The organism is Paracoccus sp. pheM1 (genome assembly GCF_018499825.1).
Taxonomy (GTDB): domain Bacteria; phylum Pseudomonadota; class Alphaproteobacteria; order Rhodobacterales; family Rhodobacteraceae; genus Paracoccus; species Paracoccus versutus.
This window is the reverse complement of the sequence record NZ_JAGXCX010000001.1, coordinates 1,723,654-1,830,903: the sequence shown is the minus strand read 5'-3', so window position 1 is coordinate 1,830,903 and position 107,250 is coordinate 1,723,654. Positions and strand designations below refer to the sequence as shown.

Here is a 107,250-nt window from a genome sequence, read left to right as displayed (position 1 = left end):
GCCGCCGACGGCACCCCGGCCGCCGACGATTTCATCGAGGGCGCGATCACCGAATGCTTCGTGGGCACGGACGTCTATTCGATGATCCTGGCCTATGACGACGGCAAGTTCCCCGATGCCAAGCCCGCCGGCGCGGCCGATTTCTTCGACACGGCCAAGTTCCCCGGCAAGCGCACCATGCGCAAGGGCGCCAAGTTCAACCTGGAATTCGCGCTGATGGCCGATGGCGTCGCGCCCGACCAGGTCTATGAGGTGCTGGGCACCCCCGAGGGCGTGGACCAGGCCTTCGCCAAGCTCGACACGATCAAGAACGACGTGATCTGGTGGGAAGCCGGCGCGCAGCCGCCGCAGCTTCTGGCCGATGGCGAGGTGTCGATGGCCTTTGCCTTCAACGGCCGGATCTTCAACGCCGCCCAGCAGGAGGGCAAGCCCTTCAAGATCGTCTGGGACGGCCAGATCTACGAGATGGAGGGCTGGGTGATGCCGAAGGGCGCCCCGAACCCCGAGGCCGCCAGGGAGTTCATCGCCTTCTCGACCGCGCCCGAGCAGCAGGCCCGCGCCGCCGAGTTCATCAGCTACGGCCCGCCGCGCGTCTCGGCCGCCGCCCTGGTCGGCAATATCGAGGGCACCGACGTGCCGATGGGCCCGAACCTGCCCACCTATGCCGAGAACCTGGAAAACGCGCTGGCCTCGAACCTGGACTTCTGGGTCGACCACGACGCCGAGCTGCAGGAACGCTTCAACGCCTGGCTGGCGAACTGACATGCAAGGCCCGCGGCGGGAGCGTCCCGCCGCGGCCACCCGGCAAGCCCGAACGGGCAAAGAGCGGCCAAAGAGCCGCAAAACCAACGGGAGTAGAACATGAAAACCACATTGATCCTGACCTCGGCGCTGTGCAGCCTTGGCCTTGCGGCGCAGGCCCAGAACAAGGAGGTCAACGTCGTCTCCTGGGGCGGCGCCTATGAGCGTTCGCAGGTCGAGGCCTATAACATCCCCTTCGCCGAGCAGACCGGCATCAAGGTGAACATGCTGGCCGCCGACAACCCGGCCACGCCGCTGAAGGCGCAGGTCGAGGCGGGCAACATTACCGGCGACGTGTTCGACATCGAGGTCTCGGACGCGATCCGGCTTTGCGACGAGGGCGCGCTGGTCGAGATCGACCCCGCCATCCTGCCGCCCGCCCCCGACGGCACGCCCGCGACCGAGGATTTCATCCCCGGCGCGCTTCAGGAATGCGCGGTGGCGAACATCTTCTGGGGCACGGTCATCGCCTTCGACAGCACGAAATTCGACGGCGAGAAACCCTCGACCGCGGCGGATTTCTTCGACACCGCCAAGTTCCCCGGCAAGCGCGGCCTGCCCAAGAACCCCAAGCGCACCCTGTATCTGGCGCTGATCGCCGATGGCGTGGCGCCCGACCAGATCTATGAGGTGCTGGGCACGCCCGAGGGCGTGGACCAGGCCTTCGCCAAGCTCGACACCATCAAGGGCGACGTGGTCTGGTGGGAGGCCGGGGCCCAGCCGGTGCAGTTGCTGGCCGATGGCGAGGTGGTGATGGCCACCGGGTATAACGGCCGCTTCTTCGACGCCATGGTCGGCGAGGGCAAGCCCTTCGAGATCATCTGGGACGGGCAATACATGGACATGGACATGTTCGCCATTCCCAAGGGCTCGCCCAACCCCGAGGCGGCGCTGGAATACCTGAAATTCGCCACCGCGACCGAGCAGCTGGCCAACCAGGCGAAATACATCGCCTATGGCCCGTCGCGGAAAAGCTCGGCGGCGCTGGTCGGGCTGTTCCAGGACGGCAAGACCGAGATGGCGCCGCACATGCCCACCAGCGAAGAGCATATGAAGACCGCCGTCATGGACGACCCGGAGTTCTGGGCCGACCATTCCGCCGAACTGGCCGAGCGTTTCAACGGCTGGCTGGCCGCCAACTGACCTGCGCAATGCCGCGGCCCGGACCGTCCGGGCCGCGGCTTCGACCCCGGATTGCCCGACAAAGGACCAAGATGGCCAAAGCCCTCGACCCCCATGCCGCCATCGTGACCGAGGCCGGCGGCCTTGACCAAGGCGGCACGCTGAGAACCGCGGACGGTCGTCCGTTGAAGTCTGCGCTTGCGCGGAGTTCGCGTCGTGCGCGTCGGCGGGCGTTCCTGCTGGTGCTGCCGCTCCTGCTGTTCATCCTGATCACCTTCGTGGTGCCGATCGGGCAGATGCTGCAGCGCTCGGTCAAGAACGACGGCTTCTCGGCCAACATGCCGCAGCTCTCGGCCTGGTTCCACGACAACCCCCGCGGCACCGAACCCGACGATGCCGCCTGGGCGGCGCTGGCCGCCGACCTGACCGCCGCCGCCCAGGCGCGCACCGTCGGCGTCGTCGGCACCCGCATCAACTACGACATGCCGGGCACGCGCTCGCTGTTCACCTCGGCCGGGCGCCAGGCCCGCGGCGGCATCGAGCCGCCCTATCGCGAAGCCATCCTCGAGATGGACGCGAAATGGGGCGATCCCAGGCTGTGGTCGGTGATGCGCGAGGCCTCCTCGCCCTATACCAGCAACTTCTACCTGGCGGCGGTCGACCGCACCCGCGACGACCAGGGCGAGGTGGTTGCCGCCCCGGCGCAGCAGCAGATCTATGTCAAGCTGTTCATGCGCACCTTCTGGCTGTCGCTGGTCATCACCTTCACCACCTTCCTTCTGGGCTTTCCGGTCGCGCATCTGCTGGCGACGCTGCCGATGCGGCAGTCGAACCTGTTGATGATCCTGGTGCTGCTGCCGTTCTGGACCTCGCTGCTGGTCAGGACCACGGCCTGGATCGTGCTGCTGCAGCAGCAGGGCGTGGTCAACGACGTGCTGGTCTGGCTGGGGGTGATCGGCAACACCCAGCGGCTGCAGATGATCTTCAACCAGACCGGCACGATCATCGCCATGACCCATATCCTGCTGCCCTTCATGATCCTGCCGCTCTATTCGGTGATGCGCACGATCAATCCCAGCTATGTGCGCGCCGCGCGCAGCCTGGGGGCGACCAGCTGGACCGCCTTCCGCCGGATCTATTTCCCGCAGACCCTGCCGGGGCTGGGGGCGGGGGCGCTCCTGGTGTTCATCCTGGCGGTGGGCTACTACATCACCCCCGCGCTGGTCGGCGGCTCGTCGGGGCAGCTGATCTCGAACATGATCGCGATGCACATGACGCAGACGCTGAACTGGTCCATGGCGGCCGCGCTGGCGGCGCTGCTTCTGGGGGGCGTGCTGATCCTCTACTGGGTCTACGACCGGCTCGTCGGCATCGACAACCTGAAACTGGGGTAATCGCCATGGCGCTTCCGACTTACGCATCGCCCTTGGAGAAGGTCTGGCACTACGCCTATCTGGTGATCTGCGGCGCGATCTTCTTCTTCCTGATCGCGCCCATCGTGGTGGTGATCCCGCTGAGCTTCAACGCCGAGCCCTATTTCACCTTCACCGACCGGATGCTGTCCTTCGACCCCGAGGGCTATTCGCTGCGCTGGTACGACAGCCTGCTGACCTTCGGCATGGCGCGGCCGGACGCGCCGCGCGACCTGAGCTGGTGGGCGGATGCCTGGCAGAACGCGAAATGGGTGAATGCGGCGAAAAGCTCGATCATCATCGGCTTTTTCTCGACCATCCTGGCCACGGTGCTGGGCACGCTGGCGGCGCTGGGTCTGTCGCGGCCCGAGATGCCCTGGCGCCGGGCGATCATGGCCATGCTGATCTCGCCGATGATCGTGCCGATCATCATCACCGCGACGGGGATGTTCTTCTTCTACTCGAACCCCTGCGAGCCGCTGAGCTGGATCGGGCTGGACCCGGAATGCGGCCGGCTGGCGGGCACCTACCTGGGGGTGATCCTGGCCCATGCCACGCTGGGCATTCCCTTCGTCATCATCACGGTGACGGCGACGCTGATCGGCTTCGACCAGTCGCTGAACCGGGCGGCGGCGAGCCTGGGGGCGAACCCGCGCACGACCTTCTTCCGCATCACCATGCCCTTGATCCTGCCCGGCGTGATCTCGGGGGCGCTGTTTGCCTTCGTGACCTCCTTCGACGAGGTGGTGGCGGTGCTGTTCATCGCCGGGCCGGACCAGCAGACCATACCGCGGCAGATGTGGAACGGCATCCGCGAGCAGATCTCGCCCGCCATCCTCGCCGTCGCCACGCTGCTGGTCATCTTCTCCATCGCGCTCCTCACCACCGTCGAGCTCCTGCGCAGGCGCTCGGAACGGCTCAGGGGGCTGACCCCAAGGTAGAACCGGACGCCGCCCTTCGGGGCGGCGTTCGCGCATCAGGGCAGGGCGCCGAGCCAGAACCAGACCGACAGCATCGACAACCCCGTCGCCATCAGCACCGCCGAGGCCGAAACCCGCTTGGCCACCCCGTAAAGCGACGCGAAAAGATAGGCGTTGACCCCCGGCGGCATGGCGGCCGTCATCACCGCCGAGCGCATCTCGGCCACGCTCAGCGCGAACAGCTTGCCCAGCCCGAAGGTCACGCCCGGATGCAGCAGCAACGAAATGCAGCAGCACAGCGCGATGGCCCGCGCCTCGCCCTCGGGGCGATAGCGGTACAGCACGCCGCCCAGCCCGAACAGCGCTGCCGGCAGCGCCGCGCTGGACATCATTCTGACCGCGGCCCAGAAACCCTCGGGCAGGACCAGCCCGGCCTGGGTCAGCAGGTTCACGGCAAAGCCGCAAAGGATGCCGATGACCAGCGGCGTATGCAGCACCCCCGACAGCGCCCGCAGGGCCACCCCGCCGACCGACAGGTCCTGGCCGCGGGCGCGGGCGAATTCCATCGCGGTGATGCCGAAGGTGTAAAGCAGCGGAGAATGCAGCGAGATGATGGTGAAATTGCCCAGCAGCGCCTCGGGACCATAGGCGCGCTCGGTGATCGGCACGCCCAGCAGCAGCGAGTTCGAGAACAGGCAGACGAAGCCGATGGCGATGGCGTCCTCGATGGGCCGCCGGAGCCAGCGAAACGCCAGGACGGTTCCCAGTGCAAAGGACAAGAGCGCGCCGCTGTAGAAGGCCAGGAGCAGCAGCGGGTTGTAGTTCGCGCCCAGGTCCAGCCCGGCGATGGCGCCGAACAGCAGCACCGGCAGGGCGAAGTTCTGGGCAAAGCGCATGACGCCATCGACCGCGACCTCGGTCAGCCATTTGCGCCAGCAGACCAGATAACCGAAGCCAACCACCAGGAAAACCGGCAGGATGACGTCGAAAAGTGCGGTCATATCAGCTCGATCCGCATCCCGTCATGGGCGGGCACCACATTCTCGGGCGTCTCGCGCATCATGGCGTCGTAATCCAGGTCGACATGCATGTTGGTCAGGACCCCCCGCGCGCAGCCCGAACGCGCGATCCATTCCAGCGTCAGCGCCAGATGGGCGTGGCTGGGATGCGGGATGCGCCGCAGCGCGTCGCAGATGAACACCTCGCAACCCATGATCGTCGGCCAGGCGTCCTCGGGGATCGCCAGCACGTCGGGCAGGTAGACCAGGCTCTGCTCGACCCCGCCTATGCGAAAGCCAAGCGCGTTCATGTCGCCGTGGTTGACCTCGAAGGGTGCAAGTTCGATGCTGCCGCCCGCGCCCTCGATGGCGAAGGGGCCGCGGATCGGCTGCAAATCGCAGATCGGCGGGTAGGAGGAACCGGGCGGCGTCTCGAAGATATAGCCAAAGCGGGTCTTCAGCGCCGCCGCGGTCGGCAGGTCGGCCCAGACCGGCATCCGCCGGCGCATGTTGAAGACGATCTGCCGCAGGTCGTCGATGCCGTGGATATGGTCGGCATGGGCATGGGTATAGGCCACCGCGTCCAGTTCTGCGACATCCGCGTCCAGCAGCTGCGGCACCAGGTCGGGGCCGGTGTCGACCAGCAGGCGCGTCACCCCGTCATGGCCGAAGCGCTCGACCAGGAGCGCGCAGCGGCGGCGGCGGTTGCGCGGGTTCGCCGGATCGCATTCGCCCCAGCGATTGCCCAGCCGCGGCACGCCGCCCGAGGAGCCGCAGCCCAGGACGGTGGCGCGGATCATGCCGCGGCCTTGCGAAACAACCGCTCGAAGTTCAGCGTGGTGAGGCTGGCGAATTCGTGCTGGGTCATGCCCAGCAGGTCCGCGCCGACCTTTGCGGTATGGGCGACGAAGGCCGGCTCGTTGCGCTTGCCGCGATGGGGCGGCGGGGCGAGGTAGGGCGCGTCGGTCTCGACCAGGATGCGGTCGGCGGGGGCGGCGGCGAAGATCTCGCGGATCTCGGTCGAGCGCGGGAAGGCCGCGATCCCCGACATGGACAGGTAGAAGCCCAGGTCCAGCGCCACCCGCGCCAATTCGCGCCCGCTGGTATAGCAATGCATCACGCCGGTGAAGGCGCCGGCGCGATGTTCCTCGGTCAGGATGCGGGCCATGTCCTCGTCCGCATCGCGGGAATGCACGATCAGCGGCAGGCCGGTGCGGCGCGCGGCCTCGATATGGATGCGCAGGCTTTCGGCCTGAACGGCGGCGCTGTCGGCGGTATAGTGATAGTCGAGCCCGGTCTCGCCGATGCCGACGAAACGCGGATGGCGCGACAGGGCCACCAGTTCCTCGACCGTGGCCAGCGGCTCTTCGGCGGCATGCATCGGATGGGTGCCGGCGGCATAGAAGACGCCCGGATGCGCCTCGGCGATGGCGCGCACGGCGGGCTCGTTGCGCAGCCGGGTGCAGATCGTCACCATGCGGGTGACGCCCGCCGCATGGGCGCGCGCGACCAGCTCGGCCTGCTGGCCGTCGAAATCGGGGAAGTCCAGGTGGCAATGGCTGTCCACCAGGATGGGAAGATCGGATTCGGGCATGATCGGTTTCCGTCAGACGGCGGGCTGGTTCGCAAGCCCGACCAGCATATCCAACACCAGCGCGGAAGGGTCAAGGTTGACCGCCCGGCCGGCACGGGCCCGCGCCGACAGCTCGGCCTGGGCGGCGGCCCAAAGCCGTGCCGCCGCGGGGTCGGGGGCGACGCGGCCCAGCACCTCGGCCTCGCCCTCGGCCGCCTCGGGCAGGGGGGCGCCCAAAAGGCCGGTGCGCGCCGCGCGGGTCAGGAAACGGTCGAGCAGGGTCACGACCAGGTCGAAGGGATCGCCCTCGGCCCCTGCGCGTCCCGCCGCCAGATCGGCCAGGGCGGCGGCGGCGCGGCGGTCCATGCGCGGATATTCGGCGAAAAGCCCGGTGATGCGCTGGTAAAGCGCCAGCCCGTCCTGGCCGGCCAGCCGCAGCGCCTCGCCGATCGAGCCGCCGGACAGCGCCGCCAGCCGCGCCGCGTCGTGGTCGAGCCCAAGGTCGTGCAGCACCCGGCCCATGTCCTCGGGGCTCAGCGGGTGCAGCCGCAATTCGCGGCAGCGCGAGCGGATCGTCGGCAGAAGCCGCGCCGGCTGATGCGCGACCAGCAGCAGCGTCGCATGCTGCGGCGGCTCCTCCAGCAGTTTCAGCAGCGCGTTGGCGGCGGCCTGGTTCATTTCGTCCGCGGCGTCGATGATGGCGACGCGGCGCCCGCCCTCGACCGCGCTCATGTGGAAAAAGCCCTGCAGGCGGCGGATTTCGTCCACGGTGATCTCGGCGCGCAGGCGCAGGGTCTTGTCATCGACCGGGCGCCGGACCAGGTGCAGCCGCGGCTCGGACAGCGCCCGGATGCGGCGGACGGTCGGATCGTCCTGCGGCGTGGTCAGGTCGGGTGTCGCGGCGCCGCTCAGCAGCCATTTGGCGACGGTCCAGGCCAGGGTGGCCTTGCCGGTGCCGCGCGGGCCCGAGATCAGCCAGGCATGGTGCAGCCGATGCGCCTGGGCGGCGGCCAGGAAATCCGCGACCGCGGCGTCCTGGCCGATGATGCGGGCCGCATCGCGGGGATGGGGGGCGCCCGGCACGCGGTCGGGTTCGGGCAGCGGCTCGTCGTTCATGCCGGATCTGCTCATGTCAGGGCGGCCAGAACGCGGGCGGCAACCTCGTCCTCGCTGCCGCGGCCGTCGATTACCCGAATGCGTCCGGGCGCCTCGGCGGCAAGGGCCAGGAAGCCTGCGCGCAGTTTCTGCTGGAAGCCCAGGCCCAGCGTTTCGAAGCGGTCCTCGGCCCCGCCGCGGGCCTGGCCGCGGGCCAATGCCACCGCCGGGTCGATGTCGATGATGAAGGTGCGGTCGGGCTCGATGCCGATGGTCAGCCGGTGCAGCTCCTCGACCAGTTGCCGCAGGTCGGCGCGGGCGAGGCCCTGGTAGACCCGGCTGGAATCGGCGAAGCGGTCGGTGACGATCCAGGCGCCGCGTTCCAGCGTCGGCCGGATCAGCCGCTCGACATGGTCGCGGCGGGCGGCGGTGAACAGCAGCAGCTCGGTTTCGGGGGACCAGCGCTCGCCGCCGCCCTCGACCAGCAGGCGGCGGATTTCCTCGGCGCCGGCGCTGCCGCCGGGTTCGCGGGTCAGCAGCGTTTCGGTGCCGCGCGCATTCAGCGCCTGCGCCAGCCGCCGCGCCTGGGTGGATTTTCCCGATCCGTCGATGCCCTCGAAGCTGATGAACATGGCGGGCGCGGCGTCAGTTGCGCACCGCCTGGACGGCCCTTTCGCCCAGGCGGAAGGCTGCGCTTTGCATGCGGCCCAGCACGCCGGTGCGGGCGACGTCGCTGGCGGCGAACAGTGGCAGGCGCGATTGCCCGGCGCCGGGGATGTCCACGATCAGCTCGCCCAGCTGGTCGCCCTGGGCGATCGGCGCCTCGATGGGGCCGTTGAACACGGCCTCGGCCTTTACGCCCGCATGCGAGCCGGCGGGGATCAGCACCCGGACCCCGTCCTTGGTGGTCAGGCCGACGCGGCTCTTGTCGCCCAGCCAGACCGGGGCCTGGACCACGATTTCGTCCTTGGGGATGATGGTGCGCATGGTGAACTGGCGATAGGCCCAGTTCACGATCTGCTCGGATTCCTCGGCCCTGGCCTTTTCGCTGGGCAGGCCGGTGATGACGAAGACGATGCGCCGGTCGCCCTGCACGGCCGAGCCGACAAGCCCGTAGCCCGCTTCCTGCGTGTGGCCGGTCTTCAGCCCGTCGGCCTTCCAGTCGCCCGTTCCCAGCCGCAGCAGCGGATTGCGGTTGCTGGCATTCGAGGGCACCCGGCCCTTGTAGTTGTATTCGGTGAGGGCGAAATTCTTGTAGAGGTCCGGGAACTCGGTGATCAACCGGGTGGCAAGCAGGCCCAGGTCGTGCATCGACATCCGGTGCCGGGGGTCCGGCCAGCCCGAGGAATTGACGAAATGCGAATTCGTCATGCGGAGCTGCCGGGCGCGTTCGTTCATCAGCCGCGCAAAGGCTTCCTCGGTTCCCGCCAGCCCCTCGGCCACCACGACGCAGGCGTCGTTGCCCGAGTTGATGATGATGCCGTGGATCAGATCCTCGACCGTAGGGCGGTCGGCGGGTTCGACGAACATCTTCGACCCGCCCATCTGCCAGGCCTTGGTGGAGACCGGGAAGGTCGTGTCCATCGCCACGCGGCCGTCGCGCAGCGCCTCGAACAGCATGTTCAGGGTCATCAGCTTGGACATGGAGGCCGGCGGCAGCGACTCGTCGGCGTTCTTTTCCATCAGCACGGTGCCGGTGGCCACGTCATAGACCCAGGCGGCGCGGGCCGTAGTGTCGAAGGCCTGCGCCGGCAGCGCAAGCAGCATGGCCAGAGCGAAGATGCGGAACGTCAGAGCGCGCATGGATTATCCTTGACCTGTCGCCTTTGGCCCATGGTTATCCCAGCGGGCCAAGACCCGCAACGCCGCCCGGCGGCCTGTGCCGCGCAAGTGAACGGCGCGCGGCCTAATAGCTGCGGATCAACCCCACCAGCCGGCCCTGGACGCGGACCTTGTCCTCGGGCAGGACACGGGTTTCATAGGCGGGGTTGGCAGCCTCCAGCGCGATCATGCCGCCCTTGCGGCGATAGCGTTTCAGCGTCGCCTCGAAACCCTCGACCAGCGCCACGACGATGTCGCCGTTCTCGGCCGTGTCCTGTTCGCGGATCACCACCACGTCGCCGTCGTTGATCCCGGCCTCGATCATCGAATCGCCGCGCACTTCCAGCGCGTAATGGCGGTCCTGGCCCGAGAGCATCGAGCCGGGCACGGCGATGTGATGCGATACCTCGGAAATCGCCTCGATCGGGACGCCGGCGGCGATGCGGCCCATCACCGGCAGTTCGATGGCCGAGACGGAGATTTCCATGGCGCCGCGCGGCAGGGGCGCGGGGCGGTCGGGGACGACCCCTTCGATCACGCGGGGCTGGAAGCCGGAACCCTTGCTGAGGCTGTCGGGCAGGCGGACGATTTCCAGCGCGCGGGCGCGATGCGGCAGGCGGCGGATGAACCCGCGTTCTTCAAGGGCGGTCACGAGGCGATGTATTCCCGATTTCGAGCGCAGGTCCAGCGCGAGTTTCATTTCGTCGAACGAGGGCGGCACCCCGTCGCGAGCCATCCGCGCCTGAATGAATTCAAGAAGCTGGATCTGTTTCTTCGTCAGCATGCTCTGCCCCCGATCTGCTGCGGCCGCCATCATGTTCATAGAATGTTCTAGCGCGCCCCGTCCCATGCGTCAATCATTATGACGATTCGGGTAAATGTCCGGTTAACCGCGCTAGAGCGGCAGGTAGCCCATGCGCTCGCCCGCCCGGCGGGCCGGGTCGTGGGCGGGGCGGATCAGCAGCGCGTCGGCCTCGGCCAGAAGCCAGAGCCGGGCGGAATCCTGGTCGGCGAAGGGCTCGATCGCCGGCAGGCCGTCACCGGGCGAAAGCCGGGCGCGCAGGTAGTGCTGGCGGTCGCCCTCGGGCGGTAGGTCGCGGGCAAGCGTGGCCTGCAGGGGCTCGGGCCCCGGCGGCAGGCCCTGCATGGCGCGGATCAGCGGCTGCATGAAGAGTTTCGCGCAAACCACGGCCGAGACGGGATTTCCCGGCAGGCCCAGCATGGCGGCCGATCCGATGCGGCCGGCCATCAGCGGCTTGCCGGGCCGCATCGCCAGCTTGTAGAAGGCGCGCTCCATGCCCAGGTCGGCGGCGACCTTGCCGATCAGGTCGTGGTCGCCGACCGAGGCGCCGCCGATGGTCACGATCAGGTCGCAACCCGCGGCCTGGGCGAAGCGGTCGCGCAGGCTTTCCTCGGTATCGCGGGCCAGCGGCAGGACCAGGGGCTCGGCCCCGGCCTCGCGCGCCAGCGCGGCGATGGCGAGGTCGTTCGAACTGATGATCTGGCCCGGCGCGGGATCCGAGCCGGGGGGCACCAGCTCGTCTCCGCCGGCCAGGACGGCGACGCGGGGGCGGCGCGCGACCGTCACCTGCGGCACGTTCATCGCCGCCAGCAGCGCCAGGTCGGCGGGGCGCAGCGGCCGCCGCGGCAGGAATTCCGAGCCCTCCGCGAAATCATTGCCCCTGGGGCGGATGTTGGGGTTGCCGCCGGACTCGGCGACGGTGATCCGGTCGCCGTCGCGCGTGACCATCTCTTGCATGATCACGCGGTCGTAGCCGGCGGGGACCGGGGCGCCGGTAAAGATGCGGATGGCGCTGCCGGGGGACGCCTCGCCCTGCCAGGGCTGGCCGGCGGCCGCGGTGCCGATCACCGCCAGCGGTCCGGGCAGGTCGGCCGAGCGCAGCGCATAGCCGTCCATGGCCGAGGCGTCGAAGGGCGGCTGCGTCAGCCGGGCCAGCGCCGGCGCGACCATGGCGCGGCCAAGCGCATCGGCCAGCGCGACCTGCCGGGGCTCGGGGGCCGGGGCAAGGGCCAGGACGCGGGCGCGGGCTTCTTCGACGCTGATCATGGGTTCCCCCTTCAGGGTGCGGCGCGGAACGGGCCGGATTTGCCGCCTGTCTTGGACAGCAGGCGGATGCCTTCGATCCGCATGTCCTTCTGCGCGGCCTTGAGCATGTCATAGACGGTCAGGCAGGCGGTCGAGACGGCGGTCAGCGCCTCCATCTCGACCCCGGTCTTGCCGGCGGTGCGGACGGTGGCGGTGACGCGGATGCCGGGCAGGGCGGGGTCGGCGGCCAGGTCGACCGAGACCTTGGTGATCGGCAGCGGGTGGCACAGCGGGATCAGGTCCGCGGTGCGCTTGGCGCCCATGATCCCGGCCAGCCGCGCCACGCCCATCACGTCGCCCTTGGCCGCGCCGCCCTGCGCCAGGGCCAGCGTCTCGGGCGCCATGATCACCACGCCCTCGGCCACCGCCTCGCGCGCGGTCTCGGGCTTGTCCGAGACATCGACCATATGCGCCTGGCCCTGGGCGTCGAAATGCGTCAGGCTCATGCCGCAAGACCCAGGATCTGGCGGGTGGCGCCGGTCACGTCGGGCTGGCGCATCAGGCTTTCGCCGATCAGGAAGCGCCTGACCCCGGCCTCGGCCATGCGGTTCAGGTCGGCGGGCGTGAACAGCCCGCTTTCGCAGACCAGGTCGCGATCGGCGGGCACATGCGGCGCCAGGTCCAGCGTCACGTCCAGGCTGACCTCGAAGGTCTTCAGATTGCGGTTGTTCACCCCGATCAGCGGCGATTTCAGCCGCAGCGCGCGGTCGAGTTCGGCGCGGTCATGCACCTCGACCAGCGCGTCCATGCCCCAGTGGAAGGCGGCGTCCTCAAGCTCGGCGGCCAGGGCGTCGTCGACCGAGGCCATGATGATCAGGATGCAATCGGCGCCCCAGGCGCGGGCCTCGGCCACCTGGTAGGGATCGTAGAGGAAATCCTTGCGCAGCGCCGGCAGGTCGCAGGCATCGCGCGCGGCGGTCAGGAACTCGGGCGCGCCCTGGAAGCTGGGGACGTCGGTCAGCACCGACAGGCAGGCCGCCCCCCCGGCCTCATAGGCGCGGGCCAGCGCGGGCGGGTCGAAATCCGGGCGGATCAGACCCTTGGAGGGGCTGGCCTTCTTGATCTCGGCGATCAGCGCATGGCCGGTCGCGGCCTTGCCCTCCAGCGCGCGGGCAAAGCCGCGCGGCGGGGTGGCGGCACGGGCCGCGGCCTCGACCCCGGCCAGCGGGCGGGCGGTCTTGGCGGCGGCGATTTCTTCCAGCTTGTAGGCCTTGATGCGGTCGAGAATATCCATGGCGTCGGTTTACCCCGCGGCGGCGGTTTCGGAAAGGGCCCAGTCGATCGGCGGCTCGCCCCGCGACCGCAGCCAGTCGTTCACCCGGCCGAAGGGGCGCGAGCCGAAGAAGCCGCGCCGCGCCGACAAGGGCGAGGGATGGGCGCTTTCGATCACCAGGTCCTGCGGCCGCGGCAGCCCGGCCAGCGCCTTTTGCGCATGCGCGCCCCAGAGGATGAAGGCCAGCGGCCGTTCGGCCTGGGCGCGGGCGACGGCCTGGCGCGCCAGCTTCTCCCAGCCCCATTTCGCATGGGCGCCGGCTTGGCCGGGCAGCACGGAAAGCGAGGTGTTCAAAAGCAGCACCCCCTGCCGCGCCCAATGGCTGAGGTCGCCGTTCGGCGGGGCGGTGCCCAGATCGTCGCGCATCTCGGCATAGATGTTTTTCAGCGACCGCGGCAGGGCGGTTTCCGGCGTGACCGAAAAGGCCAGCCCGTTGGCATGGCCCGGCGTGGGATAGGGGTCTTGCCCCAGGATCACCACCCGGACCTGCTCGGGCGGGGTCAGCTCCAGCGCGGCGAAGACGCGGGCGGGGCCGGGCAGCCAGTCGCGGTCCCGCAGGCGGGCGGCGATGGCCGGCCAGTCCTGGCGAAAGAACGGCAGTTCGGCCCAGGCGGCGGGAACGGGGATGCCCTCAGCCATGGGGCTCGGCCGGCGCGCCCACCTCGGCGGCCAGCGCGGCCAGCTTGGCCCTGGCCTTGCCGCTGTCGATCGAATCGCGGGCGATCTCGGCCCCTTCGCGCAGCGAGGCGGCCTTGCCGGCGATCAGCAGCGCGGCGGCGGCGTTCAGCACCACGGCGTCGCGATAGGCGCCCGGCGCGCCCCCCAGCAGCGCCCGTAGTGCCGCGGCGTTCTGCGCCGGATCGCCGCCCAGGATCGCCTCGAACGGATGGACGGGCAGGCCGGCATCCTCGGGCGAGATCTCGAACTCGGTGATCTCGCCGTCCTTGAGCTGCGCCACCCAGGTCGGCTCGGCGATCGAGATCTCGTCGGTGCCGTCGCCGCCATGCACCAGCCAGGCGCATTCCGAGCCAAGCTCGCGCAGCGTCTCGGCCATGGGCCGGTTCCAGACCCGGTCGAAGGTGCCGGTCAATTGCCGCCTGACCGAGGCGGGGTTGGTCATCGGCCCCAGCAGGTTGAAGATCGTCCGCGTGCCCAGTTCCGCCCGTGCCGGGCCGACATGGCGCATGGCCGGATGATGCACCGGCGCCATCATGAAGCAGATGCCGGTGGCGGCCAGCGCGGCCTCGGCGATCTCGGGCGTGCCCATCACGTTCAGCCCCAGATGGGTGATGGCATCGGCCGAGCCCGATTTCGAGGACAGGTTGCGGTTGCCGTGCTTGGCGACCGGCACGCCGGCGCCCGCGACCACGAAGGCGGTGGCGGTCGAGATGTTCAGCGTGCCCTTGCCGTCGCCGCCGGTGCCGACGATGTCCATCGCGCCCTCGGGCGCCTGGATGCGGTTCATGCGGGCGCGCATGGCGCGGGTGGCGGCCGCCATCTCCTCGACCGTCTCGCCGCGCACGCGCATGGCCATCAGCAGGCCGCCGATCTGGGCGGGGGTGGCCGCGCCCTCGAACAGCGCGCCAAAGGCCGCCTCGGCCTCGGTCCCGGTCAGGGGCCGGCTGGCGGCCAGGCCGATCAGCGGGCGGATGTCGGTCGCCGCGCTCATGCGGCGCGGTCCAGGTTCGAGCAGCGGCGCAGGAAGTTGCGGATCATGTCGTGGCCATGTTCCGAGGCGATGCTTTCGGGATGGAACTGCACGCCCTCGACCGGCAGGGTCCGGTGCATCAGCCCCATGATCGTGCCGTCCGCGGCGGTGGCGGTGACGCGCAGGCATTCGGGCAGGCTTTCCGGCTCGACCGTCAGCGAATGATAGCGCGTCGCGGTCAGCGGCGAGGGCAGGCCGGCGAACACCCCGGTCCCGTCATGGCTGATCGCGTCGGTCTTGCCATGCACGATGCGGCCGGCGCGCACCACCTTGCCGCCGAAGGCCTCGCCGATGGCCTGGTGGCCCAGGCAGACCCCGAACAGCGGCACGCCCTTGTCCGCCGCCGCGCGGATCAGCGGCACGATGATCCCGGCATGGGCCGGATCGCAGGGGCCGGGCGAGATCACGATGCCCTGCGCGCCCATCCCCAGCGCCTCTTCGACGGACAAGGCGTCGTTGCGGCGGACGACGACCTCGGCCCCGGCCTCGCCCATGTAATGCACGAGGTTCCAGGTGAAGCTGTCGTAATTGTCGATGAGCAGGATCATGGTCTGGGCCTTCCGGCTGGGGCGCCTTGCATTGGGGGGTGAACCCCGGAAATTCTGCGGCTATAGATGGGCTAAAGCCTTGCCGCGGGTCAAGAGCGCGAGGCAAGAAAAACGGCGCCGGGGCGCATGCGGCGCGGCATTGGGGGCAGGGGCTGGGCAAGGGCATGGCAAGAGGGTTCGCGACGGGTCTGGTTCATGGCGCGCTGGCCTGCGGCGCGGCGCTGGTCGGGCTGTCGCTGGCGCTGCCGCAGCCGCCGCATCCGCAGGCGCCCGCCGCCGTTGGCCAGGGCCCCGCGGCCGAGGCGCTGTCGGTCCCGGCGGGGTCCGAGTTCTCGCGCGCCAGCGACATGCAGCCGCAGGCCCCGGCGCCGCTTGCCGCCGGGGCGCCGCGCCCCGCCCTGGCCCCGCTGGCGCCGCGTCCGGCCGACGAAACCGCCCCGGCGCCCGCCGATCCCGCCGGGCTGCGCCCGCTTGCGCCCGCCGAAAGCCCCGCCGCGCCCGAGATCGCCCTGCCCGAGGCCGATCCCATCGACCTGCCCGATCCGGCGGGCGAGGCGCCGATCCCGGTGCCGCCGCCCGGCCAGGTGGTGGTGCCCGCGCTGGACCGCGCCCCCGAACGCGCCCTGCCGGCCCCGGCGCCCGAGACCCAGCCCCGAGCGGCGCATGAGGCACCTGTCGTTTCCACCGGGACGCAGCCGGCTTCGCCAGCCCCTGCCCTTGCAGCGGACGCGGCATCCGCCGACACGGTGCCCCAACCGCCCCCGGCCGCGCCGGTCGTTTCCGCTGGGACGGAACCGCCCGCGGACGCATCCCCGTCGCCGCCCGCCGCCTCAGCGCCCGAGGTGCGGCCCGAAGCGATGCTCGATGCACCTGCCGTTTCCGGTGGGACGCAGCCAGCCGAGGACGCGCGCCCGTCGCCGGTCCCCGCACCCCGCCCGGACGCAGCATCCGCCGACACGGTCCCCCAACCGGCCGGGTCCGCGCCGCCGTCGCTGCCCGCCGTCCCAGCGCCCGAGGCGCAGCCCCAAGCGACGCCCGATGCATCTGCCGTTTCGACCGGGACGCAGCCGGCCGGGAACGCGCGCCCTTCGCCGCCTGCCGCCCCAGTGCCCGAGGGGGCGCACGGCATGGCAGAGCCTTCCGCCGCGCCGCAAGACACCGCGCGTGGGCAGGGCGGCGAGCCTGTCCGGCCCGCAGCCGGCGCGGGCCTCGACCTGTCTACGCCGCCCGATTTCGGCGCGCTGCGCCTGACCGACTGAGGCCCGTCGCCATGCTGCCGCTGAACCCCGCCCTTGCCGCGACCTTCCGCCCGCCCGTCATGGAGGCGCGGCGCTGGCTTGCCGGACTGACCTTTCCGCCCGAGCGGCCGCTGATCAACCTCAGCCAGGCCGCGCCGGTCGAGCCGCCGCCCGAGCCCTTGCGCCGCGCCATGGCCCAGGCGGCGCTGGAGCGGCCCGACGCGCATCTCTATGGCCCGGTGCTGGGCCGCCCCGAACTGCGCGAGGCGGTGGCCCGCGAATGGTCGGCCGCCTATGCCGGCACCATCCGGCCCGAAGAGGTGGCGATCACCCAGGGCTGCAACCAGGCCTTCTGCGCCGCGATCCAGAGCCTGGCCGGGCCGGGGGACGAGGTGATCCTGCCGACGCCCTGGTATTTCAACCACAAGATGTGGCTCGACATGCAGGGCATCCGCACCGTTCCCCCGCGCTGCGGCGCGGACATGGTGCCGGACGCGGCCGAGGCGGCCAGGCTGGTCACGGACCGCAGCCGCGCCATCGTGCTGGTCAGCCCCAACAACCCCTCGGGGGCGGAATACCCGGCCGAGACCCTGCGCGCCTTTGCCGAGCTGGCGCGGTCGCGCGGGCTGGCGCTGGTGCTGGACGAGACCTATCGCGACTTCGATGCGCGCGAGGGCGCGCCGCACGACCTGTTCGCCGATCCCGACTGGGGCGAGGTGCTGGTCCATCTCTACAGCTTCTCGAAAGCCTATCGCCTGACCGGGCATCGCGTCGGCGCGCTGATCGCCAGCCCGGCGCGCCTGGCCGAGATCGAGAAGTTCCTCGACACCGTCGCCATCTGCGCCGGCCAGATCGGCCAGATCGGCGCGGCCTGGGGCATGGCGAACCTGCGCACCTGGCTGGCGGGCGAGCGGGCCGAGATCCTTGCCCGCCGCGCCGCCATGGCCGAGGGCATGGCGCGGCTTCCCGGCTGGCGCGTCAAGGGCTGCGGCGCCTATTTCGCCTGGGCCGAGCATCCGTTCGACATGCCCTCGCCCGAGCTGGCGCAGCGCCTGCTGCATCAGGCGGGGGTGCTGCTGCTGCCCGGCACCATGTTCATGCCCGAGGGCGATGCGCAGGGCGCGCGCCATGTCCGCATCGCCTTCGCCAACGCCGACCGGGACGGCATCGCCGCGCTGATGCGCCGGCTGGAGGCGTTCCGGCCCTGACCGGCCGACCGGATTGTGATCTGCGGTAAAGGCGGCGCGGCGTCGCGGCCCTTGCCGCCGGGGCCTCGGCACCCTAAAGACTTGCGCTGACTGACAAGAACAATGGCGGGGCACGGCGACAAGATGCGAGGCAAGGGCAAATCGACCATCGTCTGGTTGCTGATGGGCATGCTGGTCCTGGGGCTGGGCGGCTTCGGCGTCACCAATTTCTCGGGCGGCTCGGCCGACATCGGCGCGGTGGGCGATGTCGAGATCTCGGCCCAGGACTATGCCCGCACCCTGCGCGCCGAGATGCAGGATTTTTCCGCCCGCACCGGCCGGCAGATCAGCGCCGCCGAGGCCAAGGCCATCGGCGTCGACCAGGCGGCGCTGGCGCGGCTTTACACCGCCGCGGCGCTCGAGGCCGAGGCGAACCGGCTGGGCGTCTCGGTCGGCGACCAGGCGGTGGCCGAGCAGATCACCGGCATCGCCGCCTTCCGCGGGCTGAACGGCCAGTTCGACCGCGCCATCTATGCCGATGCGCTGCGCCGCGAGGGGATACGCGAGGCCGAGTTCGAACATGATCTGCGCATGGACATGGCGCGGCTGATCCTGCAGGACGCGGCGCTGGCCGGGGTCAGCGCGCCCGAGCCGGTGGTGGCGCAGACCCAGGGCTGGCTGCTGGAGACGCGCGACATCCATTGGCGCGAACTGACGGCCGAGGATCTGCCCGCGCCGGTCGCCACCCCGGACGAGCCCACGCTGCAAGCCTGGCACAAGGCCAATGCCGACCGCTTCACCGCGCCCGAGATCCGCAGGATCACCTATGTCTGGCTGACCCCCGAGATGCTGGAGGGCGAGGTCGAGGTCGACGAGGCGGCGCTGCGCGAGCTTTACCAGGACCGGATCGAGGAGTTCCAGCAGCCCGAGCGCCGCATGGTCGAGCGGCTGGTGTTTCCGACCATGGCCGCGGCCGAGGAAGCCAAGGCGCGCATCGACCGCGGCGAGATCACCTTCGAGCAGCTGGCCGCCGAGCGTGGGCTGACGCTGGCCGACATCGACCTGGGCGAGGTGAGCCAGGCCGAGCTGGGCGCCGCGGGCGAGGCGGTCTTTGCGCTGGAAGAGCCCGGCGTCGCCGGCCCGGCCGGTTCCGACCTGGGGCCGGCGCTGTTCTCGATGAACGCGATCCTGGAGCCGCTGGACATTCCCTTCGAGGAGGCGCGCGACGACCTGCGACTCGAGGCCGCGGTGGACCGCGCCCGCCGCCAGATCGAGGAGCGCTCGGGCGAGTTCGCCGACCTGCTGGCCGGCGGCGCCGCGCTGGAGGACATGGTGCAGGATACGCCGATGCAGCTGGGCCGCATCGACTGGAGCCAGGGCGCCGAGGCCGATCCGAACGGCATCGACGCCTATCCCGAATTCCGCCAGCGCGCGGCGCAGCTGACCGAGAAGGACTTTCCCGAACTGTTCGAGACCGGCGACGGCGGCGTCTTCGCCATGCGGCTGGACGAGATCGAGCCGCCGGCGCTGATCCCCTTCGAGGAGGTGCGCGAGCGCGTGGCCGAGGACTGGGCGCGCAACGAGACCCATCGCCTGCTGCTCGCCCTGGCCGAGGAACGCCGCGTCGAGGCCGAGGCGGCCGCCGAGACCGGCATCGAGCCGGCCCCGGCGGCGGCGACCGCGCCGGTCGCCCAGGCCCTCGGCGCCGCCGCGACCGGGTCCGGGACCGATAGCCCCGCTCCGGCGGCCGAGAAGCCCGTCCCCGATCCCGGCACGCCCGCGACCAACCTTGCCCGCGGCGGTTTCATCAACGGCGTGCCGCAGGACGTGGTGGCCCAGGCCTTCGAGATCGCCGAGGAAGGCGCGACCGAGGTGGTCGATGCCGAGAACCGGGTCTTCCTGGTCACGCTGGACCGGATCCACCCGGCCGAGACCGAGGGAGACGAGGCCGCGCAGATCCGCGAGGGCATCTCGGCCCGGCTGGCGGATTCGCTGCGCCAGGACGTCTTCGACTATTTCACTCGCGCGCTTCAGGCGCAGGCCGGCGTGACGCTGAACCAGACCGCGGTGGATGCGGTGAACGCGCAGGTCCAGTGATGGAGATCACCCCCGATTTCGCCGGATTCGAACGCGGCTGGGCCGAGGGGCGCAACCAGCTTCTGACCATCCGGCTGGCGGCCGACCTGGACACGCCGGTCAGCCTGATGCTGAAGCTGGCCGAGGCCGCGCCCAATTCCTTCATGCTGGAAAGCGTCACCGGCGGCGAGGTTCGCGGCCGCTATTCCTTCATCGGCATGAAGCCCGACCTGATCTGGGAATGCCGCGACGGCCAAGCCTGCATCAACCGCAATGCGCGCTATTCCGACGAGTTCGCGGGCGACGACCGCCCGGCGCTGGACAGCCTGCGCGCCCTGATCGCGGAAAGCCGCATCGACATGCCGGACGGCGTTCCGGCGGGGGCGGCGGGGCTTTTCGGCTATCTCGGCTATGACATGATCCGCCTGGTCGAGCGGCTGCCCGACGTGAACCCCGACCCCCTGGGCCTGCCCGATGCGATGATGATGCGCCCCTCGGTCGTTGCGGTTCTGGACGGGGTCAAGGGCGAGGTGTTGCTTTGCGCCCCCGCCTGGCATGACGCGGACACGCCCGCCCGCGCCGCCTATGCCCAGGCCGCCGAGCGGGTGATGGAGGCGCTGCGCGCGCTGGACCGCCAGCCCAGCGAGCCGCGCGCCCTGGGCCACGACCTGAAGATCGGCGAGCTGCGCAGCAATTTCAGCAAGCCCGCCTATCTGGCGGCGGTCGAGAAAGCCAAGGAATACATCCGCGCCGGCGACATCTTCCAGGTGGTGCCCTCGCAACGCTGGGCGATGGATTTCCCGCTGCCGCCCTTTGCGCTTTACCGCGCGCTGCGGCGCACCAACCCCTCGCCCTTCATGTTCTTCCTGAACTTCGGCGGCTTCCAGATCGTCGGCGCCTCGCCCGAGATCCTGGTGCGGCTGCGCGAGGGCGAGGTGACGATCCGCCCCATCGCCGGCACCCGCCCCCGCGGTGCCACGCCCGACGAGGACCGCGCGCTGGAGGCCGACCTGCTGGCCGACCAGAAGGAACTGGCCGAGCATCTGATGCTGCTGGACCTGGGCCGCAACGACGTGGGCCGGGTGGCGCGCATCGGCACGGTCCACCCGACCGAGCAGTTCACCATCGAGCGCTACAGCCATGTGATGCATATCGTCTCGAACGTGGTGGGCGAACTCAACGAGGGCGAGGACGCGCTGTCGGCGCTGCTGGCGGGGATGCCGGCGGGCACGGTCTCGGGCGCGCCCAAGGTCCGGGCGATGGAGATCATCGACGAGTTGGAGCCGGAGAAGCGCGGCGTCTATGCCGGCGGCGTGGGTTATTTCGCCGCCAATGGCGAGATGGACATGTGCATCGCCCTGCGCACCGGCGTGATCAAGGACGGGCAGCTTTACATCCAGGCCGGCGGCGGCGTGGTCTATGACAGCGACCCCGAGGCCGAGTTCATGGAAACGGTGAACAAGAGCCGCGCCCTGCGCCGCGCGGCCGAGGAAGCGGCGCGTTTCGTGCGCGGGAACGGATAGGGCGCGGCTGCCGCCGGCGGGCTCAAATCCCGCCCGCGATGCCTGGCCTGGCAAGGCAGCTGGCGGATCGGCGCCGCTGCGCCGGAACAGGGCACGGTTGCTGCCGGCGTGTTCCAACCCTCCGCCCGCGATCCCTGGTGTGCCAAGGCGGCTGGCGGAGGCCGGTGGGTGGTCCGGCCGGGCAGGTGGTCAGCCCCGCTGCGCCGAAATGCGGCAGGAGCGGTCAGTCCCGCCAAAAGGGAATGTCCGTGCGGCAGTAGTTCCCCACCGCCATCCCCACGGGCAGCGAGCCGTCGCGCGGTCCCGAACCGAACGCGGACAAGCCGGCCCCTTCCGCCTTTCGCGCGGGATCAAGGGTAAAGACGATCCCCTGGCCCGCCGCGCGTGGCTTGGGTGTGGCGCGCCAGATCCGGGTCTTGCCGGGCTGGCCCAAGGCGCGCTGCGCATAGTCGCCGGCGGCACACCAATAGTCGGTGTCTTCGCGTCGCGGCTGGTAGGCGACCGCGATCTCGGCCGGGCCGGTCTGCGTGACGGTCATGCCGTTGCGGGCCGTGAAGGCGGCGGCCGGCATCGGCAGCAGCAACAGCGCGGCAAGCAGCATCGGTCGCATCACGGTTTCCCTTGGGACGATGGGCCGTGTCCGGCCCGCCATCCTATGATGCGCCACAAGCATGTCCGGGGCAATCCCGAAGGACCGCCCGCCCGCGCCATGCCACGCGCGATCAATCCTCGCCGCGATAGGGCTGGACGTATTGCAGCGCCATGTCCCAGGGAAAGAAGATCCAGGTGTCCTGGCTGACCTCGGTCACATAGGTCTCGACCATGGGCCGGCCCTTGGGCTTGGCATAGACGGTGGCGAAATGCGCCTTGGGATACATGGTGCGCACATGTTCCAGCGTGCGGCCCGAATCGACCAGGTCGTCCACCACCAGGATGCCGTCGCCGTCCAGCATCACCGCCGGGTCGGGGGCCTTCAGCACCGTGACCTCGCCGCGTTCCTGCCCGCCCTTGCCGCGATAGGACTTGACCGAGATCGTGTCGATCACCCGCACGTCAAGTTCGCGTGCGACGATCATCGCCGGCACCAGCCCGCCGCGGGTGATGGCCAGGATCGCGCGCCAGGGGCGATCCTCGAGCCGCCAGGCCAGCGCGCGGGCGTCGCGGTGCAGCTGGTCCCAGCTGATGTGGAATCCGCGTTCATGGGGCAGGCGATCGTTCATGCTGGCTCCTTAGTGGTTGACGATCAAAAGCAGGCCCAGCAGCGCCATGGCGATGCCGGCGGCCCGGTCGATCCAGAACTTTGCCGCAAAATAGCGCGCGCGCATGACGGCTGTCGACATCAGAACGGCGACCAGCGCATACCAGAACAGCTCGGTTGCAAGGCAGATGCCATAGATCAGCGCCTGGCGCGCGATCCCCATCGGCTCGGGAAAGACCGACAGGATCAGCGCGGCATAGAACAGCGCGGGCTTGGGATTGGAAAGATTCAGCGCGATCCCGCCCCAGAAGCCCTTGCTGGCGCCGCCCGCCGCCGGCGGCAGCGGCAGGGTCGAGGCGCGCCAGAGCGCCCAGGCGAACCAGAGCAGGTAGAAGCCGCCGAAGATCTTGAGCGCGACGAACAGCGCCGGGTGCAGCCGGAACAGCACCGCGAGGCCGGCCAGGGCGAAAAAGCACCACAGCGAGGCGCCGGTGGCCAGCCCCAGTGCATAGGGCAGGGCGCGGGCGCGGCCATGCAGGAAGGCGGTCTGCACCGTGGCGATGATCGCCGGCCCCGGCGTCAGGATCGCCAGCGTCAGCGCCGAGACAAGCGCGATGACCTGTTCGGCGCTCATCGCGGGGGATCAGTCCTTTTTCGTGGTGGCGATGTCGGGGGCGTCCACGGCCTTCATGCCGACGATGTGATAGCCGGAATCGACGTGGTGCGTCTCGCCCGTCACGCCCGAGCCCAGGTCGGACAGAAGATAGACCGCCGACTTGCCGACATCGTCGATGGTGACGTTGCGGCGCAGGGGCGAGTTCAGCTCGTTCCATTTCAGGATATAGCGGAAATCGCCGATGCCGCTGGCGGCCAGCGTCTTGATCGGCCCGGCCGAGATGGCGTTGACGCGGATGCCGTCCTTGCCGAAATCCTCGGCCAGGTAGCGCACCGACGCCTCCAGCGCGGCCTTGGCGACGCCCATGACGTTGTAATGCGGCATCACCCGCTCGGCCCCGTAATAGGTCAGGGTCAGCATGGCGCCGCCGTTCGGCATCATCGCGGCGGCGCGGCGCGCGACGGCGGTGAAGGAATAGACCGAGATGTCCATGGTCATCAGGAAGTTGTCGCGCGTGGTGTCGGCATAGCGGCCGCGCAACTGCTCCTTGTCGGAAAAGCCGATGGCATGGACGATGAAGTCCAGGCTGTCCCAGCGCTCCGCGATGGTCGCGAACAGCCCGTCGACCGAGGCCTCGTCGGCCACGTCGCATTCGGCCAGCAGGTCCGAGCCGATCTGCGCGGCCAGCGGCTCGACCCGGCGCTTCAATGCCTCGCCCTGATAGGAAAAGGCCAGCTCGGCACCCTGTTCGGCCAGCGCCCTGGCGATGCCCCAGGCGATGGACTTGTCGTTCGCCAGGCCCATGATGAGGCCGCGGCGACCCTTCATCAGCCCATTCCCGCCGTCACTTGACATGATGCTGCCCCTCGCGCTTCTTCGGTTTTCAGCAGGATTAGGACAAGTGCATGGAGGCATCAAGTGTCGGCAAGCAGGCAGCCATGAGCGACCGCAGCGGAATTTTCGCGGGCGACGACCCCTTTGCCATCGCCCGCAGCTGGTTGGCCGAGGCCGAAAGGACCGAGCCGAACGACCCCACCGCCATGGCGCTGGCCACCGTCGACGCCGCGGGCATGCCCGATGTGCGGATGGTGCTTTTGAAGGATATCGAGGGCGCGGGGACGGAGGGCTCCTTCGTCTTCTATACCAATCACGAAAGCGCCAAGGGCAGCCAGATCGAGGCGACCGGGGTCGCCGCCTTCGTCATGCACTGGAAGTCCCTGCGCCGGCAGATTCGCGTGCGCGGCAACGTCACCCGCGTCGAATCCGATCTGGCCGATGCCTATTACGCCTCGCGTCCCTTGCAGTCGCGTATCGGCGCCTGGGCCTCGCGGCAAAGCCGGCCGCTGGCCAGCCGCGGCGCGCTGATGGGTGATGTGGCACGGCTGGGAATCAACCTGGGATTGAATCCGCCGCGCCCGCCGCATTGGGGCGGCTATCGAATCCACCCGGTCCAGATCGAGTTCTGGGCCGATGGCGCCTTCCGCCTGCATGACCGTTTTCGTTGGACAAAACGAGGTTTTTCCGGCGAAAACTGCGAGGCAGAGGACAATAGTCAAGAAATTATTCAAAGTTTATGGCAAGTCTGCCGTCTTAGCCCTTGATGCGGGTTCGCGATTTATCCATGGTATGGAAAACCTGACCAATCCGGCTCCACCTTCGTTCAGACGGGATCGAGGGGCGCGGGACCGGAGTTTCGGGTGGTTTCTGGTTTTCTAACGGGTGACAGGACGACATGGAAGAAGACGACGAGCAACAGCGCAAGATTGCGGGCGTCGTGAAATGGTTCGATGGCAGCAAGGGCTTCGGTTTCCTGACCGATCCCGAGGGTGGCGCCGACATTCTTCTGCACGCCAACGTGCTGAGGAATTTCGGCCAGAGCTCGGTTGCCGAGGGCTCTCATGTGGTTGCCATCATCCAGAAGACGCCGCGCGGCATGCAGGCGGTCGAGGTGCTGGAGATCACGCCGCCCGCCAGCGAGCCGATGCCCGCCATCGCCGATCTGTGTTCGGCCACGCCGGAAGAGATCGCGCAGCTGCCGCTGCTGCCGGCGCGGGTGAAATGGTTCGACAAGGCCAAGGGCTTCGGCTTTGCCAATATCTTCGCCGAAAAGGCCGACGTGTTCCTGCATGTCGAGGTCTTGCGCCATTCCGGCTTTGCCGATCTGGCCGTGGGCGAGGCGATCGCGCTGCGCGTGGTCGATGGCCGGCGGGGGATGATGGCCGCACAAATCCTGTCCTGGGAGAAAGCCGCGATCGAGGCGCGGCAGACACAGCCGGGGGGAGCGGCCGCGCTCGCTAAATTGCGGCTGGTCGCGGGCGCGGTATGAAGTTGCGGGCCGTTTCGGTTGTTCTTGCTCTTCTTGTCATAAATCAATCACCGGCCCTTGCGGCCACCTGCCACCCCGACCGGGCGCTGTTCCAGGGTCGGGGGAAGCCGGTCGAGATCGCGGTCGAGATCGCGGACAGCGACGAGGAACGCGCGCGGGGCCTGATGTTCCGCCGCGACCTGCCGGCGGGGCAGGGCATGCTGTTCATCTACGAATCGCCGCAGCCGGTCAGCTTCTGGATGCGCAACACGCAGATCGCGCTGGACATGGTCTTCATCGATGCGCGGGGCGAGGTGCGCCACGTCCATCCCATGGCCCGGCCGCTGGACGAGACGGCGATTCCCGGCGCCGCGCCCGGCGATCCCGCGCCCGAGCGGCTGATGGTGCTGGAGGTGCGCGGCGGCGACGCGGCGCGGCTGGGCATCCATCCCGGCATGGTGCTGTCGCATCCGCGCCTGCCGCAGCAGGATGCGCTGGCGCCCTGCGACTGAAGGCGCGGGCGGCGCGTCAGTTTTCCCTTTCCCCCCGCGCGGTCAGCCGCTAGACAGCGCGGCAGGTCCGGGGCGTAGCGCAGCCTGGTAGCGCGACGGTTTTGGGTACCGTAGGTCGCGAGTTCGAATCTCGCCGCCCCGACCACCACTTAGCTACTTCTGTCCGTCGCCGGTTTGCAGAGCGGTTTGCAGCTTTGTTCTGGATTCGGCCCGCGCCAGCTTCTCGGCAAGTCCATCCGTCATGCTTGGCGAGAGCGCCACATAGCGCTCGATCACCTCGGCGGCGTGCTTGATGGACCAGCCCATGTGGGTCGCGATCTCCTTCAATTCCGCCCCGGCCTCTAGCAAGCGCGTGGCGGCCGTGCCGCGCGCATCCTTCAGCTGCAGCTCTGACCGGATCTGGATCTTGTCCCGCCAGGTGCTGACCGCATCCCCCAGGTAGTTCTCATGCTGGTAGGGCTGGCCGCCCTTGTTGACGATCAGACGGGGTTGGCATTCCGGCGTCGCGGCGATCAGCTCTGCCATCCGGGCCGTGACCGGGATAGAGGCGAGGCGCTTGCGCTTCTTGGTCCAGATGACGATTCGATGCCCGTGCGGCGTCCGGTGGATGTGCTCGCGCGATAGCTCGAACAGATCGCCCGGACGAAGGCCCGTCTCGAGAGCGATTGCGAGGATGCGCCACACGTGATCTGGCGCTCCCAGGCGGAAAGCCTCGATTTCCTCCGGCATCCAGAAGATCTCCGCGCGCCTCCCCTTGTAGACCGACTTGATGCCCATCAGGTGATGATGCCGGATCATGGTTCGGTCCAGGGCGAAGCCGACCAGGCGCTGCAGGTGCCTGATTCGGTCATCGCCGACCTTGCTGCCGATCTTGTCCCGCCAATCGAGCGCTTGGCGCCGGATGCGCGGATCCTCGAACGCTGCCAGAGGCGCGTCGCCAAACTTGTGATCGATGCCGTTTGTCGCATGGAAGAAGGATTTCCGCATGTCGGACTGGGTGCGCGGCGCAAGCTCGGTAAAGTCCTGGCTGTCCATGAAGCGCAGGATGACCGACCGGAACTTGCCTTGTGCCGGCGTTCCAGACCTGGATGCCTTGGTGAAGGCGTCGACATATTCGGGCGACCCGATGGCGACGCCGCTAGCGCTGTCCCAGAACTTCACAGCGCCCTTGCCGCGGCCGGCATAATGATGCTCGCGGATCGAACCGTCCGCGAGCTTCTTGCGCACTCGGTTGATGCCCTTCAGGTTAACCCTCGTCATTCTGTTCGAACCACCTATCAACCTCTGATGTGCTGGTGCGCACCGATTCGGGCAGGATACGGATCGTTCCCTCGGCCGTCACCTCGACAATCGAGCGCGCATCGATCGCCCGCGCAGCCTTCATCGCGCGGCGTAGATCGGCCTCGGTGAATGCTGCGCGGCGAGCCATCACCCATCCCCCGGCTCGGGAAATGGCACGATGTTGCCCTCTCCGCCACTAAGCGGGGTGAGTCGGACATACAGCCCGCGGGATTTTTCGATCCGCTCCCGTTCCGCCATTTGGGCGGCCGCCCTGAGGGCGGCAATGCACTCTGCGCTAAGGCTGGTCCCATGCCCCATGGGCCACGGCTGGGCCTCTACCACAGCCCATGCGATCTCATGCAACAAATGCGAAAAGGCTTCCACTTCCTGCGTGGACAGGGCGTTTTCTCCCCTGGTTTCGCGCAGCCGATCGCATTCCCGGCGGATGTTCGTGAAGGTCTTTTCACCACGATACCATTCCATCACGCTTTCCCCTTCCTGACCTCGCGGGCACGATGCTCCAGCTTGGCGGTCGCCATGATCGCCGGTTTCAGCTCGACCGGCGTGCTGACATAGTCTCGCTCAGCCATGGCGAGCCTCCTCATAGATTTTCCGGCTGGCTTCCTCGGCTAGTGCCTCTGACAGCGCCGCGATCTGCTTGGCCAGGCGCATGTCGGGCTTGCGGGTGATCGGCCCCAGCCGCCACCCGTGTTGCTCGCAAGCCCAGCAAAGCGGCGGGTAATCCGTCTGCGTCGGGTCCAGCCATTGCAGCGGGCGCGCCTTGCCGCAGATGGCGCATTCGAAGGGATCGGGGCGGGGCGGATAGATCGGCATCAGGCTTGGCCCCCGAGGCTTTTCCGCCAGTCGAAGAAACCGAGCGCACCCTTGACAGGGATGAACGGCACCGGACGCACGTTCGCCAGGACGAAGCCATAGCGGCCCATGAACCACGGGCTGGCGCTGGCCTCGACGCAAGCCACGATCTCGGCCACGCCGATGATGCCGCCCTTTTCGATCAGGCTGCGCCACGGGTGAACCTTCGGCCTCAACTGGCCTGACCCGCGCTGTGCCATGCTGATGAACTCGGCAGCGTCCCTGAACTCGCTCGCCGGAACGCTCTTGGCCGCATGGATGCAGACCGGGCCCCGAAACCGCGTCGGCCAGTCCCGATTCTCGATGTTCTTTCCGGCGTGGACGATGGCCCATGCCCATGGCTGCCGGATCGACAGGGCTTTGATCGGAAGCTCACCCATGGCGCCTCTCTCCCGAAATTGCCGCCCGTGCCTTGGCCTCTGCGGCAATGATTGCCGCTCGCAAGGGCTGGATGGACGCATGGACGTGGGGCTGCCGGCTGCTATCGATCAGCGCCGCCAGGACTCGCTGGCAATCACGCAGGGCATCGAGGCGGTCAGCATGGCCGCCGCGCTTTCTGGCCTGCAATCGCCATTGCTCACGGCAATCCGCGCAGGCTTTGAAGCGGTCTGCCACCTTCAGCCCACCGCAGGCGTTACAGATGGTCGCATCAGCCATCGGCCCGATCCTCCCCCGGCTTCTCGCCCTCGGCAGTAGGCAAAAACCCCGTGCCGCGCAGCCATTCCCATTCATCGTCGGTGCCGAGGTATTCGACCCATTCGCCCTCGCCGCGGAACTGGCCTGGGCCGGGTTGCTTGATCCAGCGATCAGTCATCGGTCGGGCCCTCCGGCAGCGCACGCAGGGCGGCCTTTACGCTTGCGATCCAGTCCTCCATCTCGCGGATGGCCTCGACGGTGGCCTGATCCTCTGGACCGGGCGACATCACGCCGTTGATGCTGATGCCGTCGCGCAGGCCCTCGGCCTCGACCGCCATCAGTTCGCAGCCTGCCCGCAGCAGGGCGCGCATGGCGACAGCGGTCTGCGCCGCCCGCCGCGGCGCCTCCTCGGCCGGGCCCTGCCAGGTACTGCGGCCGATCTCGACGGAAACGATGGGGCCGTTCATCCCGCATACTCCCAGCAGTCGATGTCCGCCTCGGCGCAGGCTTCCGGCCCGTCCTCACGCTGATCGGGCTCGGCCCAATAGGTCGGTGCGACCTCCCGGGCGTATTTCTCGATCGAGGATCCGTCGGCGAACTCGGTGCCGCCGATCAGCACTATGTGATTGACGAAGCGCTCGATGAACGCCGCCTCGGTCATCTCTTCCTTGTCGGACATTGTTCCGCTCCTCTGACCATTCGGGATGGCGGCGCCGCAGCGCCGCGCACCGGAAGGGTCAGTCCGCGCCGATCTCCGGCCGGCCCATCATCAGGGGCACGCCGGTTTCGCCCTGGGCGTAGTGCATCGCCTCGCGGGCGGCATCGCGCAGCGCGGCGTCCGGGTTGTAGATCGAGGCGATGAACTTCACGTCCTGCCCAGCCTTGCGGTAGCGGAAGCGCACGGCCAGCCGGTAGAGCGCGCCTTCCTCGAACACCGGGATCGCGATCATGAACAGGTTCGGCAGGGTCAGGGGGCTGCCATCCGGGCTGCGATGCTCGGTCAGGAACTGGACCTGCGCCTCGCCGGTGTCGCGGTTGGTCTTGACCTCGATATGCCCGACCTCGTGGATCTTCAGCTCGCGCGACAGCAGGTTGATCGCGGCATACTGGCCGAACCGCCCTTGGATCTTGGCGGCGATGTCGATCATCCGCTGTTCCCAAGCTTCGATCTCGCCGCCCGCCTGGCCCAGCAGCGCCGGCGTCGGATCAAGGAAATCATCGGCATTCGCCTCGATGAACTCGCCGAACACATCCTTGTCGAGCGCCTTGCCATCGATCGCCGACCAGCGCTTCCACTGTTCGGACACGGGGAAGTTGTAGACCGCCCGATGCCGGCCATAGTTCGCGGCCGGATCTCCAGCCTCGGGTGCAACCACCGGCGCGCCGGAGCCGTGATAATCGATCACCGAAGTCAGCTTGGGCTCGGGATGGATCTGGCCGAACAACACCGTGTCGTCGCCCTTGAAGCGGTTCGTCCAGGCAATCAGGCTATCCAGATCGGCCAGGACCGCCTTGCCGGTGCGCTGGAGCGGCTTCAGCGCCTCCATCACGGCGCGGTGCTTGGCAGTCAGATCCTCGATGCGCAGGCCTTCGGGCACGGCGACAATGAAAGGCGCCTCGGGCGTATCCGCCGTCGGCATGCTGATGGGCTGGACCTCGCCAAGGCGCGGAATCTCGGCCAGCAGCGTCTCGGCGATGTTCTTCGGGGTCTCGGTGGTCATGTGGACTGTCCTTTACTCGGCCGCGCGCAGCTCGCGCCGGCCGTTGCCGGCGTCGCGGATTTCCATGCGGGATTGCGCGGGATTGTGGGTGGTGATGCCGCCATCGCCGGTCATCCAGGCGACGGCCTTGCGCTTGGGCGACTTGGGCCCGACGATCTTGTCATCCATCGTCATCTGCGTTGCGCCGAAAGGATCGACCGCAACGTCGATGGTGATGGTGATCTTGCCCTTGGCGGTGGTCGAGTATTGCTGCGCGAAGCTGCGCATCTCGACGTTGTTCGCCTCGATCCGCGACAGCAGGTCGGGCAGGTAATCGCCGCCATCGGCAAGCGATAGCATCTGGTCGAGGCTGCGCAGCTGCGGCGCGGAAGATGGGATTTCCATAGCGTCCTCTGATCTGAAAGGTTGGGAAGGAACCGGCCCGGCACCTCGCCGGGCCGCAGGCATGCGCGGCCCCCGGCTACCGGCCGTCGCCGTCGCCGTCGCCGTAGCCGTCGCCGTAGCCGTCGCCGTAGCCGTCGCCGTAGCCGTAGCCGTCGCCGTCGCCGTAGCCGTCGCCGTAGCCGTCGCCGTCGCCGTCGCCGTCGCCGTAGCCGTCGCCGTAGCCGTCGCCGTAGCTGCTATGTATCGCGCCGCCCTGCTGGATCACCGGAATGTCCGGCGTGTCAGATGCCGCAGATGCTCCCTGATCGGCGATCAGGGAGGGGGCCTCGGTGCTGTCCGCACCCATGTCACGCGCCCGCCAGGTGCTTGTCCCAGACGGCCGGGACAGCGTCGATCAGATGCACGACCGAGCCCACGGGCGCATGCATCGTCCCGGCCGGGTCCAGCTTGGTGTTGGCCTTGGGCCCTTCCAGCGCAAGTTCGCCGAGGCCGCGCGAGGTGCCCCAGCGGCGGATGCACTGCGCACCGGTGACGGTCAGCATGCCGCCATTCAGGCTGCAGTATCCGACATAGACAAAGCCACGATCCAGCACCGCGATTTGCGGTTGACGGTCGGTGGCCTCGGGCGCCGCGACAGGAGCGGCAGCGGTTGCGGTGTTCATGGACAAGTCCTCTTTCTGCAAAGCCCGGAGCCGCCGGGCACGGTGTGAAAGGAAAGGTGCTGGCCGCCCCGGACACGGGAGGGAGGGAGGAAGCTCAAGCCAGAGCGGCCAGCCAGAGAGGGCGGCGACAAGCCGTCAGGCCACCCATTCCGTTGCGCAGACCGGCACTGGCACGGTCCATCCGCGCGGATCCCGATTGTCGAAAAAGCGCGCCAGCATCGCGGCGCTCAGCAGACGAGCCTGATTGCTACCCCGATGCCGGACGGCGAAATGCTGCCGCATCACAGCCCCTCCGACAGAGAGACCCAGCCCGCCTCGCGAGCCTGCACGGCGGTAGGAGACAGCAGGTCCAGCACCGCCCGGGTATCGAGCGTGCCGATTATCCAGCCCAAGGCGAACCCGAGCAGGATCAGCACCACCGCACCAACCCACACGAAGACCGCCGCCCAGGCATCCGGCGACCGCTCGGCGCTGCCGCTGTCCAGGACTTCGGGCACGCCCTGAATGCGGATGATGTCGTCAGGTGCGAAGCGCCGGCTATCGAGATGGTCGAGGTCTGCGCCGCAGAAGTCATGAACCGGCACGTCCGGACGACGATAGCCGGAGCGCAGTGCGATCTCATCCGCCTCGGCCGCAGCGCGGCGCCGGCGAGCGTCCAGGTCCGGGCCAGTATTGCGGGCGGGGATCATGATGCATCCCCTTCCATCGCTGCCATCGCTACGCGGATGGCATCGGCATCGAAACGAAAGCGCGTGGTGATCTCGGTCGCCAAGCCAATAAAGTTGGCCGGGTCCGGCTCTCCGCCTTCCGCGATCCGCGTCACAGCCGCGAATTTCCACGCGGCCCCGACCAGCAGATAGGCCACGAGAGAAGCGCCGACCATCGGCGCGGACCCGGCATCCTCAAACCGCATCGCCAGCGTGGTCGCGAAGGCGTCGACCCCAGCGGCCATACCATCGAAAAGCGCCGCCTCGTCGGCACTGGGAACGAAGCCGGGATAGTCCGGCCGCGCGTCATCATGCGTATCTTGGGGTGCTGTCGTCACCGGAGTTCTCCCAGTCGGCGGGGTGCCGATGGGGGAAAATTACACGCTATTGCGTTACGTGCAAGAAAAAAGAACGCTACGGCGTGCGTCTATACCTTGCACAATGATTCGCCCTCGCTATCCTGCCGACAGGGTGGGCGACGATGCGCACCTGCCGGCGCCGGGCTGCGGCGCATGAAAAAGCCCGCCGCGGGCGGGCTGGGAGGTGAGCATGAAGGTCCTACCGGAGGATCAATGGCGTATTGCAGTAGAGGACGGCAGTGTCCTGCTCGGCGCGTGGGAACATCCGGCCGGTATCCGCCATTGGGTGAGGTTCATCCCTTCACGCCCTGCTGATGATCACGCCCGTTTGGACAATCTCAAAGGTCTGTTCGTCCACATAATTAACGCTCATGCCGTCTGAAGTAATAAGCCTCGATAATCCGGCGATTGTGGCGCTTGGGTTGCCGAGGTGGCCCGCAGGGATTTGCTCCTGCCACTCCTCGATCATGTAGGAGCGACCGCTCCCATCGGTGCAGGAGAACTCTGCGATCTTCTTTTCCATAGGTTCCTCTTCAGGGTTGATGGATCGGCGGATGGTTGCCTAAAGTTCTTGATATGTTCTCGTGAGTCGGAGGGGAAATGGATGCTCAAACAATGTTGGCGCTCAGGTTGTGGGCTGGTCTTGACCCTGTTCGGCGGGAAATTGTTCTTGATCATCTTCGCGCTGGCCTTGCATCTCGCGCCCTAGTTTCGACAGCAGATCTAGCGTCGACTGGCGCAGATCCACGGGGGCGACCGCCAGGAGATTGAGGTACTCAATTGTCTGCGCGTTGGCGCGAACGCCGGTCATCACGTATAGAGCGGCGTCCTGTCCCAGCGCGTCGAGTAATTTAGCCAGCTTGTCCGAGCCGGGTTCTTTCTTGTTGGTGATCATCTGCTGGACATAGTTTTGCCCGTGCCCGATGTCCTCGCTCAGCCGCTTGTAGCTGCGCGGGTCTGCCTCAATGACTTCTAGGAGCCGAGCATACCAGTTCTTTTCCATGTCTAGGTGCTAGCACGCAACTGCGGGTAATGCTCGGACGTTATAGCGTGCATTGACTAGAACGCTATAGCGTGCATATATGCTTGCATGAGCAAGAAACTCCTCTCAGAACTGGAAGCGTTCATGGCGCAGACTGGGCTTTCCGCCCACAGAGTAGGAATGCTCTGCGCAAAGAATGGCCGGATCATTGAACGCCTTAGGAGCGGTGGGCGGGTCTGGCCCGAGACCGAGTTGGAAATCCTCAAGAACATCGATCTAGAGCGGCATCGCCGCTCCGCCACCCCCGAGGACGCGGCATGACTGTTCATCATCCCGCGCCCTCTTTCCGTTCTGGTGATCGTCCTTCTGCACGGGGACACAACAGCACAGGATCCAAAGGTATGTCTTCCCGAAAGTTTTCCGCACGCGCGCAGCGGCTGGAGGTGCTGACCTTCCGGCAGCATTTCAACAATGTCTGGCAGCGGATCATCTGCTCCAGCTTCGAGACGCCGGCCGACGCCGCGGTGTTCTTCGGTGTCGATCCGTCGACCGCGGAGAACTGGTTCGAGGGGCGGAATGCGCCGCAGGGCTGGGGCGTGGCCTGGCTGATCTCGCATCCCGAGACGCGCGAGGCGACTCTCGCGGCCCTGGCGGGTGCCTGACATGCGCGCGGTCCTTCGATTTCTGACCGGGCTCGAACTTCAAGCCGCACTGCACCTCGGCGCTGCTGGGGAATGGTGGGCCGCTCGCGCGGCTCGTCGTTACGGAAAGTTTTCCGGAAAACCTTCCCGACCGAGGGGGCCTTGGGATCAATGAACGCACCCGTCCGCATGCCCCTTGCCCATGTCGATGCCGCCGCCTGCCGCAAGCTGTGGGTGGCCGTGCTGGCCGAGATGTGGAACGTCGCGCTGTTCGACGGGCTGGGCGCGATCCCGTCCGGCGTGGGCGAGGTGGCGGCGGCGGATCGCTGGTTCGGGTCGCGCGATTTCCGCATGGTCTGCGCGCTTGCCGGCCTCGACGATGACAAGGTTCTGGAGGCCTATCGCAGCGCCAAGGCCGGCGATGCCCGGCCTGCCGGCATCTTCGCGCGGAAGAACCGGGTGCCGCCCAGGGTCTTGCCTGTGTCTGAGGTTCCCGAGGTCTGGCGCGAGGTGAAAGGTTTCCCGGCCTATGACGTGAGCAATTTGGGCCGGGTCCGTTCCTGGCTGCGGCGCGGAGTGAACAGCGAACGCATCATCGATCGCCAGCGGGCGCCGCGCATCCTGCGGGGTGAGAACGGGATCGAGATCCGGCTATGCGACCTGGACGGCGGCTTCCATTCGCGGCGCATCCATCTGCTGGTGCTGGAGGCCTTCGTGGGGCCCGCGCCGCGCGGGGCCTCGCCGGTCTGGCTGGACGGGAACCGCCGCAACAATACCACCGGCAATCTGGCTTGGTCGGTTAGCCGTGAGGTCGCGGCATGATCGAGGCGATTTCCGGCAGGGGGGTGAGCCGGGTCCGTGCCGTCTGCGACGGCTGTGGCCGCGAAGATGTCTTGCCTTGCGACTATCTGAACCGATCGGGGGGGGCGGTGCGACCGAATGTCGGCCAGGCGCACAAGAAGCTGACCCGACAAGGCTGGGCCGTCCGTGGAGAGAAACTGCATTGCCCCGCCTGCGTCGCTCGCGAGCGGGCAGCCGCACGTCTGGAAAATGAGGAACCGCAGGACATGGCCAAGGCTGCCGTCAAGGAAAAGAACCCGTCCGAAGAGCCGCCGCGCGAGCCCGGCTATCGCATGATCGGCATGATCTGCGACATGCTGAACGTCGCTTATGACCGTGCGGCGAAGCGCTACACCAACCCTGCGGACAATGATCGCACCATTGCTGAAGCGATCGGCGAAGGCTGCATGTGGGGCTGGGTGGCTCGCATCCGCGAGGCGGAATATGGGCCGGATATGCGTTGGGCCGAGATCGACGCGATCCGCACGGAGTTGGCAGCGGCTATCCGTGACGCGAATGCCCGCACCGAGAAGGTTGCGGATGAGGTCGATGCGCGCATTCGCGAAGCTGGCGCGACCTTCGAGGCTGCGGTGGAAACGATCTCCGCCGATCTGGTCGCGCGCATCGAGGCGCTGCAAAAGCGCGTCAACGCGCTCGATCCGTCGATCGGGCCGCGTTCGGGGAAGGTCTGACATGACCGGGCGTTCCAAGCCGCTTTCCCGGGCAATAAGTAGCTATGGTTTTTCCTTTCACCTGGCTGCTTTGGGGCCGTCCTTTGCTGTTGGGCGACGGCTTCACCCGCAGGGCGACTCGTTGGCGCGAGTCGCCCTGCAACACCATTTTCCTGCACCAGATGCTGTGGGGTCCATCAAATTGTTTGCTGGACATCCTGCCAAGCGCATGGAATCGCCCGCAGAAGCACAGCTGCGGGGTGGCTTGTAATGACCCAGAACCGCAGCAGTGCTGTCATGCAGCAGCGCGCCGAGCCTCACGACAGCCTCGATGATTTTCCTACGCCGCCTTGGGCAACGCGGGCGTTTTGTGAATGGCTGGAGGAGCAATGGCTGCACGGGTCAGCGCCCGCCGATGAGTCTCATGTGATCGGGATGACCTGTCGCGAACCTGCCGCCAACCGCGGCCATATGGCGGGGCCGTTGGGCGAGTATTTCGATGCGGTCGAGGCCTCGGATGTCCATGATTATGGTGTCGGATTCCCGGTGCGTGATTACCTGTTCGGGCCGTTGCCTTCGATGGTCGATTGGACGATCACCAACCCGCCTTTCCGGCTGGCCGAACAGTTCATCCAGCGCGCCCTGGCCACCTCGCGCCGCGGCGTCGCAGTCATCGTGCGTTCTGCCTTCCTGGAGGGCGTCGGGCGTTATCGCGATCTGTTCAGCGCCTTCCCGCCCAGCGATATCCTGCAATTCACCGAGCGCGTCGTCATGCATAAGGGCCGACTTTCGGCCAAAGGCAGCACGGCGACAGCCTATTGCTGGATCGTCTGGCGCAAGGATCTGACGGGCGATGGCACCCGGTTCCACTGGATCGCGCCCTGCCGGAAGCGGCTGGAGCGGGACGGGGACTACCCGTCCGAGGCGTGCGCGGCGATTGCTGATGGGGGGCTGCTGTGAGCAAGCACCGCATCCGACATGAGAACGCATACCGCAAGGGCGGCCGCGATGGCATCCGGGATTTCCTGGATGACCTGCTGGCGCTGACGCCGGCCGAGGTCCACGCCGACCTCAAGCGGCTCGCCACCAACGTCGCGGCCCGGCCGAAGTATCAACGGATCGAGAGGGACAAATCGTGACCCGCACTGAAATCCTGTCCACTGCGGGCGAGTATGTGACCCGCGACCGCGCTGCCACCCATGGCAAGGCCGAGGATGGTTTTGCCGCCATCGCGCAGGTCTGGGATGCCCTGGACGCCGCGCGCGGTGATCGGCCGCGCTCCGTGCTCGATGTGGCGCTCTACATGGCCGGCCTCAAGCTGGTTCGCGCCGCCACCAATCCGGCCCATGCCGACAACTGGGTTGACCTCGCCGGCTATGCGGCCTGCGGCGGCGAGATCGCGACAGGGGGTTCGAAATGAGCGCGGCCAATCGCAGCCTCGGGCTGGTATCGACCTCCGATCTGCCGGAATACCCGATCTCGGCCGAGGACCGCCTGGACGCGCATTTCTTCGTGCCGTGGAACCTGAAACGCTGGCGCAAGAGCGTGTTCCGCAACCTCGCCGAACCGGAGGTCGGCTGGTTCGGCTTCCTGCTGTTCTGCGAGAGCCACGACGAAACGCCCATCGGCACGTTGCCGACGGATGACAGGCTGCTGGCGAAAGCCCTCAGCATCTCGGTCGATCACTGGCAGGCGCTTTGCCGCCGCGAGGTCTCACCGCTGCACAACTGGCATCGCGTGATGTGCGATAACGGCGAAGTCCGCCTCGCGCATCCCGTGGTGACCGAGGTCGCCCTGGAGGCGATGAAGTCGAGTCGCAAGAACAAGGCCGAGCGCGATGAACGGCGGCGGGCAAAGCGGGTCAAGGATCTGCGCGAGATGATCGAAACCCGGATTCGCGCCGTGCAGCTGCTGCGCGATCCGACCTTTGTCGATCGCTTCAACGACTGGCTGGAAAACCGCTATCCGGACAGCCAGCGCCGCGAGGCGTTCATCCGCAGCGCGCTCGACGAATACCAGATCGAGGAGGGCGGATGATGGTTCGTGCGGTTCTGTCACATTCTGTGACCGTCACAGAATATTCCGGAACAATCACAGAAAAATACGGAATGAACACGGAAGATCACGGAATTTTCCGTGTTCCTGCGCGTTCGGCCCCTTTTTTTGCCCGGATTCTGTGACCGCTGAAAGGAAAAGAAACGAGAAGAAAAGAAATGAAAGGATATAGGCCGAGCCCGGACTTCAGCCGGTGTGGCTTGTGGATAAGTCAGCAGGCTGGAGAAGATGACGATGGCGATGACGGGGACAAAGGCTGAAGCCGAAGAGCGGGTTGATACGCTGCTGCTGGAACCTCTGGCGGGGCTGAAGCGCGGCAAGGACGGCGAGGGCCGACGCATGAGCGCAGAAGCCCATGCGAAGATGCTGGCGCGGCTGCGGTCCTGGCTGGCTTATCTGGATGATGAGCAACTGGCCGGGCTGCGCGATCATATCGTGGCGCTGTCGGTCAAGGGCGAATGGCCGACCGAGGCGCAGATCAGGCGCACGGCGATGATCCTGAAGCCGGCCCCGCCTGAAACCTATCCCTATGTGCGCAGCATGATGACCTCGCGCCTCGGGTTCCGGGCCATGGCCGAGGGCTGGGCCTTCGAGATGTATCAGGAGGTCAAGCGGCACGGCCCGCCGCCCTTTATCGAAGGTGGCTGGAAGGAAAAGCAGTTGCGCGAGGAGGCAGCGGACAACCAGCGCCGGTTGCGGATCGCCGATGAGAATATCGCGGCGCGGATCGCGACCGAGGACCAGAAGGCGTTTCAGGCCCATTGGCATCGCGACATGGCCGAGATCAGGGCCATGCAGGACGAAAAGCGGAAAGAGGGGCAGGCGGCATGAACGCGATGTGGCCGAGGCGCGCCGCGGTGCGCGAGATGACGATCCAGCAGGCGCTGGAATGGGCTTTCGCTGTCGAGCATGCCCGGATCGACATCGACGAAACCGGGGCGCATGAGTTCGACCGGCCGGGCGTGGACAACATCTGGATCTTGCAGCGCCACCGTGAGCTTGGCTGCCGGGTGGATGGCGGCGGCACCAGCGATCCGCATCCTGATGCCCAGATCATCGCGGCTGCGGTCGAGGCGCTGCCGATCGGCGTGGGCGGCAGGCGCATGGCGTTGTTGGTTGCCGAATGCGCTCGGGCGCGGCGTGTGCCGGACTGGGGGCAGCGCGAGCGGTTCGCGGTTGTTCCGTGCGGCTGGGATGCGACGGATACCGGGTTCACTGCCCATGAGGTCAAGGGTGATATCTGGGTCTGGCGGGACAGACACCGAGTTCGCCGAGAGCGCCGGTTTCCCGCTTGTCCGGTGAGTTACACCGGGACGCCTGCCAGCATTGCCGCGGCGCGCCGGACGTATCTGAATTGGTACGGCGCGCTCCTCCATCTCCTGTCCGTTCTGGGCAATTCGTTGGCGCTCACGTCTGTTCATCTGGTGGATGGACTGCCTGAACTGTCGCCTTGGCGAAAAGGGGATTGACGGTGCACCAAAAATAGTTGACCTATTGCATTGACCACAGGTGCGCCCGGAGGAGAAATCCTTGCGGGCGCTTCTCATTTCCGGGGTGCCGTGATGCTCAAGATCAGCGTCGATGATCGGGAGTTGCAGGCCAACCTGTCCCGGTTGGCGGATCGCGATATCAACGTTGCCACGACCTGGGCGCTGAACGACACCGCCGCCGATGTGCTGAAGCATGTGCAGGACCGGATGGGCGAAGTCTTTGACCGACCGACCCGGTTCACGAAGAACGCCTTCACGATCAGGGGCGCGCGGCCCAGCAATCTTGAGGCCGAAGTGATCGAACGGCCCACGGTCGGAAAGCGCCATTACCTGAAGGTGCAGGAGTTCGGCGGTCAGCGCGGCCAGACTGGTCTGGAAGGTCTGCTGGATGCGCGGTTGGCATATACGGGCATCATCGCTGCGGCGGTTCCTGCCGGCGGGGCCAAGCTCGATGCGCATGGCAACTGGTCGACCGGCGAGCGCAACCAGGCGCTTTCGGCGGTGCAGGCGCAGCGCGATACGACCTCGAACACCACGAAGGTCTCGCGGAAGCGCAACAAGCGCCGGGCCGGGTTCTTCGTTCCGCGCGAGGGATCGAAGCTTTCTCCGGGCATCTGGAAGCGCAACCCCGACGGGTCGATTGCCAAGGTGCTGCATTTCACCCGGTACATGCCGACCTATGACAAGCGGCTCGGGTTCTTCGACGGGGCCGAGGAGGTCTTTCGGGACCGGCTGCCGGGACACCTGCGCCGGACCTTCGCGAAGATGGTCGAGCGGCGGGCCTCGGCCGACTGAAATTCGGTCGGGTCCTTCCTCGAAAACGATCTGTCGGGGGTCATTCGCGCCCCGATGCTCGCAAATTTTTTTAAGCCAGTGAAATCAGGGAGATGGGGTTGTTGTTGGGGTCTGACGCGCCGGCGCCGGATGATGCGCCAAAGCTCCTCGACGTCGAGGTCGACGACGATCTTGCCGAAAAGCTCCGCCGCTTCCCGCTGCCGGAGGGCGTGCTGGACGCGGATATGAACCAGGAAGAGATCGCCCAGGCGCTCTCGACCACCGTCAACACGGTTTCGAAATGGATCCGCGACGGGATGCCGGTGGCGCAGGTCGGCGGCAACGGCCGGGCTTATGTGTTGCGCCTGTCGCATTGCTGGGCCTGGCGCCATGCGCGCGAGGCCGAGGCCGAAACCAGATCGCGGCACAACGAGAACCAGATCAACCTGCTGCGGGCGGAGTTCCTGGGCGTCGATGTCAACAACCCGGCCGCGCAACTCAGCGCGAAAGAGCGCCGCGAACTGGCCGAGGCGGACATGCGCTGGTCCGAGGCGCAGCGCCGGCGCGGCCAGCTGGTGCCGCTGACCGATGTGATCGAGTTGCTGGAAAGCGTCGGCAAGATTGTTCGCGACGGCATCGAATCGATGCCCGACCGCCTGGAGCGGGAACTGGACCTGGCGCCGCCGGAAGTGGCGGCGGTGGGCCGCATCGGCGCCGACATCCTGAGCGCCATCGCGGACAGGATCGATGAGGAAGAATTGCAGGGCCGCGACCTGCCGGACGTTGAACCGGGGGCGCGGCTCCTGATCTGAAGAAGGTGCGCAAGGGATGCGGACGCTCGACAGCTTCGAACCGTTGCCGCCCTATGCCGACCCGCGCGTCGCCCTGAAATTCGCGATTCCCGCCTGGCGGCCGGCCGAGAAGATCTCGGTCACCGAAGCGGCGGAAAAGTACATGCGGGTCAACGTCTCCGGGCAGTGGCAGCCGTTCCGCCGCGACGTGACACCGTACATGGTCGAGCCGACCGACATGATCGCGTCGCGCGCCTATCGCGGCATGGCATTCTGCGGCCCGTCCCAGTCGGGCAAGACGCAGATGCTGCAATCCGCCATCGCCTATACGATCTGCGCCGATCCGGGGCGGGTGGCGCTGTTCCAGATGACGCGCGAGGCGGCGGCCGAGTTCGAGCGCAACAAGATCGCGCCGATGGTGCGCAACAGCCCGGAGCTTCGTGCCCGACAGGCGCAGGGCAGGGGGTCCGACAATATCTATCACAAGCTGTTCACGGGCGGCACGCAGTTGACCCTGGACTGGCCGACGATCACCAAGCTCAGTTCGGCGACCATCCGTCTCGTCCTGGGGACCGACTACGACCACTTCCCGGAAAGCATCGACGGCGAGGGCGATGCCTATTCGCTGATGCGGGCCCGGGCGCGGACCTATCTTTCGCGCGGCATGGTGGTTGTCGAAAGCAGCCCGGGCGCGCCGTTGAAGGACGAAGCGTGGAAGCCGGTCACGCCGCACGATTGCCCGCCGGTGGAATACGGCGTGCTGTCGCTCTATCCGCATGGAACGCGCGGGCGGTGGTATTGGCCGTGCCCGATCTGCGGCGAGGAGTTCGAGCCGTCGTTCCGGCGCTTGCGCTATCCCGAAAGCGCGGACCCCATGGAGGCCGGCGAGGCGGCGCAGATGATCTGCCCGCATTGCCGCCAGGGATTCGGCCACGAGTTGAAGCGCGAACTGAACAGCGCCGGCCGGTGGCTGCACGAAAGCAGCGTGCCGGGCCCGGACGGATTGCCGGCCCTGGTGCCGATGGAAAGCGGGCTGGTTCGAAAGACGGACATGCTGAGCTATTGGCTCGACGGCGCCGCAGCGGCCTTTGCGTCCTGGCGCGAGTTGGTGACGCAATACCGGCAGGCGGTCCAGACATTCGAGGCCACGGGCGATGAGGAAAAGCTCAAGACGGTGATGAACACCGGCCTTGCGCAGCCGTATTTCCCGCGCTCGGCAATATCCGAACTGGAGGTGACCGTGCAGGGATTGCGCGAAAAGGCCCGCGGCATGGACCTGCCGAAAGGCGTCGCCCCGGCCTGGGCCCGCTACATCACGGTGTCCGTCGACGTTCAGGGAACCCGGTTCGTCGTCGGGGCGACGGCCTGGGGCGAGAACGGCCAGCATATGCCGATCGACAGGTTCGACCTGTTCCAGCCCCCGGGCGACGACGAAAGGACGGTGAAGCCGTTCGAAATCGCCGAGGATTGGGTGGTTCTCGAACCTCTGGCGGATCGCAGCTGGCCGGTTGCAGGAAGCGGCGCCCGGATGACGGCGCTTTCCATCGGCATCGACATGCATGGTGGCGGCGCCACGACCGACAACGCCTATCGGTTCTATCGCAGTCGCCGCCGTGCCGGGCAGGGCCATCGGTGGTATCTGACCCGGGGCGAGGGCGGGTTGAAAAAGCCCGACAGGGTCTGGCTGAAGGCGCCGGAAAGCGCCAGCCAGAAGGCCAAGCGCCGCCGGGTGGCCAAGGATATCAGTATCCTGTTCATGGCCACGGATCGGCTGAAGGATGCCGTCATGGCATCGCTGCGGGCGGATGCGGGGCATATCAACGCCTGCCTGATCCCGGAATGGATGGGCGATGATCACCTGACCGAGTTCACCGCCGAGCGCCGGCAGGATGACGGTTGGGCCAAGCGGCCCGGCATGGTGCGCAACGAAAGCCTGGACCATCTCGTCCAGGCGCGGGCGATGCATATCATCAAGGGCGGCGAGCGGATCGATTGGTCCGATCCCGTCGACTGGGCGTCGTGGGGTGAAAAGAACCCGCACCTGATCCTGGTCGCGGTGGATGCAGAGAATGAGGCGCCTGCCGGCGAGAAAGACGAAACCGACGATGCGGCGACATCGCCGGCGCCGGCCGCGCCGGCGGCGCGGCGGCCTGTCCATGCGGCCGCCGTGGCGCCTGGTCGCGGTGGCTGGATCCAGAAACGAGGAAGGTGGCTCTGATGGCCTATACCGCAGCGGACCTTGCCGCGCTCAAGGCGAACATCGCCAAGGGGGTCACCTCGCTTGAGGTGGCGGGCGAGAAGGTCACCTTCCGCAGCCTCGATGAGATGCTGAAGCTTGCCGCCGTCATCGAGGCGGAACTGGATGCCGGCCTGTCGCGGCGCGGCGGGTTGCATCTGCCGACCTTCTCCCGGGGGTGACATGAACATTCTCGATCGCGTCATCATGGCGCTGTCGCCGCGCCGGGCGGCGCAGCGCGAGAAGGCCCGCACCATCGCCATGCATTACCGTGCCGCGAGGCTCGGCTATCGCAACGACGGGATTCGTCCCAGCGGGTCGGATGCCGACCTTGCCGGCCGCAACCGGCGCATGATTGCGTTCTATGCGCGGGACATGATCCGCAACACGCCGTTCTCGGCGCGCGTGCAGCAGGTCATCACCGGCAACGTGGTCGGCGACGGCATCATTCCGAAGATCCAGCCCTCGAAGGGGCTGGCCGATGAGGTCCAGAAGAGGATCCGCGCGCGCGGCCTCGACCTGATCGAGGATCACCTCGACACCACCGATATCGATCGCAATGGCTTGCTGAATTTCTACGGGCTGCAAACTGCGGCGATGAATACCATCGTCGATGCCGGCGAGGTTCTGATCCGCAGGCACCGCCCGGCAAATGCCGGGCTGGCGCTGCCTCTCCAGATCGAGGTGCTGGAGCCGGATTATATCGACGACAGCCGTTTCGGCCGTTCGATCGAGGGCAACGAGATCCGCGAGGGCATCGAGTACGACAAGGACACCGGAGACCGGGTCGCTTATTGGCTCTTCACGCAGCATCCCGGCGGCGAGTGGCGCCCCGGGACATCGCCCTACATCTCGGAGCGGGTGCCGGCGGAAGACATCATCCATGTTTTCCGGGCCTTCGACCGGCCGGGGGCGACCAGGGGCGTCAGCTGGTACACGCCCATCGCGGAAAAGCTGCTGAACATCGACGATTCGGAAGATGCGCATCTGATGCGCCAGAAGATCGCCGCATGCTTTGCCGCCTTTCACCGGATGGGTGCGGATCGGAAGCCGAGAGACGAGCTCGGCGGGACGCTCCAGCCCGGCGTGATCATGGAGATCGCCGAAGACGAGGATATGGAATTTTCCGACCCGCCGGAAGTCGGCGATTTCGGCGATTTCCAGAAGAGCGTGCTTCGGTCGGCGGCCATGGGCGTCGGCATCACCTATGAGGCGCTGACCGGCGATCTCAGTGGGGTGAACTTCAGTTCCGCCCGCATCGGTCGGCTGGAGATGGATCGCAACATCTCCCGCTGGCAATGGCTGATGATGGTGCCGATGTTCCTTCATCCCTTCGGCCGCTGGTTCGTCGAGGCCTGGGCCGAGGCCGAGGATGACGAGATGTTCCAGAGGCTGATCTGGGAGGATCGCCGCACCGTCAGGCTCAGTTGGGTGCCGCCGCATCGCATCCTGGTCGATCCGGCCCGGGAGTTCGGGGCGCTGCGCGAGGCGGTGCGCTCCGGGTTCCAGTCGCGTCAGGGCGTCGTTCGCCAGCTTGGCGTCGATCCCGAGCGGCTGTTGCAGGAGCAACTGCAGGACAAGGAGGAGGCCGACGAACTGGGCCTGCCCTTCGACAGCGATCCGCGTGCGGACGTGTCGAGGAAAAACCCGACCTTTACCGACAAGGACCACAACGATGAATGAAATCTTCCTGACCGGGACGGTCGGCAATTCCTTCTGGGAAGAGGATTGCTTCACGGCCAAGACGGTTCGCGAGATGATCGCGGGCATGTCGGGGCCGCTGACCGTCCGTATCAACTCCGGCGGCGGCATCGCGACCGAGGGACAGGCGATCTATACCTCGCTGAAGAACTACGACGGCGATGTCACGGTCATCATCGAGGGTATCGCCGCCTCGGCCGCCTCGCTGATCGCCATGGCTGGAGACAAGATCGTCATGCCCCTGGGCTCGATCATGATGGTCCACGATCCGGCCAACTGGTGGACGCAGGGGCGTGGAACCGAGGACGATCACCTGCACGCGGCGAAATCGCTCTCGGTTCTCGCGAATGCCTATGCCGGCATCTACGCCGCACGCGCCGGCATCTCGGTCGAGGAGGCGCGCGACATCATGAAGGCGGAAACCTATTTCGACGGCCCCGGCGCTGTCGAAGCGGGTTTTGCCACGGAAACCGATGAGGGCACCGACGCGGCCGCCGCGGCGCTCTTCGACTACCGACTCTATCCGAAGGCTCCTGAAAGCCTGCGGCAGATCGGTGACGGGCTGGCGAGGCAGGCCAACGTATCGATGATCGCGGCGATGATGGCCGCGCCGTCTCAACCCAAGCAGAAAGGGAAAGCGATGCCGAAGGGTAAAAAGGCGCAGGGGCGCGCACAGATGGACGATCAGGAAGAGGAGCGCCTGGAACAGGACGATCCAGAACTGAACGAAGATGACGATCCTGAACTCGAACAGGAGGATGATCCGGAAGCTGAAGGGGACGAAGACCCCGAGGCCGCGGAGGATGATGATCCCGAAGCCGAGGAAGAGGACGAACCCAACGCTCACGCCACGGCGATCCTCAACTTTGCGGCTTCGCGGAAGATCGGCGCGGATATCGCCATGGACTGGATCAAGCGCGGGCTGACCATCAGGCAGGCCACCAAGGAGTACAAGATGAAACATGCCAGGGGCGCCACCATGGCCCGGCCCGGTGCGCCGCGCAGCTCCATCATCCGGGACGAGCGCTCGACGCGTCGCACGGCGATGGCGTCGGCGCTGCATGCCCAGATTACCGGCCGCGATCCCTCGACGCCGGCGGCCCGTCCCTACATGGATATGTCGCTGGTCGAGATGGCCGCGGCCGCCATCGGGCACCGGGGCAAGATCCGCTCGGCCGGCGACAAGGTCACCGTGTTCATGGATGCATCGCATTCGACCTCGGATTTCCCGGCGATCTTCCAGAATGCGCTGAACAAGGTGCTGTTGGAACGCTACAGCGAGTTCCAGCCGACCTATCGCAGCATCTCGAAGAAGAAGAATTTCCGCGACTTCCGGCCCATGCCGCTGGTGCGGGCGGGTGATTTCCCGATGCTGCTGCCGGTCGGCGAGACGGGCGAGATCAAATGGGGCACCTTCGGGGAAAGCGGTGAGACCGCCGTGATCGTTCCCTATGCGCGCGGTCTGACCATCAGCCGTCAGATGATGATCAACGACGATCTGGGGGCGATCAACGATCTGCTGTCGAGCTACGGCGAGACGGTGGCGCATTTCGAGGAGCGCACCTTCTATTCGGGGGCGCTGACGGCGGTGCTGTCGGACGGCAACCCGCTGTTCCATGCGTCCCGCAACAACCTCGCCCCTGCGGGCGGTGAGATCGAGGCCGATACGGTCTCGGCCGGCCGGGCCGCCATGCGCGTGCAGGAATCGATCGACGGGCTCAAGCTGAACCTGTCGCCGTCCATCCTGCTGGTGGGGCCGGAAAACGAAACGGCGGCCGAAATGTTCGTGGCGCAGATCACGCCCACCGCGACGGAAGCGGTCAACCCGTTCTCGGGCAAGCTGAAGCCGGTGGTGACCACGGAAATCGAGGACGGCGCCTGGTATCTGCTGTCCGAGCGCGCGCCGTGCTGGGTCTACGGCTTCCTGGAAGGGCAGGAAGCGCCCCGTGTCCGCACCGAAGAGCCCTTCGGCACGCAGGGCTTCTCGATGACGGTGGAACACGACTTCGGCTTCGGCGCCGCCGACTTCCGCGGCGGCTGGAAGAACCCCGGCTGACCGGCGCCGATGAGATCATCCTGACAAAGAGCCGCCCGCGAGGCGGCTCTTGTCGTTCATCACACTGAAATTCCGGAGCGGAACATGAAAAACTATCTGCAAAAGGGAACTTCGGTTTCCATCCCGGCGCCGGCGGCGGTCAATTCCGGCGATATCGTGGTTGCAGGCGTGCTGGCCGGCGTGGCCGGTCACGATGCGGCCCTGGGCGATCCGGTCGAGGTCCATCTGGTCGGATGCTATGAACTGCGAAAGGTGTCGGCGCAGGCTTGGACCGTCGGTGCGGCGGTCTACGTCACCCCGGCCAGCGGCCTTTGCACCGTCAGCCCCGCCGCCGGCGCGATCTTCATCGGCGTGGCGATCGAGGCGGCGGCCAACCCGTCCGGCACCGGCAAGGTCCGCCTGAACGGTTCTGCCCCCGCTGCGGCCGAAACCTGATGGCCCGCCTGTTCCTCGGGATGACCAGGCTGCTTTCCGGCGTGTTAGGCGATCAGGTCCGGTTCATCCCGCAGGACGGTGCGGAACGCGACATCCAGTCGCTCTTTCGCGAGGCGCCGATCGAGGTCGAGGGGGCGGATGGCCAGATCGTCCGCATCGACGCGCCGAGCTGGCGCGTTCGCCGCGACCTGGCGCCCGAGACCCGGCGCGGCGACCTGATCCTGGTTCCCGACGGGCGCAGCTACAAGGTGATGACGGTCTATCATTCCGGCTCGCCTGCCGCCGATGCCTTCCTGATCTGCGAACTCCAGCTGAGTGCCTGACATGCCGCATTATCGATCCGCATACCGCGCGAGCGTTCTTGCGGCGCTGACCGCCAATGCCCGCTTTGCGGGCTTCACCGCACCGAAGGTCTGGACGGGCTCGATCGATGCGGCCAGCCTCCCCGTCATCGGCGTTCTGACGCCGCAGGAGCGCTGCGAACGCGACACCCAGACCACCACTGCGCGAGGGACGCTGTTGCAGGTCGCCGTCCGGCGGCTCGGCGGCGACGATGTCGAGGACGATCTGGACGATGACAGCGAGGTCATCGAAGCGATCGTGATGGCGACGCTGCGCAGGCTCGACCGGGCCTGCGCGCTGGAAGACACCAGCGTCGTGACCAACACCATGGCGGAACGCAATGTCGGCACCCTTGTCATGAGCTTCCGGCTGCGATCCTGGCGGCCGGTCGCAACCCTTCCCTGAAATCCAGACCTGGAGTGAAACACCATGCCGGACGGTATGCTTGGTTATGGCGCGACGGTGCGCATCGGGCGGGGCGCGACCCCGACCTTTACTGAAATCGAACTGATCGGCGACCTTGCCCTGCCCGATGAGCAGGTCGATGAGGTCGAGGTCACGCATATGAAATCTCCCGGCCGCCGCCGGCAGTATATCGCGGGCCTGATCGACAGCGGCGAGATCACCATTCCGATGAACTACATCCCGGAATCGGCGACCGACGTGCTGCTGCAATCGATCAAGGCGTCTGGCGAGGAGGTCATTCTGGAAATCACCCTGGCCGGCGCGACGGAACCGGAGTCGTTTGCGGCGTTTCTGAAGGGATATGCCCGGACGGCGCCGATCGATGACAAGATGACCGCCGAGGCCACGTTCCGGCTCTCGGCCCAGATCGTGAGCGGGGGTTGATCATGGCGAGCTTCACCGGCGAGGTGATCGCGAAGCTTGGTGACGAAGAGTATTGCCTGGCCCTCGGCCTGCGGGGCGTCGCCAAGCTCCAGGAGCAATACGGCGCCAATCTCGACCCGATCCAGAACCTGGGGCAGGAAGAGGGCGAGTTGCCGGATTTCAGCGTCCTGCTGCGCATCGTCGACGTGGCGCTGGAGCGTCATCACCCCGATGCGCCGGGCGACGTGGCGGAGATGCTCCTGGCTGCGGATATGGCTCTGCCCGGTAAGCTGCTGACGGCGGCGTTCCCCGAACAGAAGGGTGCGGGCAAGGCGGGAAAGGGCAAGGCGAGGCGCTGAACCTTGCCCGGCTCTACGAGGCGTGGCTCTCGCTGGGGCAGTGCCCCGAGCGGTTCTGGATGATCACGCCCCGCCTCCTGCTGTTCGAGATGGATGCCGCCCGGGCCCGGATCGAGCGGCATGAGGATGTGATCCTGACGGCGGCTTGGGCTTCAGCCGCGCTGCAACGCGTCAAGAAGCTGCCGAAGCTTTCGGAGATGCTGCGGCGCGGCCCAAAGCCAAAGCAGGATCTGCGGATGTATCTGGACGGTGCCAAGGCCCGGTTGCCCGCCATCACGATGGATCAGTGGCGGGCTCGGGCTGGAGGATGATTTCATAGAGAATAAGGGAGATATCTGATCCCTTAACGACAATCTCTGCGTTGGCTTTGATGTTGCAGTCCTTCGGTTCCCGGAAGCCGTCGAGGCTGCAATTTTGGATTTTTGCCAAGGTGTCCCGATCAACGGCAAGCTCAGCGCGATAGGTGCCGTGTCCAGTCCTTATTCCCCAGCTACCCATCATTTTCCCAATTTTCCCCTCAACCAATACCTCTTTCCCGGAGATCGTATTGGTGACCTCTGCAATAGGCGGCAGCGCGTCCTGTGCTGCCGCCTGAAACGCCATCAGTGAAAATGCGATGGCTGCAATCGCCCTCATGGATATCCTCCTGCCTGGAGACGACAAATGACCAGTTCTGCGACGGTTGGCCGCCTTCGGGTCGGCCTGTCACTGGATAAAGCTGCCCTTCAGGAAGGGATGAAGCAAGCGAAAGCCGGCCTGGCCCGGTTCTCTGCGGATGTGAACAAGAGGCTTGGCGCGCTCGGGAGCGTGCCGGGCGTCCAGTCCTTGCAGGGCGCGCTGGCGTCGATCGGCACCAATGCCGCCGCTGCCCTGGGCAAGGGCGCGGCGCTGGCGGCGACGGCGCTGGCCGGGCTGTCGATTTCCGCGATCAATGCCGCCGGGGAGATCCAGAACCTCTCGCGGCTTTCCAACGCCATGCCCGAGGAGTTTCAGGCCTGGGCGGCCGGGGCGCGTACCGTCGGCGTCGAGCAGGACAAGCTGGCCGACATTCTGAAGGACATGAACGACCGGGTCGGTGACTTCATCTCGACCGGAGGCGGGCCGATGAAGGATTTCTTCGAGGTGATCGCTCCCAAGGTCGGCGTCACGGCGGATCAGTTCCGCAAGCTGTCGGGTCCGCAGGCTCTCCAGCTTTATGTCGACAGCCTGGAGAAAGCAAACGTCAACCAGCAGGATTTCACCTTCTACATGGAGGCCATCGCGTCCGACAGCACCGCGCTGCTGCCGCTGCTGAAGAACGGCGGCAAGGCGATGCAGGAATATGCCGCACGCGCGAAAGCGCTTGGCGGCGTCATGAGCAACGAAACCGTTCGTGCGCTCGCGTCGATGAAGAAGAGCCTCAGCGAGGTGGGGATCGTGATGCGCGGAGTGCGCAACACCCTCGGCGCCGCTTTTGCTCCCATGGTGGAATCCATCGCCACGGCCTTCGTCTCCCTGATGACGAAAGGAAGCGGACTGCGAGTGGTGTTCGACGGGATCGCGGGTGCCGTCAGGATCCTCGTCAACTTCCTGTCGTCGCTGGTGACCATCGTTTCATCGGTTGCATCGGGGTTGTGGAATCTCACGAAATCCGCGGCGCGGGCCGTCGATGAGGCCACCGGGCTTTCCGACGCGTTCCGGTTGATGATCGCAAATTCGCCGGTGGGGCTGATCTATCGGGCCGTCACCGGGTTGGCAGCCCTGATCAAGGCGACAGGGGGCGTGTCGGGCGCATTTGCCGAACTGAAGAACGTCGCCGCCGAGGTATTCGACCGGATCGGTGTGGCGTTCGACATGGTGCCAGCAGCCATCAAGGCCGGGGTGGAATCCATGAAGAAGATATTCTTTGCCGGTCTGCATGACATGCTGGCGAACTTCTCGTGGTTCCTTTCCCGGATCGCCAGCGGGTTCAATAAACTGTTCGGAACGACGCTCAGCGAGGCGGAACCATTTCAGGACGCGATCACGGGGCTTAGTAAGGCATCGTCAGATGCAAGAGATGCCGCCGACGCTGCTGCTGGTGAATTAAAGGAGGTCTGGTCTCAGGTCAGCGCCCCGTTGCAATCGGTCGCCCGGATCAACGGTTTGATCGCCAAGTCTGCCGAGGATGCAGCGAACAGCCTGGGCGATGGTGCCGGCGGTGCGGGTGGCGGGCTCGCGGCGGCCACCGACAAGGCCGGCAAGTCCGGGTCGAAGGCGGCGGCCAAGCTCACGCCCCTGCAGGAGGTGCTGAAGCGCCTGCGCGAGGAAAGCGAAAAGCTGAAAGCCACGCTGTGGATGTCGGATACCGAGGCCACGGTTTGGGAAAACCTGCGCGAGGCCAAGGTGGCGGCCACCAGCCAGAGCGGCAAGGAGATCGCCGCGCTTACCCGGACCAACGAGGGGCTGAAGCAGCTGAAGGAATCGACCGACAGCTGGCGCGACAGCCTGAAAACGACCTTCGGCGATCTGGTGTCCGGCACATCGTCCTTCAAGGATGCGCTGCGCTCGGTCCTTCAGCAGTTGGCGAAGATGTGGGCGGACAGCGCCTTCATGAGCCTTTGGGGCGGCACCGGCATGGGCAAGTGGTTCGGCGGCCTCCTGCCGAAGATCGGCGCCAACGCCAACGGCACCAACGATTGGCGCGGCGGCCTGACCCGGATCAACGAGCGCGGCGGGGAGATCGTGGATCTGCCATCCGGCACGCGGATCATTCCGCATGACGTGTCCATGCGCATAGCGGACGGGGCAGCGCAGGTCGAGCGCACCTCGGTCGAAATCATCCCCAGCCCCTATTTCGACACGCGGGTGGCGCAGATTTCGACGGCGGGCGACATGCGCACGGCGCAGATGGCGCGTCAGGCCATGCCGGGCCAGCTGCGCGACATGCAGGCGAGGGGCACCAGGTGAACCGCGACATCATCGACGTGCCGCTGATCTTCAACCGGGCGCTGAACGTGGATTGGCGCCCGGACTGGCGGGGCCAGCCCCCGGCCGAGGGCACGGACGGCTCGGAACAGGTGGTCTACAACCGCTTGCCGCGCTTCGTCGGCTCGCCGTCCTTGGTCTTTCCCCCCGAGATGATCGGCTGCTGGCGGGCGTTGATCCTGCGTGCGGAAGGCCGGGTGAACGCCTACCGCATGCGCATGGTCGATCCTGCCGTGTTCGATCTTGGTGATGGCGACGACTGGAGCCGCCAGTGGCGGGCTTACCAGGCGGGCATGTGGGTCGAGCCCCGCCCGCAGGTGGTGTGTCCTGCCGGCGCGGCGGCCGGCGCCTCGAGCGTCGTGGTCGATGAGCGCGCTGCGCCGCGGCCGATCCCGGTCGGCTGTTACCTCAGCCACAATGACTGGCCTTTCGCCGTGGTCGGCAGGTCCGGCAGCGGCGCGGCGACGACCTTGCAGGTGAAGATGTTGCGCAGGGCGATACCGCCCGGTGCGTCCATCGACCTGATGGCCCGCGGCCTGTTTGTCGGCGCCTCGGATGCGATGGGCTTTCCGGCTTACGACCTGGACCGCGTAGCGCGGCCGCAGCTCGAACTCATGGAGTGGATCAACCGATGAGCATTCGAAGTCTTCCGGTTTCAAGCCGGTTCGCCATAGGCTCGCCGGATGATCGCAGATATCGCCCGATTCTATCTGACTTGCCTGCGCCGGGCCTTCAGCGGCGTGGTTGGCTTGCTGATGGCGATATTCACGGCTGCCGGCTTCGCCTTGGGGCTGGTTCGTTTCTTGCCGGTTCCGGCGCAGTGGCAGGATGCTGTCATGGGTGAGTGGCCTTATTACGTGACCATGGGGTTGCTGCTTCTGGTCACCCTGGGGCGGTTCATGTTCTACCCCTATGCGATGCATCGGGAAGAACAGCAGCAGCGCAAGGCGCTGGAGCATCGTCTTCAGCCTCGGTTCAGGGTGGAACTGGCGCAATCGTCGTATCAGGCGCCGACGCGGACGGTTGAGGGAGCGGACGGATCAAGGCAGCAGGTTTTCACCGCAGTGCCTGCATCGGTGACGACTTTGCTGGTGCGCAATATCGGGAAAGACAAAGCCAGGAACTGTCGGGCGAAAATTCTGGCGATCCGGACCAAGGAATTCGGCAGCGACATCAGCATAGCCGAACCGATCATCCTGCCCTGGGACTTTCGTCGGCCGGAGGATCACCTTGCGGTGGACCTCGACCCTGGCGAAGCGCGGCGTATCTGGATCTCGCGCTCGGTCAGAGCTGGCTATGCCTATCTCGTCCGGGATTTCACCCGGCTGCCGGTCGAGTATCAGACCATCTTCGGCACGCCTGGCATATATGAGCTGACGGTCCAGATACTCGCGGACGGGGTGACCGACGTCGAGGTTTGCCTTGATCTTGTGGTTGTCGCACCGGAGGCGGCCGGCCGGGGGCCAATGCAGCAATTGCGCATGGCCTCGGCGCCCGCCGCCATCTGAAGCCTGAAATCGTCAATCTTGTATGGGCCCGGGGTGATCCGGCGCCCTGTTGTGCCATGGAGCGAAACCGGATGAGCATCTTTCCCGTCGGCTTCAACCCGCGCGCCGATGCCGTGGGATTGATGGACATGGTTTCCATCGAGACCGCCGACGGCGTTTTCCGCTTCCTGCTGGGCGCCGATGGCCGGTTCGTGGACGTGGCCGACCGCGAATGGATCGGCAGCCAGCTGATCGACAGTTCGGAATTGCGGCTCTCGATCCAGGGCGAGGCGCCGGCGGGATCGCTGTCGCTGACCTTCATTCCCGATCCCGATGACGGCGACCTGGTGGCGCAGGTGCGGGCGCTCGGGACCGATTACGTCAGGGGCCGAGAGATCGTCTTCTGGCTCCAGCCCATCGGCTCGATGGCCGAGTTCCACGCGCCGGTCCATGCGCCGGTGCGCTGGCTCACCCGGCGGGGCGGTCACATCGAGTTCGACCTGTCGGGCGGGCTGGAGCGCCGGATCACACTGACCTTCGAGGGGCCGTTCACCGGGCGCAACACCGCGCCCGGTCTGCAATACACCGTGGCGGATCACGCGCGGCTCATCGGGGCGCCGAACAGCTCGCTGCGCTTCATGCCGACCGACACGTTCCAGGAAGAGAAGCTTTTCGGCTGATGTCACCGCTTTATGCAGAACTGAACCGCTGGCAGAGGGTCACCTACCAGTGGGGCGAGAACGATTGCGTGACGCTCTGCGCGGACTGGATCTTGCGCATGCGCGGCGTCGATCCGGCCGCCGATGTCCGCCTGACCTACGAAAGCGCGGCCGAGTGCCAGCGCGTGACCCGGTTCTTCACCGATCCGGTCGGCGCCGTCGGCCCCTGTCTCGACCGCGCCGGCCTCGCGCGCACCGGCCAGCCCCGCGCCGGCGATATCGGGGTGATCCTGCTGCTGACCGAACGTGGGGTGGCGCGGCCGCATATGGCGCTTTGCCTCGGCCGCACATGGGCGCTGAAGGACCAGTCCGGCGCCGTCAACGCGGTCGTGCCGCTCAAGATCGCCGCCGCATGGGAGGTTGGCTATGAGGCTCCGTAGCCTGGCGCTGGCCGCGCTGCTGTCGACGTCCTGCCTCAGCACCCCGGCCGAGGCGGGTCCAGTGATCCCGTTCATCCAGGGCGTCTGGGTCGGCCTGACCACGGGCGCCGCGGCCGGGGCCGGGATCAGCGGCGCTTTCGCGGTTGGCATGAATGCCGGCGCATGGCTGGTTGGCGGGTCGTTCCTGTCGCGCGTCGTGGTGTCCATCGGCATGTCGGCGCTGGCCCAGAGCCTCGCGCCCAAGCCGCAGATGCCATCGCCGCCCGAGATCATGGCGAACTACGCCCAGGACGTGTCCTGGCAGGACCGCGTCTATGGCCGGGTGCGCAAGGGCGGCCCTTATGCGCTGGCGGCCTATTCCAGTGCCTCGATGACGACGCCGCTCGGCTCGGACAACCGGCGCAAGCGGCATTACGGCGTGATCATCGCCGCGCATTCGACGCTGGGGCCGGTGCAGCACTATCTGGACAAATGGCCGGTCGAAACCGATGTCAACGGCTGGGTGCTGACCGATCCGGTGCTGTGGCGCAACCCACCGGCGAAGTCGACGGACTATCACGGATCGATCCGCACCTATACCGGCCATTCCGGCCAGGGGGCCGATCCGGTCTGGCGGGCGACCTTCCCCGAGGTATCGGAATCCGACGATTTCGCCGGCCTGTCCTATGCGGCGCTCTCGGCGGCGCGGCCGTCGATGGAGGAGTTCCAGAACATTTATCCCGGTGGTCGCGAATGGGCCTATGCCCCGGTCTGGGACGGCTGCGACACGGTCTATGATCCGCGCACAGACAGCCGCAGCTGGTCGAACAATGCGGCGCTGGTCATCGCCGATGTCGCGACCTGGTTCGGCAAGGAGGTGGACTGGGACGAGGTGGCGGCCGAGGCGGATATATCCGACCAACTGGTGACAAACCGGGACGGCGGCACCCAGCGGCGCTGGACCATCAATACGGTGCTGCGCAGCGACATGACCTGGGAGCAGGTGCGGGCGCATCTGATGATGTGCTGCGATGCCTGGTTCTACGAGCGGCCGGACGGGAAGCTCGGCTTCAAGGTCGGGGCCTATTCCGCCCCCACGTTGACCCTGACCGACGAGGATTTCCTGTCGCTGTCGATCCGGCACAAGGCCACGGGCCCGGACGAGGTCGGCAGCTATGCGCTGCGCTATGTCGAGCCCGCCCGCGACTGGAGCGGCGAGGTCAGCGGCGCGGTCATCCTGAACCCGCTCGGGGATCGGTCGGAAGAGGAATGCAACGGCGTCGACAGCCACAACCAAGCCTGGCGCATCATCTGGCGTTGGGCGAAGGCGGCGCAGCCGGAATGGCAGGTCAGCGGCACACTGAAGGTGATCGGCTACGACTGCATCGGCGAACGGTTCCTGCGCATCCAGCATGCGGAGACCGGGCTCGATTGCGTGGTCGAGGTGGCGATGCTGACCCGCGTTGCGGGGACGCATACCTTTTCCATCGAGGCGGCCTCGGTCGAGCCGGGGGATTTCGATCCCGACGCGCTGGCGCTGGAGCCGCCCAGGACGCTGCGGGCGACGATTTCCGAGGATCGGATCGTGACGGCGCCGGGCTCGCTCTCCGGCTCGGTGATCGAGGGAACGGGCGGCGTGGCCATGATCGAATATGTCTGGCCGGCCCAGCCCGAGGATCTGCGTCAGCAGCTGCGGTTCCGCTCGCCCGGCGCCGGCATCGCCGACTGGCAGATGATCGATGTCGGCGCCGGGCAATCGACGCAGGTGCTGTCCGCCCTGGTCGACGGGCAGGATTACGAGGCGCAGATCCGCAACCGCACGGGCGGCAACCGGGTCAGCGCATGGGTGCCCGAGGCGCCGCTGGTCCTGCGCGCCGTGGCCAACAGCGTGCCGCCGGCGGCGATGCAGCATTTCACCGGGGCGGCGGCGGGCTCATCCGTTGGCCTGGCCTTCATCCCGCCGAACGACCCGGTCTATGCCGCCGCGCGGATCTGGCGCGCGACGAACAGCACGTCGTTTGACGACGCGGTGCATGTCGGCACCGAATACGGCGCGCCGAACCTGGCCGACGAATGGAGCGATCCGGCGCCAGGCGTCGGCGATCACAGCTACTGGATCGAGCCGCTGAACGGCTCGGGCATTGCCGGCTCGCGCAGCGGCCCGGTCACGATCACCATCATCTGAAGAGGGCAGACATGGCGACACAGATCGCTGGCCCCGTCCGGTTGCCGGACGGGACGATCCCGGCGCATGGCCGGGTGATCTTTCGGCCGAAGAACGGCGGGATCGTCGGCGCGACCACGATTTCCGGCGGCGCGGTGGTGGCGCCGATCAGCGGCGCCGGCATGATCGATGTCGAGCTGGTCGGACGCGCCGGCGGCGTGCCCTACACCGTGGCGGTCGAGCATTGGTCGGAGGCCGAAAACCGGCTGGTGACCACCATGCTGCCCGATGTGGTTCCGACCGGCGCGGCAGGACCGTTCACGCTGATGGACCTGGTCGCGGTCGAGATCCCGCGGGATGCCAGATCGGAGGCGACCTGGAAACGGGGCGACACGATCAACATCGGCGGCCAGTGGATCGATGAATTCGGCCGGCCGGTGGACCTGACCGGCATGACGGTCTCGGCCGCCATGCGCGGCCCGGATGGCATCACGCGGCCGCTCACCGTCCATGTCAGCGATGCGGTCAAGGGCATGCTGGAAATCTCGATGTCCGCCGGCCTCAGCGCGCAGCTGCCGCTCGGAGCGCATTGGGTTGACGTGAAAGTAACCAGCGGCGCCCGTGTCAGCCGCACGCAATCCGGCACCATCAACATCGACAGGGAGGTGACGCCATGAGCATCCTCGACAAGTCCAGGCTGCTGCTGTTCGTGGGCGGCACCGTTCCCGGTTCCGGCGCATCTGCGGGCGATGTCGCCGCCATTGCGGATGAAGTGGCGGATCTGACCACCGAGGTTGGCGCCAAGGCCAACCAATCCGCGTTGGTTGCTGAAACCGCGGCCCGCGAGGCGGGCGATACCGCATCGCGCGAGCGAGCCAACCATACCGGCACGCAAGCGATCACCACCGTCGACGGCCTGGAGGAGGATCTGGAGGCCAAGCAGGAGGCGATCATAACCACCGACGGCATCGCCCGGCGCGCGGATGACAGGTCGGTAGGGGTGATCCCGTTCGGGACCCCCGGTCATCCTGACTATACCGCCGCGCTGGTTGGAGACGATGGGGGGCAGTGGATCGCATTCAACGAACCGCGCGGCGTCACGGAAGTTTCGACGCCCATATCGGTGGGGCTGAATGCGCCGATCATAAGTGGCGAAAGCGCTCTCTACCTGATGTCCATTGAGGACGAGGAGGGATATCCTTGCGCGGCCATAACCAGAGACGGCGTTGGTCTTGGGCTTTGGGCCGGAGGCGAGGGCTCGTCTTCTTCATCCGGCGTCGACGTCGAGGGCTTTACCGCCAAGCGCGCGGCCAACGAGATGCCGGTGCTGAACGACGACGATCAGACCCGGCTGGAGCCGTTCACGACCGCGCGCGAGGTCTATATCGGCGTGCCGTTCCGCGGCGCAGCTTATTCGTCGGGCGAGGCCGGGGCCGGGGTCGACGTGGGCTGGCTGCCGCCCAATGGCGAGGTCAACATCGAGCTGAACCATGATGGCGCCTATATCTACTCGCGCGCAGGTTTCGGCGGCGTGGCGCACAACACCATCGAGCGGACGCCCGGCGTCTATACCGTGGTGCGCGTATTCCGGCTCGGGCCGAAATACCTATACCAGGTGGTGATCGGGTCGGTGGTGACGTCGAATACCGCGCCGATCCGCAACCGGTCCATCGCGTTCGGTGGCCAGTCCCACATCCAGGGCGGATTCTGGCAAGGCGTGGTCGCAGGATTGCTTGACGGCTTGGCAAACGTGCAGTGGCGCCCCACCGACTGGATGCCGTCGCCGGTCTACTGGACGCCGCATTGCATCAATGGCGCCACCGGCGAAACGGCCATTTCCAGCGCGTCGAAGCCCGCCGGATCCAGCAGCTACTGGTGGCATCGCGTCGACCAGACGGATGGTCCCGCATTGACCACCTGGAAAGCGCGCATATCCGAGGCGGTCACCGCCGGCCAGCCGGTGCCAGAGGACGTGGTCTGGGCCCAAGGTGAGGGTGATACCGACTCCATGACCAGCGGTGCGCTGTCGCTGGCGGATCACTGGACCGATCTGACGGCCCTTTTCAATGAAATGCGGTCGTTCCTGATCAACCTCGGCGCATTAGATCCACAGTTTTACGTCGGCATGCTTGGGCGGGGAGAAAGTGCCGGCCTGCGCGCCAAAGCCATGGGCTACACGGCAGTCCGTCAAAATTATTTGCGGCTGATCAGCGACGTCGCGTGGGTCCATTACGCCTGCGAGCTTTACGACCTGCCCGGTGCCCTCGGCGATATCCACTATGGTTTCTTGGGCCATTACACCCATGGGTGGCGGTATAGCCGCGCCATCGCCAATGTTAGGCAAGGCCAAAGCAACAGCCTCGGCCCGCAGGTCACCAGCGCCACGCTGGAGGACGGTGGCCGCAGCGTCCGGCTGACGATCAGCGGCACCGACCTGCGCATGCCCAGCAACCCGTCGCCGCCGTGGATCATCCCGGCCGGGGGCGATGCGCAGTCGGCGCCAGTGCCGGTCACGCGGGTCCGCGTCGATGGCGCCGAACTGGTCGTCTCGGCCGCCCAGGACCTGACCGGATGCCGGCTGATCTATCCCGCCGGCGCCGTGCCAAATCCCCGCGGGGACAGCATCGTCTACGACCTGGCGCATTCGCACGTCCAGATGCCGGGGCTGCCGCTCCGAAGCTTCATCACCAACCCGCTCGCATAAGGAGGCCCAGCGTGACCTGCCAACAGATTGTATTTCCGGGCGCCGGTTTCATCCGGTTCGGCCTTCCGCGGAACATTCGATACGTTCCCGGAACAGAGCTGCCTTCTGCCGGCGCCCTCGGCGTGTTCTTGTTGGAGGACGGCGAGGTCAACTCCTGGCACGATGGCGACTTCGCCAACCTGGTCCCCGGTTCGATGCCCGGTCGGGTGCTGCCCGGCTGGGCGCCGCCGCAGATGCGCAATTTCGGCACGCAGCGCGGCGGCATGCGGATCACGAATGTCAACGGCACGCTGATCGACAGCCGCATCCCGGCGCAGCGCAGCCAGTTTACCGTGGCGATGCTGGTCTACACCCACGCCAAGCATGGGTTGCCCAACCCCTACAACCTGATCCACCTGATGACCTCGGACAGCGCCAACGCCATGCCGGCCGACAACACCGGCAACCTCAACATGCTGGGCGCCAACGCCATCTGGGGCATCGGTGCGAGCATGAACACCGGCAAAACCGGCCAGTTCATGCGTTACGGTCCGGCGATCTCTCTGGGCGGGGCCAACTTCACGGAGATGGCGGCCACGCTGGGGGTCCAGGGGCAGTGGAACGCCTTTGCGATGTCGGTCGATGGCCCGGCCGGCGCGATCCGTTTCCAAACGCTGACCGATTATCGCACCATCTCGGACGCCGAGCAGGGCAATACCGAGATCTATGATACCTGGGTGACCAACCTGGCGCTGCGCAACGGCACGTTCCTATTCGGCTGTGCGGTCAACGGCCCGAACCGGGACAGCGAGGGGCCGCTGGCCGACATGATGGGCGCGGGATTCTATGGGCCGGCCTATAGCGCCAGCGGCATCGAGGCGCTGCTGCGCGGGTTGGCCAAGATCGGGGTGGATCGCGGCGTCACCGTGGCCGGGTATTGAGGGCGATATGACCGACAACGAACCTGGCCTGGTCCAGCAGGCCCTCTTCTTCCTGGCGATGATAGGTGCCTGGATCGCGGGCGAGGCCGGGCGGGCCGCGCTGGCTGGCGCTGCCGGCGGGCTGGTTCGCTGGCTGATGTCGGAGCGGCGGCGTATCCGCGACGGGGTCGTTTCGGTCATCGCCGGCGCCCTGATGGCCCGCTACGCCAGCCCGGTCATGCTGGCGCTATTGGAGCGGTGGCTCGGCGAAATGAGCGGCGATGTTGGCGGCGCGGCAGGGTTCGCCGCGGGGCTCGCGGGGATGTCGCTGGCCAAGCTTGCGCTGGCGATCCTCGATGCCAATTACCGGCGCATCACAGGCGGGGGGCAGTCCGATGCCTGATTGGCTGCGGGCCTGGCTGCGCGAGGAAGCGCGGGCATGGGCTTTCGCCGTGGCCCTGATTGTCGCCTGGTTGGTGCTGCGGATGTTGTGAGAAAGCCCCGGCTGCCAGCTGCATTGCAGCCGGGGCTTGCTTCGTATCATCCCAAAACGAAGCGCGCAGACCCTATCCCGCTATTCCGAAATCGCAATCCCCATCTCCCGCCAGCCCCTCCAGCGCGGCAATCGTCGCGTCGTAGCTGTTCCCGGCCTTCGGGAACCGCGCCTTGCGGCTGCGATACCAGCGCAGCCATTTCGGCAGCTCGTCCAGGGGATAGGTCGCGGACCAGATCTCGCCGGTCAGCGTGAAGGTGGTTTCGTCATGCGTCGCTTTCATGGCGGCGTTTTGCGGCGGGGCGCGGGCGGGCGCCAGACTGCCTGAAGCCCGGCCTCTCTCAGTTCGCGAAGGCGTCGATCAGGTTCAAGACGGCGAGGATCTTCCGGGTGCCGCTGTCGATCCGATAGATGCGGTCGTCATCCCTGTAGTAGCTCCAGCCGTTACGCCGCTTCAAATCGTAGCGGTCAAAGTCGCGGATGAGCACATAGTCTCCGATGCGGAGCGTGTCGCCCACGCGCGTACCAAAGCGCTTGCCTACCTGCCCCGGTGGAACGCAGGGTGGGTTCTTTTTGGCGAGACCCGGTGGACAATCTGCCACGTAGCGGGTTTGCACGCGGTGGACCTCTCGGGCCCCCCGTTCATGATGGTGGCGTCCAGAGGCACCTTTGCCATTCCCGCGGCCCGGATCGGCCGCGACCGGGGCGGCTCCCATCGTGGCGATCACCAAGGCGGTGATCAGTTTCGTTGTCAGCTTCATCGTTCAAGCTCCAAGGCAGTCTCGGAGAGATATAGCGCCAGCCTCCGCGAAGGCTGCATCACAAAAAAAAGCATCGGCGAAAAAGAGCCCGCGAAATGCTCTGGATCGGCCCCCGTCGGGTGAAGAAGCGTGAGACGGAGGCCGACACCCACGACGCTAGAGGCGAGCTGGTATCAACCCATCAGATAAACCCGCTAACACCAAGGCCTCTGCCGATGTTGCACACAAGAGGCAGAGTCCCCGGTCCGCCGAGAGAATGCTCGGACGGGCTTCAGCATCATACCACATCGAGGGCTGCGCGTTGCTTGGAAAGTGATCGGCTCCCAGCACATCGGCCAGGACCTGCCGGGAGCCGAGATTCGCGCGTTTCAAAAGTGCGAATCGAGGCGATCCTATAGCAACCGCCTTCGCCCCGCTACCAGCCGCGAAACCGCTCGTCTATACCAAAGGTCGAAGGCTTGACGGGTATGAGCCGTATGGTGCCATCGTCGTGGATCAGTTTGACCAGGTCGCCGTTCTTGTGGTGCTTGATGCCTTCCAGATTCCACGGCGGCCGAGAGAATATTTCGGTGATACCGCTAAAAGCGTCGGTAAGCGCAATAGGGCTGAACATCGGAACCTCACTGTTTGATGGATGAGACGGCGGACCGAGATCCGCCGTCCACCTTCCGGCTTTTTAATGCCGCATACCGGAACAGGCATGACGTCGCCTGACCTTGTTGCGAGAATTTACCGGAAGCTCTGCATCCCTTGAATAACGCGAATCGTCGCAACGGCCGCGTTACGATTGTTCGGGTTTGTCAGGTTCGCCGCGCGGGTCGCGGACTTCTTCATCGCCGATGGGGCGTTTCGCCAGCTCATCACTCTGCTGCTGGGGCGGATGTTCTCGGGTCGGTTTCGTGCGTTCTCGGTCGGCACCCATATACTGGGTCCTCCATAACACCGCCGGACCATACCGGAGGATACACTTAAAACTGGTGCGGCTCGCTCCGAATTACATCGGGAGCGCGACAACAATCGTGCAGCGCTTAGTAAAGCCCCGAAAGAAACCCGACAGCTCACTCCCGAGCGATCAAAACCGCCCCGCCTCGCGCGGGGCTTTTCCATGGAGAAGCCATGTATCCAGCAGGGTTCAAGGGCCGCGCGCAGCGGCTCACCGATATCGATGTGGCCCGCGTCGGCCGCATTATCGGCGCGGGCGAGGATGAGATCCGCGCCGTGATCGAGGTCGAGACCTCCGGCGGAGGCTTCGACAGCCAGGGCCGGCCGAAGATGCTTTTCGAGCCGCATGTGTTCTGGCGCGAACTCGGGCCCGGCCAGAAGCGCACCGCGGCCGAGGCCTCGGGTCTCGCCTATCAGCGGTGGGGCAGCGCACCCTATCCCAATGACAGTTATCCGCGCCTGGCGCTGGCCATCAAGATCGACGCCAATGCCGCGCTGCGGTCGGCCAGCTGGGGCCTGGGCCAGATCATGGGCTTCAACCACCGCGCCGCCGACTACGCCACGCCGGGCGATATGGTCGCTGCCTTCTGCGACAGCGAGGCAGCCGGCCTCGAGGCGATGATCAGCTTCATCATCTCCGAGGGGTTGGATGACGAGCTGCGCCGCCACGATTGGACCGCTTTCGCCCGCGGCTACAACGGCGCCGGCTATGCGACCCATGACTATCACACCAAGCTTGCGGCGGCCTTCAAGCGCTGGCAGGCCATCCCCGATACGCTGGCGCCGGCCTGCCCGAAGATCGGCCTTGGTAGCCGCGGGGACGCGGTGCGCCACGCCCAGCAGCGCCTGACCGCGCTTGGCTTCGACACCAAGGGCGTGGACGGCATCTTCGGCGCCAATACCCGCGCCGCCACCATCGCCTTCCAGAAATCCGCCGGCCTCAAGCAGGACGGCATCATCGGGCCCAAGACCTGGCCCGCCCTTCTCAAGGAGAACTGATCCATGAGTTCCGTTTTCGTCCGCATGGCGATCTATGTCCTGTCGCCGCTGCTCACCATGCTGGCCGGCCTGCTGGGCGGCTGGGGCGTCAGCTATGACGCCGCCACGCACATGCTGACCATCAACGTCGAGGCGGTGATCGCCGCCGCTGTCGCCGCCGCCGGCCTGTCGGGTGCGATCTTCGCGAGATGGGGGGTGAAGTAGTGCGCTCGCCCTATGAGGTCGCGCTGGCCGCGTCTCTGGTTGCCGGCCTCGCGGTCGGCGCCGCCGTTGCGCGGCCGCGCCGATCCCGGCTCAGGCGATGGGGCGGTCAGTTTTCCATGCCGGCGCCGGAGCCGTTACGGATGGCCTAGTTTTCCGCTTGAGGTGAACCGAACCCCCAGGCTCGCGAGCTCGTTGATGATGGCTTTGTAGGTTTCGATCACATTCACGATGCTGCCATCTGACAGCCTGACTTCGGTGCCGGCGTCATCCGCAACCTCCCGCACCGAGCTAATATGCGCGACGGCGAGGGCAACCTTGCTTGCTTGCCGACCCGGTTCATTCAGGTGAAGAATGATGAAGGTCATGGCGATTCTCCGCTCCCTGAAGTCCCCACGTTAGAAGGCCAAACGGCCGCCGTCCAGCTTACTGCGTCGGATGCCGGACCTGAGGGTCGCTCACCGACGAGCCGTTGTGATCCTCTCTTCTTCCACAAGAGTGGGTGTATATCCGCAAGATGATCCCCATATATAGGATATCCGCGCGGAGACACTGCGCGGTGCCATGGAGGACTTCATATGGTCCATGACCCGAAAATGCTGACCGAGCAAGAGATGCTCCAAACTGCGGTTGATGGTTTGGATAGCGATACCCCACACCGGATTGACGCAAAGTTCAAGCAAGCCATTGACGAAATGAATGAAGAAGAGGCGCAGGCCGCGAACGACAAGGCCAATTTAGATTGGAATAAGAGCTATGACGAATTGGGTGACGGTTGAAGCGGATGAACCGGGGCCGAAGCAGTATCGGGTAGAGCATAGAGCCTGAACTGGAAGAGGTGTGGGCCGGCTTGACCTTGCGTCGGCCCGGGAACCAGCAGTGCATCCGGACGTTTGCCCGCTGTGCCGCGTGGAAGCGGTGAAATCAGTGGAGGAACTGTTTCATGAAGACGTTGCAGGACGCGTTCGAGCACACCTTGCAGGACATCTACTGGGCTGAGAATGCCCTGTCAAAGTCCCTGCCCAAGGTCTCGAAATCCGTAAACAACGCCGAACTGAAGGCGGCGGTCGATGCTCATCTGAAAGAAACCAAAGGGCATATCAAGACCCTGGAGGCGGTCTTCAAGTCAATCGGGCAGGAAGCCAAAGGCGAAAAATGCGACGCCATGGACGGCCTGCTGAAGGAGACCGATGGCCTGATTGAAGAGGCTTCGGGCCATGCTTTGGATGTGGCGCTGATCGGAGCAGCCCAAGCGGTCGAACACTACGAGATCGCGCGTTACGGCACGTTGCGCGAATGGGCCAAGGTTCTGGGTCATGACGAGGCGCACACGTTGCTTACATCCATCCTGGACGAGGAAAAAGCTGCGAACGCAAAACTGACTGCGCTTGCGGTGACCGCCGTGAATGAGGCCAAGCAACCCTCCAAGAAATAACCGTTGCTCATTTTTGCGACTTAGGTTGTTGAAGCCTGCAAGCTAACGGATACGGCACAACAGTTCACCGTCTCGCCTCGGCTCGAACGAGGCGGGACGGATCCCTGCCGCAGCGTGATCACCTGCCATCTGGACTCCATCGTTCACTTTCTGTTCTCATGGCAGCGGAAGGGAGTCGCCATGACGGAACATAGATGGACGCGCCGCCGGACGTGGCCGAACAGTCACCACAGGGGCTCCGAGGATCACTGGTCCGTCTATCGCGACGGCGAGATGGTCGGCCGCATCTACCCGCATCACACGCCAGATAACCGCTGGTATTGGTGCGTGTTCACCATCGCGGGCGGTACTGGACTGGTGCCGAGCATGGCGGATGCGCTTGAGGCAGCTAGGCAGGCTGCGGGCGATCTGCCGTTGAAGGAAGAGTATGGCCCGGACCCTCCAGGTCGCCGCGGGCTTCGCCGCTGAGGCCTAAAAAGTGAGGGTCCGGCGGTTTGAAAACCGCCCGTAACCCATTGATGCCATTAAGGCGAATCAACATGCCGTTTGCAGATAATCGCCATGGCATCAGCGAATCGGTATGGTTTTGGGTACCGTAGGCCGGAGGTTCGAATCCTCTCGCCCCGACCACTTCCTGCTTTCCCGCACGGGTCCGGCAGCCGCCTCGGCGGATTCCTGCCGAAAAAGCCAGCGTGACTTTGCCGCATCAGCGCCGCTTCATGACTGGATGGGCGTCCCGTTGTTTTCAGGGCGTCACATTCGTCTGATCGAAGGTGTTTTGATGAGTATGCGAGGTTCTCATGAACGCTTGGTGGAGCGCGTCCGTCTGCATCAACCGGACACTTGGGGGACAGCAATCAGAGCCGCTTTGCTCGCGCGTCTATCGTCAGCCGCCGTCGCCCTGGCGCAGCGCCTTCATGGCGCTGATGGACTGCATCTTTTCCGAAACGGCCCATTGCGAGACCATCCATAGCCGCTGGCGCGACCGCCGCGGTGCCTAGCTTTTGGCGGCAAGCTGCCGCTCCAGCTGCTCCAGCGCGGCGATGGTGGCGTCGTAGCTGTTGCCGGCCTTGGGAAAGCGCGCCTTGCGGCCGCGATAGAAGGCCAGCCATTTCGGCAGCTCCTCCAGCGGATAGGTGGCCGACCAGATCTTGCCGGTCAGCGTAAAGGTGGATTCGTCATGCGTCACTTTCATGCCCGCCCTTTTGCGGCCCCGCGCCCGCCGCTTCAAGATCCCGGCCGCGCTGGCGGCGGGACGGGCAAAATAATGCACCGGAAAGTTCGGGAAACGCCTGCCGCCCCTTGTTCTTTTCCCGTCCCGACCCTAGAAGGCCCCCCTGAAAACTGGTGATGCTGGGGGCAAGGGAATGCCGCTTCTGGTGATGAAATTCGGCGGCACCTCGGTTGCCGACCTGGACCGCATCAAGAACGCAGCGCTGAAGGTTCAGCGCGAGGTCGAGCGTGGCTATGACGTGATCGTCATCGTCAGCGCCATGTCGGGCAAGACGAACGAGCTGGTCGGCTGGGTCGAGGCGACCTCGCCGCTGTTCGACGCGCGCGAATACGACGCCGTCGTCGCCTCGGGCGAGAACGTCACCGCCGGGCTGATGGCGCTGACCCTGCAGGAGCTGGGCGTGCCCGCGCGCAGCTGGCAGGGCTGGCAGGTGCCGATCAACACCACCTCGCAGCATTCGGCGGCGCGCTTCGTCAGCATCCCGCGCCAGAACATCGACCAGAAATTCGCCGAGGGCATGCGCGTGGCCGTGGTCGCGGGCTTCCAGGGGCTTGGCACCGACAACCGCATCACCACCCTGGGCCGGGGCGGCTCGGACACCACCGCCGTCGCCTTCGCCGCCGCCTTCGGGGCCGAGCGCTGCGACATCTATACCGACGTGGACGGGGTCTATACCACCGATCCGCGCATCACCTCCAAGGCGCGCAAGCTGAAGAAGATCGCCTTCGAGGAGATGCTGGAACTGGCCAGCCTGGGGGCCAAGGTTCTGCAAACCCGCTCGGTCGAGCTGGCGATGCGCTACAAGGTCCGCCTGCGGGTGCTGTCCTCGTTCGAGGAAACCGACGAGAACAGCGGCACCCTGGTCTGCGATGAGGATGAAATCATGGAATCGAAAGTCGTCAACGGCGTCGCCTATTCCCGCGAAGAGGCCAAGATCACCCTGGTCACGGTCGAGGACCGCCCCGGCATCTCGGCCGCGATCTTCGCGCCCCTGGCCGAGGCCGGCGTGAACGTGGACATGATCGTCCAGAACATCTCGGAAAAGGATTACGAGGATCACCCCGGCTCGGTGACCGACATGACCTTTTCCTGCCCGGTGAACCAGGTCGCCCGCGCCCGCAAGGCGATGGAGGATGCCAAGGCCGCCGGCCATATCGCCTATGACGACCTGGTCGTGGACACCGAGGTCGCCAAGGTCTCGGTCGTGGGCATCGGCATGCGCAGCCATGCCGGGGTCGCCGCGCGCATGTTCAAGGCGCTGGCCGATGAAAACATCAACATCAAGGTGATCTCCACCAGCGAGATCAAGATTTCGGTGCTGATCGACCGCAAGTATATGGAACTGGCGGTTCAGGCGCTGCATGATGCCTTCGAACTGGAAAAGCCCTGAATCCGGGCCGATAGGCTGAAGCGGGAGGATTATGCCCGAACGCAAGGACAGCGACTCGCGCAAGCTGCTGCGGCGGCTGCGCGAAACCTTGGCCGCCCCTGGGGGCGGCCAGGACCGTCTGGACCAGATCACCCATCACATCGCCGATTCGATGGGGACCGAGGTCTGCTCGATCTATCTTTTCCGCGACCCCGCCACGCTGGAGCTTTGCGCCACCGAGGGTCTGAAGCCCGAATCGGTCCACAAGACCCGGCTGCGCCTGGGTGAGGGGCTGGTCGGCCGCGTCGCCCGCTCGGGCCGGCACGTGAACACCGCCAATGCCCCGGCCGAGCCCGGTTTCCGCTACATGCCCGAGACCGGCGAAGAGGTCTATTCCAGCTTCCTGGGCGTGCCGATCCAGCGCGTGGGCGAGCGGCTGGGCGTCCTAGTGGTGCAGTCCCGCGATGCCCGCCAGTTCAACGAGGACGAGGTCTACGGCCTGGAGGTCGTCGCCATGGTGCTGGCCGAGATGGCCGAGCTGGGCGCCTTCCTGGGCTCGCAGGCGGACAGCCTGCCGCTCCAGCACCGCTTTCCGGTCATGTTCCGCGGCTCGACCGCGCAGGAGGGCGCGGCCGAGGGCCGTGTCTGGCTGCACGAGCCGCGCGTCGTGGTCACGAACCCGGTCGCCGACGATCCGCTGAAGGAAAAGGCCCGGTTGATCGAGGCGGTGGCCATGCTGCGCACCACGGTCGATTCCATGCTGGCCGCCTCGGACATGGGCTCGGGCGATTCGGCCGAGGTGATGGAGACCTATCGCATGTTCGCCCATTCCCGCAGCTGGCTGCGGCGGATGGAAGAGGCCATCGAGCTGGGGCTTTCGGCCGAGGCGGCGGTGGAAAAGGAACAAAGCCAGGCCCGTGCCCGGCTGGAAAGCGCCGCCGATCCCTATCTGCGCGACCGGCTGCACGATCTGGACGACCTGTCGAACCGGCTCTTGCGCATCCTGACCGGGCAGGGCCGCGACACCGGGGCCGAGATGCCCGACGACCCGATCCTAGTCGCCCGCAACATCGGCCCGGCCGAGTTGCTGGATTACGGCCGGCGCCTCAGGGGCGTGGTGCTGGAAGAGGGCTCGGTCGGCAGCCATGCCGCCATCGTGGCGCGGGCGCTGGCGATCCCGCTGGTGATCCATGCCGAGCGCGTCACCTCCGAGGCGCTGAACGGCGACCTGATCCTGGTGGACGGCGACATGGGCACCGTGCATCTGCGCCCCGAGGAATCGGTCGCCAAGGCGTTCCGCGACAAGATGGCGATGCAGGCCGAGGCGCAAAAGCGCTATGCCGGGCTGCGCGACCTGCCCGCCACCGCGAAATGCGGCACGACGATCCAGCTTTACATGAATGCCGGGCTGATGGCCGACCTGCCAAGCCTGGAAAGCTCGGGCGCCGAGGGGGTGGGGCTGTTCCGCACCGAGTTGCAGTTCCTGACCCGCACCCGCGTCCCCCGCCGGGGCGAGCTGGCGGCGCTTTACGCGCATGTGCTGGACAATGCCCATGGCAAGCCGGTGATGTTCCGCACGCTGGACATCGGTTCGGACAAGGTGCTGCCCTACATGAAGCCGCAGGACGAGCCGAACCCGGCCATGGGCTGGCGGGCGATCCGCGTGGGCCTCGACAAGCGCGGCGTGTTGCGGATGCAACTTCAGGCGCTGATCCGCGCCGCGGTGGGGCGGCCGCTTTACGTCATGTTCCCCTTCATCACCGAGATGGGCGAGTTCGAAGAGGCGCACAAGCTGTTGATGGAGCAGCTGGCGCGCGAGCAGCGGCTGGGCCATGCCATGCCCTCGGACATCCGCGTCGGCGCGATGCTCGAGACGCCCTCGCTGGCCTTCGCGCCGAAGAAGTTCTTCGAGATGTGCGATTTCATCTCGGTCGGCGGCAACGACCTCAAGCAGTTCTTCTTTGCCGCCGACCGCGAGAACGAGCGGGTGCGGCGGCGCTATGACACGCTGAACAGCTCGTTCATCTCGCTGCTCGACCAGATCGTGCGGCGCTGCGACGAGGCGCGGGTGCCCGTCTCGTTCTGCGGCGAGGATGCCGGCCGCCCGATCGAGGCGGTGACGCTGGCGGCGCTGGGTTTCCGGCGGCTGTCGATGCGCCCGGCCTCGATCGGGCCGGTCAAGCACCTGATCCGGCGCGTGGACCTGGGCGAACTGAAGCGGCTGATCGACGACGCCCGCACCCTGGGCGAGACGAACCTGCGCCGCTGCATCACCGACTGGCTGGCGCGGCAGTAGCCGGCCCGCCGGCCGCGCCGTATCGCGGTCGGAGGGCCGTCGCAGGCCGCCGCCGCGGCGCTGCCTGCGCCGAATCGCGATGCCAAGGCCGAGGTTTTCGGCGTCCATGGTCTTGCCATGGCACCACAGGGGGCCACGGTCCATCGCGACGTCCCGGACCCTAGCACCGGCGCGCCCGCCGGACAGGTCCGCGCTTTCAAGCGTCTTTGGCAGCCGCGGTCGGTGGGCGCCATGCCGCGCCCTCTTTCGACCGCAAGCACGAACTGGCCGGGCGCCCGGCTTTGGCCGAAGCGCGGGACGCCGATTTGCCGCTGCGTGCCCGCCTGCACAGGCCAAGCCTCGAAAGGCAAGGCCGCCCAAGAGGGGTAATGATGTCTGGAAATTCAATGGCGGACCCGGAGCGATTCGAACGCCCGACCCCCAGATTCGTAGTCTGGTGCTCTATCCAGCTGAGCTACGGGTCCGCTGTGAGCCGGTGATTTAGAGTGAGCGTCGGGGGGGCGCAAGGCCAAAACGACCCGTGTCGAAAACTTTTTTGGAAAACCCGCGGGCGCGGCCTAACCCGCCGTCGCCTCGGCCTGCGAGGCCAGGCCCGCCAGCTCGCGCGGCAGGTGCAGGATGAACTGCGTGCCCTCTTCGTCGCTGCGCAAAAGCTCCAGCCGGCCGCCGTGGTTGCGCACCAGGTCGGCGGCGATGGCAAGGCCAAGCCCGGTGCCGCCCTTGCGCGAGCCGCCCGAGAAGGGCTGGAACAGGAAATCGCGCGCCTTCTTCGGCAGGCCGGGGCCGGTGTCGCCGATGCGGATCCACCATTCCTGCTCGTCCTCGCCGGCGCCGATCTCGATGGTGCCGGGCCGGCGCGTGGCCTCGATCGCCTGGCGCGCATTGCGCACCAGGTTCGACAGCACCCGGAACAGCTGGTCGCGGTCGGCGCGAATCGTCAGGCTCGATGGCACGTCGGTCAGGAATTCGATCGGCTCGGCGCCCTCGGGATGTTCCGAGGCCAGCGCCTCGCCCTCGGTCACTTCGCCCACCAGCGCCGAAAGGTTGAAGCGCGACAGCGAGGGCGCCGGCTCCTCGGCCTTGCCGAAGGCCAGCGTCGTCTCGCACAGGTTCACCGCCCGGCTGATCGAGTTCACCAGCTTGGGCGCGGCGCGGCGCACGGCCGGGTCGGCGCTGGTCTCCAGCCGGTCGGCGAATATCTGCGCCGTGGTCAGGATGTTGCGCAGGTCGTGGCTGATGCGCGCCACCGCCTGGCCCAGCTGCGCCAGCCGGTCCTTCTGCTTCAGCGCCGAGGTGACGGTGCGCTGCATGGCGGCAAGCGCGGTCTCGGCCTCGTTCAACTCGGTCAGGCGCGCGTCGGGGGTGATGATCGAGCGCGCGTCCTCGGGGGCGCTGGCATAGGCGGTCATGTGGCTGATGACGCGCCGGATCGGCACCAGCAGCAGCCGCTGCGCCGCCAGGTTCAGAAGCAGCGCGGTCAGGACCGAGAAGGCGGCCGAGATCAGCAGGAGCCGCAGCCCGTAGTCGATCATCTCGTTGCGCAGCCGCTGGGTGTCGGTGGTGATCTCGATCAGCTGCCCGGCCTGGTTCACCGGCGCGCCGATGACCCGGATCACCCGGTTCTGCGGATCGGCCAGCTGCGCCAGCCCGTCGCGGATCGAGGTCCAGAACGGCTGTTCGCGCAGGTCGTAGGTCGCCGCGATCGGCCCCGGAATCGGCGAGGACAGCACCAGCTGGCGCACGTCGTTGCGCCGCAGCACGACGTTGAAGACGCCGGCGTTCTCCAGCAGTTCCGATTCGAGGTCCGCGGCCAGCGATTCGTCGGTCGCCAGCAGCGCAAGGCTGGCGATCTGCGCGCGCTCCAGCCGCGATTCCAGGAAATCCAGCCGATAGTTCGCGATCGAGGGCAACAGGATCAGCAATTCGGCCAGAAGCACGAAAATGCCGGTGATCACCGCGAATCGGCCCGATAAGCTATTCAGGGACATGGTCGGTTCTGCTATTCCCCTCGTCGCGGCGCCGTTGCATCACATAGTGGCTGACATTGTGCAGTTCAAACCTGCGTGACATGGTCCCGGTTCCCCCGAACCTGCCGCAGCCGCGAAATCCTTTCAATGTGGTTGACTTGGGCTGCGGGGGCGACTATCCAGCGGGCCTCGAATGACCGGCGCGTCCTGCGTGGGCCGATGGCCCATACCCTGACCCGCCCCGACCCGGAGTTGAAAGATGTCGAAACGCACCTACCAGCCGTCGAACCTGGTTCGCGCCCGCCGCCACGGCTTTCGCGCGCGCATGGCGACCAAGGGCGGCCGCCGCGTGATCAACGCCCGCCGCGCCAAGGGCCGCAAGACCCTCAGCGCGTAAGCCCGCGCGCCGCAGGGCGTGGGCTTGCCGTGATGGACAGCACCCCCAAAGCCGCCGCCGCTGACCGGACCCGCGCAGATGCGATGCCGGACAGGGCGGCTTCTGCTGTTTCGGGGCCGCGGCTGGAAACCCTGCGCAAGCGGGCTGATTTCCTGCGCGCCGCCTCTGCCCGGCGGCAGGGCACGGCCGGCTTTCTGCTCCAGGCCCGCCGCCGCCCCGAGGGCGAGGCGGGGCAGGCGATCCGGGTCGGCTTCACCTGTTCGAAAAAGCTGGGCAATGCCGTGACGCGCAACCGTGCCAAGCGCCGGCTGCGGGCGCTGGCGCGCGAGGTCATGCCGGGCGCGGCGCGGCCGGGCTGGGACTACGTGCTGGTCGGTCGCCCCGGCGCCACCGTCGAGCGCGGCTTTGCCGAGCTGCGCGCCGATCTGGCGGCGGCGCTTTCTCGGGTGCATGGCGCGCGGGGGGATGGCACGTGACCCCGTTGGCGCATCTTCTGGCGCTGCCGGTGCGGGCCTATCGGCTGGTGGCCAGCCCCTGGGTCGGGCATGGCTGCCGCTTCCAGCCGACCTGCTCGGCCTATGCGCTCGAGGCGCTCGAACGGCATGGCGCGGCCAAGGGCGGTTGGCTGGCGGCCCGGCGGGTCTGCCGTTGCCATCCCTGGGGCGGGCATGGCTTCGACCCGGTGCCGGGCAGCGAGACGACGCCGCAGGACTGAGGCGGCGCTTTCATCAGGGCGCAAGGGCGCGACAAGGATCGACAGATGCGGGACGAGACCGGCGAAACCCAGGACCATGAGGCGGAAGAGATCCATCCGCTGTTTCGCGGCGCGCCCGGCTCGACCGAGTTCCGCAAGCTGCGCAAGCGCCTGGTGCGCGAGACCCGCGCCGCGATCGAGACCTATGACATGATCCGCCCCGGTGACCGCTGGCTGGTCTGCCTGTCGGGCGGCAAGGACAGCTATACGCTGCTGGCCGTGCTGCACGAGCTGAAATGGCGCGGCCTGCTGCCGGTCGAACTGCTGGCCTGCAACCTCGACCAGGGCCAGCCGGGCTTTCCGGCGACGGTGCTGCCGCAGTTCCTGACCGAGCGCGGCGTGCCGCATCGCATCGAATACCAGGATACCTATTCCATCGTGAAGGAAAAGGTGCCCGAGGGCCGGACCTATTGCAGCCTGTGTTCGCGGCTGCGGCGCGGCAATCTCTATCGCATCGCCCGCGAAGAGGGCTGCCAGGCCGTGGTGCTGGGCCATCACCGCGACGACATCCTGGAAACCTTCTTCATGAACCTGTTCCATGGCGGCAGGCTGGCCTCGATGCCGCCGAAGCTGCTGAACGAGGAAGGCGACCTGAACGTGTTGCGCCCGCTGGCCTTCCTGGCCGAGGCCGATTGCGACCGCTTCGCCCGAGCGATGAACTATCCGGTGATTCCCTGCGACCTTTGCGGCAGCCAGGAGGGCTTGCAGCGCATGCAGGTCAAGAAGCTGCTGGACGAATGGGAAACGCGGGCGCCCGGCCGGCGCCAGGTCATGTTCCGGGCGCTGATGAACGTGCGCCCCTCGCATCTGCCGGACCCCAAGCTGTTCGATTTCACGTCGCTGATACCGGACATGTCGGATTTTAGCGAAAAAGACGTGCCGATCCTGCGCGAACATTAACGGAACGAAAAGCTTCGTCGGGCTAGGTTGCGATCCGTGCAACAAGATTCGGATCAGGCAATGGCTTACGGAATCGCTGGGGCTGCCTCGGGGCTGGCAAGGCTGGTCAGGGGGCAGGGTGCGGCGCAGGGCAGAACCCGGCTCGCGCTGGTGCTGCGGGTCGAGAATGTCGAGATGCTGCGCGCCAGCATCGGCCCCGCCCTGCTGGAGCAGATGCTGGACAGGCTCTTGCTGCGGCTGGTGGCGGAGCTGCGGCTTTTGCCGCAGGGCCGCAGCCAGGGCTGTGGCGAGATCCTGGGGCTATTCGCCATCGGCCGCCAGCAGGCGGTGCCGGGCCTGCTGGCGCGGCTGCAGGCCATCTGCGCGGAGGGGATCGTGTTGCCGGACCTGCGCATCTGTCCGGTGATGAACGCCGCCATCGTCAGCGACGAGACCGGCCGGCAGGAGGCCGCGGCGCTTTACGCCCATGGCCGCATGGCCCTGCAGGGGCTGAGCCCGTTTTCGGCCGCGGGCCAGATCCGCTTCGTCGAGACGGGGGCGCAGGTCGAGCCGGGCGGGCTGGCGGTCTCGGCGCTCGACCGGGTGGGGGTGCTGTTCCAGCCCCAGCTTTGCTGCGACACCGGGCAGGTCCGGGCGCTGCGGGCCTTGCCGCGGATGCGGATGGACGATGGCGAGGGCTGCGATCTGGCCGAGGTGGCGCCTCGGCTCGACGACGCGGCGCTGGGGCAGGTCGTGGCCGAGCTGCTGCGCCAGGCTTTCGCCGGCCTGCGCGGCTGGGATCGCCTGGGCAGGCCGGTGCCGCTGCTGTCCCTGCCGCTGTCCGACCGCATGCTGGGCGATGCCGCCATCGCCGACACGATCCTGTGGGAACTGGACCGCAACGACCTGACCCCGCAGCGGCTGGAAATCGAGGTGAGCGAGCCGATCGGCCGCGGCGGCGGCCGCATGCCGGTGACCGCCAGCCTGCAGCGCCTGACCGCCGCGGGCTGTTCGCTGGCCCTGGGCGGGTTCGGCACCGGCAGCGCCGGCTTGGACGATCTGCGCCGCTTCGGCATCGGCCGGGTGCGGATCGGGCGCGAGTTCATCGCCGGCTGCGACCTGCGTGCCGACCAGCAACGCATGATCCTGGCCATCCTGGCCCTGGCGGAACACCTGGGCCTGGCGACCGTCGCCGACGGGGTGGCCACGCAGGAAGAGAACGCCTTCCTGGCCCAGATCGGCTTCAACGCGGTGCAGGGACCGGCGGTGGCGCTGCCGCTGGACGCATCGGCGGTGGACGATTTCCTGCTGGACCGCGACCATGCGCTGCCCGCGCCCTTTGAGCTGCGCCGCAAGGCATGAAGGCCGGGGGCGGTCGCGCCGCCGGGGGCAGGCTTTGCCCCGCGGGCGGCATGCGCCGAACGCCATCTGACCGCCCCGCCTCGTGCGGGACTGGCAAGCTTCGCCCGCGTGTGGCATGCGCCTCGCTGGCCGGGAGCCGAAGGGCGGCTTCACGCCGGCAAGCTTCGCCCTTACGCACGCCATGCGCCTGGGCGCCAGGACGCGCCAGGGCGGCGGCCCGGCAAGCCAGGGGCCGGACGGACAGACCGGAAGGGCCGAGTCGAATAGGGGGTCGGGACAGGCGGGGCGTCGCGTCGGGATGGAAACCGACCCGGTTTTCGGGCAAATTCCCTTGACCTTTGCCGGTCGCTTCTGTTGAAGCGGCCCGAACCCTCAGACTGGGTGACGACGAAGGGCTGGTCCGGCATGCAAGACAACAACCGCAACCTCATCCTGGCGATGGTGCTTTCCGCCCTCGTCATGCTCGTCTGGTCGATCTTCTTCGCCCCCGAGCCGGTGCCGCCCGCGCAGGATACGGTGCCGGCCAGCACCCAAGGCGCAGCCCAGCCCGAGACCGGAGCCCCCGCGACGCCCGGCGCGGTGCCGCAGGGCGCGGCGCCGGAACTGGAAGCCGCGGCAACGAGCAGCGACCCTTCCGCCAATGCCGGGCGGGTCAGGATCGAGTCCCCTTCGCTCGCGGGCACGATCTCGCTGGCGGGCGGCCGCGTCGACGACCTGGAACTGACCGGATATCACGAGACGCTGGATCCCCGCTCGCCCTTTGTCCGCCTGTTGTCGCCAACTGCGCAGACCACCGTGCGGGCCGAAGGCAGCCCGGTCGCGCCGGGCGGCAATGCCGAGGTCGCGGTGCAGAAACCCTATTACGCGGTCTATGGCTGGATGCCGGCCGCCGGCACCGATCCCGCCCTGGTCCCCGGCCCGGCCACGGTGTGGGAGGTCGAATCCGGCTCGACCCTGGCCCCCGGCCAGCCGGTCACGCTGCGCTGGGAGAATGGCGCCGGCCAGATCTTCCGCCGCACCTATGAATTGGACGACAAGTTCCTGTTCACCGTGACCCAGACGCTGGAAAATACTGCGGCCGCCCCCTTCTCGGCGGCGCCCTATGGCATCCTCGCGCGCCACGGCAAGCCCGACACCCAGAACTTCTTCGTCCTGCACGAGGGCGCGGTCGGGATGACCGACGGCAAGCTGCTGGAAGAAAAATACAAGGACATGGCCAAGCTCGACCCGCTGCCGGGCGAGGGGCCGGCGCAGCTGATCGAGGTGCAGGAAAACGGCTGGATCGGCTTTACCGACAAATACTGGATGACCACGCTGGCGCCTGCGCCCGGCCAGTCCTTTACCGCGGTGGTGAAATACGCCCCCGGCGCCGACATCTACCAGACCGAGGCGCGGATGCCGGTGCAGACCGTCGCCCCCGGCGCGACCGCCACCAGCGCGAGCTATCTGTTCGCCGGCGCCAAGGTCTGGGAGGTCATCAACGGCTACCAGGAAGCCCCCGGCATCGACCGTTTCGTCGATTCGATCGACTGGGGCTGGTTCTATTTCCTGACCAAGCCGATCTTCCGCCTGCTGCACTGGCTGCACGGCATGATCGGCAACATGGGCTGGGCGATCATCGCGCTGACCTTCGTGCTGAAGCTGCTGGTCTTTCCGCTGGCGCGCAAGTCCTACATCTCGATGGCCAAGATGAAGGAACTCCAGCCCGAGATGGAGGCCGTCAAGCAGCGCACCGGCGACGACCGCATGAAGTTCCAGAAAGAGGTGATGGAGCTTTACAAGCGCGAAAAGGTGAACCCCGCCGCGGGCTGCCTGCCGGTGCTGCTGCAGATCCCGATCTTCTTTGCGCTCTACAAGGTGATCTTCGTCACCATCGAGCTGCGCCACGCGCCCTGGATCGGCTGGATCCGCGACCTTGCCGCGCCCGACCCGTCCAGCCTGTGGAACCTGTTCGGCCTGTTGCCCTGGGCGGCGCCGGGCCAGGGCAGCTTCCTACACAGCTTCACCCTGCCGGTGCTGGCGATCCTGCTGGGCATCTCGATGTGGATGCAGCAGAAGCTGAACCCGGCCCCGACCGATCCGGCGCAGAAGATGATCTTCGCCTGGATGCCCTGGGTGTTCATGTTCATGCTGGGCGGCTTTGCCTCGGGGCTGGTGCTGTACTGGATCACCAACAACACCATCACCATCATCCAGCAGTACACCATCATGTCGATGCACGGCCACCGGCCCGACTTCTTCGGCAATATCCGCTCCAGCCTGCCGTCGCGGGCCAAGGCTGGGGACAAGGGCGGGGACAAGGGCGGCAAATGACCGCCCGCGTCGCCCGGATACGCCGGCACCCGATCAAGGCGATCGGCGGCGAGGATCTGCCCCGCACCCGCCTGCATGCGGCGCGGCGCCTGCCGGGCGACCGGCTCTGGGCGCTGCTGACCGAAGGGGGCGAGCGTCACGCCGGCGCGGTGCCGCAGCGTTGGCTGCCGAAATCCTGCTTCCTGCGCGGCGCGGCTTCGGCCGGGCTGCAGGCCGTTCGCGGCGGCTGGGGCGAGGGGGCGGAAGGCGGCCGCATCCGCCTGACCCATCCCGACCTGCCCGACCTGGACTTCGACCCCGAGGCCGAGGGGCCGCGGCTGGTCGAATGGGTGCGCCCGCTCTGGCCCCAGGACAAGCCGGCGCCGACGCGGCTGGTGCGCGGCCCGACCGGCTGGACCGACGTGAGCCAGCCCTGGATCTCGATCCTGTCGCTGTCGAGCCTTGCCGATCTGGAAGGGCGGCTGGGCAAGCCCCTTGGCATCGAGCGCTGGCGCGGGAACCTGTGGCTCGAGGGCTGGGCGCCCTATGCCGAGCGCGAGTTGATCGGCCATGTGCTGACCTTGGGCGGGGTCGAGCTGCGCGTGACCGAGACCATCGGCCGCTGCCCGGCGACCAGCGCCGACCCGACGACCGGCCGCATCGACATCGACATGCCCGAGGCGCTGGAGGCCCAGTTCGGCCATCGCGACTTCGGCATCTATGCCGAGGTGGTGACCGGCGGCGACATTGCCCTGGGTGACGAGGTGCGCGCATGAAGGTTGCCTTTCCCATCGCCCCGGAGCCGGATGCAGAAACCGCCGAGGCGGCGCGCAAGCTGTTCGCCGGGCCGGTCGATTTCCTGAAGGGCGTCGTCGCCATGGACGGGCTGCCGCCCGCCGACCGGCCCGAGGTCTGCTTCGCTGGCCGCTCGAATGTCGGAAAGTCCAGCCTGATCAACGCTCTGACCGGCCGCAACGGCCTGGCCCGCGCCTCGAACACGCCGGGCCGCACGCAAGAGATCAACTATTTCACCCTGGGCGAGCAGGCCTATCTGGTGGACCTGCCGGGCTATGGCTTTGCCAAGGCTCCGGTCGCGGTGGTGGCGAAATGGCAGGCGCTGCTGAAGAACTATCTGGCCGGCCGGCCGACCCTGCGCCGCGCCTTTGCGCTGATCGATTCGCGCCACGGCGTGAAGGACGTGGACCACGAGATCATGAAGCTGCTCGACCGCTCGGCCGTGCCCTTCCAGGTGGTGCTGACCAAGGCCGACAAGATCGGTGCGCAGGCCATGGAGGCGACGGTCGCGCAGGTGCAGGAGGCGCTGCAAAAGCACCCCGCCGCCTATCCCGAACTTGTGATCACAAGCTCGGACAAGGGCCAGGGCATCGCCACCTTGCGCGCCATCATAGCCGCTCTGGACTGATCGGCGCCCGCGTCCTAGGGTCGGGTGCGACGAACAGGGGCCCCTGATGAGAAAGCAGAACATGAACCGTGACTGGATCGCCACCGCCCGCACTCTTTCGGAAGCGCTGCCCTATATGCAGCGGTATTCGGGCGCGGTGGTGGTGGTGAAGTTCGGCGGCAATGCCATGGGCGACGACGAGGCGATGGCCGAGTTCGCCCGCGACATCGTGCTGATGCGGCAGGTTGGCATCCATCCGGTCGTCTGCCACGGCGGCGGGCCGATGATCAACGACCTGCTGGGCCGGCTGGGCATCGAAAGCCGCTTCGTGCGCGGCAAGCGCGTCACCACCCGCGAAACCGTCGAGGTGGTCGAGATGGTGCTGTCGGGCTTGGTCAACAAGCGCATCGTGCAGGCGATCAACGATGCCGGCGGCCGCGCGGTGGGGATTTCCGGCAAGGACGACGACCTGATGGTCTGCGAGCCGGACGACCCGGAGTTGGGCTTCGTCGGCCGCCCGGTCGAGATGAACGTGCAGATCATCCGCGACCTCTACAACGCCGGGCTGATCCCGGTCATCGCCCCGGTGGCGACGGGGATGGAGGATAACGAGACCTTCAACGTCAACGGCGACACCGCCGCGGGCGCGATCGCCGGCGCGCTCAAGGCCGACCGGCTGCTGCTGCTGACCGATGTCTCGGGGGTCAAGGACGCCTCGGGCGAGGTGGTGACGGCCATGCATCCCGACCAGGTGCGGGCGATGATCGCCGAGGGCACCATCGCCGGCGGCATGATCCCCAAGACCGAAACGGCGCTGAAGGCGCTGGAGGAAGGCGTGCGCGCCGTGGTGATTCTGGACGGGCGGGTGCCCAATGCCTGCCTGCTGGAACTGTTCACCGAACATGGCGCCGGCTCGCTGATCCGCTCGACGGAGCCGCGGGTCAAGCCGCGCGGCTTGCGCCAGGGCGACAGCGGCCTGTGAGCGGCGCGACGTTGCGCCCCAAAGAGAAGGCTTGCCCGCCCCGCGGAAGCTATGGCAGGCTCGGCGACGTCGCGTAATCTTAACCGCATGGCCGAAAAGGCAATTCGATGACTCCACTCGGGCACTGCCGTCTGATCCTGACCCGCCATGCGAAATCGTCCTGGGACGATCCGGCGCAGCCCGACCATGATCGGCCGCTGAATGCGCGCGGCCGCCGCTCGGCCCGCGAGCTGGGCGACTGGCTGGCCAGCCGCGGCTACGAGCCCGAGGAAGTGCTGTGCTCGACCGCCGAGCGCACGCGCGAGACCTGGGCCGGCATCGCCATGGCCCCGCTGGAGGTGCGGCCGCATATCCGCTACGAGCCCGGCCTTTACCACGCCGCCCCCGAGAAGATGCTGGAGATCCTGCGCAGCGCCTCGGCGCCGACGGTGATGATGATCGGCCACAATCCCGGCATCGCAGAATTTGCCGGCATGCTGCCGGCGCGCGCGCCGCTGGACCCGGATTTCCGCCGCTATCCGACGGCGGCGACGCTGGTCGTCGATTTCCAGATCGACGACTGGTCGGAACTGGCCCCGGCGCAGGGCAGCGTGCTGGACTTCGTGCGCATGGACGGCCGCGGCTAGCGCGGCCCCCGCATCTGCGTCACCACGCGGGCGGCGAACAGCCGCTCGACATCCTCGCCCCGGCACAGCTCGGTCGCCGGCGTCTGCACCGCGGCCGAGGCGGCGGCCGCCGCCAGCCCCAGCGCCTCGCCGACCGGCCAGCCGCGGGCATGGCCCAGGGTGAAGCCGGCAAGGAAGCTGTCGCCGGCGCCGACCTTGCTGACCACCTGCACCCGCGCGGCCTCGGCATGCCAGATGCCCTGGTCGGTGGCGATGATATTGCCGTCGCGACCGCGCGCCACGATCACCCCATGCGCCGCCCCCGAGGCGACGAGGCTGGCCGCGAAACCCGCGGTGTCGGCGCGATAGGGCAGGGGATGGCCGGCCAGGCCCGCGGCCTCTTCGTCGTCCATGCGCAGGATCTCGACCCGGCGGTCGGTGGCGGCGGCGACCTCGGCCAGCGCCGGCCCCGAGGTGTCCACGACCAGCCGCGCGCCGGTCCCGCGCAGCCGCTCGGCCAGAAGCGCGGCAAAGCCCGCCGGCACGCCCGGCGGGTTCGAGCCGGACAGCACCACCAGCGCGCCGGGCTTGGCGGCGTCGGCGGCGGCCTCCAGCGCCGCCTCGACATCGGCCGCGGACCATTCCGGGCCGGGCATGACAAAGCGGTATTGCTGGCGGATGGTGCGGTCGTCCACGGTCAGGGACTGCCGCGTCTCGCCCGGTGCGGGCAGGGTCATCAGCGGGACGCCGGTTTCCGCCAGCAGTTCGGCGATGCGCTGCCCGGTGGCGCCGCCAAGCGCGACCAGCGCCGTGCTGTCGCCGCCCATGGCGCGGATCGCGCGGCTGACGTTGATGCCGCCGCCGCCCGGATCAAAGCGCGGCGCCTCGCAGCGCAGCTTGATGTCGGGCACCACCTGCCGCACGCCCGTGGTCACGTCCAGCGCCGGGTTCAGCGTGATGGTCAGGATCGGCGCCTGCTCCATCATTCCCACCAGCGGTCGATCGCGGCGATGTCGTCGTCGGACCAGCCGAAGTGATGGGCGAATTCATGCACCACGACATGGGCGACCAGCTGGCCCAGCGTCACGTCCCCGCGACTGGCCCATTCGTCCAGGATGGCGCGGCGGAACAGCCAGACCGTGTCGGGAAAATGCTGCGGGTCGCTGGGCGATTTCTCGGTCATCGGCACGCCGTCGTAAAGCCCGGTCAGCTCCAGCGGGTCGTCGATCTCCAGCTCGTCCAGGAATTCCTCGCTGGCGAAATCCTCGATGCGCAGCACCACCTGGGCGGCGGGACCGGCGAATGCCGGCGGCAGGCCGGCGATGGCCTCGCGCGCCAGTTCCTCGATCATGGCCGCGTCGGGGGCCTCGGCATTCTTCCAGTCCAGCATCGGCTTACCTCTGTCTTTGGTCCCGATATGGACAAAAACCGCCGTTTGTGAAAGAGCGAAGCCGACAGGAGACCTCCCATGACCACCACCCGTTTCGCCCCTTCGCCCACCGGCCACATCCATGTCGGCAACCTGCGCACGGCGCTGATGAACTATCTGATCGCGCGCAAGGCGGGCGGCACCTTCATCCTGCGCCTGGACGATACCGACCGCGAGCGCAGCAAGCAGGAATATGCCGACGGCATCCAGCGCGACCTGGAATGGCTGGGCCTGACCTGGGACCGGATCGAGCGGCAGTCGGACCGCCTGGACCGCTATGCCGAGGCGGCCGAGGGGCTGCGCGCCGCCGGCCGGCTCTACGAGGTGTTCGAGACCCCGACCGAGCTGGACCTGAAGCGCAAGAAGCAGCTCAACATGGGCAAGCCCCCGGTCTATGACCGCGCCGGGCTGAAGCTTTCGCCCGAGGACAAGGACCGCCTGCGTGCCGAGGGCCGCGCCGGCTATTGGCGCTTCCTGCTGGACCAGGAGCGGATCGAATGGGCCGACGGCATCCTGGGCGAGATCTCGATCGACGCGGCCAGCGTTTCGGACCCGGTGCTGATCCGCGCCGACGGGCAGGTGCTTTACACCTTCGCCAGCTCGGTCGACGACGCCGACATGGGCGTGACCCATATCGTGCGCGGTGCCGACCACGTGACCAATACCGCGACGCAGATCCAGATCATCCGTGCGCTGGGGTCCGAGCCGCCGGCCTTTGCCCACCACAGCCTGCTGACCGGCGCGCAGGGCGAGGAACTGTCCAAGCGCCTGGGCACGCTGTCGATCCGCGACCTGCGCGAAAGCGGCGTGGCGCCCGAGGCGCTGTTGTCGCTGATGGCGCGGCTGGGGTCGTCGCAGCCGGTCGAGCTGCGGATGTCGCTGGACGAACTGGCCGAAGGGTTCGACCTGTCGCAATTCGGCGCCTCGCCCACCAAGTTCGACGCCGAGGATCTGTGGCCGCTGACGCGCGAGGCGAACCAGTCGCGCCCCCTTGCCGAGGTCAGGGACCGCATCGCCGCGCTTGGCGTGCCCGACGAGCTGGCCGAGCGGTTCTGGCGCGTCGCCTCGCAGAACATCACCCGGCTGGACGACCTGGCCGGCTGGTGGCAGATCTTCTCGCAGGGGGCCGAGCCGCAGATCGATCCCGAGGACGCCGATTTCATCGCCGAGGCGATGAAGCTGCTGCCGCCGCCGCCCTATACCGACGCGACCTGGGGCGAGTTCACCAATGCGGTCAAGCAGGCGACCGGCCGCAAGGGCAAGGGCCTGTTCATGCCGCTGCGCAAGGCCCTGACCGGCCAGGCACATGGGCCGGACATGTCCGAGGTCATGCCGCTGTTGCAGGTCGTGCGCGCGCGCGGCTGAGCCCGCGGCGGAACCCGTGCGAAAAGGCCGCCTGCAGGGGCGGCCTTTGCCGTTTCAAGGCTGATTCACGGCCGACCGGACCCTGCTGCGAGAGGGGCCGGTTTCGACCTTTTTGTCTGATATATCCAGATGCGGGAATCGCCAGGGGCGAGTCGGGCCGAACCATGCCCAATAATGACGCAACCAGGACAGAGGGAATCCCGCAATCCCTTGCCGGCGCACAACCGGGCGGGAACAAGGATGCGCACCCGCCCGGTCAGTTTTGAACACATGACCAAAGAACCGTTTACCAAGGTTAACAAACAACCGCTTACGCAACGATGCCTGTATGCACCGCCGGGGCGGGGAAGGGAATATATCCATAAGTTAGGTTGCGTTTGCTGACCTAATAATGGCAGTCCGTTGATATTCCGGCGGCTGCAACTTGCAGCTGCAAGACGGGCCTGCTGGCGGAAGATCGCTCATCCCGGTTGCCCTTGCGTCAATAGATCCGGGCGCATGGGCCAGGGTGGATGAGGCGATAATGCACAATTCAACCAAGGGGTGTGGCGGCGCTTTTCGCTCTCGCGTCGGGGGCGGGTGGGGGCCGGGCGGTTTCTGGCAGGATCCGTGGCGGCGCGCGGCTTGCGACGGCGCGCGAAACCCGGCGGGAGGGCGGCGATTCCCGCCTTCCTCCTTGCTATGCGGGCCGAAATCCCATAGCTAGCGCGCTGAAACAGGCGGAGGCGCGGGACGGCAGGTTCCGGCGCCGGCGAGGCTGTAATGCCTCGGACCCGCACGATGGTTCGTGGATGAAGGAAGACAAATGCAGGTCAAGGAAACCCAGAACGAAGGGCTGAAGCGGGGCTATGAATTCACCCTGCCTGCGGCCGATCTGGCGGCGCAGGTGGATGCGAAGCTGAAAGAGGCCCAGCCCGAGGTCGAGATGAAGGGCTTCCGCAAGGGCAAGGTGCCGATGGCGCTGCTGAAGAAGCAGTTCGGCCAGCGCATCATGGGCGATGCCATGCAGGAGGCCATCGACAAGGCGCTGCGCGACCACCTGGAGAAATCGGGCGACCGTCCCGCCCTTCAGCCCAAGATCGAAATGGTCAACGGCGAGACCTGGAAAGAGGGCGACGATGTCGTCGTCACCGTCGCCTATGAGGCGCTGCCCGCCATCCCGGAAACCGATCTGTCCGGCGTCGAGCTGGAGCGGCTGGTGGTCGAGGCCAGCGAGGAGCAGGTGACCGAGGCGCTGGAGAACCTGGCCAAGAACGCCCAGAGCTTCGAGGACCGCAAGAAGGGCACCAAGGCCAAGGACGGCGACCAGGTCGTGATCGACTTCAAGGGCATGGTCGACGGCGAAGCCTTCGAGGGCGGCTCGGCCGAGGATTATCCGCTGGTGCTGGGCTCGGGCAGCTTCATCCCCGGCTTCGAAGAACAGCTGGTCGGCGCCAAGGCCGGCGACGAGATCAAGGTCGAGGTGAAATTCCCCGAGGATTACGGCCATCCGGCCCTGGCCGGCAAGGACGCCATCTTCGAGACCACCGTCAAGGCGGTGAAGGCCCCGAAAGCGGCCGAGATCGACGACGAACTGGCCAAGAAATTCGGCGCCGAAAGCCTGGACGCGCTGAAGGGCCAGATCCGCGAGCGGCTGGAGGCGGAATACAAGGGCGCCTCGCGCCAGGTTCTCAAGCGCGCGCTGCTGGACAAGCTGGACGAGCTGGTCAAGTTCGACCTGCCCGATTCGCTGGTCGAGGCCGAGGCGCATCAGATCGCGCACCAGCTCTGGCACGAGGAACACCCCGAGGAGCATGGCCATAACCATGGCGAGATCGAGCCGACGGACGAGCACAAGACGCTTGCCGAGCGCCGCGTCCGCCTGGGCCTGCTCTTGGCCGAGATCGGCCAGAAGGCCGAGATCACCGTCTCGGACCAGGAGATGACCCAGGCCGTGCTGCGCCAGGCGCGTCAGTATCCCGGCCAGGAGCGCGCCTTCTTCGAGTTCATCCAGCAGAACCCGCAGGCGCAGCAGCAGCTGCGCGCGCCGCTCTTCGAGGACAAGGTCGTCGACCATATCGTCGAGGGCGCCAAGGTTTCGGAGAAATCCGTGACCAAGGAAGAGCTGGAAAAGGCAATCGAGGCGCTGGATCAGCTCTGATCCGCTGTCTTGCCGCGAAAAGAAGGGCCGTCCCGCGGGGGCGGCCTTTTTCGTTGCCGCGTCCCATTGGCCAGGGCGGGGCGCGGGGCGCGGTGGCGCAGATGGGTATTTATGCAACGAAGAAGCCGGACAGCCGGGCCGCAGCGCGCTGCTGGCGGCACCGGCTGGTCAAGGGCCGTTCCGCGTCAGAGCCGGTGAAGGCGCGGGTCGTGATCGGCCGGGCCGCCGGGGTCGGGGCCCTCCATCGGGTCGTGCAGCAGCGGGTCGTCGCGCAGGTCCGGCATATGCGCCTCGCGGCGGGGCTTGCGGGGTTGCGGCGCGGGCTTGCGGTCGATGATGTCGCGGATGATCGCCGCGGCATCGCCGAATTCCTGCACGATGGCGCTGGCCTGGCCCGCGACCGAGCGGAAGCCGGTCACGGCGGCGGTCAGCGCCTGCATCACGTTCTCGACGCCGCTGGTCAGGTTGGCGGTATTGGCCTCGACCTCTTGCAGCAGGCTTTGCCGCGGCGGGCGGCGCCGGCCCTGCGGGACAGGTCGGGCGGGTTGCGTCTTGGGCCTGGGCTCGTGCGGGGCCTGGCGCGGGGTGCCTGCGCCGCGCGGGCGGGCGGGGCCGTCGTCGTCCGAGACCAGGTCGATCAGGTGCCGCGCCGCGATCACCGTGCCGGCGGTCAAGGTCGCCGCCACCAGCCCGGTGCCGCCCCAGACCAGCCATTTTGCCCCGCGCGAGGGGCGCGGCCATGGATGGCTGCCGTCGGGCGAGACATCGCCATGCGGCGGGATGCGGCGCGATTCCACCGGGCCCGGTGGCCGGCGATGCCCCTCGGGGACCGGGCGGGGACCGAAGCGGGTCTGGCTGGTCTCGTCGGCCGGGGTATGGGTGATGGGCGGCTGGTCGTCCTGGTGATGCATGCCGGCAAATCCTCTGGCGAAGGGCGCTTTGCGTTTCAACCCCGCAGCCCGGCGAATGTTCCGCCGAACCCGTGGTTGAGGCAAGGGGACGTTGCCATGCGGGCATGAAAAAACGCGCCGGTTACGGCGCGTTTTTCCCTGTTCCGGCAAAGGCGCGATCAGTTCGCGGCTTCGTCCTCGTCGCGGCCGGCCGAGCCGATGTCGTCGAAAAGCTCGGCGATCTCGAATTCCGCGGCGGCTTCCTCTTCGGCGGCCAGTTCCTGGATCGACTTGCCCGAGGCTTGCAGCTCGGCCTCTTCGGGCGAGCGGGCGACGTTCAGCTTGATGATGACGTCGACTTCCGGGTGCAGATGCACGCGGACCTCGTGCAGGCCCAGATCCTTGATCGGGGCGGTCAGGACGACCTGGCGGCGCTCGATCGCGAAACCTTCGGCATTGGCGACATCGGCGGCGTCGCGCGGCGTGACCGAGCCATAGAGCGCACCCGCGTCCGAGGCGGAGCGGATGATGACGAAGGTCTGGCCGTCGAGCTTCTGGGCGGTCTTTTCGGCTTCGGCGCGGGTTTCGTCGTTGCGCGAGGCGAGTTCGGCCTTGCGGGCTTCAAACGCCTGGATATTGGCGTCCGAGGCGCGCAGCGCCTTGCCCTGCGGCAAGAGGTAGTTGCGCGCGAAACCGTCCTTGACCTTCACGACTTCGCCCATCTGGCCCAGCTTGGCCACGCGTTCCAGCAGGATGACTTGCATGATCGTCTCTCCTTACTTCACGGCATAGGGCAGCAGGGCGAGGAAGCGGGCGCGCTTGATGGCGCGCGCCAGTTCGCGCTGCTTCTTGGCCGAGACGGCGGTGATGCGCGAGGGCACGATCTTGCCGCGTTCCGAGATGTAACGCTGAAGCAGGCGCGTGTCCTTGTAGTCGATGGCGGGGGCGTTGTCGCCCGAGAAGGGGCAGACTTTCCGGCGGCGGAAGAAGGGTTTGTTGGCCATGATCCTGGTTCCTTTCCCTTAGTTCCGGTCGTCGCGGTCGCGACGCTCGCGACGCTCGCCGCGATCACCGCGGTCGCCACGATCCCCGCGCTCGCGCTCGTCGCGCTTCTGCATCTGGACCGAGGGGCCGTCCTTGTGCTCGTCCACGCGGACGGTCAGCACGCGCATGACGTCGTCATGCAGGCGGGCCAGGCGCTCCATCTCCTGCACGGCGGCCGAGGGGGCGTTCGAGCGCAGGAAGGCGTAATGGCCCTTGCGGTTCTTGTTGATCTTGTAGGCAAGCGTGCGCACGCCCCAGTATTCGTTGTCCACGACCTTGCCGCCATTGTCGGCGATCACGGTCGAGAAATGTTCGATCAGCCCCTCGGCCTGCGCGTTCGACAGGTCCTGGCGGGCGATCAGCACATGCTCGTAAAGCGGCATGTCTGCACCTTTCATCGGGGCGCACTTCAACGGCGGGACAGCCCTTCCGCGCCCCGCCACGAGAGGCTGCGCCGGTTTCGCATTTGCGGAAGGATGCGGCCTTATAGCGGGCAGGCCGGGGAATGCAAGGATAAATGCCCGGAAACCCCGGAAAGTCGCCCCTGCGGCGATACTGTTTCCGCGCTGCGGCGAAACACGAAAATGTCAGGAAACCCTTGTTGATGCGCGGGCATTTTCTGGCAGAACCATCATGATCTTTTTCATTCGGGAGCTCAGCATGAAATCCATCCTCGCCCCTGTCGCCGCGATCGGCCTGCTTGGCGCCAGTGCCGCGATGGCCGAGCCCGTGGTCTATGACTTCGACCCCTCGCACAGCCAGGTCGTCTTCGAATACAACCACATGGGCTTTTCGACCAGCACCGGCATCATCAACGGCGTCACCGGCAAGCTGACGCTGGATGCCGAGAACCCGGCCAATTCCAGCGTCGAGGCGACCATCCCGCTGTCGGGGCTGCGCACCGTCTCCGAGGAGCTGGACAAGCACCTGTTCGGGCCGGATTTCTTCAACACCGATGCCAGCGGCGCCGTCGCGACCTTCAAGTCGACCAAGGTCGAGCCCGAGGACGACAAGGAGGCGAAGGTCACGGGCGATCTGACGCTGAACGGCGTGACCAAGCAGGTGGTGCTGGATGTCGACCTGAACCAGATTGCCGCCCATCCCATGACCAGCAAGGAGGCCGCCGGCTTCGATGCCGAGGCCGAGATCAAGCGTTCCGAGTTCAACCTGGGCAAGTTCGCCCCGGCGGTCGAGGACGAGGTCGAGATCAAGATCACCATCGAGGCCGTCAAGGCCGAGTGATCCGCCGGCCGGACCGCAAGCAAAAGGGGCCCCGCGAGGGCCCCTTTTCGTGTCTCGCCTGCCGCGCCTTACATCGGCGTGGGCAGCGGCGTGGAGTCGGTGCGCACCGGCAGGATCGGGTGGTCGATCACCGGCTGATCGCCGGTCAGCGTGCCCAGGAAGGCGGTGATGTCGTCGGCCTGCTCATCGGTCAGCTCGGTGCCAAGTTGCGCCGAGGACATGATCTGCACCGCTTCTGCCAGATCCCAGACCACGCCCGAGTGGAAATAGGGCGCGGTCAGCGCGACGTTGCGCAACGGCGCGGCGCGGAAGACATATTCGTCGTCAACGGTCTGGCTGATCTCGTAGCGGCCCCTGTCGCCGGCGGGCAGCACCTCGGCGCCGGGCTTGGCGATCAGGCCGAAGGGATGATAGTCCTGCCCGCCGAAGTTCACGCCATAGTGGCAGGCGGTGCAGCCGGTTTCGATGAAGGCTTGCAGCCCGCGTTTTTCCTGGTCGGTCATCGCTGCATCGTCGCCGGCAAGGAAGCGGTCGAAGGCGCTGTTGGGCGTGACCAGCGTGGCCTCGAACTGCTCGATCGCGATGGCGAAATTGTCGAAGGTCACCGGGTCCGCTTCGTCGGGGAAGGCGGCCTTGAAGGATTCGACATATTCCGGCATCGAGTTGATGGTCTTGACCACCTGGTCGGGGGTGTTGCTCATCTCGACACCGGCCTGGACCGGACCCTTGGCCTGTTCGGCAAGGTCGCCGGCGCGGCCGTCCCAGAATTGCGCGGCGTTGAAGATCGCGTTCAGCATGGTGGGGGCGTTGCGCGGCCCTTTCTGCCAGCCGTGCCCGATCGAGGTCGGCAGGCCGTCCACACCGCCAAGGCCGACGTTGTGGCAGGTCTGGCACGAGATCAGCCCGGAGCTGGACATGCGCGGGTCGAAGAACAGCACCTTGCCCAGTTCGATCTTCTCGGCGGTCAGGGGGATGCCTTCGGGATTGTCCTCGGTCTGCTTGATGGCGGTCATCTTTTCGGGAATCGCCTCGAACACCCCCTTGGCTTCCTCGCGCAGGGCGCCGTTGTCGATGGCTTCAGTCTGCGCCATGACCGGCAGAGCGGACAGGGCAAGACTCGTCGCTGTCAGAAAGGGGACGAGTTTCACTTGGGGCCTCCTTTGGCTTGGTGGGCGCGTCTTGCAGCAATCTGCACCAAGACGGCCGGCCTTGCTTTGATCTGGGTCAGATGCCTGCAAGGTTCCGCCTTGTCGGCCCGCGGCTCAACAGCTAATTGCATCAAATGCTGCCGGAAGACCGCCTTGCCCAGATCGTCGCGCGTTTCGAATATCTCGAAGCGCGGCTGCACGCCGGGCCGGCGGCCGAGGAAATCGCCGCGATCAGCCGCGAATATGCGGAACTGAAGCCCGTGGTCGCGCAGATCGGCGAATGGCGCGCCGCGCAGGACGGCATCCGCGAGGCCGAGGCCCTGCTGGCCGATCCCGAGATGCGCGAGCTGGCGCAGGACGAATTGTCGCGCCTGCGCGCCGCACTTCCCGAGCTGGAGCATGCGCTGCGCATCGCGCTTTTGCCGCGCGACGCTGCCGATGCCCGCCCGGCCATCCTGGAGATTCGCCCCGGCACCGGCGGCGAAGAGGCGGCGTTGTTCGCCGGCGACCTGCTGGCCATGTATCGCCGCTTTGCCGAATCGCAGGGCTGGCAGTTCCAGATGCTCGAGCTGGCCGAATCCGACCTGGGCGGCGTGCGTGAGGCGGTGGCGCGGATCGAGGGCGAGGGGGTCTTCGCCAAGCTGAAATACGAATCGGGCGTCCACCGCGTCCAGCGCGTCCCCGAGACGGAATCGGGCGGCCGCATCCATACCAGCGCCGCCACCGTCGCCGTGCTGCCCGAGGCCGAGGCGGTGGATATCGACATCCCCGCCAGCGACATCCGCATCGACACCATGCGCGCCAGCGGCGCCGGCGGCCAGCACGTCAACACCACCGATTCGGCGGTGCGCATCACCCACCTGCCGACCGGCATCGTCGTGACCAGTTCGGAAAAGTCCCAGCACCAGAACCGCGCCAATGCCATGGCCGTGCTGCGCGCGCGGCTTTACGACATGGAGCGGTCGCGCGCCGATGCCGAGCGCGCCGCCGACCGCAAGAGCCAGGTCGGCTCGGGCGACCGCTCGGAACGCATCCGCACCTACAACTTCCCGCAGGGCCGGATGACCGATCACCGCATCGGCCTGACGCTCTATGCGCTCGACCGCATCATGCAGGGCGAGATCGGCGAGATCGTGGCGGCGCTGACCGCGCATGACCAGGCCGCGCGCCTGGCCGCGCAGGGCGCGTGATTCCATGACCGGGGCCGAGGCCCTGCGCCAAGGCGCCGCACGACTCGCCCAGGCCGGCGTGCCCGGCGCGGCCGAGGATGCCCGGCTGCTGCTGGCCCATGCCCTGGACCTGCCGCGCCACCACCTGGCCGCCGCGCTGGCTGCGCCGCTGCCGCCCGAGGCTCTGCGACGTTTCGACGCAACCCTGGCCGCCCGCGCCGCGCGCCAGCCGGTCAGCCAGATCCTGGGCCGCCGCGCCTTCTGGAAGCACGAGTTCCGCGTGACCCGCGACACGCTCGATCCCCGCCCGGAAACCGAGACCCTGGTCGAGGCGGCGCTGGCCGGGCCCTTTGCCTCGGTGCTGGACCTGGGCACCGGCACGGGGGCGATCCTGATCTCGCTTCTGGCCGAGCGGCCGGGTGCGCGCGGGCTTGGCACCGACATCTCGGCCGCCGCGCTGGAGGTGGCGCGGGAAAATGCCAGGACCGTGGGGGTTTGCGCGGATTTCCTTGAATCCGACTGGTTCGCCTCGGTCACGGGGCAGTTCGACCTGATCGTCTCGAACCCGCCCTATATCGCGCTGGACGAGATGGCGCAGCTTGCGCCCGAGGTGCGGGAATGGGAGCCGCGGCAGGCCCTGACCGACGGGGCGGACGGGCTTTCCGCCTATCGCGCCATCGCCACCGGGGCGCCCGCGCATCTGTCGCCCGGCGGCCGGCTGATGGTCGAGATCGGCCCCACGCAGGGCGCGGCCGTGGCGGCGCTGATGCGCGCAGCCGGTCTGGCCGAGCCCCGGATCCTGCCCGACCTGGACGGGCGCGACCGGGTCGTCGCCGCCCGCAAGCCGCTTTGATCCGGCAAGCTTCCGCGCCTTTCGCGGCTTTTGACGAAATTTTCGCTTGTAAGCGGCGCTGCGGCGTGTTTATTCGCAATTGTGACGGGGGCGCACCGCCCACGCACGGGTCAGTCATACTCAGATAATCCAGTTTTACTGGTGACGCGGGAGCCGGAGCAAACGCTGCGCCTGCGCTGACACCCGCCTTCGGAATGACCCCAACCTTAGCCGGCCCTGGCCGGACATAAACTGACAACAAGCTGATGAGATCATCCAAATCCCGTTCGCGTAACAAGTCGAACCGCCAGCGTTCGCTGGGCAATATCGTCAACCGCGTCTTCGATTCCTCGGGCCCCGAGGGCAAGGTGCGCGGCACGCCCCAGCAGATCATCGAGAAATACCTGACGCTCGCCCGCGACGCCCAGCTTTCCAACGACCGGGTGGCCGAGCAGAGCTTTCTTCAGCACGCAGAACATTACACCCGCATGCTGGGCGAGGCGCAGCGCGAGCAGGCCGAGCGCCAAGGCCACCAGCACCAGGGCCGCGACGACGATGCCCAGGACGGCAATGGCTCGGCTGCGTCCGAGAACGGCAATGGCCAGAACGGCCATCACGGCCACCGCCAGGACCGTCACGACCGGCGCGAGGATCGCCGCGACGAGCGTCGCGACGACCGCCGCGAGGAACGCCAGCAGCCCGCCCCCCGCGCGGAAGAACGCGCCCAGCCCGCCGCCGCGCCCGCCGATTCCGGGCTGCCGCCGGTGATCGCTGCCGACGAGGATGCCGCCGGCCCGGTGGAAACCCCGGAAAGCGCCGTCCGGTCCGAAACCCCTGCCGAACCGACCCCGGCCGCACCGGCCCCCGCCGAGAACGCGGCAGCCGGGGAACCGGCCGCCGAGCCCGCCCCTGCGGCGCGCCGGCGCAGCAGCCGCACCACCGGGGCGGCCGCGCCGCGCAGCCGCAAGAAACCGGCCGAGGAAGGTGCCAAGGCCCCGGCGAAAACCGGCCGCGGACAGGGTGCCAAGGCGGCAAAGACCCAGGCCGAAAGCGCCTCCGGCGAATGAAGCTCAGCGCGGCGCGGCGGCCAGGCCCCGCGCCAGCGCGCAGAATTGCTCCAGCCCGACCTCTTCTGCGCGGGCGGTGGGGGCGATGCCGGCCTGGACCAGCAGCGATTCGATCTCGGGATGCAGCCCCTTCAGCGAGGCGCGCAGCATCTTGCGGCGCTGGTTGAAGCCCGCCGCCACCACCCGGTTCAGCACCGCCGGATCGGCCGGATAGCGCGGCTCGGGCAGGGCGGTCAGGTGGACGACCGCCGAATGCACCTTGGGCGCGGGAACAAAGGCTTCGGGCGGCAGGGTCATCACCACCCGCGCCTCGCTGCGCCATTGCGCCAGCACGGCCAGCCGGCCGTAAGCCTTGCCGCCCGGCTGCGCCACGATGCGCTCGGCCACCTCTTTCTGGAACATCAGCGTCAGCGACTGCCAGAAGGGCGGCCAGGCTGCCGGCGTCAGCCAGCGGATCAGCAATTCGGTGCCGACATTATAGGGCAGGTTCGCGACGATGCGGATCGGCGGCGACAGATGCGCCAGCGGATCGACCTCCAGCGCATCGCCATGGATCACCTCCAGCCGGCCGGGATAGGCGGCGGCGATCTCGGCCAGGGCGGGCAGGGCGCGCGCGTCCTTCTCGATCGCCAGCACATGCCGCGCACCCTCGGCCAGCAAGCCGCGGGTCAGCCCGCCCGGACCGGGGCCGACCTCGATCACGTCGCAGCCGGTCAGGTCGCCGGCGGCGCGGGCGATCTTGGCGGTCAGGTTCAGGTCCAGCAGGAAATTCTGCCCCAGCTGCTTCTTGGCGCGCAACTCATGGCGCGCGATCACCTCGCGCAGCGGCGGCAGCCCGTCGATGGCGCTCATCGCCGCACCGCCATCTCATGCGCCATGCGCAGGGCGGCGACGACGCTTTGCGCATCCGCGATGCCCTGGCCGGCGATGTCGAAGGCGGTGCCGTGATCGGGCGAGGTGCGCACGAAGGGCAGGCCCAGGGTCACGTTCACCCCGCCGGCGAAATCCAGCGTCTTGATCGGGATCAGCGCCTGGTCGTGATAGGCGCAAAGCGCCGCGTCGTAACGCGCCCGCGCGGCCGGATGGAACATGGTATCGGCCGGCAGCGGCCCGCGCAGGTCGAACCCCTCGCGCCGCAGCCGCTCGACCAGGGGCACCATCCAGCGTGCTTCCTCGTCGCCCATGACGCCGTTCTCGCCGGCATGGGGGTTCAGCCCGGCGATGGCCAGCCGCGGCTGCGCCAGGCCGAAATCGCGCCGCATCGCGGCATCGGTGGTGCGGATCGCCTGCTCCAGCCGCAGGGGCGTCAGCGCCAGCGGCACCTCGGACAGCGGGATGTGGATCGTCACCGGCACCACCCGGCAGGGCGGCTCGACACGGGTCGAGGCCAGCATCATCACCACCGGCACGTCGCCCGCCAGATGCGCCAGATATTCGGTATGGCCGGGAAAGCCGAAGCCGGCGCCGCGCTTCAGCGCCTCCTTGTTGATCGGCAGGGTGCAGATGCCGCCGGCCGCGCCGGACATGGCCAGGTCGACCGCGCGGGCGATGACCTCGACCACCGCCGGCGCATTGGCGGGATCGGGCCGGCCCGGCACCGCCGGCGCCGGGAAGTCATGGCGCAGCACCGCCAGCACGCCCTCGGCCACCGGCTCGCCCGGCGCCGCGACCTCGGCCCAGGCGGTGCCATCGGGCAGATGCCGCGGATCGCCCAGGAACACGAATGGCACGCCCGAGGCCAGCGCCTTGGGCGCAAGCTCCGGCCCGACGCCCGCCGGCTCGCCGCAGGTCAGGATGATGGGGCGGGCTTCAGTCATCTTCTCCGTTTCCCAAATACCCTCTGGGGGTCCGGGGGGCGAAGCGCCCCCGGTGGCTCAACCGGGCTCAAGGCCGCCGGATGATTGCATTGGCCCGCAACTCGGCCAGGTAGTTGTCGGCAGCCTGGCCGACCTTGCGGCTGAAGATCTGGCTGCGCATCTCTTCGCGGTCCGGCAGCGCGTCGGGATCGGGCGCGGCGGCCGTCTCGCCCTCGGCCGTCACCGCCACCGGCGCCTCCGCCGCGGCGCCGGTGGCCAGCAGCGCGGATTGGCGCTTGCACAGCATCAGCAATTCGGCCGCGCCGCCCTGGCTGACCACCGAGGTCTCGTTGTCGTCCAGCACCGCCAGCCGCAGCGCCTCGGCGGCCGGGATCTGGCCTTGCGGCAGGGTCTGGCGCTGGATCTGCTCGGGCGGCAGGCCGCGGGCATGGACGAAAAGATCGGCGCAGCTGTCGGAAAGCGCCGCGATCCGGTTCGCCTCGGCCAGGCTGGCCAGCCGGAAGCGCACGTAGTCCAGCACCTGTTCCCTGGCGCCGGGACGCAGCGCGCCGCGGCTGTCGCGCAGGAAGAACAGCACCACCGCGCCCTCGACGGTCAGGGGCTGGCTGATCTGGCCGGGCTTCATCGACAGGATGATCGGCCGCAACGAGGGGGGCAGGTTCTCCAGCGGCATCCAGGGCAGCCGCCCGCTTTCCTCGGCCGAGGGCGTCGCGGAATGCTGCCGCGCCGCCGCGGCGAAATCCGCCTCCGAGCGCACGCTCTGCACCAGCGATTCCGCCAGGCCCATGGCCTGCGCCTCCTGGCCGGGCGGCGCGGGGATGATCAGTTCGGACAGCGCGACATGGGTGATGCGCGGCGTCTCGATCAGGCGCTGCATTTCCTGGTCCAGCTCGGCGTCGCTGACCTGGACCTGCGGCACCAGGCGCTGGCGCACCACCTCGCGCCAGACAATGCCGGCGGCGACGAAATCGCGGAAGGTCTGCTGTTCGACCCCGGCCTGGGCCAGGGCGCGGGTGAATTCCTCGACGCCAAGATTGGCGCGGCCGGCGAACTCGGCCAGGCCGGCGTCGATCTGGGCGTCGCTGGCGGTGATGCCCATCTGGTCCGCGGCAAACAGGCGCAGCCGGTCGTCGATCAGCGCCTGCTCGGCCGAGGCGCGGTCGGCATCGGGCGCGCGCAGGATCTGCAGGAAGCGGATGCGCTGTTCCAGCTCATAGCGGGTGACGGCCGAATCGTTGACATAGACCAGCGGCTGGAACGGATTGCCCTGCGCAAAGGCCGGGGCCACCCCGCCTGCTGCCAGCATCGCGGCCATGGCCGCCCCCAGAAGAATTCGCCGCATCAGCTCCCTCGCCGCATGGTTTCGCCGGACATTAGCGCAGGCAGGCGCGGCGCGCCACCGTTCCCGGACCGGGCTTTTGCTGGCCGAAGCCGCCCAGCCGGATGCCCAGGTCCAGCCGGGTGTCCGGCCGCACCTCTTCCGATGAGGTAAAGCGCCGCTCGACCGACATTTCGACGGTTATGCATTCATTGCGGTATTCCAGGCCCAGTTGCGCCTTTTGCGCGCGATCGGCGGTGAAGTCATACCGCGTCTCGGTCGTGGCCCACCAGCCGGGCGCGACCTGCCAGCCCCCGGCCATGGTCAGTTCCGACACATCCTTGTCGCGGCTTTCGCCTTCATCCGAATCAAGCCAGAGATAGCCGGCCGAGACCTGCAGTCCCGGCCTGAACCAGCCCAGCCGCAGCTCGTTGCGGCTGATCGAGAAACCGTCGTCGAACAGCGCGCGGTTGGCGATGGCAAGCCCGTTCGACCCCGAGTAATGCGCCGCCAGCAGCCAGTCCGAGCGCTTGCCGCCCAAGGGGCCGCCGTCCCAGAACCCCGGATCGGTGGCGCCGCTTTCGAAGGCCGCGTCGGCCTCGTCGCGAAAGACGCGCCCGGCGGTCAGGCCGATGGACCAGCCGGCCGGGTCGATCCGGGTCCAGCCGATGCCCAGGTTGGCGCGCCAGCCCGATTCGCGCGCATCCCAGCCCGGAAAGCGGTTCAGCGCGAACAGGTTGCCCTCGTCGAATTCGATCAGCTGGCTGTCCTCGTTCGGCACCTTGTCCTCGGCGTCGCGTTCGGGCGACCAGACCAGCTGCGCCACCGGCTCGACGATATGGGTGACGCCGCCGGAATGGCGGGCGAAGGGCCAGCGCAGCTCGGCCGCCAGCACCGGATCGGCCCGCACCACCCAGTCGTCATAATCGCTGTCCTGGTTGATGCGGTAGAAATCGGCGTCCAGCCGGGTCTCGACCGTGCCGACCAGCCCGCCGGGCAGGATCGCGCTGCGATACCAGTCCAGCGCGACCGAGCCGCGCGCCATGTCGCGGCCGTCGCGATCCAGCGAGGACGAGCGGCGGTGGGCGTGCAGCGACCATTCCAGGCTGGCGATGCCGCCGATCCGGCCGGGGGTCCAGCGCCGCTTCCACAGCGCATCGGCGACGACCGAGGGGGTGAACTCATCGGCCTCGTCCTCGCGCAGCGATTCGTAATTGCCGATCCGCGCCATCATCATGCGGTCGCGGCGCACGCGGTCCAGCGTCAGCCCGCTCCACAGCCGGTCGGCGCTGGAGATGTCGTAATCCAGCAGATAGGCGCGGTTGCTGGCCATCTGGATCTGCAAGCCCAGCATGTAGCCGCGCGGCAGCTCGAACCGCGCGCCGCCGAACAGATAGCCGCGGGTGCGACCCTGCTCGATGCTGTCGCGCGAGATGGCGCCGTTCCATTCCATCGCGCCGTTGCTGAAGGCCTGGCGATAGCGCAGCTCCAGCGTGCGGGTGCGCGAAACGGCGACATAGGGCGTCAGCGTGATGTCCGCATGATCGCCCAGCGTGACGAAATAGGGCAGCTTGATGCCGAACCCCAGCCCCGAGGTGGTGCGGAACTGCGGCCGCAGGAATCCGGTCATGCGCTCGACGCTGGGGTCGGGCGCGGTCAGCCAGGGCAGGCTGGCGATGGGCAGGCCAAGCGCGCGCAGCTGCGGGCGGTCGAAATGCAGCTTGTTCGTGCGCGCATCATGGGTGATGGCCTGGGCGCGGATTTCCCACAGCGGGATCGGGTTCTCGGCGCAGATCTGGCAGCTGGAGGCGACGACATTGTCCAGCCGGGTGACGGCGCCGTTCTCGCTGCGGCGCATCTCGCGCGCGGCCATCTGCATCTCGCGCGCCAGCACCAGCCGGGCGCCGCGCAGGACGCCGTCCTGCATGTTCGGGTCCAGCTGGGCGCTGTCGGCGATCAGGATGGTTTCCTGGGGCGTGCCGGCGCGGGCCGGTTCGGTCAAGTGGATCGGCCCCTCGATCACCGCCGAGCCGGTTTCGTTGTCATAGACCACGCGCGAGGCGATCAGCCGCGCGCCGCGATACCAGATCACCACCCCGCCCGAGGCGGTCAGCCGGTTGTCCGCGCCCAGCGTGACCTGGTCGGCCAGCAGCGTGGCCGGGCTGCCGGTGCCCTCGGCCTCGCTGCCGGTGATGCGCAGGCCGCCGGACCGGGCGGCGACGCGGGGCGTCTGCGACGCCTCGGTGCCGTCGGCGAAGCGGGCGCTGTCATCGGGGCTTTCGGTCGGGGCCAGCGCCGGGCCGGCGGGGCCCTGCGGCACCTCTTCGGGCTGGTCATAGACCGGCAGGGTCTGGCCCTCGGGCGTCAGGCTTTGCCCCAGCGCCATGCCGGGCAGCATGGCCGCCAGCAGCGCCGCGCGCGCCGTTTTCGCAGTCTTGCGTCCCTTGTGCCTGCGCGCCATCAACCGTCCTCCAGCCGCAAGAGTGCCCCGAGGGCGAAAAGCAGCGCCACGACGGGCGGCGCCCAGCCGGCCAGCGCCGGCGGGATGCCGCCGTTGTCGCCCAGCACCTGTGCCAGGTTGCGCAGGAAGAACAGCGCGATGCCGCAGCCGAAGGCGCCCAGCACCAGAAGCCCCATCCGGCGCCCGCGCATGTGGCGCATGGTGAACACCGCCGCGATGGCGATCATGGCCGCCATCAGCAGCGGCCGGGCCAGTTCCATCTGGAACCAGACCTTGTGGCGCTGGGCGGAAAAGCCCGCCCGCTCCAGCCCCTGGATAAAGGCAGGCAGTTGCCAGACCGGGATCGCCTCGGGCCGGCCGAAGCTGTCGCGGATGCGGGCGGCGGTCAGGTCGGTCGGCAGCTCCAGCCGCGGCGCGGTTCGGGCCATGGCCTCGGGGTTGGGCTGGGTCAGCGGCCATTCCTTGGTGTCCGTCAGCTCCCATGCGCCCTGGGTCAGCCGCGCGGTGGCGGCGTCGATACGGCGGGTCGGCCCGGTCTCGGGCGAATACACCATGAAGGTCGCGTCATACAGCGTCGTGGCATCGGGGCTGGCGCGGCTGGCGCGGATGACGACCTGGCCCGCGGTCTCGGCCCCGTTCGCGTCCAGCTCGGGCAGGGCCTGGCGCAGCCAGACCGCATTGTCGCCGACGCTGACGGTCTGGCCGCCGCCGCTGCGCATCTGCGCGACCGCGTCGTCATAGCGCTTGGTCGTCGCCGCCACCATCGGGTTCAGCACCGCGACCGCCAGCATCCCGGCCAGCGCCGCCGTGATCGCCGGGGCGCAAAGCACCCGGATGCCCGAACGCCCCGAGGCGCGGATCGCCACCAGTTCCGAGCTGCGCGACAGGCCCAGGAACAGCGCGATCCCCGCCAGCACCGTGATCAGCGGCAGGATGGAATAGAAGCTGGCGGTGATGTTCAGCAGCGACAGGCCCGCCGCGCCGGAAAGCCCGATATTCTCGTCCGAGAAGCGGCGGATCTGCTCGACCACGTCGATCAGGAACAGGATGGCGCCGAAGATCGCCGCGATCATCACCAGCATGCGCAGGAAGCGCCGCGCGACATAGGTGGACAGGATCATGCCGCGCCCCCTTTTGCCGCGGTCGCCTTGGCGGCGCCGCGCAGCCGCCGCGGCCGGGCGGCAAGCCACAGCACCGCGGCGCAGATCGCAGCGCCGACCAGGGGCGAGACATAGATCAGCGGCCAGCGCGCGGCATTGCCGGCGACCTGGTTCTCGGCCGCCGTGCTGAGGAACTGCACCACGATCAGCGCCACCACCGCCCAGATCACCTGCCGCCAGACGCCGAAGCGGCTGAAGCCGCCCAGCAGCAGCATGCCAAAGCCCAGCAGCGCCGCCACCGGCGCCTGGAAGGGCTTGGCCAGCCGTTCATGCGCCTCGGCCAGGGCGCGGTCGGGGGTGGCGCCGGTCGCGGCCAGCAGCTCGGGGTCGGGATCCAGCAGCCGCGGCGTCGAATAGGCGCGCAGGTCGCGCTTGCGGCTGGCACCCGTGTCGATCAGCGTGCCGAGGTCATAGGCCAGTTCGGAGAACCGCGTCACCGACAGGCTTTGCCGGTCGCCGGCGTGGCGCAGATCCTGCACCATGCCCTGCATCATCACCAGCCGCGGCCCCTCGTCGGTCCTGACCAGCAGCGCCTCGGCCGCGGTATAGGTGGTCTGGCTGCCGGGGTCGCGGGCGTCCTCGAGGAAGAAGTCCACCAGACGCCCGTCCGCCGCGATGTCGCGGATGTAAAGCGTGACCCCCTGCACCGGATACTGGAAGGCGCCGGCGCGCAGGAATTGCGCGGTGACGTTCTGCGCGATCTCGGCCTGGCGGTCGGCCAGCCGTCCGCGCGCCATCGGGACCACGGCATGGACCAGCAGCGCCACCATCAGCCCGACCAGCACGCCAAAGACCAGCACCGGCCGCGCCAGCCGCCAGGGCGACATGCCCGTCGCCTGCATCGCCACCAGCTCGGATTCCGAGGCCAGCCGGTTGGTGCCATAGGCGCTGGCCGCGAAGGCCGCGATCGGCAGCACGACCGAGATCACCAGCGGCAGGGTCAGCGCGGTGAACTCCAGCACCACCAGCGCCGTCTGCCCGTCCGAGATCAGCTGCTCGAACAGCGAGACGGCGCGGTTGATCCAATAGACCGAGACCAGCACCAGCGCGAAGAACCCGAACAGGGTCAGCAGTTGCGACAGGATGTAGCGGTCGATGCGGGGCATGGGGGCTTTCGCGGGCTCGGACCCCGCCTGATTAGCCGCTGCGCGGCGGTTGGGAAAGCCCCGGCTCTGGTCAAGCCGCGCGGGCGTGACTAGTTTCCGCCAAGACAGAGCAACGCGAGGGGCGGGACCATGACTCATCCGGTCGAAATTTCCTTTACGGCGACGGATGTCGCGGGGCTGGCCGAGCGGCCCGGCCGCGTCGCCATCCTGGTGCCCAAGGCGGGGCGGTTGCCCGCCGGACTGCCGCGCGCCACGCGCGAGGCGCTGGGGCGCGCCTTCGCCTCGGAGGCATGGAAGGCGGTCAAGCCCGGCAAGGCGCTGGAACTGGCCTTTCCCGCCGGGCTGAAGGCCGAATCGCTGCAGCTCGTGCTGCTGCCGGCCGATGCCGACGTGGCGACGGCGCGGGCGGCGGGCGCCAGCATCGGCGCCAAGCTGGGCAAGGCCGAGACGCTGGTGCTGGCCGGCAACCATGCGCGCGCGGCCGAGGTCGCGCTGGGGCTGGCGCTGCGGGCCTATGACTTCTCGGCCTACAAGACGAAGAAATCCGGCAATGGCGCCGCCGCCGAGGGAGAGGCCCCGGCCGAGCCCGCCGCGACCACCAGCCGCACCGGCGCGCCCCAGGATGCGCGGCTGTCCGATGCGGCAGGCACCGACGATCCGGCATCCGAGCCCACCCAGGGCGCCACGCCGCGCGGCCGGGTGATCTTCATGCACCAGAACCCCGAGGCGCTGGCCCGCGCCGCGGCCGATGGCGCCGCCCTGGCCGAGGGGGTGTTCTTCACCCGCGACCTGGTGAACGAGCCCGCCAACGTCCTGACCACCGGCGATTTCGCCGACCGGCTGCTGGCCATGCGCGAGCTGGGCCTCGAGGTCGAGGTGCTGGAAGAGGACGAACTGGCCAAGCAGGGGATGCGCGCGCTGCTGGCCGTGGGGCAGGGTTCCGAAAGCCCGTCCAAGGTCGTGGTCATGCGCTGGAACGGCGGCGGCGATGCCGCGCCGCTGGCGCTGGTCGGCAAGGGCGTGGTCTTCGACACCGGCGGCATCTCGATCAAGCCCGCCGCCGGCATGGAAGAGATGACCATGGACATGGGCGGCGCGGGCGTGGTCGCCGGCGTCATGCGGGTGCTGGCGCTGCGCCGGGCCAACGCCAATGTCGTGGGCCTGGTCGGCCTGGTCGAGAACATGCCCGACGGCCGCGCCCAGCGTCCGGGCGACATCGTCCGCTCGATGAAGGGCGACACGATCGAGGTGATCAACACCGATGCCGAGGGCCGGCTCGTGCTGGCCGATGTGCTTTGGTATGCGCAGCAACGCTTCAAGCCCGCCGCCCTGGTCGACCTGGCGACGCTGACCGGCGCCGTCATCATCGCGCTGGGGCATGAGAATGCCGGCGTGTTCTCGAACGACGACGCCTTCGCCACCGCGGTGCTGGACGCCGCCAAGGCCGAGGGCGAGGGCGCCTGGCGCCTGCCGTTGGGCCCGGCCTATGACAAGCTGATCGATTCGCGCCTGGCCGACATCAAGAACACCGGCGGTCGCGCGGCCGGCTCGATCACCGCGGCGCAGTTCCTGCAGCGTTTCGTGGGCGAGGGCCTGCCCTGGGTGCATCTGGACATTGCCGGGGTGGCGCTGCCGCCCGCCGAGACCGGGCTTGCGCCCAAGGGCGCATCCGGCTGGGGGGTGATGACGCTGGACCGGCTGGTGCGCGACCGTTTCGAAAGGCGGGGCTGATGGGCTCGGCCCTGTTCTATCACCTGACCCGCTCGGGCCCGGTGCAGCTCTTGCCGATGCTGATCGGCAAGAGCCTGCAGGCGGGCTGGCGGGTCGAGCTGCGGGGCAGGGACCGGGCGCGGCAGGTGGCCCTGGACGAACGGCTGTGGCTGGGCGAGGGCTTCCTGCCGCATGGCCTGGCCGGCGGGCCGCATGACGCCCGCCAGCCGGTGCTGCTGTCCGTCGAGGGCCAGGCGGCCGCCAATGACCCGCGCTGCCTGATCGCGCTGGACGGGGCCGGGGTGTCGGGTGCCGAATGCCTGGCGCTGGAACGCGCCTGCATCGTCTTCGACGGCAATGACGCAGAGGCCCTGGAGCGCGCCCGGACGCAATGGCGGGCGCTGAAGGCCGAGGATGTCGCCGCGGAATACTGGTCCGAGGCCGGCGGCCGCTGGGAACGCAAGCAGTAGGGCGGGGCGGACACCTCCGGGCTTCTCGCCGGACCATCCGCCCTGCCGCCGACGCGACGGACAGGGCACTGGGGCGGGAACAGCATCCCTGCGACCTCGTCGCACAAGGTCGCGCAAGGGCGGGCGGCCGTCTTCAAGGGGCTGCGTAACCCACAGGACACGCTGGAAATCGCGGCGCTTTTCCGTCGAGGAGACCGTGGCAGAGGGCCGGGGAGCTTCCTGCCCCTGGACCAGCTCGGAAACGAGCCTGCGGGCGGGCACCGCTTGCGTTTCCGGGCCGCCCGTCGGCAGCTGCGACAGGGTCGGCAGGCTTGCACGGCTAATCCGCAAACTGCGCCCCGGCACGCATCAACTGCACCGGCCAGCCGCTGCAATGCAGGAAGTCCCAGGGTCTGCAGGCCAAGATGTGAAGGTATGAGATGGTGCTGCGAGAGAGGATTGAACTCTCGACCTCTCCCTTACCAAGGGAGTGCTCTACCACTGAGCTACCGCAGCGCCGTGGACGGGGCTTTAGACCGACTGTGCCGGGCGTGCAAGGGGGAAGATCGGGAAAAATGCATTTCGCCGATCGTTGCCGATCGCCGCGCGGCCAGGGCGCCGCCGCTGGACGCAAGCCGGCAAGGACGCTAACAGAAAGGCATGACAAGAACACCCCGCGATCCCCAGGACGATACACGCGAAGCGCGGCTCAAGGCCGCGCTGCGGGCCAATCTCGCGCGGCGCAAGGCGCAGGGGCGCGCGCGGGCCGGGACATCGGCGGAAACGACGAACGAGCAGCATGGGCCAGGGATGCCGCCAAGCCGGCAAGCGCCTACGAACGAGGAATAGATGGACCAGATCATTGTAAGGGGGAACGGGCCGCTCAAGGGCGAGATCCCGATCGCCGGCGCCAAGAACGCCTGCCTGGCGCTGATGCCGGCGACCCTGCTGACCGACCAGCCGCTGACGCTGACCAATGCGCCGCGGCTTTCGGACATCCGCACCATGACCGCGCTCCTGCAATCGCTGGGGGCCGAGGTCGCCAGCCTCCAGGACGGGCAGGTGCTGGCGCTGTCGAGCCACGACCTGACCAGCCACCGGGCCGATTACGACATCGTGCGCAAGATGCGCGCCTCGATCCTGGTGCTGGGGCCGATGCTGGCGCGCGACGGCCATGCCGTCGTGTCCCTGCCCGGCGGCTGCGCCATCGGCGCCCGGCCGGTGGACCTGCACCTGCGCGCGCTCGAGGCGATGGGGGCGGAACTCGACCTGCGCGAGGGCTATGTCCATGCCAAGGCGCCCTCGGGCGGCCTCAGGGGCGCGGTGATCGACTTTCCGCTGGTCTCGGTCGGGGCGACCGAGAACGCGCTGATGGCGGCGACGCTGGCGCGGGGCACGACCGTGCTCAACAACGCCGCGCGCGAGCCCGAGATCGTGGACCTGGCCGAATGCCTGCGCCGCATGGGCGCGCAGATCGAGGGTGAAGGCACCTCGACCATCACCGTCGAGGGCGTGCAGGCGCTGGGCGGCGCCACGCATCCGGTGGTGACGGACCGGATCGAGCTGGGCACCTACATGCTGGCCCCGGCGATCTGCGGCGGCGAGGTCGAATGCCTGGGCGGCCGCATCGACCTGGTCGCCGCCTTCTGCGAAAAGCTGGACGAGGCCGGCATCGAGGTGGTCGAAACCGGGCGCGGGCTGAAGGTCGCGCGCAAGAACGGCCGGATCCGCGCGGTCGACGTGGTGACCGAACCCTTCCCCGGCTTCCCGACCGACCTTCAGGCGCAGATGATGGCGCTGCTCTGCACCGCCGAGGGCACCTCGGTCCTGGAGGAGCGGATCTTCGAGAACCGCTTCATGCATGCCCCGGAACTGGCGCGCATGGGCGCCCGGATCGAGGTTCACGGCGGCCACGCCACCGTCCACGGCGTCGAAAAGCTGCGCGGCGCCCCGGTGATGGCCACCGACCTGCGTGCCTCGGTCAGCCTGATCCTCGCCGGGCTCGCCGCCGAGGGCGAAACCATCATCAGCCGCGTCTATCACCTGGATCGCGGCTATGAGAAGGTGGTGCGCAAGCTGCGCGGCGTCGGCGCCGATATCGAACGCATCAAGGAGACCCCCGCCGATGGCTGACGCCCGTTTCACCGATGCCGATCCCGCGCCGCTGGCGCTGCTGGCCGGCGATGCCGACGACCTGACCGTGATCTCGACGCTTACGCAGGATGCGATCCTGCCGGTGACCGAGATCGCCTATGACAGCCGCCACCGCCAGCTGGCGCTGCTCCTGAACCGCTTTCGCTGGGAGGATGCCGAACTCGCCCGCCGCGACGGCCGCCCCTATGAGCGGGTGCGCTCGGTGCTGCTGATCTCGGACGTGCAGCGGGTGCTGAGCGACGGCATCGACCGCAAGGACAAGGATCTGGTCCTGGAACTGCTGGCCCTGACATGGCAGGCGGGCGAGGATGGCACCGGCCGTCTGCTGCTGGAGTTCGCCGGCGACGGCACGCTGGCCATCGACGCGGAATGCCTGAACGTCGAGCTGCGCGACGTGACGCGGCCCTATGTCGCCCCCTCGCGCCGCGCGCCCCAGCACACTTGATCCGCCGCGCACTTCAGGGTGCGCGTACGCCGGTTTCGCGGCCGGATGGGTATTTGGGGAACGAAGAAGACGAGCGCTTCTCTGTTCCACAAATACTCGAATCCGGCCTTGCATCCCGCGCTGAACGGGCAGGTTCAGCGCTGCCATAGCCGCTTGAGCCCCTTGCCCGCAGCGGCTAACAAGGGCGGGTCATTGAAGGCTCGAGCCATGCCCATCCACCTTTCGACCGCCCAGCCCGATTTCGCCGAACGCTTCGCCGCGCTTCTTTCGATGAAGCGCGAGGATGCGGCCGATGTGAACGATGCGGTGGCGGCGATCATCGCCGATGTGCGCAGCCGGGGCGACGACGCGCTGGTCGAGTTGACCGGGCGTTTCGATCGCCTGGCGCTGACGCCGGAAACGCTGGCCTTCTCGCGCGAGGAGATCGCCGCGCAGACCGCGAAGGTCTCGGCCGAGGATCGCGCCGCCCTGGCCATGGCTGCGAGCCGCATCCGCGCCTATCATGCCCGGCAGATGCCCGACGATCTCAGCTGGACCGATCCCGAGGGCGCGACCCTGGGCTGGCGCTGGACGCCGGTCGCGGCCGCGGGGCTCTATGTGCCGGGCGGGCAGGCGAGCTATCCCTCGTCGGTGCTGATGAATGCCATTCCCGCGCGGGTGGCGGGGGTCGAGCGGCTGGTGGTCTGCGTGCCGACGCCCGGCGGCGTGGTGAACCCGCTGGTGCTGCTGGCGGCCGAACTGGCCGGGGTGGACGAGATCTATCGCATCGGCGGGGCGCAGGCGATCGCCGCCATGGCCTATGGCACCCGGACCATCCGGCCGGTGGACAAGATCACCGGCCCCGGCAATGCCTATGTCGCGGCAGCCAAGCGGCAGGTCTTCGGCCGTGTCGGCATCGACATGATCGCCGGCCCTTCGGAGGTGCTGATCATCGCCCAGGGCGCGCAGAACCCGGAATGGCTGGCGCTGGACCTGCTGGCCCAGGCCGAGCATGATGCCGATGCCCAGTCGATCCTGGTCACTCCCGACGAATCCCTGGCCCGCGCCGTGGTGGCCGAGGTCGAGCGCATCCTGCCGACCCTGCCGCGCGCCGAGGTGGCGGGCGCCAGCTGGCGCGATTATGGCACGGTGATCGTGACGCGCGACCTCGACGAGGCGGCGGCGCTTTCGGACCGGCTCGCCCCGGAGCATCTGGAGCTTTGCGTCGACGATCCCGAGGCGCTGGCGGAAAAGACGCGCCATGCCGGGGCGATCTTCCTGGGCGGCTGGACGCCCGAGGCGGTGGGCGATTATGTCAGCGGTCCCAACCATGTCCTGCCGACGGCGCGCTCGGCGCGGTTCTCGTCGGGCCTGTCGGTGATGGATTTCCTCAAGCGCAGCACCATCGCCCGGCTCTCGCCCCAGGCGCTGGGGGCGATCGGCCCGGCCGCGGTGCGGCTGGCCGAATCCGAGGGGCTTTCGGCGCATGGCCGCTCGGTCTCGGCGCGGCTGGCGGTTCTGAACGGGGGGCAGCCATGAGCCAGTCCACGAACCGGCTGTGCCGGATCGACATCGACGACAGCGCCCTGCCGCCGCCCACGCCCGAGATCGAGCAGGACCGCCGCGTCGCGGTCTTCGACCTGCTCGAGGACAACAGCTTCATCCTGCCCGGCCGCGAGGGGCAGGAGGTTCCTGCCGGCCCCTATGCCCTGGCGCTGGCGGTGCGCGAACGCCGCCTGGTCTTCGACATCGCCACCGAAGCGGGGGACAAGGTGGCCGAGTTCCACCTGTCGCTGGGTCCGTTCCGGCAGACGGTCAAG

At 67.6% G+C, this 107,250-nt stretch carries 129 protein-coding genes, 3 tRNA genes and 1 pseudogene (2 of these 133 cut by a window edge); 75 read left to right on the top strand and 58 right to left on the bottom strand.

Annotated features, from left to right (window positions below):
• From KF941_RS09390 to KF941_RS09375, 4 genes are all read left to right on the top strand, one after another.
• Positions 1 to 762: the 3' portion of an ABC transporter substrate-binding protein gene (locus KF941_RS09390; RefSeq protein WP_036751416.1), read on the top strand. It extends 318 nt beyond the left edge of the window; 762 of the gene's 1,080 nt are visible here — the last part of the coding sequence; its start codon lies beyond the left edge, outside the window; it ends in the stop codon at positions 760 to 762.
• A 99-nt stretch (positions 763 to 861) separates the two neighbouring features.
• Positions 862 to 1,944, top strand: a complete 1,083-nt coding sequence (locus tag KF941_RS09385) for an ABC transporter substrate-binding protein (protein ID WP_036751254.1) — start codon at positions 862 to 864, stop codon at positions 1,942 to 1,944.
• A gap of 71 nt (positions 1,945 to 2,015) precedes the next feature.
• A complete protein-coding gene (locus tag KF941_RS09380) occupies positions 2,016 to 3,317 on the top strand; it encodes an ABC transporter permease (protein ID WP_116170997.1) in 1,302 nt (433 codons plus the stop codon).
• A gap of 5 nt (positions 3,318 to 3,322) precedes the next feature.
• Positions 3,323 to 4,276, top strand: coding sequence for an ABC transporter permease (locus KF941_RS09375; protein ID WP_116222912.1), 954 nt, complete (start codon positions 3,323 to 3,325; stop codon positions 4,274 to 4,276).
• Between the two features lie 35 nt (positions 4,277 to 4,311).
• Here KF941_RS09375 and KF941_RS09370 read toward each other — a convergent pair whose 3' ends face one another.
• The 13 genes from KF941_RS09370 to KF941_RS09310 all read right to left on the bottom strand — a co-directional run bounded on the left by KF941_RS09370 (position 4,312) and on the right by KF941_RS09310 (position 15,378).
• Positions 4,312 to 5,256, bottom strand: coding sequence for an AEC family transporter (locus KF941_RS09370; RefSeq protein ID WP_214273192.1), 945 nt, complete (start codon positions 5,254 to 5,256; stop codon positions 4,312 to 4,314).
• The gene (locus KF941_RS09365) at positions 5,253 to 6,053 is read right to left on the bottom strand and encodes an MBL fold metallo-hydrolase (RefSeq protein WP_214273191.1); all 801 of its coding nucleotides are present in this window, start codon (positions 6,051 to 6,053) and stop codon (positions 5,253 to 5,255) included. Before KF941_RS09365 ends, KF941_RS09370 begins: the two co-directional genes overlap by 4 nt.
• Entirely contained in the window at positions 6,050 to 6,847 is a 798-nt protein-coding gene (locus tag KF941_RS09360; protein ID WP_036751830.1) for a TatD family hydrolase, read from the bottom strand. The genes KF941_RS09365 and KF941_RS09360 overlap by 4 nt, the downstream gene beginning before the upstream one ends.
• 12 nt (positions 6,848 to 6,859) lie before the next feature.
• Positions 6,860 to 7,942 (bottom strand): DNA polymerase III subunit delta', encoded by a 1,083-nt coding sequence (locus KF941_RS09355; protein ID WP_214273190.1) that lies wholly within the window; start codon positions 7,940 to 7,942, stop codon positions 6,860 to 6,862.
• 11 nt (positions 7,943 to 7,953) lie between these two features.
• Positions 7,954 to 8,553: a dTMP kinase gene (tmk, locus tag KF941_RS09350; protein ID WP_214273189.1), complete on the bottom strand. Its 600-nt coding sequence runs from the start codon at positions 8,551 to 8,553 to the stop codon at positions 7,954 to 7,956.
• A gap of 13 nt (positions 8,554 to 8,566) precedes the next feature.
• Entirely contained in the window at positions 8,567 to 9,724 is a 1,158-nt protein-coding gene (locus KF941_RS09345) for a D-alanyl-D-alanine carboxypeptidase family protein (RefSeq protein WP_214273188.1), read from the bottom strand.
• A gap of 103 nt (positions 9,725 to 9,827) precedes the next feature.
• On the bottom strand, positions 9,828 to 10,526 hold the full coding sequence (lexA, locus tag KF941_RS09340; RefSeq protein ID WP_036751856.1) for a transcriptional repressor LexA: 699 nt from the start codon (positions 10,524 to 10,526) through the stop codon (positions 9,828 to 9,830).
• Positions 10,527 to 10,637: 111 nt separating this feature from the next.
• Positions 10,638 to 11,810 carry a gephyrin-like molybdotransferase Glp gene (gene glp / locus KF941_RS09335; RefSeq protein ID WP_214273187.1) on the bottom strand — a complete coding sequence of 391 codons (1,173 nt, stop codon included), beginning with the start codon at positions 11,808 to 11,810 and terminating at the stop codon, positions 10,638 to 10,640.
• Between the two features lie 11 nt (positions 11,811 to 11,821).
• On the bottom strand, positions 11,822 to 12,295 hold the full coding sequence (gene moaC, locus KF941_RS09330; RefSeq protein WP_036751819.1) for a cyclic pyranopterin monophosphate synthase MoaC: 474 nt from the start codon (positions 12,293 to 12,295) through the stop codon (positions 11,822 to 11,824).
• Positions 12,292 to 13,083 carry an indole-3-glycerol phosphate synthase TrpC gene (gene trpC / locus KF941_RS09325; RefSeq protein WP_214273186.1) on the bottom strand — a complete coding sequence of 264 codons (792 nt, stop codon included), beginning with the start codon at positions 13,081 to 13,083 and terminating at the stop codon, positions 12,292 to 12,294. The genes moaC and trpC overlap by 4 nt, the downstream gene beginning before the upstream one ends.
• Positions 13,084 to 13,092: 9 nt before the next feature.
• Positions 13,093 to 13,761: a uracil-DNA glycosylase gene (locus KF941_RS09320; RefSeq protein WP_214273185.1), complete on the bottom strand. Its 669-nt coding sequence runs from the start codon at positions 13,759 to 13,761 to the stop codon at positions 13,093 to 13,095.
• Positions 13,754 to 14,791, bottom strand: a complete 1,038-nt coding sequence (trpD, locus tag KF941_RS09315; protein WP_036751813.1) for an anthranilate phosphoribosyltransferase — start codon at positions 14,789 to 14,791, stop codon at positions 13,754 to 13,756. Before trpD ends, KF941_RS09320 begins: the two co-directional genes overlap by 8 nt.
• Positions 14,788 to 15,378 (bottom strand): aminodeoxychorismate/anthranilate synthase component II, encoded by a 591-nt coding sequence (locus KF941_RS09310; protein WP_036751810.1) that lies wholly within the window; start codon positions 15,376 to 15,378, stop codon positions 14,788 to 14,790. Before KF941_RS09310 ends, trpD begins: the two co-directional genes overlap by 4 nt.
• A 164-nt stretch (positions 15,379 to 15,542) precedes the next feature.
• On the opposite strand from KF941_RS09310, the gene KF941_RS09305 reads away from it, so the two are divergent.
• The 4 genes from KF941_RS09305 to trpE all read left to right on the top strand — a co-directional run bounded on the left by KF941_RS09305 (position 15,543) and on the right by trpE (position 21,402).
• Complete coding sequence (locus KF941_RS09305; RefSeq protein WP_214273184.1) at positions 15,543 to 16,637, top strand: hypothetical protein; 1,095 nt, start codon at positions 15,543 to 15,545, stop codon at positions 16,635 to 16,637.
• Between the two features lie 11 nt (positions 16,638 to 16,648).
• Positions 16,649 to 17,824: an aminotransferase gene (locus KF941_RS09300; RefSeq protein WP_214273183.1), complete on the top strand. Its 1,176-nt coding sequence runs from the start codon at positions 16,649 to 16,651 to the stop codon at positions 17,822 to 17,824.
• A gap of 123 nt (positions 17,825 to 17,947) precedes the next feature.
• Positions 17,948 to 19,900 carry a peptidylprolyl isomerase gene (locus KF941_RS09295; RefSeq protein WP_214273182.1) on the top strand — a complete coding sequence of 651 codons (1,953 nt, stop codon included), beginning with the start codon at positions 17,948 to 17,950 and terminating at the stop codon, positions 19,898 to 19,900.
• Positions 19,900 to 21,402, top strand: coding sequence for an anthranilate synthase component I (gene trpE / locus KF941_RS09290; protein WP_214273181.1), 1,503 nt, complete (start codon positions 19,900 to 19,902; stop codon positions 21,400 to 21,402). The genes KF941_RS09295 and trpE overlap by 1 nt, the downstream gene beginning before the upstream one ends.
• A gap of 223 nt (positions 21,403 to 21,625) precedes the next feature.
• On the opposite strand, the gene KF941_RS09285 is transcribed toward trpE, so the two are convergent.
• The 4 genes from KF941_RS09285 to fabI form a co-directional block, all read right to left on the bottom strand.
• Positions 21,626 to 22,012: a hypothetical protein gene (locus KF941_RS09285; RefSeq protein WP_214273180.1), complete on the bottom strand. Its 387-nt coding sequence runs from the start codon at positions 22,010 to 22,012 to the stop codon at positions 21,626 to 21,628.
• A gap of 112 nt (positions 22,013 to 22,124) precedes the next feature.
• Positions 22,125 to 22,622, bottom strand: a complete 498-nt coding sequence (gene gpt / locus KF941_RS09280) for a xanthine phosphoribosyltransferase (RefSeq protein ID WP_036751800.1) — start codon at positions 22,620 to 22,622, stop codon at positions 22,125 to 22,127.
• A 9-nt stretch (positions 22,623 to 22,631) separates the two neighbouring features.
• On the bottom strand, positions 22,632 to 23,234 hold the full coding sequence (locus tag KF941_RS09275) for a LysE family transporter (RefSeq protein ID WP_116222904.1): 603 nt from the start codon (positions 23,232 to 23,234) through the stop codon (positions 22,632 to 22,634).
• A gap of 9 nt (positions 23,235 to 23,243) precedes the next feature.
• On the bottom strand, positions 23,244 to 24,071 hold the full coding sequence (gene fabI, locus KF941_RS09270) for an enoyl-ACP reductase FabI (protein ID WP_036751796.1): 828 nt from the start codon (positions 24,069 to 24,071) through the stop codon (positions 23,244 to 23,246).
• Positions 24,072 to 24,154: 83 nt separating this feature from the next.
• Here fabI and pdxH point away from each other — a divergent pair, with 83 nt between their 5' ends.
• From pdxH to KF941_RS09250, 4 genes are all read left to right on the top strand, one after another.
• Positions 24,155 to 24,817 carry a pyridoxamine 5'-phosphate oxidase gene (pdxH, locus tag KF941_RS09265; protein WP_214273179.1) on the top strand — a complete coding sequence of 221 codons (663 nt, stop codon included), beginning with the start codon at positions 24,155 to 24,157 and terminating at the stop codon, positions 24,815 to 24,817.
• Positions 24,818 to 24,948: 131 nt separating this feature from the next.
• Complete coding sequence (locus tag KF941_RS09260; protein WP_024844983.1) at positions 24,949 to 25,542, top strand: cold shock domain-containing protein; 594 nt, start codon at positions 24,949 to 24,951, stop codon at positions 25,540 to 25,542.
• A complete protein-coding gene (locus KF941_RS09255; protein WP_214273178.1) occupies positions 25,539 to 26,033 on the top strand; it encodes a DUF192 domain-containing protein in 495 nt (164 codons plus the stop codon). Before KF941_RS09260 ends, KF941_RS09255 begins: the two co-directional genes overlap by 4 nt.
• Positions 26,034 to 26,101: 68 nt before the next feature.
• A tRNA-Pro gene (locus KF941_RS09250) sits at positions 26,102 to 26,178 on the top strand.
• A gap of 8 nt (positions 26,179 to 26,186) precedes the next feature.
• On the opposite strand, the gene KF941_RS28545 is transcribed toward KF941_RS09250, so the two are convergent.
• The 18 genes from KF941_RS28545 to KF941_RS09160 all read right to left on the bottom strand — a co-directional run bounded on the left by KF941_RS28545 (position 26,187) and on the right by KF941_RS09160 (position 33,659).
• Positions 26,187 to 27,260 carry a tyrosine-type recombinase/integrase gene (locus tag KF941_RS28545; protein ID WP_214273177.1) on the bottom strand — a complete coding sequence of 358 codons (1,074 nt, stop codon included), beginning with the start codon at positions 27,258 to 27,260 and terminating at the stop codon, positions 26,187 to 26,189.
• Between the two features lie 19 nt (positions 27,261 to 27,279).
• Positions 27,280 to 27,462 carry a hypothetical protein gene (locus KF941_RS09240; RefSeq protein WP_214273176.1) on the bottom strand — a complete coding sequence of 61 codons (183 nt, stop codon included), beginning with the start codon at positions 27,460 to 27,462 and terminating at the stop codon, positions 27,280 to 27,282.
• Positions 27,462 to 27,797 (bottom strand): hypothetical protein, encoded by a 336-nt coding sequence (locus KF941_RS09235; protein ID WP_214273175.1) that lies wholly within the window; start codon positions 27,795 to 27,797, stop codon positions 27,462 to 27,464. Before KF941_RS09235 ends, KF941_RS09240 begins: the two co-directional genes overlap by 1 nt.
• A 99-nt stretch (positions 27,798 to 27,896) precedes the next feature.
• The gene (locus KF941_RS09230) at positions 27,897 to 28,148 is read right to left on the bottom strand and encodes a hypothetical protein (RefSeq protein ID WP_072462867.1); all 252 of its coding nucleotides are present in this window, start codon (positions 28,146 to 28,148) and stop codon (positions 27,897 to 27,899) included.
• Positions 28,148 to 28,567 (bottom strand): ASCH domain-containing protein, encoded by a 420-nt coding sequence (locus tag KF941_RS09225; protein ID WP_214273174.1) that lies wholly within the window; start codon positions 28,565 to 28,567, stop codon positions 28,148 to 28,150. Before KF941_RS09225 ends, KF941_RS09230 begins: the two co-directional genes overlap by 1 nt.
• Positions 28,560 to 28,844 (bottom strand): hypothetical protein, encoded by a 285-nt coding sequence (locus KF941_RS09220; RefSeq protein ID WP_139294021.1) that lies wholly within the window; start codon positions 28,842 to 28,844, stop codon positions 28,560 to 28,562. The genes KF941_RS09225 and KF941_RS09220 overlap by 8 nt, the downstream gene beginning before the upstream one ends.
• Positions 28,837 to 29,001: a hypothetical protein gene (locus KF941_RS09215; RefSeq protein ID WP_214273173.1), complete on the bottom strand. Its 165-nt coding sequence runs from the start codon at positions 28,999 to 29,001 to the stop codon at positions 28,837 to 28,839. The genes KF941_RS09220 and KF941_RS09215 overlap by 8 nt, the downstream gene beginning before the upstream one ends.
• The gene (locus KF941_RS09210; protein ID WP_214273172.1) at positions 28,994 to 29,290 is read right to left on the bottom strand and encodes a hypothetical protein; all 297 of its coding nucleotides are present in this window, start codon (positions 29,288 to 29,290) and stop codon (positions 28,994 to 28,996) included. Before KF941_RS09210 ends, KF941_RS09215 begins: the two co-directional genes overlap by 8 nt.
• A complete protein-coding gene (locus tag KF941_RS09205) occupies positions 29,287 to 29,502 on the bottom strand; it encodes a hypothetical protein (RefSeq protein ID WP_240540271.1) in 216 nt (71 codons plus the stop codon). Before KF941_RS09205 ends, KF941_RS09210 begins: the two co-directional genes overlap by 4 nt.
• Positions 29,503 to 29,560: 58 nt before the next feature.
• A complete protein-coding gene (locus KF941_RS09200) occupies positions 29,561 to 30,544 on the bottom strand; it encodes a DUF2303 family protein (protein ID WP_214273171.1) in 984 nt (327 codons plus the stop codon).
• 12 nt (positions 30,545 to 30,556) lie between these two features.
• On the bottom strand, positions 30,557 to 30,928 hold the full coding sequence (locus tag KF941_RS09195; RefSeq protein ID WP_024844421.1) for a hypothetical protein: 372 nt from the start codon (positions 30,926 to 30,928) through the stop codon (positions 30,557 to 30,559).
• Between the two features lie 76 nt (positions 30,929 to 31,004).
• Positions 31,005 to 31,274, bottom strand: a complete 270-nt coding sequence (locus KF941_RS09190) for a hypothetical protein (protein ID WP_214273170.1) — start codon at positions 31,272 to 31,274, stop codon at positions 31,005 to 31,007.
• A 1-nt stretch (position 31,275) separates the two neighbouring features.
• Entirely contained in the window at positions 31,276 to 31,590 is a 315-nt protein-coding gene (locus KF941_RS09185) for a hypothetical protein (protein ID WP_214273169.1), read from the bottom strand.
• Positions 31,591 to 31,725: 135 nt separating this feature from the next.
• Complete coding sequence (locus KF941_RS09180; protein ID WP_214273168.1) at positions 31,726 to 31,872, bottom strand: hypothetical protein; 147 nt, start codon at positions 31,870 to 31,872, stop codon at positions 31,726 to 31,728.
• On the bottom strand, positions 31,872 to 32,279 hold the full coding sequence (locus tag KF941_RS09175) for a hypothetical protein (RefSeq protein ID WP_214273167.1): 408 nt from the start codon (positions 32,277 to 32,279) through the stop codon (positions 31,872 to 31,874). The genes KF941_RS09180 and KF941_RS09175 overlap by 1 nt, the downstream gene beginning before the upstream one ends.
• Positions 32,276 to 32,635, bottom strand: a complete 360-nt coding sequence (locus KF941_RS09170; protein ID WP_214273166.1) for a hypothetical protein — start codon at positions 32,633 to 32,635, stop codon at positions 32,276 to 32,278. Before KF941_RS09170 ends, KF941_RS09175 begins: the two co-directional genes overlap by 4 nt.
• A 322-nt stretch (positions 32,636 to 32,957) precedes the next feature.
• The gene (locus KF941_RS09165; RefSeq protein WP_214273165.1) at positions 32,958 to 33,179 is read right to left on the bottom strand and encodes a hypothetical protein; all 222 of its coding nucleotides are present in this window, start codon (positions 33,177 to 33,179) and stop codon (positions 32,958 to 32,960) included.
• A 102-nt stretch (positions 33,180 to 33,281) separates the two neighbouring features.
• On the bottom strand, positions 33,282 to 33,659 hold the full coding sequence (locus KF941_RS09160) for a helix-turn-helix domain-containing protein (protein WP_214273164.1): 378 nt from the start codon (positions 33,657 to 33,659) through the stop codon (positions 33,282 to 33,284).
• 87 nt (positions 33,660 to 33,746) lie between these two features.
• On the opposite strand from KF941_RS09160, the gene KF941_RS09155 reads away from it, so the two are divergent.
• From KF941_RS09155 to KF941_RS09045, 23 genes are all read left to right on the top strand, one after another.
• Positions 33,747 to 33,959: a hypothetical protein gene (locus tag KF941_RS09155; protein ID WP_214273163.1), complete on the top strand. Its 213-nt coding sequence runs from the start codon at positions 33,747 to 33,749 to the stop codon at positions 33,957 to 33,959.
• Positions 33,960 to 34,039: 80 nt separating this feature from the next.
• Entirely contained in the window at positions 34,040 to 34,300 is a 261-nt protein-coding gene (locus tag KF941_RS09150; RefSeq protein ID WP_072462877.1) for a hypothetical protein, read from the top strand.
• 150 nt (positions 34,301 to 34,450) lie between these two features.
• Positions 34,451 to 35,101 (top strand): NUMOD4 domain-containing protein, encoded by a 651-nt coding sequence (locus KF941_RS09145; RefSeq protein WP_214273162.1) that lies wholly within the window; start codon positions 34,451 to 34,453, stop codon positions 35,099 to 35,101.
• Positions 35,098 to 35,811, top strand: a complete 714-nt coding sequence (locus tag KF941_RS09140; RefSeq protein WP_214273161.1) for a hypothetical protein — start codon at positions 35,098 to 35,100, stop codon at positions 35,809 to 35,811. The genes KF941_RS09145 and KF941_RS09140 overlap by 4 nt, the downstream gene beginning before the upstream one ends.
• Positions 35,812 to 36,060: 249 nt before the next feature.
• Positions 36,061 to 36,750 (top strand): hypothetical protein, encoded by a 690-nt coding sequence (locus KF941_RS09135; RefSeq protein WP_214273160.1) that lies wholly within the window; start codon positions 36,061 to 36,063, stop codon positions 36,748 to 36,750.
• Entirely contained in the window at positions 36,747 to 36,929 is a 183-nt protein-coding gene (locus tag KF941_RS09130; protein ID WP_214273159.1) for a hypothetical protein, read from the top strand. Before KF941_RS09135 ends, KF941_RS09130 begins: the two co-directional genes overlap by 4 nt.
• Positions 36,926 to 37,210, top strand: coding sequence for a DUF6378 domain-containing protein (locus tag KF941_RS09125; protein ID WP_214273158.1), 285 nt, complete (start codon positions 36,926 to 36,928; stop codon positions 37,208 to 37,210). Before KF941_RS09130 ends, KF941_RS09125 begins: the two co-directional genes overlap by 4 nt.
• Positions 37,207 to 37,827: a hypothetical protein gene (locus tag KF941_RS09120; RefSeq protein ID WP_214273157.1), complete on the top strand. Its 621-nt coding sequence runs from the start codon at positions 37,207 to 37,209 to the stop codon at positions 37,825 to 37,827. Before KF941_RS09125 ends, KF941_RS09120 begins: the two co-directional genes overlap by 4 nt.
• Complete coding sequence (locus KF941_RS09115) at positions 37,824 to 37,970, top strand: hypothetical protein (RefSeq protein WP_214273156.1); 147 nt, start codon at positions 37,824 to 37,826, stop codon at positions 37,968 to 37,970. Before KF941_RS09120 ends, KF941_RS09115 begins: the two co-directional genes overlap by 4 nt.
• A gap of 115 nt (positions 37,971 to 38,085) precedes the next feature.
• Complete coding sequence (locus tag KF941_RS09110) at positions 38,086 to 38,676, top strand: hypothetical protein (protein WP_214273155.1); 591 nt, start codon at positions 38,086 to 38,088, stop codon at positions 38,674 to 38,676.
• Positions 38,673 to 39,314, top strand: coding sequence for a hypothetical protein (locus KF941_RS09105; RefSeq protein WP_214273154.1), 642 nt, complete (start codon positions 38,673 to 38,675; stop codon positions 39,312 to 39,314). Before KF941_RS09110 ends, KF941_RS09105 begins: the two co-directional genes overlap by 4 nt.
• Before the next feature lie 93 nt (positions 39,315 to 39,407).
• Complete coding sequence (locus KF941_RS09100; protein ID WP_214273153.1) at positions 39,408 to 40,130, top strand: hypothetical protein; 723 nt, start codon at positions 39,408 to 39,410, stop codon at positions 40,128 to 40,130.
• A gap of 101 nt (positions 40,131 to 40,231) precedes the next feature.
• Positions 40,232 to 40,921, top strand: a complete 690-nt coding sequence (locus KF941_RS09095; RefSeq protein WP_233901948.1) for a terminase small subunit — start codon at positions 40,232 to 40,234, stop codon at positions 40,919 to 40,921.
• 16 nt (positions 40,922 to 40,937) lie between these two features.
• A complete protein-coding gene (locus KF941_RS09090) occupies positions 40,938 to 43,118 on the top strand; it encodes a terminase gpA endonuclease subunit (RefSeq protein WP_214273152.1) in 2,181 nt (726 codons plus the stop codon).
• On the top strand, positions 43,118 to 43,318 hold the full coding sequence (locus KF941_RS09085; RefSeq protein ID WP_072462889.1) for a hypothetical protein: 201 nt from the start codon (positions 43,118 to 43,120) through the stop codon (positions 43,316 to 43,318). The genes KF941_RS09090 and KF941_RS09085 overlap by 1 nt, the downstream gene beginning before the upstream one ends.
• Positions 43,263 to 44,819 carry a phage portal protein gene (locus KF941_RS09080; protein WP_240540270.1) on the top strand — a complete coding sequence of 519 codons (1,557 nt, stop codon included), beginning with the start codon at positions 43,263 to 43,265 and terminating at the stop codon, positions 44,817 to 44,819. Before KF941_RS09085 ends, KF941_RS09080 begins: the two co-directional genes overlap by 56 nt.
• Positions 44,812 to 46,893: a head maturation protease, ClpP-related gene (locus KF941_RS09075; protein WP_214273151.1), complete on the top strand. Its 2,082-nt coding sequence runs from the start codon at positions 44,812 to 44,814 to the stop codon at positions 46,891 to 46,893. The genes KF941_RS09080 and KF941_RS09075 overlap by 8 nt, the downstream gene beginning before the upstream one ends.
• 84 nt (positions 46,894 to 46,977) lie before the next feature.
• Entirely contained in the window at positions 46,978 to 47,328 is a 351-nt protein-coding gene (locus KF941_RS09070) for a DUF2190 family protein (protein WP_214273150.1), read from the top strand.
• On the top strand, positions 47,328 to 47,651 hold the full coding sequence (locus KF941_RS09065; RefSeq protein ID WP_230999185.1) for a hypothetical protein: 324 nt from the start codon (positions 47,328 to 47,330) through the stop codon (positions 47,649 to 47,651). Before KF941_RS09070 ends, KF941_RS09065 begins: the two co-directional genes overlap by 1 nt.
• Position 47,652: 1 nt before the next feature.
• Entirely contained in the window at positions 47,653 to 48,075 is a 423-nt protein-coding gene (locus KF941_RS09060) for a hypothetical protein (RefSeq protein WP_214273149.1), read from the top strand.
• A 24-nt stretch (positions 48,076 to 48,099) separates the two neighbouring features.
• Positions 48,100 to 48,519, top strand: coding sequence for a phage tail tube protein (locus tag KF941_RS09055; RefSeq protein WP_214273148.1), 420 nt, complete (start codon positions 48,100 to 48,102; stop codon positions 48,517 to 48,519).
• Positions 48,520 to 48,521: 2 nt separating this feature from the next.
• On the top strand, positions 48,522 to 48,857 hold the full coding sequence (locus tag KF941_RS09050) for a hypothetical protein (RefSeq protein ID WP_214273147.1): 336 nt from the start codon (positions 48,522 to 48,524) through the stop codon (positions 48,855 to 48,857).
• 59 nt (positions 48,858 to 48,916) lie between these two features.
• A complete protein-coding gene (locus KF941_RS09045) occupies positions 48,917 to 49,168 on the top strand; it encodes a hypothetical protein (RefSeq protein WP_214273146.1) in 252 nt (83 codons plus the stop codon).
• On the opposite strand, the gene KF941_RS09040 is transcribed toward KF941_RS09045, so the two are convergent.
• Entirely contained in the window at positions 49,131 to 49,493 is a 363-nt protein-coding gene (locus tag KF941_RS09040; RefSeq protein WP_214273145.1) for a hypothetical protein, read from the bottom strand. The genes KF941_RS09045 and KF941_RS09040 overlap by 38 nt on opposite strands.
• Before the next feature lie 27 nt (positions 49,494 to 49,520).
• Between KF941_RS09040 and KF941_RS09035 the strand changes: the two genes are divergently transcribed.
• The 10 genes from KF941_RS09035 to KF941_RS08990 all read left to right on the top strand — a co-directional run bounded on the left by KF941_RS09035 (position 49,521) and on the right by KF941_RS08990 (position 60,538).
• Positions 49,521 to 51,785 (top strand): hypothetical protein, encoded by a 2,265-nt coding sequence (locus tag KF941_RS09035; RefSeq protein WP_214273144.1) that lies wholly within the window; start codon positions 49,521 to 49,523, stop codon positions 51,783 to 51,785.
• Complete coding sequence (locus KF941_RS09030; RefSeq protein ID WP_214273143.1) at positions 51,782 to 52,438, top strand: hypothetical protein; 657 nt, start codon at positions 51,782 to 51,784, stop codon at positions 52,436 to 52,438. Before KF941_RS09035 ends, KF941_RS09030 begins: the two co-directional genes overlap by 4 nt.
• Before the next feature lie 48 nt (positions 52,439 to 52,486).
• On the top strand, positions 52,487 to 53,311 hold the full coding sequence (locus KF941_RS09025) for a hypothetical protein (protein WP_214273142.1): 825 nt from the start codon (positions 52,487 to 52,489) through the stop codon (positions 53,309 to 53,311).
• Between the two features lie 71 nt (positions 53,312 to 53,382).
• A complete protein-coding gene (locus tag KF941_RS09020) occupies positions 53,383 to 53,970 on the top strand; it encodes a hypothetical protein (protein WP_214273141.1) in 588 nt (195 codons plus the stop codon).
• Entirely contained in the window at positions 53,970 to 54,389 is a 420-nt protein-coding gene (locus tag KF941_RS09015; RefSeq protein ID WP_214273140.1) for a hypothetical protein, read from the top strand. Before KF941_RS09020 ends, KF941_RS09015 begins: the two co-directional genes overlap by 1 nt.
• The gene (locus KF941_RS09010; RefSeq protein WP_214273139.1) at positions 54,376 to 56,553 is read left to right on the top strand and encodes a hypothetical protein; all 2,178 of its coding nucleotides are present in this window, start codon (positions 54,376 to 54,378) and stop codon (positions 56,551 to 56,553) included. Before KF941_RS09015 ends, KF941_RS09010 begins: the two co-directional genes overlap by 14 nt.
• Before the next feature lie 11 nt (positions 56,554 to 56,564).
• Positions 56,565 to 57,209, top strand: a complete 645-nt coding sequence (locus KF941_RS09005) for a hypothetical protein (protein ID WP_214273138.1) — start codon at positions 56,565 to 56,567, stop codon at positions 57,207 to 57,209.
• Positions 57,206 to 59,236, top strand: a complete 2,031-nt coding sequence (locus tag KF941_RS09000) for a hypothetical protein (RefSeq protein WP_214273137.1) — start codon at positions 57,206 to 57,208, stop codon at positions 59,234 to 59,236. The genes KF941_RS09005 and KF941_RS09000 overlap by 4 nt, the downstream gene beginning before the upstream one ends.
• A gap of 122 nt (positions 59,237 to 59,358) precedes the next feature.
• Positions 59,359 to 60,156 carry a hypothetical protein gene (locus KF941_RS08995; RefSeq protein ID WP_214273136.1) on the top strand — a complete coding sequence of 266 codons (798 nt, stop codon included), beginning with the start codon at positions 59,359 to 59,361 and terminating at the stop codon, positions 60,154 to 60,156.
• 7 nt (positions 60,157 to 60,163) lie between these two features.
• Positions 60,164 to 60,538, top strand: a complete 375-nt coding sequence (locus KF941_RS08990; protein WP_214273135.1) for a hypothetical protein — start codon at positions 60,164 to 60,166, stop codon at positions 60,536 to 60,538.
• 163 nt (positions 60,539 to 60,701) lie between these two features.
• Here KF941_RS08990 and KF941_RS08985 read toward each other — a convergent pair whose 3' ends face one another.
• From KF941_RS08985 to KF941_RS08975, 3 genes are all read right to left on the bottom strand, one after another.
• A complete protein-coding gene (locus tag KF941_RS08985; RefSeq protein ID WP_214273134.1) occupies positions 60,702 to 60,911 on the bottom strand; it encodes a hypothetical protein in 210 nt (69 codons plus the stop codon).
• 58 nt (positions 60,912 to 60,969) lie between these two features.
• Positions 60,970 to 61,389 carry a hypothetical protein gene (locus KF941_RS08980; RefSeq protein WP_072464395.1) on the bottom strand — a complete coding sequence of 140 codons (420 nt, stop codon included), beginning with the start codon at positions 61,387 to 61,389 and terminating at the stop codon, positions 60,970 to 60,972.
• A 415-nt stretch (positions 61,390 to 61,804) separates the two neighbouring features.
• Complete coding sequence (locus tag KF941_RS08975; protein ID WP_072464394.1) at positions 61,805 to 62,002, bottom strand: hypothetical protein; 198 nt, start codon at positions 62,000 to 62,002, stop codon at positions 61,805 to 61,807.
• A gap of 503 nt (positions 62,003 to 62,505) precedes the next feature.
• Here KF941_RS08975 and KF941_RS08970 point away from each other — a divergent pair.
• Positions 62,506 to 63,330, top strand: coding sequence for an N-acetylmuramidase domain-containing protein (locus KF941_RS08970; protein WP_072464393.1), 825 nt, complete (start codon positions 62,506 to 62,508; stop codon positions 63,328 to 63,330).
• Positions 63,331 to 63,333: 3 nt separating this feature from the next.
• Positions 63,334 to 63,534, top strand: coding sequence for a hypothetical protein (locus KF941_RS08965; protein ID WP_072464392.1), 201 nt, complete (start codon positions 63,334 to 63,336; stop codon positions 63,532 to 63,534).
• Positions 63,535 to 63,668: 134 nt separating this feature from the next.
• Here the strand turns inward: KF941_RS08965 and KF941_RS08960 are convergent, their stop codons facing one another.
• Positions 63,669 to 63,899 carry a hypothetical protein gene (locus tag KF941_RS08960; RefSeq protein WP_072464391.1) on the bottom strand — a complete coding sequence of 77 codons (231 nt, stop codon included), beginning with the start codon at positions 63,897 to 63,899 and terminating at the stop codon, positions 63,669 to 63,671.
• A 210-nt stretch (positions 63,900 to 64,109) separates the two neighbouring features.
• Here KF941_RS08960 and KF941_RS08955 point away from each other — a divergent pair, with 210 nt between their 5' ends.
• From KF941_RS08955 to KF941_RS08945, 3 genes are all read left to right on the top strand, one after another.
• A complete protein-coding gene (locus KF941_RS08955; protein WP_072464390.1) occupies positions 64,110 to 64,310 on the top strand; it encodes a hypothetical protein in 201 nt (66 codons plus the stop codon).
• 164 nt (positions 64,311 to 64,474) lie between these two features.
• Positions 64,475 to 64,966, top strand: a complete 492-nt coding sequence (locus KF941_RS08950) for a ferritin-like domain-containing protein (RefSeq protein ID WP_147428941.1) — start codon at positions 64,475 to 64,477, stop codon at positions 64,964 to 64,966.
• A 180-nt stretch (positions 64,967 to 65,146) separates the two neighbouring features.
• Complete coding sequence (locus KF941_RS08945) at positions 65,147 to 65,434, top strand: hypothetical protein (protein WP_214273133.1); 288 nt, start codon at positions 65,147 to 65,149, stop codon at positions 65,432 to 65,434.
• Positions 65,435 to 65,963: 529 nt separating this feature from the next.
• On the opposite strand, the gene KF941_RS08940 is transcribed toward KF941_RS08945, so the two are convergent.
• On the bottom strand, positions 65,964 to 66,161 hold the full coding sequence (locus KF941_RS08940) for a hypothetical protein (protein ID WP_036751852.1): 198 nt from the start codon (positions 66,159 to 66,161) through the stop codon (positions 65,964 to 65,966).
• Positions 66,162 to 66,333: 172 nt separating this feature from the next.
• Here KF941_RS08940 and KF941_RS08935 point away from each other — a divergent pair, with 172 nt between their 5' ends.
• Positions 66,334 to 67,590 (top strand): aspartate kinase, encoded by a 1,257-nt coding sequence (locus tag KF941_RS08935; protein WP_036751790.1) that lies wholly within the window; start codon positions 66,334 to 66,336, stop codon positions 67,588 to 67,590.
• A 31-nt stretch (positions 67,591 to 67,621) separates the two neighbouring features.
• Positions 67,622 to 69,865 (top strand): phosphoenolpyruvate--protein phosphotransferase, encoded by a 2,244-nt coding sequence (gene ptsP / locus KF941_RS08930; RefSeq protein WP_036751788.1) that lies wholly within the window; start codon positions 67,622 to 67,624, stop codon positions 69,863 to 69,865.
• 387 nt (positions 69,866 to 70,252) lie between these two features.
• Here ptsP and KF941_RS08925 read toward each other — a convergent pair.
• Together KF941_RS08925 and KF941_RS08920 are read right to left on the bottom strand one after the other, a co-directional pair.
• Positions 70,253 to 70,329, bottom strand: a tRNA-Arg gene (locus KF941_RS08925).
• Between the two features lie 93 nt (positions 70,330 to 70,422).
• Positions 70,423 to 71,853 carry an ATP-binding protein gene (locus KF941_RS08920; RefSeq protein WP_214273132.1) on the bottom strand — a complete coding sequence of 477 codons (1,431 nt, stop codon included), beginning with the start codon at positions 71,851 to 71,853 and terminating at the stop codon, positions 70,423 to 70,425.
• Positions 71,854 to 72,091: 238 nt separating this feature from the next.
• On the opposite strand from KF941_RS08920, the gene rpmH reads away from it, so the two are divergent.
• From rpmH to KF941_RS08870, 10 genes are all read left to right on the top strand, one after another.
• The gene (rpmH, locus tag KF941_RS08915; protein ID WP_011747211.1) at positions 72,092 to 72,229 is read left to right on the top strand and encodes a 50S ribosomal protein L34; all 138 of its coding nucleotides are present in this window, start codon (positions 72,092 to 72,094) and stop codon (positions 72,227 to 72,229) included.
• 32 nt (positions 72,230 to 72,261) lie between these two features.
• Positions 72,262 to 72,705, top strand: a complete 444-nt coding sequence (rnpA, locus tag KF941_RS08910; RefSeq protein WP_036751784.1) for a ribonuclease P protein component — start codon at positions 72,262 to 72,264, stop codon at positions 72,703 to 72,705.
• Positions 72,702 to 72,944 (top strand): membrane protein insertion efficiency factor YidD, encoded by a 243-nt coding sequence (gene yidD / locus KF941_RS08905; RefSeq protein WP_036751782.1) that lies wholly within the window; start codon positions 72,702 to 72,704, stop codon positions 72,942 to 72,944. The genes rnpA and yidD overlap by 4 nt, the downstream gene beginning before the upstream one ends.
• Before the next feature lie 45 nt (positions 72,945 to 72,989).
• Entirely contained in the window at positions 72,990 to 73,883 is an 894-nt protein-coding gene (ttcA, locus tag KF941_RS08900; protein WP_214273131.1) for a tRNA 2-thiocytidine(32) synthetase TtcA, read from the top strand.
• Positions 73,884 to 73,943: 60 nt separating this feature from the next.
• The gene (locus tag KF941_RS08895; RefSeq protein WP_214273130.1) at positions 73,944 to 75,224 is read left to right on the top strand and encodes an EAL domain-containing protein; all 1,281 of its coding nucleotides are present in this window, start codon (positions 73,944 to 73,946) and stop codon (positions 75,222 to 75,224) included.
• 405 nt (positions 75,225 to 75,629) lie between these two features.
• Complete coding sequence (yidC, locus tag KF941_RS08890; protein WP_214273129.1) at positions 75,630 to 77,537, top strand: membrane protein insertase YidC; 1,908 nt, start codon at positions 75,630 to 75,632, stop codon at positions 77,535 to 77,537.
• Positions 77,534 to 78,292: an MOSC domain-containing protein gene (locus tag KF941_RS08885; protein WP_214273128.1), complete on the top strand. Its 759-nt coding sequence runs from the start codon at positions 77,534 to 77,536 to the stop codon at positions 78,290 to 78,292. The genes yidC and KF941_RS08885 overlap by 4 nt, the downstream gene beginning before the upstream one ends.
• Positions 78,289 to 78,939 carry a ribosome biogenesis GTP-binding protein YihA/YsxC gene (yihA, locus tag KF941_RS08880; RefSeq protein ID WP_036751778.1) on the top strand — a complete coding sequence of 217 codons (651 nt, stop codon included), beginning with the start codon at positions 78,289 to 78,291 and terminating at the stop codon, positions 78,937 to 78,939. The genes KF941_RS08885 and yihA overlap by 4 nt, the downstream gene beginning before the upstream one ends.
• Before the next feature lie 61 nt (positions 78,940 to 79,000).
• Positions 79,001 to 79,900 carry an acetylglutamate kinase gene (gene argB, locus KF941_RS08875; RefSeq protein WP_036751776.1) on the top strand — a complete coding sequence of 300 codons (900 nt, stop codon included), beginning with the start codon at positions 79,001 to 79,003 and terminating at the stop codon, positions 79,898 to 79,900.
• A 107-nt stretch (positions 79,901 to 80,007) separates the two neighbouring features.
• Positions 80,008 to 80,526 (top strand): histidine phosphatase family protein, encoded by a 519-nt coding sequence (locus KF941_RS08870; protein ID WP_036751774.1) that lies wholly within the window; start codon positions 80,008 to 80,010, stop codon positions 80,524 to 80,526.
• Here KF941_RS08870 and KF941_RS08865 read toward each other — a convergent pair.
• Positions 80,523 to 81,488, bottom strand: coding sequence for a 1-phosphofructokinase family hexose kinase (locus KF941_RS08865; RefSeq protein WP_036751848.1), 966 nt, complete (start codon positions 81,486 to 81,488; stop codon positions 80,523 to 80,525). The two genes, KF941_RS08870 and KF941_RS08865, sit on opposite strands and share 4 nt — an antisense overlap.
• Entirely contained in the window at positions 81,488 to 81,895 is a 408-nt protein-coding gene (locus tag KF941_RS08860; RefSeq protein WP_036751772.1) for a metallopeptidase family protein, read from the bottom strand. Before KF941_RS08860 ends, KF941_RS08865 begins: the two co-directional genes overlap by 1 nt.
• A 78-nt stretch (positions 81,896 to 81,973) precedes the next feature.
• Between KF941_RS08860 and gltX the strand changes: the two genes are divergently transcribed.
• Together gltX and tig are read left to right on the top strand one after the other, a co-directional pair.
• Positions 81,974 to 83,299, top strand: a complete 1,326-nt coding sequence (gltX, locus tag KF941_RS08855; RefSeq protein WP_072461569.1) for a glutamate--tRNA ligase — start codon at positions 81,974 to 81,976, stop codon at positions 83,297 to 83,299.
• Positions 83,300 to 84,104: 805 nt separating this feature from the next.
• On the top strand, positions 84,105 to 85,439 hold the full coding sequence (gene tig / locus KF941_RS08850; protein WP_036751768.1) for a trigger factor: 1,335 nt from the start codon (positions 84,105 to 84,107) through the stop codon (positions 85,437 to 85,439).
• 185 nt (positions 85,440 to 85,624) lie between these two features.
• On the opposite strand, the gene KF941_RS08845 is transcribed toward tig, so the two are convergent.
• The 4 genes from KF941_RS08845 to rpsF all read right to left on the bottom strand — a co-directional run bounded on the left by KF941_RS08845 (position 85,625) and on the right by rpsF (position 87,756).
• The gene (locus KF941_RS08845) at positions 85,625 to 86,350 is read right to left on the bottom strand and encodes a hypothetical protein (RefSeq protein ID WP_214273127.1); all 726 of its coding nucleotides are present in this window, start codon (positions 86,348 to 86,350) and stop codon (positions 85,625 to 85,627) included.
• 158 nt (positions 86,351 to 86,508) lie between these two features.
• On the bottom strand, positions 86,509 to 87,093 hold the full coding sequence (rplI, locus tag KF941_RS08840; protein WP_036751763.1) for a 50S ribosomal protein L9: 585 nt from the start codon (positions 87,091 to 87,093) through the stop codon (positions 86,509 to 86,511).
• Between the two features lie 12 nt (positions 87,094 to 87,105).
• Complete coding sequence (rpsR, locus tag KF941_RS08835; protein ID WP_011747229.1) at positions 87,106 to 87,333, bottom strand: 30S ribosomal protein S18; 228 nt, start codon at positions 87,331 to 87,333, stop codon at positions 87,106 to 87,108.
• Positions 87,334 to 87,351: 18 nt separating this feature from the next.
• On the bottom strand, positions 87,352 to 87,756 hold the full coding sequence (gene rpsF / locus KF941_RS08830) for a 30S ribosomal protein S6 (protein WP_036751761.1): 405 nt from the start codon (positions 87,754 to 87,756) through the stop codon (positions 87,352 to 87,354).
• Positions 87,757 to 88,033: 277 nt separating this feature from the next.
• Here rpsF and KF941_RS08825 point away from each other — a divergent pair, with 277 nt between their 5' ends.
• Entirely contained in the window at positions 88,034 to 88,615 is a 582-nt protein-coding gene (locus KF941_RS08825) for a YceI family protein (protein ID WP_214273126.1), read from the top strand.
• A 68-nt stretch (positions 88,616 to 88,683) separates the two neighbouring features.
• Here KF941_RS08825 and KF941_RS08820 read toward each other — a convergent pair whose 3' ends face one another.
• A complete protein-coding gene (locus KF941_RS08820; protein WP_052095761.1) occupies positions 88,684 to 89,706 on the bottom strand; it encodes a cytochrome-c peroxidase in 1,023 nt (340 codons plus the stop codon).
• 191 nt (positions 89,707 to 89,897) lie between these two features.
• Between KF941_RS08820 and prfA the strand changes: the two genes are divergently transcribed.
• From prfA to KF941_RS08805, 3 genes are all read left to right on the top strand, one after another.
• Positions 89,898 to 90,953 (top strand): peptide chain release factor 1, encoded by a 1,056-nt coding sequence (gene prfA / locus KF941_RS08815; RefSeq protein WP_036751759.1) that lies wholly within the window; start codon positions 89,898 to 89,900, stop codon positions 90,951 to 90,953.
• 4 nt (positions 90,954 to 90,957) lie between these two features.
• Positions 90,958 to 91,785: a peptide chain release factor N(5)-glutamine methyltransferase gene (gene prmC, locus KF941_RS08810; RefSeq protein ID WP_214273125.1), complete on the top strand. Its 828-nt coding sequence runs from the start codon at positions 90,958 to 90,960 to the stop codon at positions 91,783 to 91,785.
• Positions 91,786 to 92,030: 245 nt separating this feature from the next.
• Entirely contained in the window at positions 92,031 to 92,831 is an 801-nt protein-coding gene (locus KF941_RS08805) for a DUF4167 domain-containing protein (RefSeq protein WP_114535854.1), read from the top strand.
• 3 nt (positions 92,832 to 92,834) lie between these two features.
• Here KF941_RS08805 and rsmA read toward each other — a convergent pair whose 3' ends face one another.
• From rsmA to lptF, 7 genes and pseudogenes are all read right to left on the bottom strand, one after another.
• Positions 92,835 to 93,683, bottom strand: a complete 849-nt coding sequence (rsmA, locus tag KF941_RS08800) for a 16S rRNA (adenine(1518)-N(6)/adenine(1519)-N(6))-dimethyltransferase RsmA (protein WP_214273124.1) — start codon at positions 93,681 to 93,683, stop codon at positions 92,835 to 92,837.
• The gene (pdxA, locus tag KF941_RS08795; RefSeq protein ID WP_214273123.1) at positions 93,680 to 94,648 is read right to left on the bottom strand and encodes a 4-hydroxythreonine-4-phosphate dehydrogenase PdxA; all 969 of its coding nucleotides are present in this window, start codon (positions 94,646 to 94,648) and stop codon (positions 93,680 to 93,682) included. Before pdxA ends, rsmA begins: the two co-directional genes overlap by 4 nt.
• A gap of 67 nt (positions 94,649 to 94,715) precedes the next feature.
• Positions 94,716 to 95,525 carry a peptidylprolyl isomerase gene (locus KF941_RS28340; protein WP_276315864.1) on the bottom strand — a complete coding sequence of 270 codons (810 nt, stop codon included), beginning with the start codon at positions 95,523 to 95,525 and terminating at the stop codon, positions 94,716 to 94,718.
• A 75-nt stretch (positions 95,526 to 95,600) separates the two neighbouring features.
• Positions 95,601 to 96,002: pseudogene (locus tag KF941_RS28335) on the bottom strand (SurA N-terminal domain-containing protein); the annotation flags it as partial.
• A gap of 19 nt (positions 96,003 to 96,021) precedes the next feature.
• Positions 96,022 to 98,427, bottom strand: a complete 2,406-nt coding sequence (lptD, locus tag KF941_RS08785; protein WP_214273121.1) for an LPS assembly protein LptD — start codon at positions 98,425 to 98,427, stop codon at positions 96,022 to 96,024.
• On the bottom strand, positions 98,427 to 99,548 hold the full coding sequence (gene lptG / locus KF941_RS08780; protein ID WP_214273120.1) for an LPS export ABC transporter permease LptG: 1,122 nt from the start codon (positions 99,546 to 99,548) through the stop codon (positions 98,427 to 98,429). The genes lptD and lptG overlap by 1 nt, the downstream gene beginning before the upstream one ends.
• Entirely contained in the window at positions 99,545 to 100,693 is a 1,149-nt protein-coding gene (gene lptF, locus KF941_RS08775; RefSeq protein ID WP_036751744.1) for an LPS export ABC transporter permease LptF, read from the bottom strand. The genes lptG and lptF overlap by 4 nt, the downstream gene beginning before the upstream one ends.
• Positions 100,694 to 100,822: 129 nt before the next feature.
• On the opposite strand from lptF, the gene KF941_RS08770 reads away from it, so the two are divergent.
• On the top strand, positions 100,823 to 102,424 hold the full coding sequence (locus tag KF941_RS08770) for a leucyl aminopeptidase (RefSeq protein WP_214273119.1): 1,602 nt from the start codon (positions 100,823 to 100,825) through the stop codon (positions 102,422 to 102,424).
• A complete protein-coding gene (locus tag KF941_RS08765) occupies positions 102,424 to 102,873 on the top strand; it encodes a DNA polymerase III subunit chi (protein ID WP_214273118.1) in 450 nt (149 codons plus the stop codon). The genes KF941_RS08770 and KF941_RS08765 overlap by 1 nt, the downstream gene beginning before the upstream one ends.
• Before the next feature lie 420 nt (positions 102,874 to 103,293).
• Here KF941_RS08765 and KF941_RS08760 read toward each other — a convergent pair.
• Positions 103,294 to 103,368: transfer RNA gene (locus KF941_RS08760), tRNA-Thr, on the bottom strand.
• 144 nt (positions 103,369 to 103,512) lie between these two features.
• Here KF941_RS08760 and KF941_RS27940 point away from each other — a divergent pair.
• The 5 genes from KF941_RS27940 to KF941_RS08740 all read left to right on the top strand — a co-directional run.
• Positions 103,513 to 103,701 (top strand): hypothetical protein, encoded by a 189-nt coding sequence (locus KF941_RS27940; protein WP_114535847.1) that lies wholly within the window; start codon positions 103,513 to 103,515, stop codon positions 103,699 to 103,701.
• Positions 103,702 to 104,985 carry a UDP-N-acetylglucosamine 1-carboxyvinyltransferase gene (murA, locus tag KF941_RS08755; RefSeq protein ID WP_036751737.1) on the top strand — a complete coding sequence of 428 codons (1,284 nt, stop codon included), beginning with the start codon at positions 103,702 to 103,704 and terminating at the stop codon, positions 104,983 to 104,985.
• Positions 104,978 to 105,451, top strand: a complete 474-nt coding sequence (locus tag KF941_RS08750) for a DUF2948 family protein (RefSeq protein WP_114535846.1) — start codon at positions 104,978 to 104,980, stop codon at positions 105,449 to 105,451. Before murA ends, KF941_RS08750 begins: the two co-directional genes overlap by 8 nt.
• A 207-nt stretch (positions 105,452 to 105,658) precedes the next feature.
• Entirely contained in the window at positions 105,659 to 106,969 is a 1,311-nt protein-coding gene (hisD, locus tag KF941_RS08745) for a histidinol dehydrogenase (protein WP_036751733.1), read from the top strand.
• Positions 106,966 to 107,250 carry the 5' portion of a UPF0262 family protein gene (locus KF941_RS08740; RefSeq protein ID WP_114535844.1) on the top strand. It continues 204 nt past the right edge of the window, so only the first 285 of its 489 coding nucleotides appear in the window; it begins with the start codon at positions 106,966 to 106,968; the stop codon falls past the right edge of the window. The genes hisD and KF941_RS08740 overlap by 4 nt, the downstream gene beginning before the upstream one ends.

Coding starts and splice junctions, on each gene's coding strand:
- KF941_RS09010 (WP_214273139.1), top strand. CDS start 54,376: ATGAGGCTCCGTAGCCTGGCGCTGGCCGCGCTGCTGTCGACGTCCTGC.
- KF941_RS09355 (WP_214273190.1), bottom strand. CDS start 7,942: ATGAACGACGAGCCGCTGCCCGAACCCGACCGCGTGCCGGGCGCCCCC.
- fabI (WP_036751796.1), bottom strand. CDS start 24,071: ATGTCAAGTGACGGCGGGAATGGGCTGATGAAGGGTCGCCGCGGCCTC.
- KF941_RS09285 (WP_214273180.1), bottom strand. CDS start 22,012: ATGCGACCGATGCTGCTTGCCGCGCTGTTGCTGCTGCCGATGCCGGCC.
- KF941_RS08955 (WP_072464390.1), top strand. CDS start 64,110: ATGGTCCATGACCCGAAAATGCTGACCGAGCAAGAGATGCTCCAAACT.
- KF941_RS09105 (WP_214273154.1), top strand. CDS start 38,673: ATGAACGCGATGTGGCCGAGGCGCGCCGCGGTGCGCGAGATGACGATC.
- KF941_RS08895 (WP_214273130.1), top strand. CDS start 73,944: ATGGCTTACGGAATCGCTGGGGCTGCCTCGGGGCTGGCAAGGCTGGTC.
- KF941_RS09175 (WP_214273167.1), bottom strand. CDS start 32,279: ATGATCCCCGCCCGCAATACTGGCCCGGACCTGGACGCTCGCCGGCGC.
- KF941_RS09185 (WP_214273169.1), bottom strand. CDS start 31,590: ATGAACACCGCAACCGCTGCCGCTCCTGTCGCGGCGCCCGAGGCCACC.
- KF941_RS09215 (WP_214273173.1), bottom strand. CDS start 29,001: ATGACTGATCGCTGGATCAAGCAACCCGGCCCAGGCCAGTTCCGCGGC.
- KF941_RS09255 (WP_214273178.1), top strand. CDS start 25,539: ATGAAGTTGCGGGCCGTTTCGGTTGTTCTTGCTCTTCTTGTCATAAAT.
- KF941_RS09295 (WP_214273182.1), top strand. CDS start 17,948: ATGCGAGGCAAGGGCAAATCGACCATCGTCTGGTTGCTGATGGGCATG.
- KF941_RS09120 (WP_214273157.1), top strand. CDS start 37,207: ATGAGCGCGGCCAATCGCAGCCTCGGGCTGGTATCGACCTCCGATCTG.
- KF941_RS09100 (WP_214273153.1), top strand. CDS start 39,408: ATGCTCAAGATCAGCGTCGATGATCGGGAGTTGCAGGCCAACCTGTCC.
- prmC (WP_214273125.1), top strand. CDS start 90,958: ATGACCGGGGCCGAGGCCCTGCGCCAAGGCGCCGCACGACTCGCCCAG.
- KF941_RS08980 (WP_072464395.1), bottom strand. CDS start 61,389: ATGAAGCTGACAACGAAACTGATCACCGCCTTGGTGATCGCCACGATG.
- rsmA (WP_214273124.1), bottom strand. CDS start 93,683: ATGAGCGCCATCGACGGGCTGCCGCCGCTGCGCGAGGTGATCGCGCGC.
- KF941_RS08860 (WP_036751772.1), bottom strand. CDS start 81,895: ATGCTGGACTGGAAGAATGCCGAGGCCCCCGACGCGGCCATGATCGAG.
- KF941_RS09235 (WP_214273175.1), bottom strand. CDS start 27,797: ATGGAATGGTATCGTGGTGAAAAGACCTTCACGAACATCCGCCGGGAA.
- KF941_RS08770 (WP_214273119.1), top strand. CDS start 100,823: ATGACTCATCCGGTCGAAATTTCCTTTACGGCGACGGATGTCGCGGGG.
- trpE (WP_214273181.1), top strand. CDS start 19,900: ATGGAGATCACCCCCGATTTCGCCGGATTCGAACGCGGCTGGGCCGAG.
- KF941_RS09375 (WP_116222912.1), top strand. CDS start 3,323: ATGGCGCTTCCGACTTACGCATCGCCCTTGGAGAAGGTCTGGCACTAC.
- KF941_RS09160 (WP_214273164.1), bottom strand. CDS start 33,659: ATGGAAAAGAACTGGTATGCTCGGCTCCTAGAAGTCATTGAGGCAGAC.
- KF941_RS08990 (WP_214273135.1), top strand. CDS start 60,164: ATGACCGACAACGAACCTGGCCTGGTCCAGCAGGCCCTCTTCTTCCTG.
- KF941_RS09065 (WP_230999185.1), top strand. CDS start 47,328: ATGGCCCGCCTGTTCCTCGGGATGACCAGGCTGCTTTCCGGCGTGTTA.
- KF941_RS09140 (WP_214273161.1), top strand. CDS start 35,098: ATGATCGAGGCGATTTCCGGCAGGGGGGTGAGCCGGGTCCGTGCCGTC.
- lptD (WP_214273121.1), bottom strand. CDS start 98,427: ATGGCGCGCAGGCACAAGGGACGCAAGACTGCGAAAACGGCGCGCGCG.
- KF941_RS09195 (WP_024844421.1), bottom strand. CDS start 30,928: ATGGAAATCCCATCTTCCGCGCCGCAGCTGCGCAGCCTCGACCAGATG.
- KF941_RS09210 (WP_214273172.1), bottom strand. CDS start 29,290: ATGAACGGCCCCATCGTTTCCGTCGAGATCGGCCGCAGTACCTGGCAG.
- KF941_RS09305 (WP_214273184.1), top strand. CDS start 15,543: ATGGCAAGAGGGTTCGCGACGGGTCTGGTTCATGGCGCGCTGGCCTGC.
- yihA (WP_036751778.1), top strand. CDS start 78,289: ATGAAGGTTGCCTTTCCCATCGCCCCGGAGCCGGATGCAGAAACCGCC.
- KF941_RS09155 (WP_214273163.1), top strand. CDS start 33,747: ATGAGCAAGAAACTCCTCTCAGAACTGGAAGCGTTCATGGCGCAGACT.
- KF941_RS09135 (WP_214273160.1), top strand. CDS start 36,061: ATGACCCAGAACCGCAGCAGTGCTGTCATGCAGCAGCGCGCCGAGCCT.
- KF941_RS09000 (WP_214273137.1), top strand. CDS start 57,206: ATGAGCATCCTCGACAAGTCCAGGCTGCTGCTGTTCGTGGGCGGCACC.
- KF941_RS09035 (WP_214273144.1), top strand. CDS start 49,521: ATGACCAGTTCTGCGACGGTTGGCCGCCTTCGGGTCGGCCTGTCACTG.
- moaC (WP_036751819.1), bottom strand. CDS start 12,295: ATGAGCCTGACGCATTTCGACGCCCAGGGCCAGGCGCATATGGTCGAT.
- KF941_RS09025 (WP_214273142.1), top strand. CDS start 52,487: ATGATCGCAGATATCGCCCGATTCTATCTGACTTGCCTGCGCCGGGCC.
- lptF (WP_036751744.1), bottom strand. CDS start 100,693: ATGCCCCGCATCGACCGCTACATCCTGTCGCAACTGCTGACCCTGTTC.
- KF941_RS09150 (WP_072462877.1), top strand. CDS start 34,040: ATGTCTTCCCGAAAGTTTTCCGCACGCGCGCAGCGGCTGGAGGTGCTG.
- KF941_RS09055 (WP_214273148.1), top strand. CDS start 48,100: ATGCCGGACGGTATGCTTGGTTATGGCGCGACGGTGCGCATCGGGCGG.
- glp (WP_214273187.1), bottom strand. CDS start 11,810: ATGATCAGCGTCGAAGAAGCCCGCGCCCGCGTCCTGGCCCTTGCCCCG.
- KF941_RS09320 (WP_214273185.1), bottom strand. CDS start 13,761: ATGGCTGAGGGCATCCCCGTTCCCGCCGCCTGGGCCGAACTGCCGTTC.
- KF941_RS08945 (WP_214273133.1), top strand. CDS start 65,147: ATGACGGAACATAGATGGACGCGCCGCCGGACGTGGCCGAACAGTCAC.
- KF941_RS09200 (WP_214273171.1), bottom strand. CDS start 30,544: ATGACCACCGAGACCCCGAAGAACATCGCCGAGACGCTGCTGGCCGAG.
- KF941_RS09220 (WP_139294021.1), bottom strand. CDS start 28,844: ATGGCTGATGCGACCATCTGTAACGCCTGCGGTGGGCTGAAGGTGGCA.
- hisD (WP_036751733.1), top strand. CDS start 105,659: ATGCCCATCCACCTTTCGACCGCCCAGCCCGATTTCGCCGAACGCTTC.
- KF941_RS08950 (WP_147428941.1), top strand. CDS start 64,475: ATGAAGACGTTGCAGGACGCGTTCGAGCACACCTTGCAGGACATCTAC.
- KF941_RS28340 (WP_276315864.1), bottom strand. CDS start 95,525: ATGCAGCGCCTGATCGAGACGCCGCGCATCACCCATGTCGCGCTGTCC.
- KF941_RS09385 (WP_036751254.1), top strand. CDS start 862: ATGAAAACCACATTGATCCTGACCTCGGCGCTGTGCAGCCTTGGCCTT.
- ptsP (WP_036751788.1), top strand. CDS start 67,622: ATGCCCGAACGCAAGGACAGCGACTCGCGCAAGCTGCTGCGGCGGCTG.
- KF941_RS09345 (WP_214273188.1), bottom strand. CDS start 9,724: ATGCGCGCTCTGACGTTCCGCATCTTCGCTCTGGCCATGCTGCTTGCG.
- KF941_RS09045 (WP_214273146.1), top strand. CDS start 48,917: ATGATCACGCCCCGCCTCCTGCTGTTCGAGATGGATGCCGCCCGGGCC.
- KF941_RS27940 (WP_114535847.1), top strand. CDS start 103,513: ATGACAAGAACACCCCGCGATCCCCAGGACGATACACGCGAAGCGCGG.
- KF941_RS09190 (WP_214273170.1), bottom strand. CDS start 31,274: ATGGGTGCGGACAGCACCGAGGCCCCCTCCCTGATCGCCGATCAGGGA.
- argB (WP_036751776.1), top strand. CDS start 79,001: ATGAACCGTGACTGGATCGCCACCGCCCGCACTCTTTCGGAAGCGCTG.
- lexA (WP_036751856.1), bottom strand. CDS start 10,526: ATGCTGACGAAGAAACAGATCCAGCTTCTTGAATTCATTCAGGCGCGG.
- trpD (WP_036751813.1), bottom strand. CDS start 14,791: ATGAGCGCGGCGACCGACATCCGCCCGCTGATCGGCCTGGCCGCCAGC.
- pdxH (WP_214273179.1), top strand. CDS start 24,155: ATGAGCGACCGCAGCGGAATTTTCGCGGGCGACGACCCCTTTGCCATC.
- ttcA (WP_214273131.1), top strand. CDS start 72,990: ATGCGGGACGAGACCGGCGAAACCCAGGACCATGAGGCGGAAGAGATC.
- rnpA (WP_036751784.1), top strand. CDS start 72,262: ATGGACAGCACCCCCAAAGCCGCCGCCGCTGACCGGACCCGCGCAGAT.
- KF941_RS08865 (WP_036751848.1), bottom strand. CDS start 81,488: ATGGAGCAGGCGCCGATCCTGACCATCACGCTGAACCCGGCGCTGGAC.
- tig (WP_036751768.1), top strand. CDS start 84,105: ATGCAGGTCAAGGAAACCCAGAACGAAGGGCTGAAGCGGGGCTATGAA.
- lptG (WP_214273120.1), bottom strand. CDS start 99,548: ATGATCCTGTCCACCTATGTCGCGCGGCGCTTCCTGCGCATGCTGGTG.
- trpC (WP_214273186.1), bottom strand. CDS start 13,083: ATGGATATTCTCGACCGCATCAAGGCCTACAAGCTGGAAGAAATCGCC.
- KF941_RS09275 (WP_116222904.1), bottom strand. CDS start 23,234: ATGAGCGCCGAACAGGTCATCGCGCTTGTCTCGGCGCTGACGCTGGCG.
- KF941_RS08825 (WP_214273126.1), top strand. CDS start 88,034: ATGAAATCCATCCTCGCCCCTGTCGCCGCGATCGGCCTGCTTGGCGCC.
- KF941_RS09310 (WP_036751810.1), bottom strand. CDS start 15,378: ATGATCCTGCTCATCGACAATTACGACAGCTTCACCTGGAACCTCGTG.
- KF941_RS09300 (WP_214273183.1), top strand. CDS start 16,649: ATGCTGCCGCTGAACCCCGCCCTTGCCGCGACCTTCCGCCCGCCCGTC.
- KF941_RS09230 (WP_072462867.1), bottom strand. CDS start 28,148: ATGCCGATCTATCCGCCCCGCCCCGATCCCTTCGAATGCGCCATCTGC.
- tmk (WP_214273189.1), bottom strand. CDS start 8,553: ATGTTCATCAGCTTCGAGGGCATCGACGGATCGGGAAAATCCACCCAG.
- KF941_RS08750 (WP_114535846.1), top strand. CDS start 104,978: ATGGCTGACGCCCGTTTCACCGATGCCGATCCCGCGCCGCTGGCGCTG.
- KF941_RS09240 (WP_214273176.1), bottom strand. CDS start 27,462: ATGGCTCGCCGCGCAGCATTCACCGAGGCCGATCTACGCCGCGCGATG.
- gltX (WP_072461569.1), top strand. CDS start 81,974: ATGACCACCACCCGTTTCGCCCCTTCGCCCACCGGCCACATCCATGTC.
- KF941_RS08765 (WP_214273118.1), top strand. CDS start 102,424: ATGGGCTCGGCCCTGTTCTATCACCTGACCCGCTCGGGCCCGGTGCAG.
- KF941_RS09115 (WP_214273156.1), top strand. CDS start 37,824: ATGATGGTTCGTGCGGTTCTGTCACATTCTGTGACCGTCACAGAATAT.
- KF941_RS09180 (WP_214273168.1), bottom strand. CDS start 31,872: ATGCGGCAGCATTTCGCCGTCCGGCATCGGGGTAGCAATCAGGCTCGT.
- KF941_RS08845 (WP_214273127.1), bottom strand. CDS start 86,350: ATGCATCACCAGGACGACCAGCCGCCCATCACCCATACCCCGGCCGAC.
- KF941_RS09365 (WP_214273191.1), bottom strand. CDS start 6,053: ATGATCCGCGCCACCGTCCTGGGCTGCGGCTCCTCGGGCGGCGTGCCG.
- KF941_RS09060 (WP_214273149.1), top strand. CDS start 47,653: ATGCCGCATTATCGATCCGCATACCGCGCGAGCGTTCTTGCGGCGCTG.
- KF941_RS09080 (WP_240540270.1), top strand. CDS start 43,263: ATGCCGGCCTGTCGCGGCGCGGCGGGTTGCATCTGCCGACCTTCTCCC.
- KF941_RS09015 (WP_214273140.1), top strand. CDS start 53,970: ATGTCACCGCTTTATGCAGAACTGAACCGCTGGCAGAGGGTCACCTAC.
- KF941_RS09145 (WP_214273162.1), top strand. CDS start 34,451: ATGAACGCACCCGTCCGCATGCCCCTTGCCCATGTCGATGCCGCCGCC.
- KF941_RS08985 (WP_214273134.1), bottom strand. CDS start 60,911: ATGAAAGCGACGCATGACGAAACCACCTTCACGCTGACCGGCGAGATC.
- KF941_RS09085 (WP_072462889.1), top strand. CDS start 43,118: ATGGCCTATACCGCAGCGGACCTTGCCGCGCTCAAGGCGAACATCGCC.
- pdxA (WP_214273123.1), bottom strand. CDS start 94,648: ATGACTGAAGCCCGCCCCATCATCCTGACCTGCGGCGAGCCGGCGGGC.
- KF941_RS09075 (WP_214273151.1), top strand. CDS start 44,812: ATGAATGAAATCTTCCTGACCGGGACGGTCGGCAATTCCTTCTGGGAA.
- KF941_RS09380 (WP_116170997.1), top strand. CDS start 2,016: ATGGCCAAAGCCCTCGACCCCCATGCCGCCATCGTGACCGAGGCCGGC.
- KF941_RS08920 (WP_214273132.1), bottom strand. CDS start 71,853: ATGTCCCTGAATAGCTTATCGGGCCGATTCGCGGTGATCACCGGCATT.
- KF941_RS08960 (WP_072464391.1), bottom strand. CDS start 63,899: ATGACCTTCATCATTCTTCACCTGAATGAACCGGGTCGGCAAGCAAGC.
- gpt (WP_036751800.1), bottom strand. CDS start 22,622: ATGAACGATCGCCTGCCCCATGAACGCGGATTCCACATCAGCTGGGAC.
- KF941_RS08970 (WP_072464393.1), top strand. CDS start 62,506: ATGTATCCAGCAGGGTTCAAGGGCCGCGCGCAGCGGCTCACCGATATC.
- KF941_RS08870 (WP_036751774.1), top strand. CDS start 80,008: ATGACTCCACTCGGGCACTGCCGTCTGATCCTGACCCGCCATGCGAAA.
- KF941_RS08805 (WP_114535854.1), top strand. CDS start 92,031: ATGAGATCATCCAAATCCCGTTCGCGTAACAAGTCGAACCGCCAGCGT.
- KF941_RS08885 (WP_214273128.1), top strand. CDS start 77,534: ATGACCGCCCGCGTCGCCCGGATACGCCGGCACCCGATCAAGGCGATC.
- KF941_RS09225 (WP_214273174.1), bottom strand. CDS start 28,567: ATGGGTGAGCTTCCGATCAAAGCCCTGTCGATCCGGCAGCCATGGGCA.
- KF941_RS09370 (WP_214273192.1), bottom strand. CDS start 5,256: ATGACCGCACTTTTCGACGTCATCCTGCCGGTTTTCCTGGTGGTTGGC.
- KF941_RS09040 (WP_214273145.1), bottom strand. CDS start 49,493: ATGAGGGCGATTGCAGCCATCGCATTTTCACTGATGGCGTTTCAGGCG.
- KF941_RS09070 (WP_214273150.1), top strand. CDS start 46,978: ATGAAAAACTATCTGCAAAAGGGAACTTCGGTTTCCATCCCGGCGCCG.
- KF941_RS09205 (WP_240540271.1), bottom strand. CDS start 29,502: ATGTCCGACAAGGAAGAGATGACCGAGGCGGCGTTCATCGAGCGCTTC.
- KF941_RS08975 (WP_072464394.1), bottom strand. CDS start 62,002: ATGTTCAGCCCTATTGCGCTTACCGACGCTTTTAGCGGTATCACCGAA.
- KF941_RS09020 (WP_214273141.1), top strand. CDS start 53,383: ATGAGCATCTTTCCCGTCGGCTTCAACCCGCGCGCCGATGCCGTGGGA.
- KF941_RS08965 (WP_072464392.1), top strand. CDS start 63,334: ATGAGTTCCGTTTTCGTCCGCATGGCGATCTATGTCCTGTCGCCGCTG.
- KF941_RS09165 (WP_214273165.1), bottom strand. CDS start 33,179: ATGGAAAAGAAGATCGCAGAGTTCTCCTGCACCGATGGGAGCGGTCGC.
- rpmH (WP_011747211.1), top strand. CDS start 72,092: ATGTCGAAACGCACCTACCAGCCGTCGAACCTGGTTCGCGCCCGCCGC.
- KF941_RS09050 (WP_214273147.1), top strand. CDS start 48,522: ATGGCGAGCTTCACCGGCGAGGTGATCGCGAAGCTTGGTGACGAAGAG.
- KF941_RS09260 (WP_024844983.1), top strand. CDS start 24,949: ATGGAAGAAGACGACGAGCAACAGCGCAAGATTGCGGGCGTCGTGAAA.
- rplI (WP_036751763.1), bottom strand. CDS start 87,093: ATGCAAGTCATCCTGCTGGAACGCGTGGCCAAGCTGGGCCAGATGGGC.
- KF941_RS08820 (WP_052095761.1), bottom strand. CDS start 89,706: ATGGCGCAGACTGAAGCCATCGACAACGGCGCCCTGCGCGAGGAAGCC.
- KF941_RS09110 (WP_214273155.1), top strand. CDS start 38,086: ATGACGGGGACAAAGGCTGAAGCCGAAGAGCGGGTTGATACGCTGCTG.
- KF941_RS08940 (WP_036751852.1), bottom strand. CDS start 66,161: ATGAAAGTGACGCATGACGAATCCACCTTTACGCTGACCGGCAAGATC.
- KF941_RS09360 (WP_036751830.1), bottom strand. CDS start 6,847: ATGCCCGAATCCGATCTTCCCATCCTGGTGGACAGCCATTGCCACCTG.
- rpsR (WP_011747229.1), bottom strand. CDS start 87,333: ATGGCCAACAAACCCTTCTTCCGCCGCCGGAAAGTCTGCCCCTTCTCG.
- KF941_RS08935 (WP_036751790.1), top strand. CDS start 66,334: ATGCCGCTTCTGGTGATGAAATTCGGCGGCACCTCGGTTGCCGACCTG.
- KF941_RS09005 (WP_214273138.1), top strand. CDS start 56,565: ATGGCGACACAGATCGCTGGCCCCGTCCGGTTGCCGGACGGGACGATC.
- prfA (WP_036751759.1), top strand. CDS start 89,898: ATGCTGCCGGAAGACCGCCTTGCCCAGATCGTCGCGCGTTTCGAATAT.
- KF941_RS09090 (WP_214273152.1), top strand. CDS start 40,938: ATGCGGACGCTCGACAGCTTCGAACCGTTGCCGCCCTATGCCGACCCG.
- murA (WP_036751737.1), top strand. CDS start 103,702: ATGGACCAGATCATTGTAAGGGGGAACGGGCCGCTCAAGGGCGAGATC.
- yidC (WP_214273129.1), top strand. CDS start 75,630: ATGCAAGACAACAACCGCAACCTCATCCTGGCGATGGTGCTTTCCGCC.
- rpsF (WP_036751761.1), bottom strand. CDS start 87,756: ATGCCGCTTTACGAGCATGTGCTGATCGCCCGCCAGGACCTGTCGAAC.